General features: G+C 60.4%; 101 protein-coding genes, 1 tRNA gene, 1 pseudogene and 1 riboswitch (2 of these 104 running past the window's edge). Of the genes and pseudogenes, 46 read left to right on the forward strand and 57 right to left on the reverse strand.

Annotated elements, in window-relative coordinates; all coding sequences use genetic code 11:
- The 9 genes from glmM to WNY61_RS05400 form a co-directional block, all read right to left on the reverse strand.
- Positions 1–662, reverse strand: the 5' end (the start) of a protein-coding gene (gene glmM / locus WNY61_RS05360; protein WP_342850420.1) for a phosphoglucosamine mutase. The gene continues 685 nt to the left of window position 1, outside the view; the window shows 662 of its 1347 coding nt (coding positions 1–662); it begins with the start codon at positions 660–662; the stop codon falls past the left edge of the window.
- Entirely contained in the window at positions 659–1672 is a 1014-nt protein-coding gene (gene folP, locus WNY61_RS05365) for a dihydropteroate synthase (RefSeq protein WP_342850421.1), read from the reverse strand. Before folP ends, glmM begins: the two co-directional genes overlap by 4 nt.
- A complete protein-coding gene (locus WNY61_RS05370; protein ID WP_342850422.1) occupies positions 1672–2598 on the reverse strand; it encodes a dihydroneopterin aldolase in 927 nt (308 codons plus the stop codon). Before WNY61_RS05370 ends, folP begins: the two co-directional genes overlap by 1 nt.
- A gap of 113 nt (positions 2599–2711) precedes the next feature.
- Positions 2712–3356 carry a cell wall hydrolase gene (locus tag WNY61_RS05375; RefSeq protein ID WP_342850423.1) on the reverse strand — a complete coding sequence of 215 codons (645 nt, stop codon included), beginning with the start codon at positions 3354–3356 and terminating at the stop codon, positions 2712–2714.
- Positions 3357–3482: 126 nt separating this feature from the next.
- Positions 3483–6050, reverse strand: coding sequence for a putative PEP-binding protein (locus tag WNY61_RS05380; RefSeq protein ID WP_342850424.1), 2568 nt, complete (start codon positions 6048–6050; stop codon positions 3483–3485).
- Between the two features lie 44 nt (positions 6051–6094).
- Complete coding sequence (glyS, locus tag WNY61_RS05385) at positions 6095–8308, reverse strand: glycine--tRNA ligase subunit beta (protein ID WP_342850425.1); 2214 nt, start codon at positions 8306–8308, stop codon at positions 6095–6097.
- Between the two features lie 92 nt (positions 8309–8400).
- On the reverse strand, positions 8401–9216 hold the full coding sequence (locus WNY61_RS05390; protein ID WP_342850426.1) for a DUF1206 domain-containing protein: 816 nt from the start codon (positions 9214–9216) through the stop codon (positions 8401–8403).
- Positions 9217–9299: 83 nt separating this feature from the next.
- Positions 9300–9815, reverse strand: coding sequence for a DUF6446 family protein (locus WNY61_RS05395; protein ID WP_007119385.1), 516 nt, complete (start codon positions 9813–9815; stop codon positions 9300–9302).
- Positions 9812–10759: a glycine--tRNA ligase subunit alpha gene (locus WNY61_RS05400; protein ID WP_342850427.1), complete on the reverse strand. Its 948-nt coding sequence runs from the start codon at positions 10757–10759 to the stop codon at positions 9812–9814. Before WNY61_RS05400 ends, WNY61_RS05395 begins: the two co-directional genes overlap by 4 nt.
- 155 nt (positions 10760–10914) lie before the next feature.
- Between WNY61_RS05400 and WNY61_RS05405 the strand changes: the two genes are divergently transcribed.
- Positions 10915–12804: a serine protease gene (locus WNY61_RS05405; protein WP_342850428.1), complete on the forward strand. Its 1890-nt coding sequence runs from the start codon at positions 10915–10917 to the stop codon at positions 12802–12804.
- 75 nt (positions 12805–12879) lie between these two features.
- Here the strand turns inward: WNY61_RS05405 and WNY61_RS05410 are convergent, their stop codons facing one another.
- From WNY61_RS05410 to WNY61_RS05435, 6 genes are all read right to left on the reverse strand, one after another.
- Positions 12880–14328 carry a TrkH family potassium uptake protein gene (locus WNY61_RS05410; RefSeq protein ID WP_342850429.1) on the reverse strand — a complete coding sequence of 483 codons (1449 nt, stop codon included), beginning with the start codon at positions 14326–14328 and terminating at the stop codon, positions 12880–12882.
- A gap of 81 nt (positions 14329–14409) precedes the next feature.
- Positions 14410–14658 (reverse strand): hypothetical protein, encoded by a 249-nt coding sequence (locus WNY61_RS05415; RefSeq protein WP_342850430.1) that lies wholly within the window; start codon positions 14656–14658, stop codon positions 14410–14412.
- A 217-nt stretch (positions 14659–14875) separates the two neighbouring features.
- Complete coding sequence (gene folE2, locus WNY61_RS05420; protein WP_342850431.1) at positions 14876–15967, reverse strand: GTP cyclohydrolase FolE2; 1092 nt, start codon at positions 15965–15967, stop codon at positions 14876–14878.
- 77 nt (positions 15968–16044) lie between these two features.
- A complete protein-coding gene (metZ, locus tag WNY61_RS05425) occupies positions 16045–17235 on the reverse strand; it encodes an O-succinylhomoserine sulfhydrylase (RefSeq protein WP_342850432.1) in 1191 nt (396 codons plus the stop codon).
- Positions 17236–17300: 65 nt separating this feature from the next.
- A riboswitch (SAM riboswitch) is annotated at positions 17301–17377 on the reverse strand.
- A 60-nt stretch (positions 17378–17437) separates the two neighbouring features.
- Positions 17438–18043, reverse strand: coding sequence for an inner membrane-spanning protein YciB (locus WNY61_RS05430; protein ID WP_342850433.1), 606 nt, complete (start codon positions 18041–18043; stop codon positions 17438–17440).
- Between the two features lie 10 nt (positions 18044–18053).
- Positions 18054–18956 carry a DMT family transporter gene (locus WNY61_RS05435; RefSeq protein WP_342850435.1) on the reverse strand — a complete coding sequence of 301 codons (903 nt, stop codon included), beginning with the start codon at positions 18954–18956 and terminating at the stop codon, positions 18054–18056.
- Positions 18957–19019: 63 nt separating this feature from the next.
- On the opposite strand from WNY61_RS05435, the gene WNY61_RS05440 reads away from it, so the two are divergent.
- Positions 19020–19505, forward strand: a complete 486-nt coding sequence (locus WNY61_RS05440) for an MgtC/SapB family protein (RefSeq protein WP_342850436.1) — start codon at positions 19020–19022, stop codon at positions 19503–19505.
- A 33-nt stretch (positions 19506–19538) separates the two neighbouring features.
- On the opposite strand, the gene ftsY is transcribed toward WNY61_RS05440, so the two are convergent.
- Together ftsY and WNY61_RS05450 are read right to left on the reverse strand one after the other, a co-directional pair.
- The gene (ftsY, locus tag WNY61_RS05445) at positions 19539–20942 is read right to left on the reverse strand and encodes a signal recognition particle-docking protein FtsY (RefSeq protein ID WP_342850438.1); all 1404 of its coding nucleotides are present in this window, start codon (positions 20940–20942) and stop codon (positions 19539–19541) included.
- Positions 20943–21037: 95 nt separating this feature from the next.
- Complete coding sequence (locus tag WNY61_RS05450; RefSeq protein WP_342850439.1) at positions 21038–22750, reverse strand: NAD(P)H-dependent oxidoreductase subunit E; 1713 nt, start codon at positions 22748–22750, stop codon at positions 21038–21040.
- Between the two features lie 160 nt (positions 22751–22910).
- Here WNY61_RS05450 and WNY61_RS05455 point away from each other — a divergent pair, with 160 nt between their 5' ends.
- Together WNY61_RS05455 and WNY61_RS05460 are read left to right on the forward strand one after the other, a co-directional pair.
- A complete protein-coding gene (locus tag WNY61_RS05455; RefSeq protein WP_342850440.1) occupies positions 22911–23912 on the forward strand; it encodes an alkane 1-monooxygenase in 1002 nt (333 codons plus the stop codon).
- A 42-nt stretch (positions 23913–23954) separates the two neighbouring features.
- Positions 23955–24344 (forward strand): hypothetical protein, encoded by a 390-nt coding sequence (locus tag WNY61_RS05460; RefSeq protein WP_342850441.1) that lies wholly within the window; start codon positions 23955–23957, stop codon positions 24342–24344.
- A gap of 6 nt (positions 24345–24350) precedes the next feature.
- On the opposite strand, the gene xseA is transcribed toward WNY61_RS05460, so the two are convergent.
- Positions 24351–25925: an exodeoxyribonuclease VII large subunit gene (gene xseA, locus WNY61_RS05465; RefSeq protein ID WP_342850442.1), complete on the reverse strand. Its 1575-nt coding sequence runs from the start codon at positions 25923–25925 to the stop codon at positions 24351–24353.
- A 70-nt stretch (positions 25926–25995) separates the two neighbouring features.
- Between xseA and purD the strand changes: the two genes are divergently transcribed.
- Positions 25996–27261, forward strand: coding sequence for a phosphoribosylamine--glycine ligase (purD, locus tag WNY61_RS05470; RefSeq protein WP_342850443.1), 1266 nt, complete (start codon positions 25996–25998; stop codon positions 27259–27261).
- Positions 27262–27302: 41 nt separating this feature from the next.
- Here the strand turns inward: purD and WNY61_RS05475 are convergent, their stop codons facing one another.
- Positions 27303–27998 carry a VCBS repeat-containing protein gene (locus WNY61_RS05475; RefSeq protein ID WP_342850444.1) on the reverse strand — a complete coding sequence of 232 codons (696 nt, stop codon included), beginning with the start codon at positions 27996–27998 and terminating at the stop codon, positions 27303–27305.
- Entirely contained in the window at positions 27998–28321 is a 324-nt protein-coding gene (locus WNY61_RS05480) for a 2Fe-2S iron-sulfur cluster-binding protein (RefSeq protein ID WP_007119369.1), read from the reverse strand. The genes WNY61_RS05475 and WNY61_RS05480 overlap by 1 nt, the downstream gene beginning before the upstream one ends.
- A 166-nt stretch (positions 28322–28487) precedes the next feature.
- Between WNY61_RS05480 and WNY61_RS05485 the strand changes: the two genes are divergently transcribed.
- Positions 28488–29039, forward strand: coding sequence for a peptidoglycan-binding domain-containing protein (locus WNY61_RS05485; RefSeq protein ID WP_342850445.1), 552 nt, complete (start codon positions 28488–28490; stop codon positions 29037–29039).
- Between the two features lie 56 nt (positions 29040–29095).
- Here the strand turns inward: WNY61_RS05485 and WNY61_RS05490 are convergent, their stop codons facing one another.
- The 6 genes from WNY61_RS05490 to rpiA form a co-directional block, all read right to left on the reverse strand.
- Positions 29096–30580: a DegQ family serine endoprotease gene (locus WNY61_RS05490; protein WP_342850446.1), complete on the reverse strand. Its 1485-nt coding sequence runs from the start codon at positions 30578–30580 to the stop codon at positions 29096–29098.
- Positions 30581–30776: 196 nt separating this feature from the next.
- Positions 30777–30971 carry a DUF2065 domain-containing protein gene (locus WNY61_RS05495; RefSeq protein ID WP_342850447.1) on the reverse strand — a complete coding sequence of 65 codons (195 nt, stop codon included), beginning with the start codon at positions 30969–30971 and terminating at the stop codon, positions 30777–30779.
- On the reverse strand, positions 30968–31867 hold the full coding sequence (locus tag WNY61_RS05500; RefSeq protein WP_007119365.1) for a protease modulator HflC: 900 nt from the start codon (positions 31865–31867) through the stop codon (positions 30968–30970). Before WNY61_RS05500 ends, WNY61_RS05495 begins: the two co-directional genes overlap by 4 nt.
- Positions 31867–33096 carry an FtsH protease activity modulator HflK gene (gene hflK / locus WNY61_RS05505; protein WP_342850448.1) on the reverse strand — a complete coding sequence of 410 codons (1230 nt, stop codon included), beginning with the start codon at positions 33094–33096 and terminating at the stop codon, positions 31867–31869. The genes WNY61_RS05500 and hflK overlap by 1 nt, the downstream gene beginning before the upstream one ends.
- A 68-nt stretch (positions 33097–33164) precedes the next feature.
- Positions 33165–34544: a glutathione-disulfide reductase gene (gene gorA / locus WNY61_RS05510; RefSeq protein WP_342850449.1), complete on the reverse strand. Its 1380-nt coding sequence runs from the start codon at positions 34542–34544 to the stop codon at positions 33165–33167.
- 62 nt (positions 34545–34606) lie between these two features.
- On the reverse strand, positions 34607–35395 hold the full coding sequence (gene rpiA / locus WNY61_RS05515) for a ribose-5-phosphate isomerase RpiA (protein ID WP_342850450.1): 789 nt from the start codon (positions 35393–35395) through the stop codon (positions 34607–34609).
- A gap of 165 nt (positions 35396–35560) precedes the next feature.
- Here rpiA and WNY61_RS05520 point away from each other — a divergent pair, with 165 nt between their 5' ends.
- The 3 genes from WNY61_RS05520 to WNY61_RS05530 all read left to right on the forward strand — a co-directional run bounded on the left by WNY61_RS05520 (position 35561) and on the right by WNY61_RS05530 (position 38639).
- Positions 35561–36253: a glutathione S-transferase family protein gene (locus WNY61_RS05520; RefSeq protein WP_342850579.1), complete on the forward strand. Its 693-nt coding sequence runs from the start codon at positions 35561–35563 to the stop codon at positions 36251–36253.
- Entirely contained in the window at positions 36253–37626 is a 1374-nt protein-coding gene (locus WNY61_RS05525; protein ID WP_342850451.1) for an L-serine ammonia-lyase, read from the forward strand. The genes WNY61_RS05520 and WNY61_RS05525 overlap by 1 nt, the downstream gene beginning before the upstream one ends.
- A 101-nt stretch (positions 37627–37727) precedes the next feature.
- Complete coding sequence (locus tag WNY61_RS05530; RefSeq protein WP_342850452.1) at positions 37728–38639, forward strand: pirin family protein; 912 nt, start codon at positions 37728–37730, stop codon at positions 38637–38639.
- Positions 38640–38657: 18 nt separating this feature from the next.
- Here the strand turns inward: WNY61_RS05530 and WNY61_RS05535 are convergent, their stop codons facing one another.
- Positions 38658–39242 (reverse strand): TetR/AcrR family transcriptional regulator, encoded by a 585-nt coding sequence (locus WNY61_RS05535; protein ID WP_342850453.1) that lies wholly within the window; start codon positions 39240–39242, stop codon positions 38658–38660.
- 12 nt (positions 39243–39254) lie between these two features.
- Between WNY61_RS05535 and WNY61_RS05540 the strand changes: the two genes are divergently transcribed.
- From WNY61_RS05540 to WNY61_RS05575, 8 genes are all read left to right on the forward strand, one after another.
- Positions 39255–39701, forward strand: coding sequence for a hypothetical protein (locus WNY61_RS05540; RefSeq protein WP_342850454.1), 447 nt, complete (start codon positions 39255–39257; stop codon positions 39699–39701).
- 103 nt (positions 39702–39804) lie between these two features.
- Complete coding sequence (locus tag WNY61_RS05545; protein WP_342850455.1) at positions 39805–41091, forward strand: homoserine dehydrogenase; 1287 nt, start codon at positions 39805–39807, stop codon at positions 41089–41091.
- Between the two features lie 280 nt (positions 41092–41371).
- Entirely contained in the window at positions 41372–42334 is a 963-nt protein-coding gene (glpX, locus tag WNY61_RS05550) for a class II fructose-bisphosphatase (RefSeq protein WP_342850456.1), read from the forward strand.
- A gap of 52 nt (positions 42335–42386) precedes the next feature.
- On the forward strand, positions 42387–44126 hold the full coding sequence (gene recJ / locus WNY61_RS05555) for a single-stranded-DNA-specific exonuclease RecJ (RefSeq protein WP_342850457.1): 1740 nt from the start codon (positions 42387–42389) through the stop codon (positions 44124–44126).
- 112 nt (positions 44127–44238) lie between these two features.
- Positions 44239–44313 (forward strand) — tRNA-Glu (locus WNY61_RS05560).
- Between the two features lie 612 nt (positions 44314–44925).
- On the forward strand, positions 44926–45696 hold the full coding sequence (locus WNY61_RS05565; RefSeq protein ID WP_342850458.1) for a sugar transferase: 771 nt from the start codon (positions 44926–44928) through the stop codon (positions 45694–45696).
- A 71-nt stretch (positions 45697–45767) separates the two neighbouring features.
- Positions 45768–46667: a CpsD/CapB family tyrosine-protein kinase gene (locus WNY61_RS05570; RefSeq protein ID WP_342850459.1), complete on the forward strand. Its 900-nt coding sequence runs from the start codon at positions 45768–45770 to the stop codon at positions 46665–46667.
- Between the two features lie 115 nt (positions 46668–46782).
- Positions 46783–48084: a DUF874 domain-containing protein gene (locus tag WNY61_RS05575; protein ID WP_342850460.1), complete on the forward strand. Its 1302-nt coding sequence runs from the start codon at positions 46783–46785 to the stop codon at positions 48082–48084.
- A gap of 8 nt (positions 48085–48092) precedes the next feature.
- Here the strand turns inward: WNY61_RS05575 and WNY61_RS05580 are convergent, their stop codons facing one another.
- Entirely contained in the window at positions 48093–49403 is a 1311-nt protein-coding gene (locus tag WNY61_RS05580) for an oligosaccharide flippase family protein (protein WP_342850461.1), read from the reverse strand.
- 158 nt (positions 49404–49561) lie between these two features.
- Here WNY61_RS05580 and WNY61_RS05585 point away from each other — a divergent pair, with 158 nt between their 5' ends.
- Positions 49562–50767 carry a glycosyltransferase gene (locus WNY61_RS05585; RefSeq protein ID WP_342850462.1) on the forward strand — a complete coding sequence of 402 codons (1206 nt, stop codon included), beginning with the start codon at positions 49562–49564 and terminating at the stop codon, positions 50765–50767.
- Here the strand turns inward: WNY61_RS05585 and WNY61_RS05590 are convergent.
- From WNY61_RS05590 to WNY61_RS05625, 8 genes are all read right to left on the reverse strand, one after another.
- Complete coding sequence (locus tag WNY61_RS05590; RefSeq protein ID WP_342850463.1) at positions 50764–51618, reverse strand: glycosyltransferase family 2 protein; 855 nt, start codon at positions 51616–51618, stop codon at positions 50764–50766. The two genes, WNY61_RS05585 and WNY61_RS05590, sit on opposite strands and share 4 nt — an antisense overlap.
- Positions 51609–54176 carry a hypothetical protein gene (locus WNY61_RS05595; RefSeq protein ID WP_342850580.1) on the reverse strand — a complete coding sequence of 856 codons (2568 nt, stop codon included), beginning with the start codon at positions 54174–54176 and terminating at the stop codon, positions 51609–51611. The genes WNY61_RS05590 and WNY61_RS05595 overlap by 10 nt, the downstream gene beginning before the upstream one ends.
- A 29-nt stretch (positions 54177–54205) precedes the next feature.
- Positions 54206–55150 (reverse strand): hypothetical protein, encoded by a 945-nt coding sequence (locus WNY61_RS05600; RefSeq protein WP_342850464.1) that lies wholly within the window; start codon positions 55148–55150, stop codon positions 54206–54208.
- 4 nt (positions 55151–55154) lie between these two features.
- A complete protein-coding gene (locus WNY61_RS05605) occupies positions 55155–55838 on the reverse strand; it encodes a 4'-phosphopantetheinyl transferase superfamily protein (protein WP_342850466.1) in 684 nt (227 codons plus the stop codon).
- Between the two features lies 1 nt (position 55839).
- Complete coding sequence (locus WNY61_RS05610; protein WP_342850467.1) at positions 55840–60483, reverse strand: MupA/Atu3671 family FMN-dependent luciferase-like monooxygenase; 4644 nt, start codon at positions 60481–60483, stop codon at positions 55840–55842.
- On the reverse strand, positions 60480–61493 hold the full coding sequence (locus tag WNY61_RS05615) for a glycosyltransferase family 2 protein (RefSeq protein ID WP_342850468.1): 1014 nt from the start codon (positions 61491–61493) through the stop codon (positions 60480–60482). Before WNY61_RS05615 ends, WNY61_RS05610 begins: the two co-directional genes overlap by 4 nt.
- The gene (locus tag WNY61_RS05620) at positions 61490–67927 is read right to left on the reverse strand and encodes a beta-ketoacyl synthase N-terminal-like domain-containing protein (protein WP_342850470.1); all 6438 of its coding nucleotides are present in this window, start codon (positions 67925–67927) and stop codon (positions 61490–61492) included. Before WNY61_RS05620 ends, WNY61_RS05615 begins: the two co-directional genes overlap by 4 nt.
- A gap of 170 nt (positions 67928–68097) precedes the next feature.
- Complete coding sequence (locus tag WNY61_RS05625; RefSeq protein WP_342850471.1) at positions 68098–69540, reverse strand: hypothetical protein; 1443 nt, start codon at positions 69538–69540, stop codon at positions 68098–68100.
- A 221-nt stretch (positions 69541–69761) separates the two neighbouring features.
- Here WNY61_RS05625 and WNY61_RS05630 point away from each other — a divergent pair, with 221 nt between their 5' ends.
- Positions 69762–70508, forward strand: a complete 747-nt coding sequence (locus WNY61_RS05630) for a WecB/TagA/CpsF family glycosyltransferase (RefSeq protein WP_342850472.1) — start codon at positions 69762–69764, stop codon at positions 70506–70508.
- Positions 70509–70511: 3 nt separating this feature from the next.
- Here WNY61_RS05630 and WNY61_RS05635 read toward each other — a convergent pair whose 3' ends face one another.
- The 4 genes from WNY61_RS05635 to WNY61_RS05650 all read right to left on the reverse strand — a co-directional run bounded on the left by WNY61_RS05635 (position 70512) and on the right by WNY61_RS05650 (position 74192).
- Positions 70512–71444 carry a glycosyltransferase family A protein gene (locus WNY61_RS05635; RefSeq protein ID WP_342850474.1) on the reverse strand — a complete coding sequence of 311 codons (933 nt, stop codon included), beginning with the start codon at positions 71442–71444 and terminating at the stop codon, positions 70512–70514.
- On the reverse strand, positions 71441–72496 hold the full coding sequence (locus WNY61_RS05640) for a glycosyltransferase family 2 protein (protein ID WP_342850475.1): 1056 nt from the start codon (positions 72494–72496) through the stop codon (positions 71441–71443). Before WNY61_RS05640 ends, WNY61_RS05635 begins: the two co-directional genes overlap by 4 nt.
- An 80-nt stretch (positions 72497–72576) precedes the next feature.
- Entirely contained in the window at positions 72577–73611 is a 1035-nt protein-coding gene (locus tag WNY61_RS05645; protein WP_342850476.1) for a GGDEF domain-containing protein, read from the reverse strand.
- A complete protein-coding gene (locus WNY61_RS05650) occupies positions 73608–74192 on the reverse strand; it encodes a heme NO-binding domain-containing protein (protein WP_342850477.1) in 585 nt (194 codons plus the stop codon). Before WNY61_RS05650 ends, WNY61_RS05645 begins: the two co-directional genes overlap by 4 nt.
- Positions 74193–74604: 412 nt before the next feature.
- Here WNY61_RS05650 and WNY61_RS05655 point away from each other — a divergent pair, with 412 nt between their 5' ends.
- The gene (locus WNY61_RS05655) at positions 74605–75252 is read left to right on the forward strand and encodes a DUF998 domain-containing protein (RefSeq protein WP_342850478.1); all 648 of its coding nucleotides are present in this window, start codon (positions 74605–74607) and stop codon (positions 75250–75252) included.
- Positions 75252–75773 (forward strand): YetF domain-containing protein, encoded by a 522-nt coding sequence (locus WNY61_RS05660; protein ID WP_342850479.1) that lies wholly within the window; start codon positions 75252–75254, stop codon positions 75771–75773. The genes WNY61_RS05655 and WNY61_RS05660 overlap by 1 nt, the downstream gene beginning before the upstream one ends.
- A 15-nt stretch (positions 75774–75788) precedes the next feature.
- Here WNY61_RS05660 and WNY61_RS05665 read toward each other — a convergent pair whose 3' ends face one another.
- Both WNY61_RS05665 and WNY61_RS05670 read right to left on the reverse strand, forming a co-directional pair.
- Complete coding sequence (locus WNY61_RS05665; protein ID WP_342850480.1) at positions 75789–76484, reverse strand: HAD family hydrolase; 696 nt, start codon at positions 76482–76484, stop codon at positions 75789–75791.
- The gene (locus WNY61_RS05670) at positions 76475–76759 is read right to left on the reverse strand and encodes a DUF3572 domain-containing protein (protein ID WP_342850481.1); all 285 of its coding nucleotides are present in this window, start codon (positions 76757–76759) and stop codon (positions 76475–76477) included. The genes WNY61_RS05665 and WNY61_RS05670 overlap by 10 nt, the downstream gene beginning before the upstream one ends.
- A gap of 96 nt (positions 76760–76855) precedes the next feature.
- On the opposite strand from WNY61_RS05670, the gene WNY61_RS05675 reads away from it, so the two are divergent.
- Positions 76856–78250, forward strand: coding sequence for a diguanylate cyclase (locus WNY61_RS05675; protein ID WP_342850482.1), 1395 nt, complete (start codon positions 76856–76858; stop codon positions 78248–78250).
- Between the two features lie 165 nt (positions 78251–78415).
- Positions 78416–79405 (forward strand): DMT family transporter, encoded by a 990-nt coding sequence (locus WNY61_RS05680; RefSeq protein ID WP_342850483.1) that lies wholly within the window; start codon positions 78416–78418, stop codon positions 79403–79405.
- A gap of 37 nt (positions 79406–79442) precedes the next feature.
- Here the strand turns inward: WNY61_RS05680 and WNY61_RS05685 are convergent.
- Positions 79443–79973: pseudogene (locus WNY61_RS05685) on the reverse strand (thiamine pyrophosphokinase); the annotation flags it as partial.
- A 53-nt stretch (positions 79974–80026) separates the two neighbouring features.
- Between WNY61_RS05685 and WNY61_RS05690 the strand changes: the two are divergent.
- Complete coding sequence (locus WNY61_RS05690) at positions 80027–82240, forward strand: hypothetical protein (RefSeq protein WP_342850484.1); 2214 nt, start codon at positions 80027–80029, stop codon at positions 82238–82240.
- Between the two features lie 59 nt (positions 82241–82299).
- Here the strand turns inward: WNY61_RS05690 and WNY61_RS05695 are convergent, their stop codons facing one another.
- The 5 genes from WNY61_RS05695 to nthA form a co-directional block, all read right to left on the reverse strand.
- Complete coding sequence (locus WNY61_RS05695) at positions 82300–82527, reverse strand: DUF2842 domain-containing protein (protein ID WP_067626583.1); 228 nt, start codon at positions 82525–82527, stop codon at positions 82300–82302.
- Positions 82528–82531: 4 nt separating this feature from the next.
- Positions 82532–83827 (reverse strand): adenylosuccinate synthase, encoded by a 1296-nt coding sequence (locus WNY61_RS05700; RefSeq protein ID WP_342850485.1) that lies wholly within the window; start codon positions 83825–83827, stop codon positions 82532–82534.
- A 90-nt stretch (positions 83828–83917) separates the two neighbouring features.
- Positions 83918–84244 (reverse strand): nitrile hydratase accessory protein, encoded by a 327-nt coding sequence (locus tag WNY61_RS05705; protein WP_342850487.1) that lies wholly within the window; start codon positions 84242–84244, stop codon positions 83918–83920.
- Entirely contained in the window at positions 84241–84915 is a 675-nt protein-coding gene (gene nthB / locus WNY61_RS05710; protein ID WP_342850488.1) for a nitrile hydratase subunit beta, read from the reverse strand. The genes WNY61_RS05705 and nthB overlap by 4 nt, the downstream gene beginning before the upstream one ends.
- The gene (gene nthA, locus WNY61_RS05715) at positions 84912–85529 is read right to left on the reverse strand and encodes a nitrile hydratase subunit alpha (protein WP_342850490.1); all 618 of its coding nucleotides are present in this window, start codon (positions 85527–85529) and stop codon (positions 84912–84914) included. The genes nthB and nthA overlap by 4 nt, the downstream gene beginning before the upstream one ends.
- Positions 85530–85865: 336 nt before the next feature.
- Here nthA and secG point away from each other — a divergent pair, with 336 nt between their 5' ends.
- From secG to WNY61_RS05785, 14 genes are all read left to right on the forward strand, one after another.
- The gene (gene secG / locus WNY61_RS05720) at positions 85866–86222 is read left to right on the forward strand and encodes a preprotein translocase subunit SecG (protein ID WP_342850491.1); all 357 of its coding nucleotides are present in this window, start codon (positions 85866–85868) and stop codon (positions 86220–86222) included.
- Between the two features lie 178 nt (positions 86223–86400).
- Positions 86401–88044 (forward strand): CTP synthase, encoded by a 1644-nt coding sequence (locus WNY61_RS05725; RefSeq protein WP_342850492.1) that lies wholly within the window; start codon positions 86401–86403, stop codon positions 88042–88044.
- A 221-nt stretch (positions 88045–88265) separates the two neighbouring features.
- Positions 88266–89057 carry a 23S rRNA (adenine(2030)-N(6))-methyltransferase RlmJ gene (gene rlmJ / locus WNY61_RS05730; RefSeq protein ID WP_342850493.1) on the forward strand — a complete coding sequence of 264 codons (792 nt, stop codon included), beginning with the start codon at positions 88266–88268 and terminating at the stop codon, positions 89055–89057.
- A gap of 3 nt (positions 89058–89060) precedes the next feature.
- A complete protein-coding gene (locus WNY61_RS05735) occupies positions 89061–89354 on the forward strand; it encodes a DUF1330 domain-containing protein (RefSeq protein WP_007119318.1) in 294 nt (97 codons plus the stop codon).
- A 75-nt stretch (positions 89355–89429) separates the two neighbouring features.
- The gene (locus WNY61_RS05740; RefSeq protein WP_342850495.1) at positions 89430–89867 is read left to right on the forward strand and encodes a TerB family tellurite resistance protein; all 438 of its coding nucleotides are present in this window, start codon (positions 89430–89432) and stop codon (positions 89865–89867) included.
- A gap of 66 nt (positions 89868–89933) precedes the next feature.
- Complete coding sequence (locus tag WNY61_RS05745) at positions 89934–90374, forward strand: TerB family tellurite resistance protein (RefSeq protein ID WP_342850496.1); 441 nt, start codon at positions 89934–89936, stop codon at positions 90372–90374.
- Between the two features lie 111 nt (positions 90375–90485).
- Complete coding sequence (locus WNY61_RS05750) at positions 90486–91262, forward strand: ATP-binding cassette domain-containing protein (protein ID WP_342850497.1); 777 nt, start codon at positions 90486–90488, stop codon at positions 91260–91262.
- 25 nt (positions 91263–91287) lie between these two features.
- On the forward strand, positions 91288–92025 hold the full coding sequence (locus WNY61_RS05755; RefSeq protein WP_342850499.1) for a transporter substrate-binding domain-containing protein: 738 nt from the start codon (positions 91288–91290) through the stop codon (positions 92023–92025).
- Positions 92026–92105: 80 nt separating this feature from the next.
- A complete protein-coding gene (locus tag WNY61_RS05760; protein ID WP_342850500.1) occupies positions 92106–92990 on the forward strand; it encodes an ABC transporter permease subunit in 885 nt (294 codons plus the stop codon).
- Positions 92987–93793 (forward strand): ABC transporter permease subunit, encoded by an 807-nt coding sequence (locus tag WNY61_RS05765; RefSeq protein ID WP_342850501.1) that lies wholly within the window; start codon positions 92987–92989, stop codon positions 93791–93793. Before WNY61_RS05760 ends, WNY61_RS05765 begins: the two co-directional genes overlap by 4 nt.
- A gap of 356 nt (positions 93794–94149) precedes the next feature.
- A complete protein-coding gene (locus tag WNY61_RS05770) occupies positions 94150–94839 on the forward strand; it encodes a type 1 glutamine amidotransferase (protein WP_342850502.1) in 690 nt (229 codons plus the stop codon).
- Entirely contained in the window at positions 94839–96200 is a 1362-nt protein-coding gene (locus WNY61_RS05775; protein ID WP_342850503.1) for a glutamine synthetase family protein, read from the forward strand. Before WNY61_RS05770 ends, WNY61_RS05775 begins: the two co-directional genes overlap by 1 nt.
- A 14-nt stretch (positions 96201–96214) precedes the next feature.
- Positions 96215–97519 carry an FAD-binding oxidoreductase gene (locus tag WNY61_RS05780; protein WP_342850504.1) on the forward strand — a complete coding sequence of 435 codons (1305 nt, stop codon included), beginning with the start codon at positions 96215–96217 and terminating at the stop codon, positions 97517–97519.
- Between the two features lie 271 nt (positions 97520–97790).
- Positions 97791–98969 carry a DegT/DnrJ/EryC1/StrS aminotransferase family protein gene (locus tag WNY61_RS05785; protein ID WP_342850505.1) on the forward strand — a complete coding sequence of 393 codons (1179 nt, stop codon included), beginning with the start codon at positions 97791–97793 and terminating at the stop codon, positions 98967–98969.
- A gap of 59 nt (positions 98970–99028) precedes the next feature.
- On the opposite strand, the gene phaR is transcribed toward WNY61_RS05785, so the two are convergent.
- The 3 genes from phaR to phaC form a co-directional block, all read right to left on the reverse strand.
- On the reverse strand, positions 99029–99577 hold the full coding sequence (gene phaR, locus WNY61_RS05790) for a polyhydroxyalkanoate synthesis repressor PhaR (RefSeq protein ID WP_342850506.1): 549 nt from the start codon (positions 99575–99577) through the stop codon (positions 99029–99031).
- Between the two features lie 143 nt (positions 99578–99720).
- Positions 99721–100164, reverse strand: a complete 444-nt coding sequence (locus WNY61_RS05795; RefSeq protein ID WP_342850507.1) for a phasin, PhaP — start codon at positions 100162–100164, stop codon at positions 99721–99723.
- Positions 100165–100315: 151 nt separating this feature from the next.
- Positions 100316–102121, reverse strand: a complete 1806-nt coding sequence (gene phaC / locus WNY61_RS05800) for a class I poly(R)-hydroxyalkanoic acid synthase (protein WP_342850508.1) — start codon at positions 102119–102121, stop codon at positions 100316–100318.
- 50 nt (positions 102122–102171) lie between these two features.
- Here phaC and phaZ point away from each other — a divergent pair, with 50 nt between their 5' ends.
- On the forward strand, positions 102172–103464 hold the full coding sequence (phaZ, locus tag WNY61_RS05805; RefSeq protein WP_342850509.1) for a polyhydroxyalkanoate depolymerase: 1293 nt from the start codon (positions 102172–102174) through the stop codon (positions 103462–103464).
- Positions 103465–103473: 9 nt separating this feature from the next.
- Here the strand turns inward: phaZ and WNY61_RS05810 are convergent, their stop codons facing one another.
- The 3 genes from WNY61_RS05810 to WNY61_RS05820 all read right to left on the reverse strand — a co-directional run bounded on the left by WNY61_RS05810 (position 103474) and on the right by WNY61_RS05820 (position 106425).
- Positions 103474–104184, reverse strand: coding sequence for an alpha/beta fold hydrolase (locus WNY61_RS05810; protein ID WP_342850510.1), 711 nt, complete (start codon positions 104182–104184; stop codon positions 103474–103476).
- Positions 104185–104340: 156 nt separating this feature from the next.
- Entirely contained in the window at positions 104341–105087 is a 747-nt protein-coding gene (locus WNY61_RS05815) for an alpha/beta hydrolase (protein ID WP_342850511.1), read from the reverse strand.
- A 51-nt stretch (positions 105088–105138) separates the two neighbouring features.
- Complete coding sequence (locus WNY61_RS05820; RefSeq protein ID WP_342850512.1) at positions 105139–106425, reverse strand: MFS transporter; 1287 nt, start codon at positions 106423–106425, stop codon at positions 105139–105141.
- Positions 106426–106597: 172 nt separating this feature from the next.
- Between WNY61_RS05820 and thrS the strand changes: the two genes are divergently transcribed.
- From thrS to WNY61_RS05845, 5 genes are all read left to right on the forward strand, one after another.
- Positions 106598–108544, forward strand: coding sequence for a threonine--tRNA ligase (thrS, locus tag WNY61_RS05825; RefSeq protein ID WP_342850513.1), 1947 nt, complete (start codon positions 106598–106600; stop codon positions 108542–108544).
- Positions 108545–108771: 227 nt separating this feature from the next.
- Positions 108772–109074 (forward strand): DUF2282 domain-containing protein, encoded by a 303-nt coding sequence (locus WNY61_RS05830; protein WP_342850514.1) that lies wholly within the window; start codon positions 108772–108774, stop codon positions 109072–109074.
- A gap of 63 nt (positions 109075–109137) precedes the next feature.
- Positions 109138–109983 (forward strand): DUF692 domain-containing protein, encoded by an 846-nt coding sequence (locus WNY61_RS05835; RefSeq protein ID WP_342850515.1) that lies wholly within the window; start codon positions 109138–109140, stop codon positions 109981–109983.
- Positions 109980–110738 carry a DNA-binding domain-containing protein gene (locus WNY61_RS05840; RefSeq protein ID WP_342850516.1) on the forward strand — a complete coding sequence of 253 codons (759 nt, stop codon included), beginning with the start codon at positions 109980–109982 and terminating at the stop codon, positions 110736–110738. The genes WNY61_RS05835 and WNY61_RS05840 overlap by 4 nt, the downstream gene beginning before the upstream one ends.
- The gene (locus WNY61_RS05845) at positions 110735–111274 is read left to right on the forward strand and encodes a DoxX family protein (RefSeq protein ID WP_342850517.1); all 540 of its coding nucleotides are present in this window, start codon (positions 110735–110737) and stop codon (positions 111272–111274) included. Before WNY61_RS05840 ends, WNY61_RS05845 begins: the two co-directional genes overlap by 4 nt.
- Here the strand turns inward: WNY61_RS05845 and WNY61_RS05850 are convergent.
- Entirely contained in the window at positions 111271–111591 is a 321-nt protein-coding gene (locus tag WNY61_RS05850) for an ArsC/Spx/MgsR family protein (RefSeq protein ID WP_342850581.1), read from the reverse strand. The two genes, WNY61_RS05845 and WNY61_RS05850, sit on opposite strands and share 4 nt — an antisense overlap.
- A gap of 169 nt (positions 111592–111760) precedes the next feature.
- On the opposite strand from WNY61_RS05850, the gene WNY61_RS05855 reads away from it, so the two are divergent.
- Entirely contained in the window at positions 111761–111967 is a 207-nt protein-coding gene (locus tag WNY61_RS05855; RefSeq protein WP_342850518.1) for a cold-shock protein, read from the forward strand.
- A gap of 120 nt (positions 111968–112087) precedes the next feature.
- Complete coding sequence (locus tag WNY61_RS05860) at positions 112088–112297, forward strand: hypothetical protein (protein WP_342850519.1); 210 nt, start codon at positions 112088–112090, stop codon at positions 112295–112297.
- A gap of 143 nt (positions 112298–112440) precedes the next feature.
- On the opposite strand, the gene WNY61_RS05865 is transcribed toward WNY61_RS05860, so the two are convergent.
- Positions 112441–113625, reverse strand: a complete 1185-nt coding sequence (locus tag WNY61_RS05865; protein WP_342850520.1) for a cytochrome P450 — start codon at positions 113623–113625, stop codon at positions 112441–112443.
- Between the two features lie 43 nt (positions 113626–113668).
- On the reverse strand, positions 113669–114091 hold the 3' portion of the coding sequence (locus WNY61_RS05870; RefSeq protein WP_342850521.1) for a dihydrofolate reductase. Its footprint extends 57 nt past the window's final position; the window shows 423 of its 480 coding nt (coding positions 58–480); its start codon lies off the right edge, out of view; its stop codon occupies positions 113669–113671.

Raw genomic sequence — 114091 nt, forward strand, 5'->3', positions numbered from 1 at the left:
TGGGTAGACCCACAGCCATCGTTGATATTGAAGCCATTGGGGGCCACGCCCACGGGGATCACCGTCGCGCCCAATTCCCAAAGGGCCATAGGCGCCACGTGATAGGCCGCGCCATGCGCGCAGTCGATCACCACCTTCAGCCCATCCAGACGCATCTGACGCGGGAAAGAGGATTTGACCCGCTCGATATAGCGATAGCGGCTGTCGTCGATCCGCTTTGCGCGACCAATCTGGTCAGGGGCCGTAGGCTCCACCCCTTCGGCGACCAAGGCCTCGATCTCGTGTTCGACCTGATCAGACAGCTTGAACCCGTCCGGGCCAAAAAATTTGATGCCGTTGTCACTGGCCGGGTTGTGACTGGCGGAAATCATCACCCCCAAATCCGCCCGCATGGAGCGTGTCAGAAGCCCGACCGCCGGGGTCGGCACCGGGCCAAGCAGCAGGACATTCATCCCCGTGCTGGTCAGCCCCGCCGTCAATGCGTTCTCAAACATATAACCCGACAGGCGGGTGTCCTTGCCAATCACCACACGGTGCACACTGTCTTTCTCGCGCCGGAAATAGCGCCCAACAGCCGCGCCGACACGCAGCGCCATTTCGGCAGTCATGGGATGAATATTGGCCGTGCCGCGCACGCCATCTGTACCAAAAAGCTTTGTCATATCTGTTTTCCTGCCATGGCTGCACGGTAAAGTGCAATCGCTTGAACGGTTTGCGCCACATCATGAACGCGTAAGGATTGAATGCCGTGGTTCAACGCCGCCAGCGCCACCGCGATGGACCCCGGCGCGCGGTCTTTCCCCGCATCGCCGCCACCGATCGTTCCGATAAAGCGTTTCCGCGACGCACCCAGCAAGACCGGCACGCCAAGGCTGTGAAACAGGCTCAAACGGGCAAGCAGCGCGAGATTGTGCTCTAACGTTTTGCCAAACCCGATACCGGGATCAGCGATGATGTTGCTGCGTTCAATCCCAACCGCCTCTAGCGCGGTAATCCGCTCGGCCAGATAGTCATAGACGTCCAGCAGCACGTCATCATAGCGCGGGTCGCGCTGCATCGTCGCCGGATCACCTTGGGCATGCATCACGCAGATAGGTAGGCCACGGGCAGCGCAAAAGGGCGCAAGGGCAGGATCGAAAGTCAGCGCGGCCACGTCATTAACCAGATCCGCCCCCGCCGCCACGGCTGCGTCGGCCACGGCAGCCTTGCGCGTGTCAATGCTGATCGCCCCTGCGCCTGAGGCACGCAGCCCTTCGATCACCGGCACGATGCGAGCGATCTCGACAGCCGCTGGCACCGTCTCTGCCCCCGGACGGGTCGATTCGCCGCCCACATCAAGCATGTCGACCCCGGCAGACCGCATCGCCACGCCCGCCGCTACCGCCACCTGCGGATCAGAATGACGCCCCCCATCGGAGAAACTGTCTGGCGTGGCGTTAAGGATGCCCATGACACGGGGGCGGTCGAAAGACAGTCCGGCAACCGGCGCGCGCGGTGCGGTCAGCGTCTCCAACGCCACTTGGGGCAACTTAGCCGCTGGGATCACACGCGGCGCACTTGCGCGGCTCAGCACTTCAACATGGGTAAACCAGCCCCAGCCGCCCGCAAGGGTCACGGCCCCATCAGGCCGCGCGGGACCAATTTGAACAAGCGGGCGGTGGTAATCAGACATCAGAGGATTTTCGCCATATCAGCCGACTGTGCCCGCATCGGTACGCCCGCACCCTCAGGCAGTTCGGCACCAATCACCAAAAGCTCGGTCGCAGCACAGCTTTCCGCGAACCATGCCGCCAAAGCAGATGCCGCGTTTGGGGCGGCGGTGGGGCCATCGACCGCGTCAAGCACGATGCGCGATGGGGCCCAGATGCTCAACTGACCGTTTTTCATGGCCCAGTCTAACTCTGTTCGGCTGCCGACAACGACGCCGCGTGGATCGCAGGCGGCAAGTTTCCAGGCATTCTGCTCAATCGCCAAGAGATCAATATGGCGCTGCGCCTTTTCTTGTCCAGCCTGCGGTGCGGCAGTGTCTGCCGGACCGACACAAAGGATCACCGGCTGTGCAGCGCTTTCCAACTGGTCCAACCAACCGCCCAGATGCGGGGATCCAATGGCTGCGTTAGAAAAATACACTACGCGGGGCTGTGGCGTTTCATTTTCTGGCTCTTGCGTCACAGCACCACCGCCCCGTGCCCGCACGATCTCAACCCCAAGGGCACCGGGGCCGCGGTCCAGCTTCTCAATACGGACAAAAACCCGCATCGCTTGCGGCTCAACCAAGATCCGATCCGCCACCCGTTCAGCCAGTGTTTCCAGCAGATTAAGTCGTTCGGCAGCAAGCTCGGCGGCAATTGCCTCGGTCACGCGATCATAAGAAAGGATGCGATCTACATCGTCATCCACAACACCCGCCAGGGGGGCCACCTCAACCACCACGTTGAAAGAGACCCGCTGCGTCACATCCCGCTCGGCCTGAAACGCGCCGATTTCAACCTCAACGATATGATCGCGCAGGGAAATGCGGTCGCGTAGCTCAGCGCCGGCCATCGCCGCGGCCCGCTCTGAGGGGTGGGCAAAAGCAAGTCGAATTTCGTCGGACATCGGCAGCGCCTATCGGATCAGGGTAACATGCCCCTTTGGGGGCGCCTCAGGGCACCTCTAGCAGGCCCACCGTCGGCAGGCCAGCACCCGAAAACAAATCTGCGCCCTACCCTTTAGTTCGACGCAGTTTTCCACGTGTGGCGGTAGAAGAGATGCTGACCGATCCGTGCTGTCTTGGTATAGACCCGCGCCCAGTTGGGGTTCACGGCGGTCGTGTGGTAGTGGGTTGCACCGTTGGTCAGCTTCGGCGCGGAGCCGTCGATGATCGCGCGGGCCACTTTCGAGACACGGGCAAAGGCGCGCGGCTCGTTGATGACTTCTTTGTTGCCATCGCAGGTGTAGGTAAATTGGCACTGGTACTTTCGGCCAGTCCCTTGATTGATGACACCGCAAAGCGTGCCGGGGAAGCGGGCTGATTCTACGCGGTTCATGATCACTTCGGCCACGGCGAACTGACCTTTGACGGTCTCACCACGGGCTTCAAAGTAAAGCGCTTCGGCAAGGCACTGCAACTCAGCGCTGCCTTCGGCCTTGGGCTGGCTATCAACCCATGCCTTAGAGAATTTCACATCGGTCTCACTGGCCGAAGCTGGCTGCGCGACCATTTCCTGAAGTCGGGCAGTGCCCGCGGATTTCAGACCTTGAATTTCGATCTGCGCAAGATCGCTGGCGCTCTCGGAACTGGCTACAGCGGCCAAAGGCGCGCTGCAAAGAGCGACGGAAAGTGCAAAAGAGATCGACCGGGTAAAACGCATCATGCGCCTCGCATCATTGTTAGGGCTGCGGGGCGGATAGCCAAAAGGTTCCTCGCGGTAAACCCAACTGGGCATTATGTGCAGAAACCCGCCGAATTATGGTATAAGTTGGGCCGTTGCCCGCCGCCGCTACCCGATCTTGTGGGCGATGGCGAGCTGCGCCGCGGCTAAACGTGCAACTGGTACGCGAAATGGCGAGCAAGAAACGTAATCGAAGCCCGATTCGCGGCAAAATGCGATCGATTCTGGGTTCCCGCCATGCTCGCCACAGATTGAGAGCGTGATTCCCGGCTGTGCTTTTCGGCCCCGTTCGGCACCCAATTGCAGCAATTCGCCCACCCCATCGGTGTCGAGCACATGAAACGGATCTTCGGGATAGACCCCCTGTTGGACGTAATTCGACATGAACCGTCCCGCATCATCACGCGACAATCCGTAGGTCATCTGCGTCAGGTCATTGGTGCCGAAGCTGAGAAAAGCACAATGCGGTGCGATCTCTTCGGCACGCAAACAGGCGCGCGGGGTCTCGACCATGACACCAAGGCGGTAGGTAAAGCTGGCGTCCCGCTCACTGCGCACGGCGGCAGCCACGGCATCAACGCTGGCTTTGACCAGCTCCACCTCGCGCCGGGCGCTGACCAAGGGGATCATAATCTCGGGCACCACCGGCTCGCCATCCCGGCTGGCCTCAATGGTCGCCTCAAAAATCGCGCGAGCCTGCATCTCATAGATTTCCGGCACCGTGACCCCCAGTCGCACGCCGCGCAGGCCCAGCATCGGGTTATATTCCGTCATCGCCGCCACGCGCCGCGTCACGTCAGACATCTGCAGCCCAAGCGCCTCAGCCAGTTCGCGCTGCCCGGCTTTGTCGGATGGCAGGAATTCATGCAGGGGCGGGTCAAACAGGCGGATGCAGACGGGTTGGCCCTGCATAATGCGGAATAGCTGAGTAAAATCATCACGCTGCATGGGCAAAAGACGTTCCAACACCGCGCGGCGATCCTCACCACTTTCGGCAAAAATCATCTCGCGCATCACGGTCAGGCGGCCAGGCTCGAAAAACATATGCTCGGTCCGACACAGGCCGATGCCATGGGCGTTGAAGTTCCGCGCGGTCTGCGCATCGGCAGGCGTATCGGCATTGGCGCGAATCCCAATGTCGGCCACATCCTCAGCCCAGCCCATCAGCCGGGTGAAGGTATCATCAAGTGCGGCCTCCTGCATCTGGGGTGCGCCGGCCAGCACCTGCCCGGTAGAGCCGTCCACGGTGATCTGGTCGCCCTCAACAAAGACCCGCCCATCGGGGGCAATGATCTGCCGCTGGGTCACGATAAAGCGCATGTTCGTCGCGCCCACTACACAAGGCAGCCCCATGCCGCGCCCAATCACCGCCGCATGGCTGGTAATGCCACCGCGCTCGGTCAGCACCGCGCGGGCGGCGTGCATGCCGCGGATGTCTTCGGGCGTTGTTTCGCGCCGTACAAGGATACAAGGCTCACCGCGCGCAGCGCTGGCCTGCGCATCACTGGCAGAAAAGACGATCCGCCCGGTGGCGGCGCCGGGGCTTGCAGCGATGCCACGTCCGATCACATCGCGTTTGGCGCTTGGATCAACCTGACGGTGAAGCAATTCCGACAGCGTGCGCGGCTGCACCCGCATCAAGGCTTCCTCGCGGCTGATGATCCCCTCATCCGCCAAAGCCACCGCGATCCGCACCGCCGCGCGGGAGGACCGCGCCACTTTTACGCCATCAAGGATATGCAGCTTGCCTTGGTCGATCACAAACTCGACCTGCATTTCGGCGCGCAGGCGTTTGCGCATCAGGGCCGCGTGTTCTTTCAGCTCGGCAAATGCCTCGGGCACCAGTTCTTCCAGCGACGGTCCGCGCGGATCGCGGGTAAGGTACATCGCCGCCGCATCGCCTTCGAGCGCATCGCGGCCTTGGCTCTGGCTCAGATAGCGCCCGGTGATCTGCGGCAGGCCAGTGTCACTGTCGACCAGTTGCAAAACGCCCGAACCGCACTGCCCCTGCCCCACACCGAATGCCATCTCTTGCACGATCAGCCCCAAACCGGCATCCGCAGGCGCACCTTTGGCCTGCCGCAACAGCCGCGCCGAAGTGCCATTCCACGCCCGCGCCATAGAGCGCAGCACGGCAGCCAATTGCGTCGCTGGGTCTTGAGGGAAACGCTCTTCTGTCTCGGCCTCATAGGCGCGCAACGACTCCATCAGCGCCGCGCGGCCATCGCCGTTCACATCGTCGAACATATCGGGGTCAAGGCGGGCAACATTGACGGCATAGGACTGCACGAAGCGCGAATAAAGCGCCGCCGCCGGACCTTCGCCGATCGTCTTGGCATAATGTTCAAACAGCGCGTCATTGATGCCGATGTTCAGAACCGCCCCCGGCCCGCCCCAATCGGGGTCTTGGCTGGAGGGACGCACACAAAGCAACGCGCCCTTGGGGAATTGATCGACCACTGCCTGCACATCGGGCAACTGCCCGCGGGCAATTTGTTGCACCGCATTAAAGGAAACCGCCACGGTGGACGGCACCGGCAGCTCAAGCCGCACAAGGCGCTGCAGGCATTTCGCCCGCCCGCCGTGGGTGTCATTTGCGATCGGCGCGGTGGGGGTCACCAGCGTGGTATTCGGGTCATTCTGCACTGCGGCACCTTCAACGTTCAGATGCAGCATAGGGGTTAAGGCAAAAGGGGCAAGTGATCTTGCCCCTGCCCCGCTTACCCGTCGAGCTTGGTCAGATCGGCCACAGCACTACAGATTGTGCGAATGCGGCTCAGCAGATTGAGCCTGTTGCGCCGCATGGTCGGGTTGTCTGCATTGACCTGAACCGCCTCGAAAAACGCATCAATCGGCCCGCGCAACTCGGCCATCGCTGCCATCGCGGTCAAGAAATCCTGCGCTGCCATCGCCGGGGTGATCTTGGCCTCGGCCTTGTCGAGCGCGGCGAAGAGGTCTTTCTCGGCCTCCGTCTCGGCAAACTTCGGATCGGCGCCAAAGGAATATTCCACGCCATCGGCCTCTTCAGCTTGGCTGAGGATGTTGTTGGCGCGTTTGAAGCCTTGGATCAGGTTCTCGCCGTCGTCGGTTTTCAGCGTTTCCGACAGGGCGCGGGCGCGTTTGACCAAGAGGGTTAGATCGTCGCTGCCGTCCATCGCGATGCAGGCGTCGATGATGTCGTGGCGGATGCCTTGATCGCGCAGGTAGACTTTGAGGCGGTCGTGGATGAAGGAGAGGAGATCGCTCTGTAGGTCGCTGTTAAAATGCCACTCATGGATCGTAACTCGGGTTCGACCCGCTTCGGCGAGTTCTTTTAGATCGAACTCACCTCGAATGTCCTTTGTTCGTCCTGTTGCGATAACACGACCGTCTTCTTGAACCGTTGCGGCAGTATCAGCTTCGATAGTGGCGCGGTGTGACTGCAAAGTTTCCGCCAATGAAAGATGTAAGTCATTCTCAACCAAGATCCGAATAACCCCCAACGCCGCGCGGCGTAGCGCAAAGGGGTCTTTGCTCCCGGTCGGCTTCTCATCAATCGCCCAGAAGCCCGTCAGCTTGTCGATCTTTTCAGCCAGCGCCACAGCAATCGACACCGGCGCAGTCGGCACGTCATCGGACGGCCCCAGCGGCGCGTAGTGATCTTTCGCCGCATCCGCCACAGCATCCGACAGCCCGGCCTTGCGCGCGTAGTAGCTGCCCATCAAGCCCTGCAATTCGGGGAACTCATAGACCATCTCGGAACTGAGATCAGCCTTGGCCGCCCGCGCGGCCTGCTCTGCCTCATCAGCATCAGCCCCGACCAGCGGGGCCAGCTCATGCGACAGGGTCGCCATGCGGTCGATCAATTCGGCCTGTGTGCCCAGTTTGTTGTGGAAGGTGACGTTTCCGAGCGCCTTCACCCAAGTCTCCATGCCCGCGCCCGAGGTCACGGTGCGCAGGTCATTGTCCCAGAAGAATTTCGCATCCGACAGCCGCGCGCCGAGCACCTTCTCGTTGCCCGCAAGGATCGTCGCGCCATCGTCGGCGGTGGTGCGGTTGGCCACGGTGACGAAGCGTTCAATTTGGCCTGACTTTGGATTGCGGACGGAGAAGAACTTTTGGTGCTCTTTCATCGAGGTTTGCAGCACTTCGGGCGGCAGACCTAGGAAATCGTCGCCAATGCGGCCCATCAGCACCACGGGATATTCGACCAGCCCGGCGACCTCGGCCAAAAGCCCTGCGTCTTCGACAACCTCAAGTCCGGCGGCGAAGGCCATGTTGGTGGCGTCATGCCAGATCGTATCGGCCCGCGCGGCGGGGTCGAGCACGACATGGGCGTGGGCGAGTTTGGTCTGGTAGTCTTCAAAGCCCGTGACTTCGATCTGATCGGGCGCAAGGAACCGGTGTCCGCGCGTGGTGTTCCCGGCTGTGATCCCGTCGACGGTCAGCGGCACAACCTCGGCCCCGGCTTCATCGCTGATGACGCAAAGGATCGAATGCAGCGGGCGGACCCATTTCAAGCTCCCCGTGCCCCACCGCATCGACTTGGGCCATGGGAAGTTGCGGATGGTCTGTCCCAGCACTTCGGCGACGATCTCTGCCGCCGGGCGGCCCGGCTTCTCGATTTTAGCAAAGAACACTTTCCCTTTGGGGGTATCGCGTTCCTCAAGCTGATCACGGGTCAGACCAGCACCGCGCAAAAACCCTTCGATGGCTTTCTCGGGCGCGTCGGCTTTTGGGCCTTTGCGTTCTTCGACCTGTCGTGGGCTGGCGGCCAGCATATCACCGAGTGCCAGCGTCAAGCGGCGCGGCGTGGTGAAAACAGCGGCGGAACCATAGGTCAAATTAGCCTCAACCAGACCATTGGTCACCAGCTTTTGCAGGTCTTCGCCCGCACGTTTCTGCATCCGCGCAGGGATTTCTTCGGAGAAAAGTTCAATCAGCAGATCTGGCACGGGCGGCCCCCAATTCTTGCCGCGACGGCGGCGTCTCATCGGAGGCTTGGATAACGAGTGCTAGGCGGAGGGTCTAGCCCCCCGCCCTGCGTTTAATCCAACAAGGTGCGGATATCGTGATCGGAGAATTTCGGGATCACGCGATAGCCCGCTTCGACGAAGTTATAGATCGCAAAGCCAATCAGCCCCAGACCCGCGCCCCCCAGTAGGAACTGCCCAAAGGCCATGCCGCGCAGACTTTGCAAAGCTTCGCCCAGACCACCGGCCTGTTCTGGATTGGCCGTCAGCGCCGCATAGCCCAGTGAAAAGGCGACCAGCCCCAAAATACCGCCGTAGATGACAAGGCCGATTTTCACGACTGGGTCGATGCTTTCGGTGAAATGTGTGCGCGCCAGATGGCCCTTATATTTCCCGCTCCACCCCTTGTAGGCGTAGTAGACCCCTGCGCCCAATAGGATCAGCGCGCCAGCGGCCACGATATAGCGCCCGCCAGGCATCGCCATAAGCTTTTGCGTCCAATCCTCCGCAGAACTGCCGCCGGAGTTTTTGCCGCTCATCGCCAAGGCCAGAACCGAGACGCCGATACCGCCGTGGATAAGCCCAGTCGTGACTTGCCCCAGTCGCGCGACTAGCCCCTTGGCGTCTGTGCCGTGGTCTTCAACGTCTTTCACCCCAGCCGCCACGCGCCAGACCAAATAGGCCAGCAGGCCAAGGCCAATGGCAAACAACGCCGGCACGCCGTAGGGTTCGTCGCGCAGGGCGGCCAACGCATCTTTCGTGCCCGAGGCCTGGGTAGATTTGAACGCCGCCAAAAAGGCCAGCCCGCCAACGATCATATAGATTACGCCCCGCGCGCCATAGCCCGCCCGCATAACCCATTTCAGTCCTTCATGTGATTTGTCTGACACGTGCGCCCCCATTCTATTGGAGGACAAGCGTTCGGCGCAGGGAAAAGGTTCCACGCTATCTTCAACGCGGCGCCTTATCTAGTTTAGTTCTCGGGCCGCTCCGGGCAGGTCTCGCCGATTACGGTGCCGTCATAAGACTTTTCACCGCAGTCGTTAAGCTCGTGCCAGATATAGCCGCGCCCGTCATCGGTCAGCGCCACGATCCGGTCGACACCATAGTGCACGTTCTTCGCCCCAAGGAAGGTCAGCGCTGTGCCCGCCTCGATCTCAGCACCAATGGCTGCGGCATCAAAGCAATCGAACCAACCCGGCGCGTTACGCGGGTCGGTGTGGTCGGTCATCTCATAAGTCTCGGTCGCCATGGCGAGGCTTAAGTCATGCGTAAAACAGGCGCGAAACCGGATGGGAGAGCTATCAGCGTCAATGGCTTGCAGGTTGTCTGCGGCGATCTCTTCCGGTTCTTGGGTGGTAAGCGAAACCAGTTCGACCTGCGCGTCAGGCACATCATCGTAAAAGCCATAGATCTGCAAATAATAAAGCGCAGCCCCGGCGATCAGCGCAGATACAAGGATCACAATACCAACAATCTTGCCGCTCATGCCGCGTTGTCCGCTTCAGGCGTCCAACCGCCTGCGCGGGTCTGCACGAAGGCATCGGCGCATTGTTTGGCCAAGGCCCGCACCCGCCCGATATAGGCCTGCCGTTCGGTGACTGAGATCACGCCACGCGCGTCGAGCAGGTTGAAGATGTGGCTGGCCTTGATGCATTGGTCATAGGCCGGATGCGCCATGACGATGCGCTTGCCGGTCTTGGGGTCTTCGGCGGGTTGCTCCAGAATGAACTGGCAATGCGCCTCTGCCTCGTTGAACTGGTCCAGCAGCACCTCGGTATTGGCGGTGTCAAAGTTCCAGCGCGCGAATTCTTCTTCGGTCTGTTTGAAGATATCGCCATAGGTCAACGGGATCGGCGCGTCGGGGCTGTTGAAGGGCATGTCCATCACGTGATCCACGCCCAGCACGTACATCGCCAAACGCTCCAACCCATAGGTAAGCTCGCCCGAGACAGGATGACAGTCATGGCCGCCGACCTGCTGGAAATAGGTAAACTGGCTGACTTCCATACCGTCGCACCAGACCTCCCAGCCCAGACCCCACGCGCCCAGCGTCGGGCTTTCCCAGTCGTCCTCGACAAAGCGGATGTCATGCAGCGCCATGTCGATGCCGATGGCCTCAAGCGAGCCCAGGTACAGCTCTTGCAGATTGGGCGGGCTGGGTTTGATGAGCACTTGATACTGATAGTAATGCTGCAAGCGGTTGGGGTTCTCACCATAGCGCCCATCAGTAGGGCGGCGCGAGGGCTGCACATAGGCCGCAGCCCACGGTTGGCTGCCGAGGCTGCGCAGCGTGGTGGCCGGGTGAAAGGTGCCCGCGCCCACTTCCATGTCATAGGGCTGCAGGATCGCACAGCCATGGCGCGCCCAGTAGCCCTGCAAGGCAAGGATGATCTCTTGAAAAGAGCGTGGTTTCTGCGCCGCGTCAGACATGGTGATTGCCCCTTAATGATGCGCGCCTTTCCTACGTCTGCAATCCATGAGGGTCAATCGCAGCTTTGTGAGAAATTCAGCCCCTTTCCCATGGCATTTAAGCTGCTTTCCAGCGTAATCTGGCTCGGATTTGGTTTTGCGAGAGTTGAGTGACGATGAAGCGATTTCTTTTTGCCCCCGTGGCGATGTTTTTGACCCTGAGCCTGTTTTGGGCCGGGCTTGCACGGGCGCAATCGGCAGAGGATGTCGTTTGGGTACAGATCGAGGCGCAACCGTCTTTGGCAGAGGCCACAGACCGCGCGCGCGCCTATGAAACCCTTCTGGATGATGTGAACGGCTTTTCTTTGGGCGGCGGGTGGTACGGTATCGCCGTGGGGCCCTACAGCCGCGCGGATGCCGAACTGGTGCTGCGCAGCTATGTGCGTGATGGTCTGGTACCCCGGGATAGCTTCATTCAGCAATCAAGCCGCTTTCGCCAGCAGTTCTGGCCGGTTGGTGCCAATGTACTCGACACTGGCCAGATCGACGCGCCTGCAGGCGTGACCCCCGAAGGTGAAGCGGAAACCAGCACAGGGACCACCACGCCTGAGGTCACGACAACCCCGCTTGATCCGACTGCCCCAGCTGACGCGCAGGCCGAAGGCGAAACGCCTGTCGCTGAGACCGAAGCTGAGAATGAGGCCGAGATCGAAACCGTCGCCGCTCCTGAACCACCAAAACCGGATGAGACCCCGGCAGAGGCGCGCCGCTCCGAGCAATCCCTCTCGAGTGAAGAGCGCAAAGGCCTCCAGATCGCCCTGCAATGGGCTGGCTTTTACGACGCGGCAATTGACGGTGCCTTTGGCCGTGGCACCCGCGCCTCCATGGGGGCATGGCAGGCCGCGAACAGCTATGACCAGACCGGCGTGCTGACCACCCGCCAGCGCGCGGCGCTGATCGCACAGTATAACGCCGTGTTGGACGGTTTGGGCCTGCAAATGGTGCGCGACGACAAAGCTGGCATTGAGATCATGATGCCCACAGCCGAGGTTGAGTTTGCCCGCTATGAGCCGCCCTTTGCGCATTATGACGCCAGCGGCAACGTCGGCGCACGGGTGCTGTTGATCAGCCAACCCGGCAACCGGGATACGCTCTATGGTCTTTATGACATCATGCAAACGCTTGAGATCGTGCCGCTTGAGGGGCCCCGTGAGCGCGAGCGCGACTCGTTCGAGTTGATCGGCGAGAACGGCAGCATCATCAGCCAGACGCAGGTGTCGCTGGAAGACGGTCAGATCAAAGGCTTCACCCTGATTTGGCCCGCCGGAGACGAAGACCGCCGCCGCCGCGTATTGGCCGAAATGTCCAAAAGCCTGACCCGTCTACCAGGCGTGCTGGATGCCGCCGCGGGTACCAGCGATACGCAGGCGATTGATCTGGTCGCTGGCCTGCAAATCCGCCAGCCTAAAATTGCCCGCAGCGGCTTTTTCATCGACGACAATGGATCGGTCGTGACGACAAGCGAAGTGGTTGCCTCCTGCTCTCGCGTGACGCTGGACGCCGATACCGATGCCACGGTTGTCGCCACGGACGACGCGCGCGGCCTTGCACTGTTGAAACCCGCAAGCCGTCTGGCCCCACTGGCCGTGGCCGAGTTCAGCAACCGCGCGCCGCGCCTGCAATCGGAAGTTTCGGTCGCGGGGTATTCCTATGAGGGTGTGCTGAGTGCTGCAACACTGACCTTCGGCGCCCTTTCAGACCTGAAAGGGCTGAACGGTGATGAGAACCTTAAGCGGCTGGCGGTCAAAACACAGCCCGGCGATGCCGGTGGGCCGGTTTTTGACGAGAATGGCCATGTCGTTGGCATGTTGCTACCCCGCGCGGAAGGGGACCGCAAACTGCCCGAAGACGTGAGCTTTGCCCTCGACGGAAGTGTCATCCTTAAGGCCGCGCAGGAGGCAGGGCTGGGCAGCAATATGGCTCAGGGCACCACCGGCCCCATCGCACCGCGCGACCTGACGCTTCGGGCGCAGGGCATGACAGTGTTGGTCAGCTGCTGGGAATAACGAAGCGCGGGGCGGCCTTCGCCCCTTTGATCGATTACGCAAAGGGCGGCGCCAAAGGTGCCGCCCTTTCGCGTTTTAAGCGCGCCAGAATTTCGAGGTAAACATTACATAGACCGCCATCAGTTCCAGCCGTCCGATTAACATCGCGATGATTAGGATCCATTTCGCCGTGTCGTTCAGGCTGCCAAAGTTCCCCGCCGGTCCGATGATCGGCCCCAAACCCGGCCCGATATTGGCCAGCGCCGCCGCAGCACCCGAAATGGATGTGACGAAATCCAGCCCAGTGAGGCTGAGCGCGACAGAGATCAGCCCCAGTGATACCACGAAGAACATGAAGAACGACATCACCGAGCTCAGCACGTCGCCCCCCACCGGGCGGCCATCATAGCGCGGGGTAAAGATGCCATGCGGTGACCGGATCCGCCGCAGCTGTGCGCGGATGGAGGCAAAGAGCAATTGGTAGCGGAAGATCTTGATCGAACAGGTGGTCGAGCCCGCACAGCCACCGATCAGCCCGATGAAGAAAAACAGTGCTACTGCGAAGGCACCCCATTGCATGTAGTCCGCCGAAGCATAGCCGGTGCCCGAAATGATCGATGTGATGTTGAACAGTGCTTCGCGCAGCATCCGCTCGCTTTCATAGGTAAAACCGCTGCGCAGAACGAGGAAAACGACCCCCACCAGAAATGCTACGGTCAACAGAAAGCCCCGCACCTGCGGATCACGGTGCAGCGCTACTGGGTTGCCGTTGATCAATTGCACGTAGCGTACGAACGGCAGCGCCGCGAGGATCATGAAAACCACAGCAACATATTCGGCCGGGCCAGAGAAGGTGCTGAAAGACGCATCGTAGTTCGAAAACCCGCCTGTTGAGACAGTGGTCAGCGCATGAACCGTCGCGTCAAAGGTGCTCATGCCAAGGGCGAGATAGCTCAGCATACAGGCCAGCGTTAGCCATAGGTAAATCACAGAAATCTGGGTGGCGATCTGCCCCGCACGCGGCAGAATTTTTCCAAAAGTGTCAAAGGATTCGGATTTAAAGATCTGCATCCCCCCAACCCGCAATTCAGGCAGAAACACCATGGCGACAACGATGATACCAATGCCGCCCAACCACTGCAGGATCCCTCGCCAAATAAGCAGGCCTTTGGGCAGTTCCTCAAGCCCCGACAATACGGTGGAACCGGTGGTGGTCAGCCCCGACATGGCCTCAAATACGGCGTCGGTGACGCTCGCCTCTGTCGCGCCCAGAATGAACGGCAACGCGCCAAACAGCGGCAGCATCAGCCAAACGCCGGTGGTCAACATGAATGTCTGTTGGATGGTAAGCCCTTCGCGGACCCCATTGGCGCTGGCGAGGGCGATCATACCGCCACCCAACGTCGTGATCAGTGCGCTTTCGACGAAAACCCACCATTGGCCCCGGCCCTCGGCCAGATCGACCAAGATCGGGATGATCATGGCAAGGCCAAGCACGGCCACCAAAAGGCCCACGACATATCCGACAGGTCGTATATCCAACATGGGCGCAGCGTTGGCTTGGCCGCTCGTCGCTGTCAAGCCGAGACGGGACCGGGGCGCGATTTGGCCCCGATCCGTGTCGTCTTAGATGTAGTAGAGGTCTTTGAAAACGTGGTGAACGATGTCGTCACGCTTGATGCCGAGTGCGGCCAGATCTTCGTCGCTTTTGGCTTGCAGGATTTGGACCTGTTCAAACCGACGGTGAGCAGTGGAGCTCACCTGGAGGCCGTGGGCGATCCCCACGAAAAAGCGGCGCAAACCGGCACCGGCGCGCCGTAGCCCATCAAGGGGTGAAACGGAGTGGGCGGGATGAGCGGTGCTCTGGTAGGTCATTTGATTGCCTTTGCAATTTTCAGTATTTCGATGACCATTAGATAGGCAATGCTGCGTCGCAGCAGAACCGACGTTTATGCATAGCGGCTGGGCGTTGCTTGCAGGGCTAAAATACGGGAAATATACAATAAAGAAACTACGACGGGCATGTCACAACGGACACGCATGTCGCTGCGGGTGCAAAGAACCGGCAGGTGAATGGACCGTAAGGCGAGTTTCAACCGACGTGGAAGAGCGTATTAAAGAGCTTAGGATCAATGCTCTGCGCCGCAAATGTACCGCCTTGGGTCAGCACACTAATCGCATCATGGCTGTGCAGGCTTTCTTGATGGCTGGCGACAATGCGAAAATCGCCCACGCGCCCGTCGGCCAAAAGCTGTTCACAAAACAGCCGCGCTGCATCCTCGACAAAGATCGGATTGGCGGCGTTAAGTTCGGCAAAGGCCTGTTCATCCTCGCGCTTGACCATCACCTGTGTCTCGGTCGGCACAGCGCGGCGGCAAATTTCGATGAGGTCTTCGAACCACAGGCAATCGCCTTCGTCCCGCGTCTCAACCGAGATGCGTGCGACGGAACGTTGCGAATGCGGCGTCGCCAGCTGCCCGCGTGTCTCGCGCGCATGTTCGCTCAGTTCCAGCGAACAGGGGCAGGTGCTGGAATAGACGTAATCGAGATGGACGATCTTTTTGCGCTCTCCGTCCTGCTCAACCAGTTCCAGTGCGATGTCGTAATACTGATAGCCCGTCAGCCCGGACCGCAGGCTGGCGATCTTCATCGGAAAGGAGAAGCGCATCTGGATCCGCGCATCAAGGCTTTCCAGATCGGTCTTATAATCGTCCAGCGCCGCTTCGATCACCTCAAAGCTAAAGGTCGCCTCTGCATGGCGGTAAAAGCTGCGCATGATGCGGGACATGTTAATGCCCTTCTTCTCGGCATCGAGCGAGACTGATCCAGTGACCGAGGTCTCCAGCCGCATATCCCCGCCCTCGCGGCTGCGGTAGCGGATCGGCAGGCGGAAGTTCGAGATGCCGACATGCTGGATCAGCTGCTGCGCGCCCCGGATCAGGCTGGAGGGGCCGTTTTGCAAATCAGGCAGGCTGGCGCGGTAATTGTCGCCGGCGGTGAAATCTTCGGGGTAGGCCCGGCTGAGCGCCGGATACTCGGCAGAGGTCAACATCTGCGACATCGCTGGATCAAGCGCAGCAATCTCTGCAGGAGTTGCCGTATCGGCCCAAGCGCGCAGCGTGGCGAGCGCGGCCTCTGCCGCATCCCGATCCGGTGTTTCGGACATTTCAGTCACGATATTCATTGCGCGGCCCTCCGGTCTTTCGTCCCTAATGTATGGTGCGCGGGGCAAAAATGCCACCGCGCCTGCGACACATCAGGTTAGGCTTGCGTCGCCGCATCCAAGGCCTGCAACAGATCAGCCTTAAGATCTCCGGTATATTCCAGCCCCACGCTAACGCGGACCAGCCCCGGTGTGATGCCCAAAAGGTCCTTGGTTTCCTGTGGCAAACGCTGGTGCGTCGTGGTGGCCGGGTGCGTCACGATGGTTTTCGCATCGCCAAGGTTGTTGGAAATCACCCCCACCTGCAGCGCATTCAGGAACGCGAAAGCCGCCGCTTTGCCGCCCTTCAGGTCGATCGACAGCACGGTGCCGCCTGCCCCCATCTGCCGCATCACCAGCGCGTTCTGCGGATGCGCGGCCAAGCCGGGATAAAGCACCCGCGCCAATGCTGCGTGGCCTTCGAGCGCCTCTGCCAACTCCTGTGCGCTGGCCGCTTGCGCCCGCACCCGCAGGTCAATGGTCTCGAGCCCCTTGAGCATAATCCACGCGGTAAAGGGGCTCATCGAGCCGCCGGTGTGCTTCATATAGGGCTCAAGCGTGCCGCGGATAAAATCGCGGCTGCCCAGCACCACACCGCCAAGCGCGCGCCCCTGCCCGTCGATATGTTTGGTCGCCGAATAGATCACCACATCCGCCCCCTGCGAGATCGCGCGGGAAAAGACCGGCGTGGCGAAGACGTTATCGACCACCACCAGCGCGCCCTTGGCATGAGCGAGTTTGGCGACGGCTTCGATGTCGATCACTTCAAGCGTCGGGTTGGCGACGGATTCAAAGAACACGGCGCGGGTGTCCTCGCGGATCGCCGCCTCCCATGCGCCCAGATCGCTGCCATCGACGAAGGTGACCTCAACGCCATAGCGGCCAAGGATTTCCTCAAGCACATAGATACAGGAACCGAACAGCGCACGCGCCGACACCACATGATCGCCCGCCTTCAGCATCGAGATCAGCGCACCCGAAACCGCCGCCATGCCGCTGGCGGTGGCGAATGCGTCTTCGGCCCCTTCCAACGTGGCGATGCGGTCTTCGAACATCGCCACCGTGGGGTTGCCATAGCGGGCATAGATGAACTCATCTGGTCCGATCTCTTCGAAACGCGCTTCCGCCTGTTCGGCGCTGTCATAGACGAAACCTTGGGTGAGGTAGATCGCCTCGCTCACCTCGCCATACTGGCTGCGGCGGGTGCCTGCGTGGATCGCTTGGGTGCGTGGGTGACGGTCATTGCTCATGTATCTCATCCTTCCGACCCGACCTTGCGGGCATAAAAAAACCCCAGACGCGGCCAAGCGAAAGGGGGTCTTTCATCCTGACCTTTTAGCGGCATGTTTAACGTGGCCCACAATCCGGTAACAAATCGCCACGCGAGTGGAAGTACGCCGAGCAGCGCCACAGGTCAATCACTTCGCGCAGGCGAGGTTAAGATTGGCAGGGTCAGCTTTGATCTTTCTTCTCGCCGTAGGCTTCGAACAGCTTGCCCTGCGCCATGAAGAAAACGAAAATCGCAGCCGTCAGACCGAATGTCTTGAAATAGACCCATGTGTCCGTCGAGAAGAACCGCCAGATCAGCTCATTCGCCAGCGCTAGCCCGAAGAAGAAGAACATCAGCCGTTTGGTCAGCAGCATCCAGCCCTCATCGCGCAGCGGCATCATCTCTTCCATGACGTATTTCAGGTAGGATTGCCCCCGCAGCAGGCCGATGGCCAGCAGACCGCCAAAGAGCACATAGATCAGCGTCGGCTTCATTTTGAAGAAGCGGTCGTCGTTCAGCCAAACCGACAGCCCGCCGAAGATCACCACCAGCACCACGGTGGCGACCTGCATCCGGCTGAGCTTGCCCGTCAGCGCCCAAAGCGCCCCGGTCGACAGCACCAAAAGCGGCACGAACATCGCCGTGACGACGATGAACCCGTCATATTCGGTCCCGCCAAAGGTGTAGGTATTATCCTTCAACCACAAATAGGCGACGAGGAAGGCCAGCACCGGCCCGTATTCCAGCGCCGCACGCAGCATTGGGTTGATCTCTTTTGGTTCTGACATGCCTATTCCTTTAGCCGCCCATTTCAACAATCACCGCCCCAGCCGCGATCAGCGCCATCAGCGCAATGCGGCGCGGGCCGACGGTTTCTTTCAGCACTAGCACCCCGATCAGCGCGGCAAAGACGGTCGATGTCTCGCGCAGCACCGCCGCCTCGCCCACCTTATCTAGCCGCGTGGCCAGCATGACCGATCCAAAGCTCGCGAATGCAATGAACCCGCCAAAGACACCGCGCAACATCAGCGGGGCCACCTCGGGTGGGTTCTCCATTCTATGCCAGCGCCGCCATGCAATCACCGGCATCACCAGCCCGTCGATCATGAAAAACCACGCGAGGAAGGTGAAAGGATCAGCCGTGGCGCGAATGCCATATGCGTCATATGTGGTGTAAAGCGCCACGAACAAGCCCGTGAGCACGGCAAGACCCAAAGCCGCGTGCAGCGTATCGCGCGCGGCAACAAGATTGCGCAGATTATAGACCGCCAGCCCGAAGATACCGCTGAGCAGCACAGCCACGCCGAGCCATTGCACCGCGTTGAACCGCTCGTCAAAGATCAAATAGGCCCCTACCACTGCAAAGAGCGGCCCCGTGCCGCGCACCACAGGGTAAACCACCGTATAAGCGCCCTTGGTATAGGCCCAAGCCTGCAACAGCTTGTAGATCACATGGATCACGAAGGCGCCGAGAAAGATCAGCCACATATGTGGCTCGGGCCACGGCACGACGAAGAGCGCAAAGGGCGCAGCCATCACGCAGTAGGACACATCAATCGCCCCGCGCGTCAGCCACGGATCATGCCGCCCCTTTTGCAGCGCTCCAAAGACCGCATGGAGAAAGGCCGCCGAAAGCGCCAGCCAAAGCGCCGCAGTATGGCCCGCGGGCGTGCCTTCGATCGACAACAGCCATTCGGTCATTGCGGAACCACCGGCGCAGCGAGCGGTTTAGCCTTGAAAGCCCTCTCAACAATCGGAAATTCTATGTTCGAAAGCCTGCTCGCCGATCTGACCAACAGCTTTTCCAAAGTGCCCGTAACCGTCGCGGCGGCGCGGTTGTTGATGGCGGCGTTCTTGGCCGGTGTTGTGGGCTTCGAGCGCGAGCGGCGCGACAAGCCTGCGGGGCTGCGCACCCATATCTTGGTGGCCATCGCAGCCTGTCTGTTTATCATCATCGGGCAGGAGTTGGGCAGTCTGGAATTCGGCAAGGGCGACCAGATGCGTTTTGACCCACTGCGCTTGATCGAGGCGGTCACGGCGGGCGTCGCCTTCCTCGCCGCGGGGATCATTTTTACCTCGAACGGCGAGGTGCGCAACATCACCACCGGCGCGTCCATGTGGTTGGCCGGGGCCATTGGTCTTGCCTGCGGTGCGGGGCAGATTTTGCTCGCTTGCCTCACGGCGGGGATCGTGGTGCTCGTGCTCGTGGTCCTGCGCCAGATCGAGAAAATGCTCGGGACCCACGAGTAAGCAGGGCCAAACAGCACGACGGCCGAGGTATTGTCAGGCATCAATTCCGACCAGTGCAGCGGCAAATTCGTCCGGGTCGAAAGGCGACAGATCGTCGATCTGCTCTCCCACACCCACCGCATGGATCGGCAAGCCAAAGCGGTCAGCCAGCGCCACCAGAACGCCGCCCTTAGCGGTACCATCGAGCTTGGTCATAACCAGACCGCTAACATCCGAAATCTCTTGAAAAACCTTCACCTGATTAAGCGCGTTCTGCCCGGTCGTCGCGTCCAGCACCAAAAGCGTGTTGTGCGGCGCGGTCTCATCCTTTTTACGGATCACCCGGACGATTTTGGCCAATTCCTCCATCAAATCGCCCCGGTTTTGCAATCGGCCTGCGGTGTCGATCAGCAGCAAATCTGCGCCGTCTTCCTGCGCGCGGCCCATCGCATCAAACGCAAGGCTCGCCGGATCACTGCCATGCGCGGCGGTCAATACCGGCACGCCCGCGCGATCCCCCCAAACCTGCAATTGCTCCACCGCAGCAGCGCGGAAGGTGTCGCCAGCGGCGATTACGACCTTCTTGCCCGCCGCGCGGAATTGTGACGCCAGTTTGCCGATGGTTGTCGTCTTGCCAGAGCCGTTCACGCCGACCACCAGCACCACCTGCGGGGTCTTGGAATAGATCGGCAAAGGCCGTGCGACCGGCTCCATGATGCGGCTGACTTCGCTAGCAAGGAGTTGCTTGATCTCGGCCACCGACAGTTTCTTGCCAAAGCGCCCTTCGGCCATGTTCGCGGTGACGCGCAGCGCGGTATCAACGCCCATATCAGCGCTGATCAGCAGCTCTTCGAGCTGTTCCAACATGTCATCGTCCAGCGTGCGACGCACCACCGGCTGAGCGGCGCTGCGGCCCATGAGGCGCCCCAGAAGGCCCGGCTTCGCGGGGGCAGCATCGGCGGAGGCCTCGTCCAGCGCGGGTGCTACCGGGGTCATCGCTTGGCGCAGATCGATGGGGGGAACTTCGCTCGGCGCCGGAGTTGGTCCGGGATCGACAGCGGGGGGCACTTGCACGGGTTCGGGCGTGGGCCCCGGGTCCGACACGGGCTGCGGTTCTGGCTCGACTGGGGGCTCGGGCTGCGGTTCGGGGTCGGGGATGGTCACCGGATCCGGCGTCGGCTCGGGCGTGGGGACTGGCTCGGGCGTTGGGACTGGGTCAAGCTCCGGGGCGGGCTCGGGCTCTTCAGCGTCGTCCCGCTCGGCGGCCAGCATCGGGCCGCTGTCATCCTGCCCGTCGGGCATCACATCTGACGCCACACCGGGCTGGTCCATCACCGCGTCTACGGGGGCCGCCTCGGCCTCCGCTTCGCCGCCATCGCTGACAATCGCCTCCAGCCCCTCGTCGATCTTGGACGAGGATTTGAACAAGCGGTCCTTGAGCTTCGTGAAGAAGGCCATTGGCGTCTCCCATGCAGTTTTGTCATGATCTATAGGCTTGCCCGCGCAGATGGAAGGGCGCCCGGGCAGATCAAGCGTGCTGGCAGGGGTCGAGGTCAGATTTCGTCTGGGAAATGCTTCATCACAAGCCGGATCGGGTTCGGCGCCGCCTGCCCCAGCCCGCAGATTGAGGCATCAACCATCGCGGTCGAAAGCTCCTCCATCAGCCCTCGATCCCAGCGATCTTCCTGCATCAGCTTGACCGCCTTTTCGCAACCCACCCGGCACGGCGTGCACTGCCCACAGCTTTCATCTTCAAAGAACCGCAACATGTTGAGCGCGGCCGCACGGGCGCTGTCGTGCTCTGACAGCACCACCACCGCCGCCGAGCCGATGAACGAGCCATGCGGTTGCAGCGTGTCAAAATCGAGCGGCACGTCATCCATCGACGCGGGCAGCAGGCCCGAGGACGGACCACCCGGTTGGTACGCCTTCAGCACATGCCCCTCGGCCATGCCCCCCGCCGCCGCGATGATATCGGTGATGGTGGAGCCTGCGGGCAGCAGGTACATCCCTGGCTCCGCCACACGGCCCGAGACTGAGTAGCTGCGCAGTCCCTTGCGGCCATTCTTTTCGGTCGCGTTCAACACCTGCGGCCCTTCGCGGCAGATGCGGGCGATCCAGTGCAGGGTCTCTATGTTATGCACCAATGTCGGACGGCCAAAGACCCCCACCTGCGCCACATAAGGCGGGCGGTGACGCGGCAGGCCGCGCTTGCCTTCGATGCTCTCGATCATGGCGCTTTCTTCACCGCAGATATAGGCGCCCGCGCCGCGACGTAGATCGACATAACCGGGGGCGATCACGCCCGCATTCTCCAGCGCCGCAATCTCGCGCCGCAGAATTTCCAGCACCGCGGGGTATTCGTCACGCATGTAGAGGAAGACTTTTTCGGCTTCCACGGCCCATGCGGCAATTAACATTCCCTCAAGGAAAAAGTGAGGGCTGCGCTCAAGATACCAGCGGTCCTTAAAGGTGCCCGGCTCGCCTTCGTCACCGTTCACCGCCAGATACCGCGGCCCCGGATTGGCGCGCACAAAGCCCCACTTCTTGCCCGAGGGGAAGCCCGCCCCGCCAAGCCCGCGTAGCCCGGCCTCTAACAGTTGTTCTTGCACCGCTTCCCAATCACCGCCCGCGCGCAGGTTCAACAGCGCCTCGTAACCACCTGTATTCGTGTAGCTTTGATAAGGCTCATAGTCTGGCAGCTGGGCATGCGTGTCTTGTGCTGCAATCGCCGTCTGCACCTTTTCGGGCGTCGCGTGGTCGATATGGTTGTGCCCCAGTTCCAGCACTGGCGCGGTATCGCAGCGCCCCATGCAAGGCGCGCGCAGCACGCGGACCTGCGTAGGATCCAACCCCTCTTCCAATGCCGACTTCAGCGCCTGCGCCCCGGCAAGTTCACAAGACAGCGAATCGCAGACACGGATGGTCAGCGCGGGCGGTGGGGTCTCGCCCTCTTTCACCACGTCGAAATGCGCGTAGAAACTGGCAACCTCATAGACCTCGGCCATCGACAGACGCATTTCTTCGGCCAAGGCGCGCAGATGCGCGGCAGAGAGGTGTCCATAGCGGTCTTGGATCAGATGCAAGAACTCGATCAGCAGATCGCGGTGGCGCGGGCGCTCGCCCAGAAGTGCGCGAACCTCCTCCCACGGCGCGTCCTGCAACTGCCGCCCCTTAGGATGATGCCGCCCCTTCCCCTTGCCGGATTTCCAGACGCCCTTTTGCGGTCCATCCGCCGCAGCCTTGTCGTGATCATCCAGCGCCATGTCGTTCCTCCACCTTGCTTTCCGCCTTGGTAACAAATTCATAGGCAGCCCGGCGACCGAAAAGCGACAATCGCGCGGGCGTTTGCGTTGTGCGCAGGTCGCGCGGCGGGCAGAATGGTGCGGATACGCCGCAAGGCGCACCACGATTAAGGGAACGCGCATGCTTTGGTATGTGATCGCGAGTTTGACCCCGGCGATGCTGATCGCCGCCGCCGCCCTTTGGGGCGGGGTCTGGCCTGTGCTGGCGCTTTTGTCGATCACTGTGCATGTCGCGTTTATGGACCGTTTGGGCCGCGCGGTCCCGCTCTCCGAAAGGTCTGGCCGGGCACTGACCCTCGCCTTGGCTGTCGCGCACTTGCTGCTCTTGCCGCTTGGGGTCTGGGCGATTGGCGGTGCCGCGCATCTGGAGGTCTGGGACCGGGCGCTGATCTTTGCCGCCCTTGGCCTGTTTCTGGGTCAAATCAGCAACTCCAACGCACATGAACTGATCCACGCCCCGCGGCGATTGCACCGGCGGATTGGCACGGCGATCTATATCTCTTTGTTGCATGGGCATCATGTCTCGGCCCATCTACGGGTGCATCACCCAGCGGCGGCTACGCCCGCCGATCCAAATTCTGCCCCTAAGGGCATGGGGTTTTGGCACTTTCTACTCAGTGCAAGTTGGGGCGAGTTTCGCGCCGGGTGGCGGGCCGACACTGCGCAGCGAGCGCGCAAGGTCGGGGCACGCGGGCTGCATCCTTATGTGGTCTACCTTGGCGGCGCGGCGCTGGCTCTGCTCACAGCGCTGCTTCTGGGCGGCGTCCCCGGGCTGCTCGGCTATCTGGGCCTTGCCGCTTATGCACAGATGCAGCTGCTGCTGTCGGACTATGTGCAGCACTATGGGCTGCGCCGACAGCAGCGCGCCGATGGCCGGTTCGAGCCGATTGGCCCGCAGCACAGCTGGAACGCGCCGAAATGGTATTCTGCGGCGATGATGCTGAACGCGCCGCGCCATTCGGACCACCACATGCGCCCCGCCCGCGCCTTCCCAGCGTTGGAGGTGACCGAAGAGATGCCAAAACTGCCCTATTCGCTACCGATCATGGCCGTGATTGCCCTAGCCCCGCCGATCTGGCGCCGGGTTATGGACGCCCGCGTCGCACGCTGGGGCCGTGGCTGATCTCACTGGCGCGGCACGCGGGCTTCTGGCAGGCTGGGCATTATGAAACATGCCCTCGTCCTGATCTGCGCCCTTCTGCCCCTGCCCGTCTTGGCCGAGATGTCGGCGACGGAATTCAATACCTATACCAAGGGTAAAACACTTTATTACGGCAAATCCGGCGCGCCCTACGGGGCCGAGGTTTATCACGAGAACCAGCGCGTGCAGTGGTCGTTTCTAGATGGGCGCTGCAAGGACGGTCGCTGGTATGAGGCAGATGGGCTGATCTGTTTTGTGTACGAAGACAACCTCACCCCCCAATGCTGGAGCTTTAGCAAAGGCCCGCGCGGATTGGTGGCACGGTTCGAGAACGACCCCTCCCAGACCGAGCTTTATGAGGCAGAAGAGCAAGACGACCCATTGCTTTGCCTTGGGCCCGAAGTGGGGGTGTAGCGCGCCTTAGCTGGGGGCATCCTCTCTGCGCAGAACCTCCAACCGGTCATCCGCGAATTCGATTTCCAAACGCGTGGCGGATTTAGCGGCCTCGGCGCTGGTCACCACATTGCCATCGCCGCGCACCACGGCAAAACCGCGCGCGAGGGTCTCGCGGTAGCCAAGTGTGCCCAAGGTCCGGCCAAGCGCGTCGATCTGCCGTCGGCGGCGGTCCTGCGCGGCCTGCCCCGCGCGCGCCAGCCGGGCCAACACTTCCGTCAACCGCTCATCCTGCCGCGCAAGATCACGCGACAACACCTCTGGTCGGAAATTCTGCGTACGATCAGCAAGCCGCTCTCGGCGGCGCAGGATTTGGCGCTGCAGCACTTCAGGGTGGAACCGATCAAGGCGGGTTTTTAGAAAGTCGTTTCGCCCTTTCAGATTGCGCTGCCATGCTGGATCGAGCCGCGCCGAAAGGTTTGTCAGTCGCTGCCGGTCGGCATCCAGATGGCGGCGCAGGGTGCCGGGGCGTAGCGCGCCGGACATATCGGCCAGTTTCACGCGGCGGCCTTGGACGCCGGCGATGAGCGCGGGGGCGAGTTTTTCGCCCCCCCGGTCAAGCCGTTGGCGCGGCCCTTCCAACAAGGTATCGGCCCGTGGCAACGCCCGCGCCACATCGCGCATGCGCTGGCCGCGCCGGGTGAGCCCTTGGCTCAGCGCCTGTCGCATCCTTGCGCCCTGCCCCTCCAGCCACGCCGCCAGTTCATGCCGTACGGGCACGGCAAGTTCCGCTGCCGCCGTTGGGGTCGGTGCGCGTTTGTCAGATACGAAGTCGATGAGCGTTGTATCGGTCTCATGCCCCACGGCAGAGATCAGCGGGATGTCCGAGGCCGCCGCCGCGCGGGCCACGCTTTCTTCGTTAAATCCCCAAAGGTCTTCGACCGAACCCCCACCCCGCGCCACGATCAACAGATCGGGCCGTGGCAGCGCGCCACCGGGGGTGAGCCGGTTGAACCCTTCGATGGCGCACACAACTTCGGGCGCGCATTTCGCGCCCTGTACGGCAACCGGCCAGATCAGCACCTTGCGCGGGAACCGGTCGCGCAGCCGGTGCAGGATATCGCGGATCACAGCCCCTGAAGGCGAGGTCACAACGCCGATGATATCAGGCAAATACGGCAGCGGCCGCTTGCGTTCAGGGGCGAACAGCCCCTCCGCCGCGAGCGCTGCTTTACGTTTCTCCAACAGCGCCATCAGCGCGCCCATGCCCGCCGGCTTGATATCCTCGATGACGATCTGATATTTCGATTGCCCGCCAAAGGTGGTGATGCGCCCGGTGGCGATGACCTCCATCCCCTCTTCTGGCTGGGTCTCAAGCCGCGCGGTGACGCCTTTCCAGATCACCCCGGAAATCACCGAACGGTCATCCTTGAGGTCAAGATAGACATGCCCCGAACGCGGGCGGCTGACGCGGCCCACCTCACCCCGAATCCGGACATGGGCAAACTCACCCTCGATCACCCGTTTGATCGCGCCAGAAAGCTCGGTGACGGTAAATTCGGGGCTGTTTGCACCGGGGGCGGGGTCGTCGAACAGATCCATCTGGGCACCTTGTGTCTGTGGGCACCCCAGCTTAGAACGCGGGGCAAAGAAGTCCAAGGGAGTGCGCGGCATGAATATCCTGATCCTCGGCAGCGGTGGCCGCGAACATTCACTTGCTTGGGCGGTCATGCAGAACCCCAAATGCGACAAGCTGATCGTGGCACCAGGCAATGCGGGCATCGAGGCCATCGCGCAATGCGCAAAACTGGATATCATGGACGGCGCGGCGGTGGTGGCCTTCTGCGAGGGCAATAACATCGACTTCGTCATCATCGGCCCCGAAGCGCCCTTGGCAGCGGGCGTGGGCGATGACCTCCGCGCGGCGGGTTTCGACGTGTTTGGCCCCTCCAAAGCGGCGGCGGCGCTGGAAGCCTCCAAAGCCTTTACCAAGGAAATCTGCGACGCCTGCAATGCCCCAACGGCGGCTTATGGCCATTTCACCGATGCCGCCAGCGCCCGCGCCTATGTCGAAAAGCAAGGCGCGCCGATCGTCATCAAGGCCGACGGTCTGGCGGCGGGCAAAGGTGTCATCATCGCCATGTCCGACGCCGAAGCACTGGCTGCCGTGGATGAGATGTTCGACGGTGCCTTTGGCGATGCGGGCACGGAAGTCGTGATCGAAGAGTTCATGGAGGGCGAAGAGGCCTCCTTCTTCGTGCTTTGCGACGGAGAGACAGTGCTGCCCATCGGCACGGCCCAAGACCACAAGCGCGTCGGCGACGGCGACACCGGCCCCAATACTGGCGGCATGGGCGCCTATTCCCCCGCCCCTGTGCTGAGCGACGAAATCGCCGACCGCGCCCTCGACGAAATCATCCGCCCCTGCATGGCCGAGATGGCCAAGCGGGGGATGCCCTATCAGGGTGTGCTCTATGCCGGGTTGATGATTAAAGACGGCGCACCACGGCTTGTGGAATACAACGTGCGCTTTGGCGACCCGGAGTGCCAAGTGCTGATGATGCGGCTCGGCGCGCAGGCGTTTGATCTGATGCAGGCGACCGCCAGGGGCACGCTGGCCGATATTCAGGTTAACTGGGCCGAAGACCACGCGCTGACCGTGGTGATGGCGGCGAATGGCTACCCCGGCGCCTACGATAAGGGTAGCGAGATCAAAGGGTTGAAAAACCTACCCGAAGACAGCGCCAATATGGTGTTCCACGCGGGCACCGTGGCAAAAGACGGGGCGATCTTGGCCAATGGCGGGCGCGTGCTGAACGTCACCGCGCGGGGCGCTACGCTGGCCGAGGCGCAAGAGCGTGCCTATGCGATGGTTGACGGAATCGATTGGCCCGAAGGTTTCTGCCGCCGCGACATCGGCTGGCGCGCGCTGAGCTGATAGGCGGCGGCTTTACGATACTCTAGAGCCGCACCAGCGCCTCATTCACAGGCAAGAGCTGCCGCAAAGCTCTCGGCCCCCGCGAAGGGGCCGATGTCGCGCTGTGCAAGCTGCCCGCCTTTTAAGGTGACGGCCACCACGCGCTGCCAATCGGCATCCGCCAGCACCATTTCCGGCACGCCCCCACAATCACGGATACCGCCTGAGATATATTGCTCACCGATTCGATGATTGGTGAGCCCCTCCATCTGGGCGACTTCGCTGAGACTGCCAATGGCAAAACGCCAGACCCGCAGCACCCGCACCAGATGGGGGCGGTCGACATAGGCGATCTCAATCGCACCGTCGCCATCCAGATCCGCCGCGCCAAGGGGGGCAAGCCAGCGGTTGCTCTGGCCGATATGGGGTGTCTCGGTGATCTTACCCTCGGGGCCATAGATCGCCAGCGCCGCGCCCCGGTCCACATCGGTCTCGATAACCAACACTTCGGGGGCGCCATCGCCGGTCACATCGACAAGCCGGGGGGCGATATCTTCGAAAACATGGTCGCGGGGCAGATCGAAACGCCGTGCGCTTCCGTCTGCCAAGGACAACTGTAACCCGCCCCATTCCAGCGCGTCGCCGAGAATGCCATGGGCGTAGCGCCCGGTCGGAGAGATGTAGCGCGCGGCGGTGATTGTCTCTGCCGCGGCGCTGGTCGCAATCAGCGCAAGCAGGGCTGCGCCGATTACCCGCATCAGATTTGCTTTTCTGGCATCTGCACGCGCAGACCGTCCAGCGCATCGGTGACTTTGATCTGACAGGTCAGGCGCGAGCGCGCTGGATCAGGCTCAAACGCGAAGTCGAGCATGTCTTCTTCCATGTCGTCCATCGCTGGCAGCTTTTCCGCCCAAGCCGGGTCAATATAGACATGGCAGGTGGAGCAAGCGCAGGCGCCGCCACAATCGGCTTCGATGCCAGGAATGTTATTGTCCCGCGCGCCTTCCATGACCGTGAGACCATTGGCCACCTCGACCACATGTTCGGTGCCGGAATGTTCGACATAGGTGATTTTGGCCATTGTGATGCCCTTTCGTCCAAGAAGTTCGGCCTTGTTTAGCGGGCTATGGCGGGCGGTTCTAGTCCCCTTTTCGTGAGGTCACGCGGCGCGCGACATTGCTGTGGGCAAGCCCTGCCGAAGCCGCTAATCTGCGGCGCAAACAACAGGCAAGCCCGAAAGAAACGGCATGAAACAGCCCAACCCATCCCGATCCGCCACCCTGCGCGCGGCGATGCTGCTGGCTATTGCCGGGATTGCGGGGTGTGACAGCACTGCTTCTTCCGCATCGCGCCCCGAACCGGGCGTGCTGGAGGCGACGCGCAACGGCCCCGCAGGTGCGGCTGAGGGCAGTTGCTGGGGCCGCACGGTTAGCCCGGCGGTGATTGAGACGGTGACCGAACAGGTCGAAATCACACCCGCCAAGATGAACCCCGATGGCAGCATCACCAAGCCGCCCGTCTACAAGACCGAAACCCGGCAAGAGATCGTGCGCGCGCGGGTCGATAATTGGTTCGAGACCCCCTGCCCCGATGTGCTGACGGCCGAATTCAACAGCACGCTGCAACGGGCGCTACAGGCGCGCGGCTACTACGCGGGGCCGATCACGGGCGCGATGGATACCGCCACCCGGCAGGCCGTCCGCCGCTATCAGGCGCGACAGGGGCCGAACAGTGAAGTTCTTTCCCTCACCACCGCCCGCGCGCTTGGGCTGGTCGCCGTGCCCAGACAGGGCGGCTGACTGCGATACGAAAAAGGGCGCCCGAAGGCGCCCTTGAATACATATCTTCGGTGAGATCACTCAGCCAGCGACAGCGCCACAAAGCGCGGGTCACCGCCGCGACGCACCAACAACAACAGCGACTTGCGACCTGCATCCTTCGCCGCAGCAATCCGTGCTTCCAGATCAGAAATGCTGGTCACCTTTTCCTGCCCTGCTTCGGTGATGATGTCGCCCATGCGCAGACCCTTTTCGTAAGCCTCCGAAGTCTGATCAACGTCTGCTACCGCGAGGCCGGTCGTGCCATCGTCGGCTCCAAGTTCGGCACGCAGCGCATCGCTTAGCGGTGTCAGGGTCAGCCCCATCAGCATTGTCGACTGCGGCTCGGCCTCGGTACCCTCATCAGCGTTTTCGTCCATTGCCGCAGGGACCGCACCATCGGCATCTTCACGGCGGCCCAGTACGACTTTAATGGTTTGTGTCTTACCATCACGCAGGACGGTGACACGCACAGTCGCACCCACAGGGCTATTGCCCACCTGACGGACCAAGCCGCGGGTATCGGCCACTTCAACGCCATCAAAGGATTTGATCACGTCACCGGTCTTAAGCCCCGCTTCACGCGCCGGGCCTTCTGGTACATCGGTGATCAACGCGCCCACGGCTTTCTTCAGACCCATGGCATCGGCCACATCATCGGTCACATCTTGGATGCGAACGCCAAGCCAGCCGCGACGCGTCTCGCCGAACTCTTTCAACTGGTCGATCACCCGTGTCACCACGTTAGAGGCCATCGAAAAGCCGATCCCGATGGAGCCACCATTGGGCGACAGGATCGCTGTGTTTACGCCGATCACTTCGCCATCCATGTTGAACAACGGCCCACCTGAGTTGCCCCGGTTAATGGCCGCATCGGTCTGGATATAGTCGTCATAGGTGCCCGACAGCGCCCGGTTACGCGCCGAGACAATGCCTGCAGAGACAGAGAACCCCTGCCCCAGCGGGTTGCCCATCGCGATCACCCAATCGCCGACACGCGCGGCGTTGCTGTCGCCGAAGGAAACGAATGGCAGCGGCTGGCTGGCTTCGACTTTCAGCAACGCAATGTCGGTTTTGGGATCGGTGCCGATGACTTTGGCCACCAGTTCTTCGCCCGAGAAAAACTCAATCGTGATCTCATCGGCGCTTTCGATGACGTGGTTGTTCGTCACCACATAGCCATCTTCGGAAATCACAAAACCTGACCCAAGCGCCGAAGACCGACGCGGACGGTCCCCCTCGTCGTTGTTGCGGTCCTGAAATTCGCGAAAGAAATCCTCAAAAGGAGAGCCTTCGGGGACGATGCCCTGCGGTCCGGTGCGGCCCTCAACCGTGGTTGAGGTGGTGATATTTACCACCGACGGGCTGATCTTTTCCGCCAGTGGGGCAAGGCTTTCGGGTTTGGCCAGCGCCATGCTGGCTTGCAGGATCAAGAGGGTCAGCGCCATCACCCCCATTGCCATCGCTCGCATCCATTGGGTGTTTTGTGCTGTTTTGGACAGGGAAACCGCCTTGGCCTGCATTCATCGTCTCCTGATTGTTCCTGTTGTTGCCAACGTGGGCAGAGTGCAGTCCGAAGGGACGCGCTGCAACAGGAAAGATGGGGTCGATCACCGGCATTTCAACTGCCGGGGGCATGACGATTTCGTGGACCTGTCCATTAGCACAGTCACGATTTGACCGAAACGCGCCCCCATGAGCGGCGCATGTGAGCCGTATCTAAACGCCCAATTGGAACGCCAACCAGACCAGTATCAATCCGACCACCACCGCCAGCGCGCCGAGTTGACGCAGAGCGGCCTCGGGGATGCGGCGTAGCATCTCAAGCATCTGCTCCAAAAACGAAGGGGCCAGTGCGTACACCAGCCCCTCGAAAATCAGAACCGACCCTAAAGCCAGTAAAACAAGGCTCACTCGCGTTCGCCCTCGACAGAGCGGCTGCCCTGATCCGAGCGCAGGTAGTTGAAGAACTCGCTATCTGGCGACATCACCATGGTCGAGTTATCGCCCTGCAGCGCCTGCTCATAGGCTGTCAACGACCGGTAGAACTCAAAGAACTCCTGATCCTTGCCATAGGCCTGAGCGAAGATGTTGTTCCGCTGCGCGTCGGCCTCACCTTCGATGATCCGCGCATCACGGCGCGCCTCCGAAAGGATCTCTTCGTAGGTACGATCTGCAAGGGCAGTCACACGCTGCGCGGCTTCGCGGCCACGGGCGCGTTCATCGGTGGCTTCACGCTCACGCTCGGCGATCATCCGCTGCAGGGTCGCGTCAAAGTTCTGCTCGGGCAGGTTAGTTTGACGCAAACGCACATCGACGACCTTGAGACCAAGCGCCTGTGCACGGGCATCTGCACGCACACGGATCTGTTCCATCAGGTCAGACCGCTCGGGCGAGAGGATCGTGTTGGAAGTCACACCTTGCGAACCGAGCACGGCACGGATTTGGCTTTCCATGATGCCGCCCATTTCGCTTTCGGCCTGACGTTCACCGCCTGCACCCAAAGCTTGCCGATACTGGACCATATCGTCGATCCGGTAGAGCACGAAGGCGTCGATTTCCAAACGGCGGTCATCGGCAGGGGTGACTTCGATCACCGGCGTTTCCAGCGACAGAATGCGGTCTTCGTAGCGCACGACCTCATCCAAGAAAGGCACCTTGAAACCAATGCCCGGCTCGTTGCGGACCTGTTTGATCTGACCAAATCGCAGAACCAGCGCTTTCTCACGCTCGTCCACGACGAATACAGCCGAGAGGATTCCAACGATGGCGATCACCACGATGGGGATAATAAGGCTAGTTTTCCGCATCAGTTCGACCCTCCGCTGCGTCGCAGCTCGTTCAGTGGCAGATAGGGGACAACGCCCTGACCATTTTGGCCACTGCCATTTTCGAGGATGATTTTATCCACGTCGCCCAGCACCTTCTCCATCGTCTCAAGATACAGCCGCTTGCGCGTCACTTCGGGCGCGTTGCGGTATTCTTCCAGTACAGCTTCAAACCGGCTGGCTTCACCCACCGCGTCGTTCACCACGCGGGCGCGGTAACCTTCGGAGGCTTCCAAAAGCACCGCAGATTCACCGCGTGCTTCGGCAGTGCGGCGGTTGGCATAGGCATCGGCCTGACGCTCCACCCGGTCGCGCTCCTGCTCGGCGGCTTGCACGTCGCGGAAGGCATCGACAACCGATTGGGTCGTGGTCTCACCCGCGGCATTGGTAACCGTCACAGTCTGGCTTGGCGGGTCGACCTTGTTCACGTTGACACGCAGCACATTGATGCCGGTGTTCCGGTTGTCGAGCGTGGTTTGGATCAACTCCTTCACCCGGTCTGCCGTGGCACCCCGGTCCCGGTTCAGGATCGGCGCAAGCTCGGACTGAGCGATAACTTCGCGCATCGCGGATTCGGAAATCGCACGCACAGATGCTTCAGGGTCGCGCAGCGAGAATTTGAAGTCGCGTGCGTTTTTGATGTTCCAGACGACCTGAAAGTCGATGTCGACGATGTTCTCGTCCGTGGTCAGCATCAAACCTTCGTTGCCGCCCGTCCCGCGCCGCACACCGAGTTCTTCGGTACGGTTGGTGGTGACGTCAAAGACCTCTGCCGTGACCAGCGGCCAAGGGGCAAAGTTCAGACCCTCAGTGCCGATGCCGGAAAACTCGCCCAAGAACAGCTCAATCGACTGCTGTTCGGGACGTACTGTATAAAAGCTCGCGAACCCCCAAAGCGCCACACCGGCCAAGAGCGCGATGCCAACGGTGCTGCGGGTCACACCCGGGCCACCGGGACCACGTCCGCCGCCGCCAGTGCCATTGCCCCGGTCACCACCACGGCCGCCCATCAGGACGCGCAGCTGCTCTTGACCCTTGCGGACCAGATCGTCGATCTCAAGCATCTGCGGACGGTCGCCCTGCCCACGCGGGCCTTTCGACACGTCCTTGCGTCCTCCGTCGTTACGGTCTCCACCGGTGTCACGGTCTCCGCCGTTGCCCCGGTTGCCGCCTCCGCCGCCCCCCCAAGGGCCTTGCGAATTTCCTGCCATTGTTATGTTCCCCTCTTGGCCGCCCATGCGGCCTATCGTTCTAAAAATTGTACGCTATTGCGTGGAATTCAAGCAGTTCGCACCGGATTGCGCATCGTGACCAGCTCTTCGGACATGGTCGGGTGTACCGCACAGGTGGCGTCAAACTGCTCTTTCGTAGCGCCCATCTTGACCGCAATGCCCACCATCTGGATCAATTCACCCGCGTTTGGTGCGACGATATGACAGCCTAAAACAACGCGCGTATCCGCACAAACGATCAGTTTCATCAGCACCCGGTCGGCCTTGCCAGCGAAAGCGCCCTGCATCGGTTTGAACGAAGTCGCATAGACCTCGATAGGTCCTTTGTCGCGGGCGTCTTCCTCGCTCAGACCCACTGTGCCCATCTCTGGCTGTGTGAAGATCGCTGAGGGCACGAGATCATGGTCGACCGGGGTCGGCTTGCCGCCAAATACCGTTTCGACAAAGGCCATGCCTTCGCGGATCGCCACGGGGGTTAGGTTAACACGGTTGGTTACATCACCGATAGCATAGATCGAAGGCACGGCAGTCTGGCTGTACTCATCGACCTCAATCTCGTGGCCACGGCCCAGTTTCACACCGACCTCTTCCAGCCCCATATCATCGCTGTTCGGGCGACGGCCCGTGGCAAAGAGCACCTGATCGAACATCTTTTCAGTGCCGTTCGTGGGTTTGACCTTCATCGGGCCGCTGCCGTCTTCGTGGCTGGGTGTCATTTCCAGAATGTTGGTGCCGACATGCAGATCAATGCCCTTTTCCTGCATCATCTCGGCCACCATACCGCGGGCCTCATCATCAAAGCCGCGCAGGATTTGCGCGCCGCGGTAATACTGCGTCACCTCGACACCCAACCCGTTCAGGATACAGGCAAATTCGCAGGCAATATATCCACCGCCGATGATCAGGATCGACTTGGGCAGCTGTTCAAGATGGAACAGATCGTCCGACACCAGACCCAATTCCGCGTTCTCAAGGTCCGGGCGCACGGGGCGACCACCGCTGGCAATCAGAATGTGTTTCGCGGTCTTTTCGGTGCCATCGGAGAGCGCCACGGTATGCGCGTCTTTGATCCGCGCGCGCGCATCAAACGTCTCTACGCCCGAGTTCTTCAGCAGCTTGCGATAGACACCTTCAAGGCGATCCAATTCGTCATTCAAGCGGGTGCTGAAGGCGTGCCAATCAAACGGCCCGGCCTTCAAATCCCAGCCGAAACACTTGGCCTCATCGACCACATCAGAATAGCCCGAGGCGAACACCATCAGCTTTTTCGGCACGCAGCCCCGGATCACGCAGGTCCCGCCATAGCGGTCTTCCTCGGCCAGACCCACTTTGGCGTCATGCTCGCCCGCCGCGACCCGCGCCGCGCGCACACCGCCCGAGCCGCCACCGATGACAAACAGGTCGTAGTCGAATTCATTCTTGGCCATTGGGGCGCCTCTCTTAATCGTTTGTTGGTCTTGCGCGGGATCGCGCGTGTTTGCTTGGGGCGTCAGTCGCTCAGGTCGGAAAACAGGTTGTCGGTCTCGACAAATTCCAACCGGTCGGTCGCCACAGTGCCTTCATTTATGTCGCGCACCTCCACCCTGCCATCCCCGTAACCGATCACAACCGCGTCACAAATATCGATGAACAGGCCGTTTTCCACCACGCCGGGCATCTGGTTGAGCACCAGCGCCAGTTGCCGCGCATTGCCGATGCGGTTCAGCCGCAGATCAAGGATGTAGTTCCCCTCGTCGGTGATGAAGGGCACCTCACCGTTCATCCGCAGGGTCGAATTGAGGCCTAGCACATCCATCGAGATCAGCGTTTCTTCGACCAGCGCCTGTGTGGTCTGCCAGCCAAAGGGAATCACTTCAATCGGCAAGGGGAAGGCACCAAGATGCTGCACCTCTTTGCCGACATCGGCGATCACCACCATCTGGTCGCTCGCGGTCGCAACGATCTTTTCTTGCAACAACGCACCGCCGCCGCCTTTGATCAGGTTCAGATCGCCGTCAAATTCATCAGCGCCGTCAATCGTCAGGTCGAGCCATTTCGCCTCGTCGAGCGAGATTACCTCGATCCCCACATCCCGCGCCAATTGCGCAGTCCGTGATGAGGTCGGCACGCCTTTGATCCGCAGCCCATCGTCGCGCACCAGCTCGCCCAGACAGCGCACCAGCCACGCGGCGGTGGACCCGGTGCCAAGCCCGACACGCATCCCGTCTTCCACAAAGTCACACGCCCGTTTCGCGGCCACGAATTTGGCCTTGTCGATGGGTGATAGTTCTCCGGACATGGGGCAGCTCCCTAGAGGCGTTTGCCGCGTTATAGGGCGAATTGGCATAGTGTGCGAGGGGCAAGTCAGCGGTTTTTGAGGCTGCGCCTGCCCGATTGGCCGCTCTGGCGCGAAAGGGGTCGCTTTTATCGCGGCGCAGCGGCGCAGATCGGCTATCACTGCGCCATGACCTATGTGCTGCACTACGCCCCTGACAATGCTTCGCTAATCGTCCGATTGGCGCTAGAGCACCGCGGACTGCCCTACCGCGCCGCACTTGTAGACCGCCGTGCCAAGGCGCAGGAAAGCGAGGATTTTCGAGCGTTGAACCCCAATGGGCTGATCCCGGTTTTGGAAACGCCAGAAGGGCCGCTTTTTGAAACTGGAGCGATACTGCTTTATCTCGCGGATCGGCATGGCGGCCTTGGCCCCGGCCCGGATGATCCCGCGCGTGGGGATTTCCTCAAATGGCTGTTTTTCCTGTCTAATACGATCCACCCTGCCCTCAGGCGGCTGTTCTACCCGGAGAAATATATCGCACCCGCGCATGTCGACGCACTGCGCGCGGGCACGCGAAACGACCTCACACAGCACTACGCGACGCTAGAGATACAGGCGGTACGTGGCTGGCTGCTGGGCGGGACGGCCCCAACGGTGCTGGATTTCTACACCGCCGCCCTGTTGCGCTGGCCGGTGCTCTATCCTACCGACCAGCCGCGCGATTGGTTCACCCTTGCGGCCTCTCCGGCTCTGGCCCGACTTTCCGCCGCCGTTGAAGCCCTGCCCGCGACAGTCGTCTTGCAAAACGCCGAAGGTCTGGGCGATACCCCTTTCACCGCACCCCGATACTCCCAACCCCCAGAAGGGTCCGCCACCTAATGTTTCTTTCCGTTTTCGACATGTTCAAAGTGGGCATCGGCCCGTCGTCTTCGCACACCATGGGGCCGATGGTGGCCGCGGGGCGTTTTCTTGATCAGATGCGCGCTTCGCCGTTTAAATTCGCCGGGCTGCGCGCGTCTTTGCATGGTAGTTTGGCCTTTACCGGGGTGGGCCATGCCACAGACCGCGCGACGATCCTTGGCCTCGCCGGGTTCACGCCCGGGGATTATGACGCCGAGGCCGCCAAGAAGGTGTTAGAAGAGATCAAGCAGACCCACCGCATCACCGTCGATGGCCTGCCCGAACTGCGCTTCGATCCCGCGCAGGACATGATTTTCGACTATGACACCAAGCTTTCAGGCCACGCCAATGGCATGATGCTGATGGCCACCGACGCCCAAGGCGACGTTGCCTTGCGCGAAACCTATTATTCAATCGGCGGCGGCTTTGTCATGACCGAGAAGGAATTGGCCGCAGGCAAGGACACGGACGAAGGCGCGCCGGTGCCGTTTCCCTTTAAGTCCGCCGCAGAAATGCTTAAGATGGCGGCGAAATCCGGCAAGACCATCGCTGGCATGAAACGCGCCAACGAAGAGGCGCGCGGCGGCGCTGACAACCTGCGCGAGGGCAGCAAACGGCTTTGGCAAGTGATGCGCGATTGTATTGACCGTGGGCTGACTACAGATGGCATCCTGCCCGGTGGCCTACAGGTGAAGCGCCGTGCCAAGGGCATCCATGACGCGTTGATGGCCGAGCGGGGGCAGAACCAATCCGCGCCGCATACGATCAATGACTGGATGAGCGTTTATGCCATGGCGGTGAATGAAGAAAACGCCGCTGGCGGTCAGGTTGTCACGGCCCCCACCAATGGTGCCGCAGGCGTGATGCCCGCGACCCTGCGCTATTACCTTGATCATGTGCCAGGCGCATCCGAGGCGCATATCGAAGATTTCTTGCTCACTGCCGCCGCGATTGGCGGGCTGGTGAAATACAATGCCTCAATCTCGGGTGCGGAAGCGGGCTGTCAGGCCGAAGTGGGCAGCGCCGCCGCGATGTCTGCCGCAGGGCTTTGCGCCGTGATGGGCGGCACGCCTGAGCAGATCGAAAATGCCGCCGAAATCGCGCTGGAGCATCACCTCGGAATGACCTGCGACCCGGTCAAAGGGCTGGTGCAAGTACCATGTATCGAGCGCAACGGGCTGGGGGCGATCAAGGCGGTTTCGGCGGCCTCATTGGCGCTGCGCGGGGACGGCACGCATCTGGTGCCGCTGGACGCTTGTATTGAGACCATGCGCCAGACCGGGGTTGATATGAGCGAGAAGTACAAGGAAACGTCGCTTGGCGGGCTAGCGGTGAACGTGCCAAACTGCTGAAGGCGCAGCTGCGCAAATTTGCACAGCTGCCGTTCATTCGGGCCAATTGCGAGGCGCAGGGGCGCCACCTATCTTTGGGTCAAACAACAAAGGAGACGACCATGTCCCTCAGACCCACATTGGAAACCCGCCGCGCCACGCCCACGATGGAAGGTGCCGGGGTAAAACTGTACCGCGCCTTCGGCTTTCAGGATCCGTCAGAGCTGGACCCGTTTCTGCTGTTTGACGATTTTCGCAACGACCGTGCGGAAGATTTCGAGAAGGGCTTCCCTTGGCACCCCCACCGCGGGATCGAGACGATTACCTATGTGCTTGAAGGCACCGTGGAACACGCGGATTCGCTGGGCAACACCGGCGATTTGAACGCGGGCGATGTGCAGTGGATGACGGCCGGATCGGGCATCCTGCACCAAGAAATGCCGCGCGGGAATGCCGCCGGGCAGATGCATGGTTTCCAGCTTTGGGGTAACTTGCCCTCGGCCCAAAAGATGACTGCGCCGCGCTATCAGGATATGAAATCCAGCGACATTCCTGTGGTGACCGATGACGATGGCACGCGGGTGAAAGTCATCACTGGCGAGTTCTGGGGCAAACGCGGCCCCGTCGATGGCATCGCGGCTGACCCGCAGTATCTGGATGTCTTCGTGCCCGCAGGGGTCAAGAAGACCTTTAAGATCGACACCTATCGCCGGGCCTTCGCCTATGTCTTCCAAGGCACGGGCGCTTTCGCGGATGCCTCTGCCCCCTCGGGTGTGCTGCTGGAAAAAGAAGTTGGCGGCGAAGAGGTCAACATCCGCGACATGTCGGGCGACCGGACGCTGATCCGCTTTGGCACCGGGGATGAGGTGACGGTTCAGGCTGGCGAGGAAGGTGTGCGATTTCTTCTCATCTCAGGCGCGCCGATTGAAGAGCCGGTGGCCTGGCATGGACCGATCGTGATGAACACCCGCGCCGAATTGCAGCAGGCGATGCGCGATCTCAACAACGGGACCTTCATCCGCCCTGCACATTGAATGAAGGGCCGTGGCCGCTCAGGCGGTCACGGCCTTGCGCACCATATCCCAATATTGCGCGACGACCTCGTCCAGCGACAGCCGCCCGCCCGCGCGGTACCAAGTGTTCACGCCCGTCAGCATCGCGATGATCGCCAGCGTCACGATCTTGGTGTCGGCGACGGAGAAATCACCGCTGGCGACGCCGGCGCGGAGTATCGCTTCTAGCCCATCCTCATATTCACGCCGCAAACGCTCAATCACGGCGAAATTCTCCTCCGTTAGATTGCGCAGTTCCATATAAGCGATGAAAACCTCGTCGGGTCGATCCGCATGAAATGAGATGTGGAAGGCGACGAAATCCTGCAATTGCTGCACGGCTGTGCGATCAGCATCACTAGGCGTTTCCGCCAGCAGGTCGGTCATATGCGTCTGCATTAGGTCAAACAGCAAGCTTTGCTTATCAGGCGTATAGTTATAGAGCGCCCCGGCCTGAACGCCGACCTCAGCAGCAATCGCGCGCATCGACACGGCAGCATAGCCCCCCCGCGCAAAAAGCCGCAGCGCAGCCGCGCGCACGCGCGGGCCGGTGATGTCAGAGTGTGAGCCTGTAGTTCTTGCCATGGCGGCAATTTAATGAACAAGCGTTCAAAAGCAAACCCCGCTTGCGCGAAGATCGCCACTGGGGCAGAACGAGGCATGATCCACATGCCCGCGCCCCGCCCTCTTTCGATTGCCGCCTTGCTTCTAGGCGTAACGCTTTTCGCGGGCTGCGCGCAATTCCCCGAACTTGATCGCACGATCACCCCCGAACTCGAAGCCGCACTCTACCCCGACATTGTGCCGATCGACCCCCTTTTGGCCCAAGCCACGGCCGGGCGGATTGACCCAGTGCAGACCGAAGCAGAGCTTAGCGGACGTGCAGCACAACTAGAGGCACGCGCCGGACGGGTATCCAGCAATAGCACTGATACCACCACCGCCGCACGGGTGGCACGGCTGCGCGCACGGGCCGAACGTTTGCGCCAACAGCGGATCACCTCTGACGAACGTGAACGTCTGGCGCAGACACCAGCACTCTGAAGCGCGTTTGGCGCGTTGCACGCAGGCGCTGAACCAGCTACATCGCGGCAATGCCCGGCCAAGCCTGCCGGGCCTCTCAGTTCAGACCAAAAGGACCACCACCATGTCTAAGCCGCTTCGCCTCGGGATTGCTGGATTGGGAACTGTGGGTGTGGGCGTGCTGCGCATTTTGCGCCAGCAAGCCGCCCTGTTAGAGGCCCGTACCGGTTGCGCGATGACGGTATCTGCGGTCTCTGCCCGCACCCGCAACAAGGATCGCGGGCTTTCACTAGCCTCCTACGATTGGGAAGATGATCCCGTCAAACTGGCGACGCGCGATGATGTGGATGTATTTGTCGAACTGATGGGCGGCGCGGATGGCCCGGCGAAGGCCGCGACCGAAGCAGCACTTGCGGCTGGCAAACATGTGGTCACCGCAAACAAAGCCATGCTGGCCATGCACGGTCAGGCGCTGGCCGAACAGGCTGAAGCCGCGGGCGTGGCGCTGCGCTATGAAGCGGCGGTGGCGGGTGGCATCCCGGTCATCAAGACATTGATGGAAGGGCTTGCAGGCAACGGCATCACCCGGATCATGGGGGTGATGAACGGCTCGTGTAACTACATCCTCACCCGCATGGAGGACTCAGGCAAAACCTATCAAGAGATTTTCGCCGAGGCTGATGGGCTGGGCTATCTCGAAGCCGATCCACAGCTGGACGTAGGCGGCATTGACGCGGCGCATAAGCTGGCGATCCTGTCGTCCATCGCCTTTGGCACCAAGATCGACTTTGACGGCATTCAGCTTGAGGGGATCGAGCGGGTCGCGATCGAAGACATCCGCGCTGCCGCCGACATGGGCTATAAGATTAAACTGCTGGGCGTGACTCAGAAGACCGGGCGCGGGCTGGAGCAGCGCATGATGCCCTGTCTTGTGCCGCAGACTTCGCCTCTGGGGCAGCTTGATGGTGGCACCAATATGGTGGTGATCGAAGGTGACGCGGTGGGGCAGATCGTGCTGCGCGGCGCAGGCGCGGGCGAAGGTCCGACAGCCAGTGCCGTGATGGCCGATGTCTGCGACATCGCGCGCGGGCTCTGCGGGCCGGTTTTTGGACAACCTGCCGACACGCTTGAGCAAACCACCCCCTCCAGCAGCCAGACCCCTGCCCCTTATTATCTGCGCATGGCGCTGGTCGACAAACCGGGCGCGCTGGCAAAGATCGCGACTGTACTGGGCGAAGCGGGCGTCAGCATTTACCGGATGCGGCAATATGAACATGCCGACACCTCTGCGCCGGTGTTGATCGTCACGCATAAGACCAGCCGCAATGCGCTGGTTGAGGCGCTGGCGAATATGGACAAGACGGGCGTGCTCGCGGGCGAGCCCGTGGCGCTGCGGATCGAAGAGGTCTGAGGGTCATCGCCTGCCCGCGGGTCGGCGATGAGACGGTTCTTCGCGCCACTTTATAGTGCGTCCGTGATCTGCGTTTCGCGAGGGCGCACCTAGCATCACCAAAGCGCCTACCCGGTCGCACCAAAGGTGCGCCCTTATAATACGGCACGCCTTTGGCGTGACGGCCCGCCGCCTGCGGCTTCTTTCCGGGCCAAGTGCTACCTGCGCACAACCCAAAACTTGCCCCGAGGCCCGCGCGAGGGTACAGGACAGAAAACCCATCTGATCCCAAGGATATTCCATGACCGCTTCCGCCGAATTTCAAGACCGCATGCTCTCGCTCGGCCTCGCCCGCGTTTCCGAAGCCGCCGCGCTGGCCTCGGCCAAGCTGATCGGCAAGGGTGACGAGAAAGCCGCCGACCAAGCCGCCGTGAACGCGATGCGCGAACAGCTCAACATGCTCGACATCGCAGGCGTCGTGGTGATCGGCGAAGGCGAACGTGACGAAGCCCCGATGCTTTACATCGGCGAAGAGGTCGGCACTGGCAATGGCCCCGGCGTGGACATCGCGCTGGACCCGCTCGAAGGCACCACGCTGACCGCCAAGGACATGCCCAACGCGCTGACCGTGATCGCCATGGGGCCACGCGGTTCTATGCTGCACGCGCCCGACACCTATATGGACAAGCTGGCGATTGGCCCGGGCTATGACGCCGATGTGGTAACGCTCGACATGACCCCCGGCGAACGCGTCGAAGCGCTGGCCCGCGCCAAGGGCTGCGCGGCTTCTGATATCACAGTCTGCATCCTTGAGCGCCCCCGCCACGCCGACATGATCGCAGAAGTGCGCGCCACGGGTGCTGCCATCCGCCTGATCACCGACGGCGACGTGGCAGGTGTGATGCATTGCGCCGACCCGGAAACCGGCATCGACATGTATATGGGTGCCGGTGGCGCCCCCGAAGGGGTGCTGGCCGCGGCCGCGTTGAAATGCATGGGCGGGCAGATGTATGGCCGCCTGCTGTTCCGCAATGATGACGAAAAAGGCCGCGCCGCCAAAGCCGGGATCACCGACCTTGACCGCATCTACTCCCGCGATGAAATGGTCACCCAAGACGTCATCTTTGCCGCGACTGGCGTCACCGGCGGCAACATCCTTCCGGGCGTGAAGCGCGAGCCGGGCTGGTTGACCACCGAGACACTGATCATGCGGTCGCGCACCGGCTCCGTCCGCCGCATCAACTACCGCACCCCGGCAGAGTGAGGGCCAGTCTGGCCTTCACCACCCCCTTCCATAATGACCAAATGAGGTCCGAATGAGCTTTCTCGGTGTCGAAACATCTTTGACCGGGCGGCGCTGGATCGGCCCTGATGTGGAATTGACCCGCGCGACCGAGTTGCTGGTGCAACGCGCGGGCCTACCCGATCCGGTCTGCCAAGTGCTGGCGCGGCGCGGCGTGGTCGACACCGAGGCGGCGGGCTTCTTGGCCCCCGCCCTGCGCGACCTCCTGCCTGATCCGCGCAGTCTGCGCGACATGGAGACGGCGGCGACGCGATTCCTCGCAGCCCTTCAATCCCGCGAACGCATCGCCATCTTTGCCGATTATGACGTGGATGGTGGCTCTTCGGCGGCACTCCTGCTGGTCTGGCTGCGCGACATGGGCCACCGCGCCACGCTCTATATTCCCGACCGTATCGACGAAGGCTATGGCCCCAATGACGAGGCTATGTCGGCGCTGGCGGCGGAGCATGACCTGATCGTCTGCGTTGACTGCGGCACGCTTTCCCATGGTCCAATCGTTGCGGCCAAGGGCGCGGATGTTATTGTGCTCGACCACCACTTGGGCGGCGAAACGCTGCCCGAGGCACTGGCCGTGGTGAACCCCAACCGCCAAGATGAAGATGGCACACTAGCGCATCTCTGCGCCGCTGCGGTGGTCTTTTTGATGCTCGTCGAAGCGGGGCGTCAGTTGCGCGAAGCGGGCCGCAAAGGACCGGACTTGATGTCGATGCTGGATCTTGTGGGGCTGGCCACCGTGGCAGATGTGGCCCCCCTCATCGGGGTCAACCGCGCTTTCGTGCGGCAGGGGCTGAAAGTGATGGCCCGCCGCGCGCGGCCCGGGCTGGCCGCGCTCGCAGATGTTTCGCGGATGGACACGGCCCCTACCGCCTATCACCTCGGCTTCCTCCTCGGCCCCCGCATCAATGCGGGCGGACGCATTGGCCAGGCCGACCTCGGCGCGCGGCTTTTGGCCACCGCCGACCCAAACGAGGCCGCCGCATTGGCCGAACGCCTTGACGAGCTCAACACCGACCGCCGCGAGGTCGAGGCCGCCGTGCGCGCCAGCGCCATGGCACAGGCTGAGGATCGCGGCTTTGACGGACCACTGGCATGGGCCGCTGGGCCCGGATGGCACCCCGGCGTGGTGGGCATCGTCGCCTCACGGCTCAAGGAAGCGTCCAACCGCCCCTCAATCGTCATTGGCGTCGAAGACGGCATTGGCAAAGGCTCAGGCCGCTCGATCAGCGGCATCGACCTTGGCGCGCCGATCCAGCGCCTTGCCGCTGAAGGGCTGCTGATCAAGGGCGGGGGTCACAAGATGGCGGCGGGCCTCACCGTGGCCGAAGACAAAATCGATGCGGCCATGGAACGCTTAGGCGAATTGCTCACTAAACAAGGCGCACATTTGGCAGGCCCTGCAGATCTCAACCTCTGCGGCATGATGATGCCCGGCGCGGCCACGGTGGAGCTGGCCGAGATGGTTGACCAAGCCGGCCCCTTCGGCGCCGGCGCCCCTGCCCCGCGCTATGCCTTCGCCGACATGCAGATCCGCTTTGCCAAACGCGTGGGCGAGAACCACCTCAAAGTCAGTTTTGGAGACGGTCTGGGCGCGAACCTGGAAGCGATTTCTTTCGGTGCCTACGACGGTCCCCTCGGCCCCGCGCTAGAGAACCACGGCGGCGCGCGTTTCCACCTCGCGGGGCGTCTCGACATCAACAATTTCCGTGGTCGGCGCAGCGTTCAACTGCGTTTGGAAGACGCCGCACAGGCCTGAAAACTTTTTCTAGAAAAAGTTCATTTTTCTGCTTGCAGCCCTCCGCAGGATTACTTAAACGTCCGCTCACAGACAGAGCAGCAACACTTCAAACGCTGCACTGACACAGAGTGGCCCGTTCGTCTATCGGTTAGGACGCCAGGTTTTCAACCTGGAAAGAGGGGTTCGATTCCCCTACGGGCTGCCACTTTACCTCCCCCTAGACAAGCGAAACAGACCCAACCCAACCGCAGAGAATCCCTCTGAGGCGAACTCGCCTTTTGAGCAGATTCAATCTCGCGCGCCCAAGCTCTGCGCCCCGCTGCCGCCCATTTGTTGCCTTAACATTATTGTGAGAACGGCGTCAGCCGGTCCAGTGCGTGCTACAGCTTGCCCCCTCCAATCATCACCAACTGACTGACACACAAGCGTTGGATGACTGCCTATCCATGGCGCCTCTGGCAACCCATTCCGCCCGCATCATATTTTATCTTTACGTTATTAATCAAACTCTTAGAAAACTCTACACCCGTCGATGCAAGGCCCTTCCCGGCAGCTGAACGCGTGTGTTCGCCCCACCATCTGCCCTATACGGATCCGCTCTAACCCCCCTAGGACATTGGTCAATTTCCGCCGATCCGCTCCAAATCGAAACAGTCTGTTTCTTAGAAAATGGATCGAATAAGGCGAAAAGGTGGTAACAAATGATACATATCCTACCTGAACGTATAGGCCGGATACGCCTTCGAGATGAACCGGTGAGAACAAGCCGAGAGCCGCTGTGGCCCGGATGAACGCGATAGAACCCTGGGGGGTTTGAATGAAGTACTTTAATGCCGACAGACATGCTTATGGTCTGATGGAATTTTCCGCAGGGGTCCCAATGATGGGCCGCGCGCTGAACGCTGCGCAGCCTGCTGCTGCAGGCGCTGCTGTGTTGCAAGCGCCGCGCGGTTTGGCCTCCTTTTGCCTGCGCCCGACTGGCCTTTATGGCCGCTATGCTAAGCCGGTTCTCGACAAGCTCTTGATCCTTGCCACCCTGCCCGTTGTGCTGCCGATTATTGCGCTTTGTGCCTTGGTGCTGTGGATCGAAGGCGGCCAGCCCTTTTATACGCAGCAGCGGTTGGGCCGTGGCGGCAAACGCTTTTCTATTTTGAAATTGCGTACCATGGTGCGCGACGCTGATGCGGTACTGGAAGGCTACCTTGCGCAAAACCCCGCGATGCGCGCGGAATGGGATGAGATGCAAAAGCTGAAGAATGATCCGCGCATCACGCGGGTCGGTGCCTTTCTGCGCGCCACGTCTTTGGACGAACTGCCCCAGCTTTGGAACGTGTTGACTGGCGAGATGAGCCTGATTGGCCCGCGTCCGATGATGCCCGACCAACTGGAGATGTATGGCGACCCAAAAGCCTACTTTGCCCTGCGTCCCGGCATCACTGGGCTGTGGCAGGTCTCTGCCCGCAACAACAGCCGCTTTACCTACCGCAATGAGGTAGACGGCGCCTATCGCCGCAACATCTCGCTGCCCATGGACCTGACCATTCTTTTCAAAACCGTCGGTGTCGTCTTGCGCCGAACCGGGTGCTGAGCGATGCTTGACGCGTCTGATAACAACCGGAAATTTTTCGCCTCATGTTTAGAAAATCGAAAGGGAAGAAGATGAAGGATCTTTACGCATCTGACGCCCTCGGGGCGGATAACAGCGATGTTCTGGCGGCTTTCGGCGCGCCCGGAATGCGGCACAGCATTCGCCCGCGCCGCACCGTGATGGACCAAGAAGACGAATTCGACGGCGATTTGTCGTTTGAAGAAACTCTGCCTGTCACCACCCCGACGGTCGCACGTTATGTGGGTGATGACCGCGCCCCGCGTTGGCAAGACTTGCCCATCGCGACGCCCGGCCCCAATGGGGACATGCCGCTGGTTGATGATCACCGCAACAGCGCCGCAGCGCGGGCTTTTGACTTGCTACGCACTCGCTTGCGTCAGACGACGCTGGAGCACGGTTGGGTAAATATCGCAATCACCGCGCCTACATCAGGGTGCGGCAACAGTTTTTCGGCGACCAATCTCGCGCTGAGCCTGTCACGGGTTCCGGGTTCGCGGACCGTCTTGATGGACATGAACTTGCGCAACCCCGGTTTGGCCCGCGCATTTGACATGGACGCCCCCGGCGCAATGAGCGATCTGCTTGGCGGGCGGACCAGTTTGGGCGAACAGATGGTTCGGGTAAGCGATACTCTGGCGCTTGGCCTGAATAACCAAGTCGAAGTGAACGCTGCGGAAATCCTTCAAGACAGCACCACCGCGGAGACCCTGCTGCGCATGCGCGCAAGCTTGCAGCCTGAAATTGTCCTGTATGACATGCCGCCGATGCTGGAACATGATGATCTTTCTGCATTTTTGCCGCAACTCGACGGGGTTCTGCTGATCTCTGACGGCAGCCAAACTATGGCGCGCCATCTGCGTGAGTGCGAACGCATGCTTGAGGGACAGGCTCCGCTTTTGGGTATCGTTCTGAACCGGGCGCGGGCATCGAGCCTGCCGAATTATGCCTGACACCCCCTGTCTTTGCGCCCCTTAGCGCCCTATTGTCGCCCAAGTCTTCTGGTCTAGGCAGGGAAACCCCGCCGGGCAACGGTTTGGGGGCTTTGGGCAGGTTGGAAAGAGGCACATGGGACCGATCTATACATTCGATGACATCATCGACATGCTGCGCCGTCGCGCGGGCGTGATCATTTTGATTACACTCGTGGGCTGCGTTGCTTCGGTATTTTGGGCACTGTCGATCGCCCATGTTTACCAATCCTCCGAGGTTATACAGATCGAGCAGCCCAAGATTGCCAATGATCTTGCCCCGTCCACCGTCGAAGGGTCTTCGGCCCGGCGTCTGCAGTTGATTGAGCAGCAGTTGATGGCGCGGGGAACGCTCATCGACATCATTCAACGCTTTGACCTCTATGATAATCAGCCTGCTTTGCGGACTTCTGAAAAAGTTGATTTGCTGCGCCGCTCTGTCACCATCACCGGGGTCGCTGCTCCACGTGAAGGTTATGCTGATGACGGCACCATCTCTGTCATGACCTTCACCGCCGAGATGGACAACCCAGCCGACGCGCAGGCCGTTGCGCGTGAGTTTGCTGACCGGACCCGCCAGATGTCTGCAGCGCAGCGCCAAAGCCAGACCCTTGAGACGTTGGAGTTTTTCCAGCGCCAGGAACAAAATCTAATCCGCGACATCTCAGCACTAGAAGCTGAACTGGCCGATTACCGCGCCGAAAATGACCTTTCCCTCGCCGGCAGTCTCGAATTCCGTCGCGGAGAGATCAGCAGTCTGAATGACGCCATCCTCGAGCTCGACCGCGAAATCATTGCCACGCGACTGGCCCGCGACCGGGTGAACCCCGATGCCCGCGCTGCCACCATCGCGCGCGAGCAAGACGAGTTGAACGCGACACTCGAAAGCCTCTCGACACAGCGTGATCTGCTACAGGAACAACGCGAAATACTGACGACGAGCCTGCAAACCTCACCCGAGGTCGAGCAAGAGCTGGCCCGGTTTGAACGCCGCATGACCCAGTTGCAGGACCAACTTGAGGTGATCACTGCTCGGCGCAACGAGGCAGAGGTGGGGTTCTCACTTGAATCCGATCAACGCGGTGAAAAACTGATAACGCTAGAGCAGGCCGAACTGCCAGATTATCCGGTATCGCTCAGCCGGAAAAAGCGTGCAGCCGTTGGGGGCATGGGCAGTTTGATGCTGGCACTGATCGTCGCCTTTTTGCTGGAACTGCGCCGCCCGGTCATTCGCTCTGCGCGGCAGATGACCCGCGAAACCGGGCTGATGCCCGTTGTGTCTATCCCTGACCTTAGCCCGCAAGAAAAGCGCCGGACACTTGGCAAAGTTTGGCAACAGCGTTTGAACGCCGGCAAACAGGGCCGTGCGGCACGTATGGCGCGCAAGCAAAGGGGCTGAGCGGCCTCTCAGACCGTGGTGCTTAGACCCAGCACCCGATCCCAGTGCAGCCAAAGCGCCAGCGCGCCAAACGCCAGCGCCAGCACAGCGAGGGTCATATCATGACGCGCGTCCCAAACCCCATGCGCCCGTGCCAGCCAGATCAGCACCAGATGCGACAGCAGCATCCCCACCCCCATCCCGATCAGCGCACCGGGCAGCCCTGCATAGATCACGCCAACCAACAACATTCCGATCTGCAGACTGGCCCGTAATGCCGAAGAGATGAAGAAACGCCGCGAATCCCCTGCTGCCAATGCTGCCTGATCATAGGTCATCCCAATGACCTGCGGCATCAATGCTAGTGCCAGCATCACTAAAATCGCCCCGCTTTGCAGATAGCGTGAGTCGTAAAGCACCGACACAAGCCATGGTCCCGCCAGCGCCATCACCACCAACAGCGCCAGCAATCCGCCACTCAGCCCATAGCGCATGCGCCGCAGTTTGGGAAAATCGCCACTGTTCGCTTCGCGGTAGATGGGGATCATCACCCGCCCGGTGACATTCTGCCCCAACAGCAGTGGAAAACTGGCGAGGAAATAGCCGATGTTGTAGATCCCCAATCCTTCGAGCGAGAGGAACTTGCCCAAGATAGCCCTGTCGCCTTGGCTGGCGAAGAACCAAAACATCGTCGACAAAAAGATCCATTTGCCGAAACTCACCAGCTCCTGCACGGCAGGTCGCTCCAACCGAAAACGGTTGCCCGGACCTGGCAGGAACGCATGGGTCAGGGCCAGCTTTGCCAACGCCCCCACCACAGCGCCAACCACCAAGGTCGCCACGGACTGGTAGAGCAACGCGCCGATAATCATCACCACAATGCCCATCACCTGCGATGTCAGGTCCAGCAGCGTCAGTCGCCCCATCTGCAGGTGCCGATGGGCGGTTTCGATCCGGGTGGGGTTGAAGCCAGAGATCACAAGCGTCAGCGCCGCGATGGGCAGGTAGGTGAGCAGCAAAGGCTCGTTGTAAAACCCCGCTATCGGCCTTGCCAGCGCGCAAGCTGCCAACCACAAACCGAGCCCCCGGATCGTTTGGATCGTCCATGCGGTATCTAGAAAGTCGCGGTCATCGCCGCGTTTGCTTTGGGCGATCGAGGGTGCAATCCCTACGTCAGAAAACAGTGTTAATCCGACAATCACCACCTGTATCAGCGCCATAAGGCCAAAGGCCTCGGGAAACAGTAGCCGCGTCAGGATCAGGTTCGAGGCCAGCCGGACGGCCTGAGCGCCACCATAGCCCAGCACGATCCATGAGGTTGAGCGCAGCGCACGTGCCATCAGGCGGTTGTCCGTTACCGCTTGGGAAACCTTTGAAAACACTTAATACTGCGCCTCTGCCTATTCCTCTTGAGAGACTAAAGCCTTGCCTGCTCTTGTGCCAGTGGCAAGCGGGCGGGTAACAAGGTTTATCGCCCCCAATTCAAGGCCCGCCTCCCGTGAAGATTGCCTATATTCTCAACACCTATCCGCAGCCTTCGCACTCTTTCATCCGGCGCGAAATCACGGCATTGGAGACGGCGGGTCACGAGGTTTTTCGCTTTGCCATGCGCGGGCCAGACGTTGCGCTGGTTGATGCTCAGGACAAGGCCGAAAAGGCGCGGACCCACTATGTCTTGGCCGCCGGAGGAGGTGCACTCAGCGCTGCTATCCTGCGCGTTCTGCTGCGATCGCCTATGCGTTTCGGCAAAGCGCTTGGGCACGTCTGGAACGCCGCGCGCCGGGCGGAAGCGGGCCTTTTCCGGCATCTGATTTATCTGGCCGAGGCTTGTTACCTGCGCACGCAGCTAGATAACAGCGACGTCCAACACCTGCATGCACATTTTGGGACAAATGCCACCATGGTCGCCATGCTCTGCCATATTCTGGGCGGCCCGCGGTATAGCTTCACCACCCACGGGCCTGAGGAATTCGACAGTCCCCGTGCGCTCTCTCTCGGTGCAAAAATCCATTATTCCGGTTTTGCCGTGGCAATCAGTCAATTCGGGCGCAGCCAGCTTTGCCGATGGGCCGATCCTGCGGATTGGAAGCGCATCAAGGTCGTCCATTGTGGTATCGAGCCTGCTAAATTCCCCGCCCCTGCGCTCCTGCCTAATGGCCCACGGCGCTTGGTCTCTATCGGTCGTTTCGTGGAGCAGAAGGGTCAGCTCGCGCTGATTAACGCCATGGCGCTGTTGCGTGACAGCCACCCTGATCTACGACTTACGCTCATCGGTGACGGTGAATTGCGCGGCGTGATAGAGGCTGAGATTGCCCGGCACGGCCTTCAAGACCGTATCACCCTGACCGGTTGGCTTGACGAGGGCCAAGTCACCTCCGAACTCGCCGCCGCCCATGGGCTGGTGATGCCCAGTTTTGCCGAAGGCTTGCCCATGGTGGTGATGGAGGCCATGGCCGCCGCCCGCCCGGTAATCGCCACCTATATCGCTGGCACACCAGAGTTGGTGCAGCCCGGCCAAACCGGATGGCTGGTGCCGGCAGGCGATGTGTCAGCCTTGGCCGAAGCGATGGCCGCGCTGCATGACGCCCCCTTAGCAGCACTAGAAGAGATGGGGACGATAGCCCGGACACGGGTGTTCGCGCGCCATGATGTCAACCTTGAGGCTGCAAAATTGGCTGAATTGATGACAAACGCCGCCCGCTAACGCCCCCGCACCCAGCGGTTTGAACTGCGAAAGATCGGTGCGTGGATCGCCAGACGCACAGTTAGAAAGACCAGCGCGCCCAGGGGATCCGCCACTGCCCGCCGCCAGAAGGGGCGCATTTGATCGTGGCTATCGTCGTTTCGCATCAGATCGGGGAAAAGTTGCGTAACCTCGGCCACTCCAACGTCCTGCCGCCGCCGGACCCGCACCAGCGGGACATATCCCTCGATCATCGGCCAGTCGTATGTGGCTGGCACGGCCATACGCTCATCCGGGGTAAAGTTTAACCGCGCGAACGTGTCGTCCGAGATGATATCCGGCCAATCGCCCCAACGTGCCCGTCCCGCACGGTTCATGGCAAAGATGCCGAACCCCGGCACACCGTGGGTCATAAAAGCCGTGGTCTGCCAAAACCGCGTGTAATGGCGCGTCACCCAATTGCCTGATGTCGTCACCTTTGGCAGCCCGCTGGCATAGCGCGGAGCGTCCTTAGTCAATGCCTCGGCCAATTGGCGCAGCAGGGACGGTGAGACCCGCACATCTGCATCGAGATAGACCAAGACTTCGCCCCCTGCCGCCCCTTCGCCCGCGTTCCACGCGCCAAGCTTGCTGCCTTCGGTCAATTCAATCACGTTCAAAACCCAGCCCCGCGCTTCGAAATCGAGCGTCGATTTGGCTGCGATCTCTGCGGTATTGTCCGAACACCCATTGGCTATGACGATCACTTCAACCGGCCCCGCGACCGGCTCAGACGCGCAAAGTGCGTCGAGGCAAGCGGGCAGCCAATCGGCCTCGTTATGGGCAGGGATCAAGACGCTAACCCCTGTGATGGCGCCCGAAGTTACTGCCATGCGGTCAAAGCTTCCCATCGCGGATTGTCGTCCGCCAAATAGCGCAGGGCGCCCCACGAGCCCCACTTTGTCGGCGCATAGACATCCGAGTAATGTGTGAACAGTTGACCGCCCACAGCCTCCCAGCCCGCCAACAGGTCATCGTAAAGCGCGCCCATTTCGGATGAGTAATTGAAATGGTGAAAGAAGTCGGTGAGCGCCTCATCATTCACCTGCGACCCAAGGCCGACCACATGGCTGCCCCCCTCATACATCACCAAATCAAGATCATGCGCACGCGCCACGGCTGCGTGATAGGGCCAGGCGCGCCCTATAAGATCGGCCAACGTGTCATTTTCAAGCCCACTGGCACCGCCGTTGCGCAAGTCTTGCTCCGCGAGGGCCGAGGCCGCGTCGTAGCGGTGCGTCTGAATGTAGTCCTGCAGATCAGCGCCGGTTAAACCCTGCGCCTCTCCCTCCGCGCGGGCAGTGGCGAGACTGTCGGAAAGCCAGCCACTCACCAGATCGGCATTGTCTTCCAACCCAAGCACTCCTCCGAAATACCCGGTGATTGCATAGGCATCAAAAGCGGTGGCGGGCGCGCTGTTGCCGCCCTGTTCGGCGACATAAAGCGGCGCTTCCAAGGCTTCCCGCTCTAACCCCAGCCACCCGGTTTGGCTGGCGATCACGTTGCGCAACCGCGCCTCTGCGTCACCACCAAATACATCGGTCCAGACGCGGGCGACCTCGGCCGCGCGCAGGCCGTAGAACTGCATGCCTTTTTCAGCCTCGCCCCAGCGGGCCTGCGCCATCTCATCAGCCCAGCGGGTCTGCGCGAACTGCCAGTTCCAGACTTCATTGGAGAATTCCACATAAGCCTTACGCTCGGCATCAAGCGCCTCTTCAACATAGGTGGCAAAGCTGGTGACATAGGCATCTTCCGCCAGATGCGGCATGTTAAACCACGGGTCGGTCCCTAGCTCATTGGCCAGCGCCACCATGACCTCTACCGGGACGCCGCGCAGGGCATAGGTCACATCTTCGACGCGCGGGCGGTCCTGCCATCTGGCAATAGGGCTGTCATTGGTGCCCATCCAATCCATGAAGCGCAGCACCGTCATTCCCGCCAAATGTTGCGTCCAATCTGGGTTGAACCGCGCGCCCGCGTCAAAATCGGCGGCCCGATCTTCACGTACAACGGTGATAGCGTGGGGCGGGTCGCTGCGGTGCATCCGTTGGATGCGAATGTCGACACTGCCCGGTCCCGGTGCGTAATCAAACCGCACCTCATTCGAACCATAGCGCACATTGGTGGCCCGGCCTGTAACCTCGATCACGCCCTGCCCTTGATAGCGCAGCAGATAGCGCCCTTTTAGCGAGGTGGCCTGTTGCGGCATGTCGGTCAGGATCAGGGTGCCGATGCTGCCCAAAGCGCGCGGCATTTTAACGGGCCAGCCTTCGGCATCAAGATAGCCGCCCTCGACCAGTTGCGCGTATTCCATACCGCCGAACCGTCCGGCGACATGGCCGAGCCAAGGGCGCGACGTTTTCATCAGATCAAGGAATGGCGCCTGCGTGCTCCAGTCGGCAATGGCGGTAAGGCCGATGCCCATATCGCGCGTGCCTTCGACCGCGGCATCGGGCGCTACGATCTCAAAGGGGGCATTCGAAACGGGTGTAATTGCCACCTGCGGCTCATTGCTCACCGCCGCGCGCTTAGCCGTGGCAGGCGGGCCAGTGGAGGAGATCGGCGCGGTTTGGGCGTTATCGGCAGCAGCAGGGCGCGTCGCGGGAGGGACCGGCACCACCGCGCGACCCTGATAGGCGCGCACCGCATCCCAAGCCACGCGCTGAAGCTCGCGTGCCAGATCAGGGGACGGCGTGTCAAAGGCGTTGCCCCAACGATCATTGAAATCGGTCGGCATCCCAAGTGGATCTTTGCCCGTCAGTGTGGCGTATTGCACCATGGCCACAAAGTAGTGGCCCAGATCATTCAGATGAATATCGTCAGCAAAAAGCGCGTTTATCTCTTTGAGTTCGGACACACGCTCAGCGGCGATCTCATCATAAAGCCGCCCCATCGCTTGCCCCGCGGGTATCACCTCAATCGTGGCACTGTCCGCGCTGCGCCCGTCGCTGACCGCCGCAGCGATCCCTTCCCATGCGGGCAGGTCGCTGTCCAACCGTTCACGCCAAGGGATATGGGCATTGTCATCATACTCTACCGCCGCGCCGCTGCCGCTTTTCAGCGAATGCCACGTCTCTTGCAAATAGACCTTCACCGTCGGATTGGCGGCGGCGGCGAGGCCAAAGAACGCCTGCGCATAGACTTCGGTATCTGACCATCGGGTGTGGTTGGCCAGCGGTATCGCCTCGGTCAGGATTAGATGGGTCGTCTTACCCTCGGGCAACACGTCGCGAGCATCGACGCCCTCCGCACTGTCAGATTCCTGCCAATTGTAGCGCAGCGGTGCCCCATTAATGATCTGCGCGCGCACCTCCCCTTGCCCCAGCCCGGCGCGCAACACCTCTTGCAACATGTCCGGCCCATCTGCGGCAAAAAGACTGTGGCCCACCATCAGAACCGAGAACAGCCCGCCCAAACCGCTCACGCTGCGACCCCGCTGTCGGGATGGGCGCGGACCACGTCCCAGACCACGCGCTGCATCAGTCTGGCAGCCTCGGCGCTTGGGGTCTCAGCCGGAGTGCCGTCGGCGCGGTTCAGTTGATGTGGCAGGCCCGCAGGATCGCGGTGATAAAGCGTCGCATAATGGGTCAGCGCCACGAGATAGGCCCCCTGATCGTTGAAATGGATCGTATCGGGACGGCCAGTGTCATCGCGGGTGAACAGATCATGCAGACTGATGATGCCGCCCACTCCTCCAACCTCTTCGACTGCGCGGACAAAGGCCGCCATGGCCTGGCCTGCGGGGATCAGATGTATCGGCGCCTCAGACTGCTGCAAAGCGGGGTAAAGCACCTGCCGCCGCCAGTATTTATCGATATCCCGGTCGATGCGGTTCAGCCAACCGTTGCCATCATCCGTGTGGTGCCATGTTTCATAGAGGTAGACGCGGGTGTCAGCCCGTGTCTCTCGCGCCAGAGTGGCCCAGCGGGCAAGGTAGTCGGGGCTGTTGTGGTATCGAATGGCATCGGCAATCTCCACCATCTCGGTCAGCACCACGGCGTCATACGCGTCTGAGCCGATGGCCTGACGTGCCGGACGGTGCTGTGCGTGATCGTTGGAGCGTTCAAACCCATTCACCGGCACCCCCGGCTCCCAATGCTCACGCAACGAAGTGCCCCAGCCCGTCTGGCTGTGGTAAACGTGACCCGTCCCGACCATCTGCGCCAGCATTGCGGGCATATCATGCCCCACCAGCGAGTGACCCAAATGGTAGACCTGCATGGGCCCCGGCGGCGGGGTCAGCGGCGTGGCATAAAGTTCCTCCGCGCGGTCCTGCACCTGCGCCCGGCGAAAGACCCAAGTCCCACCACCGAGGCTGGCAAGGGCGGCTCCGCCTAGAAGGAGGCGGCGTGAGAGTGCGACCATGGGATCAAGCTCCTTTGCGATTAATCTGCCCAATCGCCACCGCGCTGACAAGGTGGCCCGCCACGGAAACGATCCGCCCCGGCAGCTTATCGCCGCGCCTAAAGCATTCAGTGTCTTGGGTAAATTGCGCATCGAAGGCAGAGTTATCTGCGGGGAGCGTGACATCAAGCCGATCAAAACCGAACAGCGTTCGTGTGAGCGGGTATTGCGCCTTATAGGCGGCTTCCTTGGCACAAAAGATGCGCATGGCGGCGGCGAGGTGACCCGCTTCTTGCAGCTGGGCAATCTCGCTCTGGCTACAGATTTCGTCCAATAAATCGCCGGGCAGCGGCCTGTCTTCTTCTATATCAATCCCAAGGGAGCGCGCGTGGCTGTCCCGCACCAGCACGGCAATACACCAGTCAGCGCAATGGCTGATAGAGCCGGTCAGACCCTGCGGCCAGATCGGCGCGCGGTCGGACGTGGCGAGCACCGGTTTGGGCGCATAACCGAGGTGGCGCATCGCCTCGCGCGCCGCGCTGCGCCCCGCGGTGAACTCAGCGATCCGTTCGGGCCGCGCGCGGGCGATCAGGGCGGCTTCGTCATCAAACAAAGGGGGATGGACCGCGTCAGGCCGGGTCACTGCGACAGCGACAGGCAGGTCGAACAGCCCCCGTACCGCCGCCGCAATCTCGGCCCCTTGCGTCATTCTAGCTTTGCCCGCGTCCACGGCCTGCGCGCATCATCCGCCGTTTCGACATGGTTTCAGACCGTGCAGGTGTATCGGCGATCGGGGGGGCTACGACTGGCGCCGAAGTCTTGCCACCTTCCCCGTCGATATGCGCTGCCAAGCCCGCAAGGGTCGGGAAACGGAAGATATCGGTGATCGCCAAAGTATTGAGGTTCAGCGCCTCTTTAATGTCGCGATGCGCCTGCACCGCCAGCAGCGAATGACCGCCCAGCGCAAAGAAGTTATCCGTCCCGCGAATGTCCCCGATGCCTAAAAGCGCGCCCCAAACCTGTGCAATCGCGGCTTGGCTGCCATCAGAAGGGGGAGCCTCCCGAGCATTGGCTGCACGTTCCGCGCGACGATTGGTGGGCGCAGGCAAGGCTTTTCGATCTATTTTCTTATTGGGTGTCAGCGGCATGGCGGGCAATGACACGATCACATGCGGCACCATGATATCGGGCAGATGTGCAGCCAGGTGCCGTCTTGCGCCGTCACTATCGACAGGGGTGTCTGCCACGACATAGCCAACCAAACGAGCCCCGCTGTGTCCAGCATCGTCGCGCAACATGGCTACGGCCTGTCGAACACCCGGCAGGTCGCCCAACCGCGCCTCAACCTCACCCAGCTCAATTCGGTGGCCCCTAATTTTAACCTGCGCATCGGCGCGGCCCTCAAAATGCAGCAGCCCGTCCGCGTCCATCCGCACCAGATCACCTGTGCCATAAAGGCGGCCCGTACCGATGAAAGGATCATCGATGAACCGCTCCGCCGTCAACTCCGCGCGCTTCCAATAGCCTTGAGTCACACCGTCTCCGCCGATCCAAAGCTCTCCCGCTGCGCCGACTGGCAACGGCTGGTGGGCAGCATCAAGGACATGGACCTGCGTATTGGCAATCGGCGTGCCAATGGGGGCGGTGGTGGCCTCCTCGTTTTGCAGTACATGGGTCGTCGACCAGATCGTTGTCTCGGTCGGACCGTACATGTTTTGGATTTGCGCCTGCGTCGCCTCGCGCAGTTCGCGTGACAGGCGAACGGGAAGAGCTTCGCCCCCGATCATCAGTGATTTAACCCGCGCCAGCGCACCTCGGGCTTCGTCATTCGTCACCATCATCTGCGCCATCGATGGCGTGCATTGCAGATGGGTTACGCCATGACGGATAATCTGCGCGGCGATGGAATGATCGTCCGGCGCAGGTGCCCCGCCCGCATTGGCGCGGCGCAGCGCCTCGGCCAAAGGCTCCAGCCCCGCCATCACCTTATCGGTGGCGATGCCGTAGTCGATCAGGCAAGCGATCTCATCCACGCCAATGCGTTTGAGCTGCTCGGCCCGAGCAAGGCCATCGTCCACGGTTCCAAACATGCCGCTGTCGTTAAAATACCGCTGGAAGGCGAACTCTAGGATCGCGTCCATTTCCTCAGCCGAGAGCCCGTCAAGGTCAATTTCAAACGGGTTCGTCGTGCCTGCAGGTTTCTTGAAGGCTGGAAAGGCCCAAGCATATTGTTTGATCAGCCCCGCTGCCGAACGCAGGTAGTCTTTCATAGGTTCGCGGGCGACCTCTTCGGCCTCGGCGCGGGTTGCGGCCAGATAGCTGTGCAGCATCACCGTGACCTTGTGATCCGCCGGATCATGGCCCGCACCCTGCAAGGCGTCGTGGTAGATTTTGATCTTGTCCGCGACCTCTTCAACCGATTGGCCCAGCAAGTGCGTCAGTACATTAGCCCCAATCTCCCCCGCTTCTTTCCAGGTCTGCGGATTGCCGGCTGTGGTGACCCAAATGGGCAGGACTTTGGACACGGGGCGCGGCTGGGTGACCACCGCATGGGGCGTGCCATCGGCACGAGGGAATTCTACTGCGTCCCCGGCCCAGAGCTTGCGCAGCTGGTCAATGGCGTCATACATCGCGGGCTTGTTCTGCGGCGGCGTATTTTCGGGGCGCAGGACGAAATCATCGGGGTGCCAGCCGCTGGCGATGGCCAAGCCAACCCGCCCATTGGTCAGGTTATCGATCACCGCCCATTCTTCCGCGATCCGGGCGGGATGGTGCAGCGGGGCCACACAAGACCCTGCCCGCACATCAAGGTTATGCGTTACCGCCGCGACGGCCGCGCCGGTGACGGATGGGTTGGGATAGGGGCCGCCAAAGGCATGAAAGTGCCGCTCCGGCGTCCAGACGGCGTTGAATCCATTGGCATCGGCGAATTTCGCCCCTTCAAGCAGCAGTTCGTATTTCTTGGGGCCGACGCCATCGTCGTTACCCCAATAGAACAGGTTAAAATCAATTTTGCGGTCGCTCGTCGCAATCGGCCCATTCGACATCAGCGCCCGGCTGTCATCGCCCGCGAGCACCAGTTTGAAACCACGCGAAAGGGTCCAAAAAAGCTCTAAGACCGAAATGTCAAAGCTCAGGCTCGTCACGGCCAGCCAGACTGCACCGGCTTCATGGTCAATCCGGTCGTCCATTCCGGCAAAGAAGTTCGCCACATTGCCGTGGCTCACCATCACACCTTTGGGCGTCCCGGTAGAGCCGGAGGTGTAGATCAAATAAGCAAGGTCATCCGGCCCTGCCACAGCGGTAGGGTTTGTGTCGGATGCACTGGCAAGGCGCGGGTCGCGGTCAATCTCAATCACCTGCGCGCTGTGGTGCGGAAGACCGGCAGTAAGGTCCGATTGCGTCACCACGACCGACGCGCCACTGTCCGAAAGATAATGTGCCAAACGATCCGCCGGATAGGCCGGGTCAAGCGGAACATAACCCGCACCTGCCTTCAAAATACCAAGCGCGCCGACCAAAAGCTCCACTCCGCGCGCGGTGCAAAGCGCCACGGGCGTCCCCGGTCCGGCACCCATCTCACGCAGCACATGCGCCAATTGGTTCGCGCGTGCATTGAGTGTGGCATAGCTCAGCGTTTCACCTTCAAACACCAGCGCAGGCGCCTCTGGGGTCCGGCTTGCCTGAGCCTCGAAAGCGACGGGGATCGTGATGGGATCATAGTTGCGCGCGGTCGCGTTCACGCAGTCCAGCAGGTCTGCTTCAACCTTTGGCAGCGCCCAAACGGTGGCACAATCAGAGGCATCCGCGACCTTGGCAAAGGCAGCTTCCAAACGCGCCGCAAGCAGATTGATCGCGTCATCGGTAAGCCGTGTCCTGTCAGCATGCAGCGTGGCGCCCTCAGGGCTGAGGCACAGTGTAAGCGCTGCACCGGAAAGGGGCTCACCGTCAAAGGACAGGGCGAAATCAGGGGTGTTCAAGACGCCGATGGCCGGATCGCGCAGCGGCAAGTCTACGGCGAATCCTGTGGCATCCCGCGCGCGGGCAAACTGCGGCTCCAACTGCGCGCATAGCTCGGCAATCGAAGTGCCTGCCTCTGCCACAATGGTCATGGGCAGCCAATCGGCCAGCAGTGCTGCGGTTTTTGTACCGTGACGCAGCGCAATGCCGCCTTCGTTCAGTCCAGCACTGCGGAGAGCCACCAATGCCGCTGCGGCGGTTTGCAGTGGTAGACCGAGGCATTGTGACAGGGCGATCTCACGTCGGGCTAATGTGGGGGCCAATGTGGGGGCCAGTGTGGAGGCCAATGTGGAGGTCAATGTGGAGGTCAATGTGGCGACTGATTCCGGTGCGGTGGCCAGAGGGACCGGCAGCGCTTGAAACCCCGTCAGCGCGCGTCGCCACTGCGGCTCTTCGCTCGGCGCGGGGGGCGTGTTTGCCGCATGGGCCAAGCGATCACCGGGGGTAAAAATGTCGGACAGATCAACATTTTGTTCCGTAAGATTGCGCACCCCGTGGAGGGCCAGATGCATGTCCCCCGTGGCCACGACCATGCGCGCGGAGCTAACCTCTGCCACTTCGCCAGGGGTGCCGCCTGTTGTCTCCAACACCTCAGCACGGGAAACGATGAAAAGCTGCCCCGCAGCGCTGATGATCTTCGCCGTGGTCAGCGGGTTCCAATACTCCCCAAAGTCCAGCCCGCGAACCAATGCGCTAATTTCCTCGGCGCGCTTGGTAAAGTCGATGACCCCACCATTCTCAGGCCGTTTGTCCTTTGCAAAATAGCTACGCCTGCTCAGGTCTTGGATGCTGCTTTTCAGAGTGCCGCTTTCCAACTGGGCAAGCACCTCGCCAAAACTTTCCATCCCGGCGGCGTAGCATTTGGAGTTGAGACTAAAGGCCGTCTCGTCCTTTGCGATATCAACCATGCGCTGCACCAGCAGGTTGCCTGTATCAACGCCCGTCTCGATCAGGTGCCAACTCACCCCGTGGCGCACTTCCCCATTGATAATCGCCCATGCAGGGGTATTCAGCCCCGCATAGCGCGGCAGCGGCCCGTCGTGAAAGTTGATCGCGCCCTGTGATGGCAGCGCCAGAACCGCCTCGGGGATCACCCGAAGGTTGGCGATGCTCAAAAACCAATCAGCAGCCACGCGCGTCTGCAATAAGTCTTCTGCATCGCGAAAAAGCACCAGCCCCTGCCCTTGGGCCCAGTCGCGCACCGTGTCGTCCCGGCTGATGACGGCGGCAATCTGATGCCCGCCCGCCAGCAGCATGTCACCGCAGGCGATGGTTAGGGATTCGTCGCCCATCAGCAGGGCTGAAAACGGATTGGCATTGAAGCTGGCGGTCATGATCGGTCCTCCGCAACGGGGCGACGGTTGAGGTCTTTGGATGTGAGAGCCGAGCGTCTGGCTGTGAGCGCGTGCGCAGCAAGGTCACGGTAAAAGCCCCCCTCATCTTCGGGGCTGCGCCCTGTCACCAGACACCGCAGATGGTGCAGCCCGCCCCCAGCGAGCCGTGCCAACAGGGCAAGCGTTGCATAAGTTCTGCCGTGGTTCTTGGTAAAATAGCGACGCCGGCTATCAAACCAATAGCGCGGTGTGCGCTGTGCTTCTTTCAGACCCGTCGAGGCCGAGCCGATGTGAATGCAGCGCGCTTGGGGCACAAACCAACACTCCCACCCTGCCCGCGCGGCGCGCAGGCAAAGGTCGGTTTCCTCATAGTATAGGAAATACTCTTCATCAAAGAGACCGATCTCTGCCAACATCTCCCAACGCATCATGACGCTGGCCCCAGCAACCCAGTCGACAGGCGCCGCCACACTCGGCAACGGGGGGGCCACCACGGAGGATGACAGCAACCGCGTTATTGGGCCAAACCGAACGGCCCCCTCGAATTCTCCAGCGACAGAAGGAAAACGGAAAGCGGTGGAATGAGGCAGATCATCCTCACCGCGCACATGGCTTCCGGCCAATCCTGCGCGAGGATGTTTTTGCAGGTGATCCATCAAACCCGCGATACAGCCCGGATCAAGGAATGCGTCAGAGTTCACAACGTGCACGAAATCAGGCGCTGACCCATCAGACATGCCAGCGCGCATGGCTATGTTGTTGCCCGCACCAAATCCGCCGTTACTTGGGGCCGAGATCAACCGCACCCGGTTGCCCGCATCCCATCCGTGCGCTGCAATTGCCTGCGCCAGCAGCGCATCCGAGCCGTCACCGCTGTCATTGTCGACGATCACCAATTCGGCGTTCTCTTTCGGCATATCCGCCAAAGCAGTCTCGGCCGCGCGCAGGGTCATATCTGCGGTCCGGTAGTTGAGGATGACAACCAACAGTCGGGAAGGCTGCTGCATCATTCTGCCGCCGTTGCTTGGCGATGATTGCCGTCGGCTTCAGCGGGCAAGGCTGCCGCGATCACTTCGGACAGCTCCTGCGCTAATACCGTTACATTGGGGGTCAACACCATGCTGACATGGTCACCTGGCACTTCGATCACTTGCAGACGGGGGGCGTATTGACGCCATTGATTGTCCTCAAAAACATATTCCTTTTCGGCGCTTACGTGATTGCCGTCTGACACCGCCCAATGGTGGTCCAGCGGTGGGCGGAACAGCGTCAGCGGACCATCCCAACTTGGCGTTTGATAGTGCCCTACGGCGCGCAGGAACGCCGCCTGAATACGCAGGCTATTGAAGGAAATACCCCCATCCCCATCGGCACCCGCATCCAAGACCGGGCGGCGGCGCTCGCGTTCCCACGCCCAGCGGTTGCGCGCCCACTCCAGCAGATATGCAGGCCCATTATCGCGAAGCTCTGCCAATTTGATATGCGCTTTGTCGATTTTCGTCAGCGCCGGGCGCACCGGCAACGGCGTGTCGATCAGTGCCAAAACGGCCACCTCCTGCCCTGCGGATTTCAACTGTTGGGCCATTTCATAGGCCGTGATGCCGCCCCCGGAATAGCCCGCTAACAGGTAGGGCCCTTCGGGCTGACGAACACGAATTTCAGCGATGTAGTCCGCAGCAGCGGTTTGCACGTCCTCATGCGGAGGGTCCTCGCCGATCAACCCGCGGGCTTGCACTCCAAAGACCGGGCGTTCATTGCTGAAGGGTAAGGCAAGATGGCGCAGGTTCAACACGTTGCCGAACATGCCTGCAATGATAAACAGCGGTGTCGTCTCGGCACGTGATTGGTTCAGCGGCACAAGGTAGTTAAAGCGCGGCTGGGGGGTGGACGGTGCCACGTCTTTAGCGTCGGTCTGTATGAGATCGCCACGCTCTGCTGCGATGAGTGCTGCGCATTTGGCAATCGTGGGCGCCTCAAACAAAACAGAGATCGGGAACTCGACCTTGAACGCGCGTTTCACGGCGGCAAAGAGCCGCACAGCGATCAGCGAATGCCCCCCAAGGTCAAAGAAACTATCTTCCATCCCGACCGGGCTGATACCCAAAAGGTTGGACCAGATGTCAGCCAACTTTTCTTCGATCATGTTTCGTGGTGCCACGAATGTGCCATCAAGATCGGGCCGCTCAAAGCTCTGCCCCTGCGGGGCGGCTTCGGTCACCGGAGCGTCAGATTGGGCGATTAATGTCTGCAACGGGAGCGAGGAAATCATCACCTGCGGCACGTCCAGCGCCAGCGCGCGGCGCAGGGCCTCTGGCCCTTCTTGTGCGCGGATACCTTGGCGTACCATACGGGCCAACCGTTCTTCAGCCGGGCTGAGCGACGGTGCGCTATCGACCCCTTCAAAGATCACCTCACGCGCGTCTGGTGGTGGGACTTCGGCAAGGGCACCTTCGAGCCGTTTCATAGCGAAATCGCGCACGTCCACGAGGGTCGCCCCCTGAGCGTCAGTGATCGTCACATGGAACCGGGCAAAGCCTTCTGCCGCGGCCCCTTCGGCCAGCCGCACATGAGAGCGGATGTCGGCGGGCAGCGGTGCGTGGAGTGTGATGTCGCCGTAGGACAGGGGCACCCAAAGGTGGCGCGCGGTATAGCCGGGGATCAGCGCCATGGCCCAGCCAGTGGCAATATCCATCAGATTGGGATGCATCAAATACCCCTCGGCCAGATCACTTAGCGCCGCATCGGGCAAATGCAGTTCGGCCAGCCCTTCGCCCTGCCCCAATGCGGTACGTTGCAACACATGCCAACGCGGTCCGAAGTTCAAATGCGGCTCTTGAATAGCAGTCAGACGGTCGCCGGGTTCCGCCTGTGCGACGGTGGGACAGCGGGCCGCGATGGCGTCCAAGTCAAGGGTTTCGGCCTCACGCTCAGTCGGGATTAAACGCACTTGGGCGTGCAGTTGCCACGCGGGCTTTCCGTTCACCACACAGGCGCTGCGCAACTCGGCGGCAAAGCCTGCGCCCTCGGGGTTTAGGGTAATCTTGATCTTGCGCGTCGCATCGTCTGCCAGTGGCATCGGGCGCAGGAAATACAGGTCCTGCAGCGAAAATCCCTGCAACCCCTGTGCCTGTGCCGCTTCGGCGAAAAGTTCGATATAGCCTGTCCCCGGCATAACTGCGCGCCCATCATGGGTGCGGTGCTGGTCAAGCAGCCAATGTGATGCCGCGATTTCGGTTGTGAACTCTGGCACGCCGCTGTCGCCTGACCCGGCGGTGTCCAGCAACGCGGAGTTGATCCGGCGCGCAGGCAGCGCGACAGCCGCTCCGCCGCCCACCGTTACAGCGGCCATGCCAACATCAGCCCAAACGCCCCAGTTGACCGCAACCACGCGGGTCTTCGCCCCCCGTCGGGATTGGGCAAAGGCATTCAACCACCCGTTCGCCGCCACATAATCCAATTGCCCTGCCGCGCGGGTGGCTGTGGAGGTGGAAGAGAACAGCACCATCAGCTCGACCGCGCCGTCAGGCAGCAGCTGATCCAGAACGCGCAGCCCCTGCACCTTGGGCGCCAGCACCGCCTCGATTCCAGCATCGGATTTTGCCAGCAGCGGCGCGTCATCGAGCACCCCTGCGGCATGGATCACGCCTGTCACACCGCCGTGCCGGGTGGTTAGGTCATCAATCACCCGGCGCATCTGTGCAAGGTTTGCGACATCTGCACGAGCAACCTCAACCGCGCCGCCTGACTGCGCGGCTTGCGCCTCAAGACGCATGACCGCACGCAGACGCCGGGCCGTGGCATCGGCAGGGCCATGGCTGGCCAGATAGTCGTCCCATTCATGGCGCAGCGGCAGGGTGCTTCGGCTGAGCAGGAAGACACGGGTGCCCTTGGTTTGTAAAATATCCGCCGCGAGGGTCAAACCAATGCCGCCGAAACCGCCTGTGATGAGGTAGCTCCCCTGGGGCTTCCAGCCCGGCAAATCCCGCGCTGGCAAAGCGGCGGCGCGATAGCCCAGCTCATACCGGCGGCCGGTACGGTGGGCGACTTGAAGATTGGCCGGACTCGCCAAAAGCTCTTCCAGCAGGTCATCGGACTCCATCACCGGCGTAGGAGCCATAGATTTTGTGAACCAGCCAGACGAGGGCGGAGCCGCTGCAACAGCGAGATCGATCTGCGTTGCCGTCAGCCCCGGCAATTCCCGCGCCATGACGCCAACGGGGCCTGAGGTCAGTGCCTTTTCGGGGTAAACCAGCGCCTCCTCCGCGACCTGCATAGCGCCGGTGGTAAAGACATTCAGGTGCAACGGCGCGTCGCGCTCAACTTCGGCCAAGGACTGTGCAAGCCAGGTGAGGCTCCAAAACCCTTGTTCGATATTACGGTCAAACCTGCTGGATCCGGGGCGCGGCTGAGCAGTATCATCAGTGAGCCAGAAATGTGCGATCCTGTCGGGCATCTGTCCGTCCGCTTGCAGGGCCGCAATCAGTTGGTCATAGCCCGGGCGTCCCTGCTCTGCAGCCAGCGTGAAATGATCGGCATCGATCCGTGTAAAGGCATCCCCTGCGGCGACGAGTACAACACGGTGCCCTTCTGCTCGAAGCTGCGCGACAGCCTCTGCCCCCAACCCTGCCGTATCCGCGAAGACAAGCCAGTTCAGCGGGCCGAAAAGGTCCATATCACGCTCAGCATAGCGCGGCTGCCAATGCGGTACTGCACCCCATTTAGCGATGTCGTCCTCGCGCTGGATATGGGGCTCGGGGGTCGTTTTGGCGGCTGCTCCCGGCTCTACAAAGTAACGCGCACGTTGGAATTGATAGGTCGGCAGAACCACCCGGTTGCGCCGCGCCTCTCCCCAAATCTGCGCCCAATCTGCCTCGACCCCGCAGGCCCAAAGCCGTCCCACCACACTCAAGAAATAGGCATCATCCGCGATGTCTTGATCAGTGTGGCGCAGCGAGGACATCACCTGCCCCGGTCCCACGTTTGAATTCATCTGCGCCAAAGCCGACAGAGCCTTGCCCGGCCCGACCTCAAGGAAAACTTTCGGCGCAGCAGCTGCCAGATGGGTAATACAGTCCGCAAAATTAACCGTGTTGCGAAGCTGCTGGACCCAATAGTCTGGATCGGTCGCCATCTCAGCGGTGATCAACTCTCCCGTACGGTTCGACAGAAAAGGCATTTGGGGCGCACGCAGGTCGAGTTTGGCAAGGAAGGCGCGGTAGCGATCAAGGATCGGATCCAGCATCCGCGAGTGGGCGGCGATGTCGATGGCGATGCGCTGGTATTCAACGCCCGCAGTGTCAAGACGGGTTTGCAAAGCGGCAAGCGCGTCATCCGGGCCGGAAACCGCAATCAGTTTTGGGCCGTTGACGCTGGCAATATCGAGCGCATCGCCCAAAAGCGGCTCGATCTGCTTAAGCGATGCCGAGATGCTGATCATCCCGCCTGCTGGCACCTCATCAAACAACCGCCCGCGCAGCAGCACAAGGTCGATACAATCCTCGAAGCGCATCACCCCGGCCAAAGTGGCGGCGCCGTTTTCGCCCATGGAGTGGCCTACCAGCGCAGCAGGTTTCACGCCCCATGACAGCCAAAGCTGCGCCAGCGCGTATTCGACAATCATGATAAGCGGCAATTGGACCGACGGCTTTTTCAGCGTGATCTCCGCTTGGGCACGGTCATCGGGGTCCGGAAGCCAAATTGCGCGGATATCATAGTCAAGTTGGGGCTCTAAGTGCTTAAGGCCACGGTCCATCCACTCGGCGAATACCGGTTCGGTTTCATAGAGATCGCGCGCCATACTTGCGTATTGCGCCCCGCCGCCGGGGAACATGAAGACGACCTCAGGATCAGGGCCAAGGTGGTCATGGGTAAAGACGCGGCGGCTGTCGCCAGCCTCCAACAAGGCCGCAGCCTCTTCATGGCTCTCGGCCACCAACACACGGCGCTTGTCAAACGCGCGGCGGCCCTGCTTGAGGGTGAAGGCCACATCAGCCAAGGGCTGCTCGGGATGCGCGCGCAGATGTGCGGCAAGGGCGGCGCTATTGGCCTCAAGTGCGGCTTTGGAGCGGCCCGAGAGGCAGATCACATGGAAGGGAAAATCGCTTTCCTCGGATGCTGCGCGCGCGGGTGCTTCTTCAAGGATCATATGCGCGTTGGTGCCGCCGACGCCAAGTGCGTTTACCGCCGCACGGCGTGGAGTGGCGGCGGCGGGCCAGTCAAAAAGCTGGTCATTCACGCGGAAGGGCGAGCCTTCAAATGGGATCGCCGGATTAGGTGCCTCATATCCCAATGACGGCGGGATTTGGTGATGATGCAGCGACAGCGCGGCCTTGGCCAGCCCCGCCACCCCGGCAGCGGTATCAAGATGGCCGATGTTAGTCTTGACCGAGCCGATGCGGCAAAATTCCTGCGCCTGCGTCTCTGCCCGGTAAGCCTGCGTCAGTGCTGCAACTTCGATCGGGTCGCCCAAGTAGGTGCCGGTACCGTGGCATTCGACCATGCCAATGCTCTGCGCCGCCACGCCTGCGGCATCCAGCGCGCGCTTGATGGCAGCGGTCTGACCGTCAACCGAAGGGGCCAGATAGCCCGCCTTTGCCGCCCCATCGTTGTTGACCGCCGAGCCTTTGATCACCGCCCAGATGTGATCACCATCGGCGATGGCATCCTCCAACCGCCGAAGCGCCACAGCGCCCGCGCCAGAGCCAAAGACGGTGCCCTGCGCGCGGTGGTCGAAGGCGTGGCATTCGCCATCGGGCGAGAGGATTTCGTTTTCCTTGAACTCATACCCCCTGCCCTGCGGGAACTCGATCGTCACCCCGCCCGCCAGCGCCATATCAATTTCACCCGACCGCAACGCTTGCGCGGCATAATGGATCGCCACCAGCGAGGTTGAACACGCAGTTTGCAAGTTGATCGACGGCCCCTTGAGGTCAAAAACATGGCTGACGCGGGTCGATAGAAAATCTTTGTCATTGCCCGTATGCCGTAGCAAAAACATGCCCACGTCATCGACCAGTTCAGGGTTTGAGCAAATGTTGAAATAGAAGTAGCTGCCCATACCACAGCCCGCATAGACGCCGACCGGGCCAGAGAGGCTTTCAGGCATGTGCCCTGCCTGCTCCATCGCCTCCCACGCAACCTCAAGAAACTTACGGTGCTGTGGATCAAGGATCGCCGCGTCCTTGGGGGAGAAGCCGAAGAACTCCGCATCGAACATGTCATAGCCAGGCATTTCGGCGGTCACGGGCACATAGTTTGGCCGGGCCATCCGCTCAGCGCTCTCGCCGGCGGCGCGCAACTGGGCCTCGTCCAACCGCTTGAGCGCGCTCACACCGTCACGTAGGTTCGCCCAATAGGCATCAATACCTTCGGCCCCCGGCACATTCACAGACATGCCGACGATTGCGATGTCATCGCGCGAAAGAGAGTGGTCCGTGCTGTTCATTGCTACACTTGTCCCATCGCCCGCTCGGTCACAGTGATGAGCCTTCTGAGGTTCAATTTAGGCTTCGGGTGCATGATACAACAGCCAAATTTGTCAAAAATGAGCCGAGACCGTGCCCTTGCGGAAGTTTCCGTCAAGTTCGCCCTACACCGCAGAGAATAACACGCGGTCTAGAACACCGTCCGCTTAGCAGAAATCATCGGGTTTGTGCTTTCATGCGATGCGCTTTTGTCCGCTCGCGCTGCAAAAAGCGTCTCTGCATGGCCAAGGATCGCCCCCGCCGTGAGCCATGTTAGTGGTGTCAGGGTCGCGTTAAGCAACATGTCCATCATGGTAATGCCAAGAATTAAAAGCAGCGGTGCAATCCAAGGGGAAAGCTCCGCATCTCCATTCCGGTAAAGATGCAAACCCATCATGAAGATCGGCAAAGCCAACAGCCCCATTTCGCACAGGTAGCCGACCCATCCAAAGGATCCGAATACGATGATCCAGCGGCCATCGGGGATTGAAATTATATCGCCGGTGGTCGGATTTAAGAAGAGGTTCCGACCCCACTCACCCCACCCAAACCACGGCTTTTCGGCAGCCCGCGACAGCAACTGCTCTTCGTTCATGAAACGATAGCCAAGCGATTGCGCCCGCTCGGCGCTAATCGCCTCGGCTTGGGCCAAGATAGCGTCAAGCGGCACCAATCCCGCGTTGCGCAACATAGGATAGATCACCGCGACAGCCGCAAAGACAACGGCCAGTCGAATTTGCCAGCGCGCCGGGATCAGCAGCACCACCGGCACCAACAGTAATGCATAAGCCATAGAGGCAAAGCTTTTACACAGCAACAGAACCACCGCCAGATAGCCCGCCAACAACAGCATCTTCCAGCGGTCAAGTACCGGGGCTTGCCGCGCCAGCGCGACCGCCGACAGCAACGCAATACACATGAACAACGCCAGCCACAGCGCGTGGGGCAAAAAGACGATGGGACGGAAACCACCATTGCGCATCATTTGCTCAAATGAGTGTTGGAAAAACCCATAAATCCAAATGTTCAATTGCGGTGAGAAACGGATTTCAAACAGGGACGGCACCGAATAGATGACCCCGCCCACCGCAAAGGCCAACAGCAACTCACGCAGCCCCTGTTCATCTGCAAGAAATTGACGCGCCAGCAAAAACGGCACCAACACCAGTATCTGCCCAATCAAGACCGAGCCGATGTCACGGATCGACAGGCCCGGCAGGGCGCCAACGGGGAAGGTCACCGGTTCAAGCCCGCGGATCGTTTGAAACAGGATCGGATCGCCATTCGTCAGCACCGTCGGCACAACCGAAAAGACAAGTCCGATCACCAACAGCCGCGTCACGCGAGAAGCTGGCCAGAGTTGCAGTTTCTCCTGCGTGCCCAACCAGATAATTAACAACACGCTAAGGTTTGGGATCGACACTTTGTCGAGCGCCGGCACCAGCGGTAGGTTGAACTCTGCCGCCGGCGGCAGAAATAAATAGCCGCCAAGGATCGACCAAATAAGCGCCCGCTGCAGGGGCAGGTTGCGAAACAGGCCAAGACAGACGAAGGGCCAGATCAGCAGCATCAGATAAGCGATGGGATTTGGCATGGTGTCCTTGCATGACGGGGCGAAACGTGCGGAATGAAATATACGCTTAAGGGGCGCGTTAAAAATACCATCTGGTCTGCACCCTGTCATCCCGCTAGTTTTGCGGCGAATTTACTTAGCCGCGGGCGTGATCGTGGGATGGCACATGATATCAATCACATAGAAGGCACGCCTCATTCCGTTCACCCTACCCAATATGACCCGCAATTGAGACAAACCCCATGAAGTATGGCACAGGCGACGCTGCGGTGGTGGTTAATGTGGCGACACAGGCCGCATTGTTTCAGGCTCTGCGTGAGCGGTTTCTGAAACGCGAAGGGTTTGCACTCGCAACTCTTAACCTTGACCATCTGACCAAACTGCCGCGCGACCCGGACTTTGCCGCGGCCTACGGTGCGCAGGATTTGATTGTGGCCGATGGCCGCCCCGTCGTCTGGCTTTCACAGCTGGCGAAACGGCCGGTTGAGCTTATGCCCGGCTCCGATCTGATCTTACCTATTTGCGAATTGTCCGCCGAGCTATCGCTGCCTATCGCCTTTTTCGGCAGCGATGTACCCTCTCTCAGGGGGGCGGCCCAAGCCCTTCAGACCCGCGTCCCGGGGCTGGAAATCTGTCATATTGCGGCCCCGCCGATGGGGTTTGACCCCCAAAGTGACGCCGCTGACGCCGCGCTGCGCGACATCGCGCAAAGCGGTGCGCGGCTGTGTTTTCTAGCCCTCGGCGCGCCCAAGCAAGAGATTTTTGCTGCACGCGGGCGCAGCATTGCGCCGGAGATAGGCTTTGCCTCAATTGGGGCGGGCTTGGACTTTCTGGCGGGGCGGCAGCGCCGCGCACCTAGATGGATGCGGGTGCTGGCCTTAGAATGGTTTTGGCGCGCGATGCAAAGCCCCGCGCGCATGGTGCCGCGTTATGCGCGATGCTTTGCCATCCTGCCGGGGCTTGCACTTGAGGCCTGGCGCGCACGCTAGTAGTCAACGGTATTCGATGATCCGCCCGTCGCGCCGCATGTGGTATTTCAACACGCCCAACGCCTCGGGGAATTTACCAAGTAGGGTAAAAAACCCCCAAAGCCCCCCGCCACGGCGCATCAACCGCAACAGTTGTATCGGATAAAGCAACGCCAGAACCAACGCGGCCCAAGGCATTACCAACGCCAGCAACAAAATCATAGCAGGCAAGAGCGCCCCCCAAAGAAGCGCGCGGCGGGTCTCAGCCACCCAATGGCGGTCTGGGCCGCTGCCATGCAAGGCGGCCCCTTCGGCAAAGGCATGACCGGCGCGCAGGCTGCGTCGCCACCACTGACCAAAACGCGCCAACTGCGCATCATGCGATGTCATCTCGGCATCCAGACGCCATATCTGCCAGCCCGCGCGGCGCAGGCGTTGGCAAAGCTCCGGCTCTTCACCAGCGATCATATCGGCCCGGTAGCCGCCCACGGCGCGCAAGGCATCCAGCCGCATCAGAGCGTCACCGCCACAGGCACGGCTCTCGCCCACTGGGGTATCCCATTCGCGGTCGATCAGCGTGTTATAGATTGACGCTTGAGGGTGCTCTTCTCGCCGCCTGCCGCAAACCACTGCGACCTCTGGATGTTCGTACAGATGCGCCTCTGCTACTGCCACCCAGCCGTCTTGCAGAATGCAATCGCCATCCAGAAATTGCACCAGCGCGATCCCCGGGTCCAGCACCTCTACCCCCGCATTGCGCGCGCGCGCGGCGGTGAAGGGCTGCTGCATGTCCAACTCGACAACCCTAACCCCCAACCCCTGCGCCATAGCGACGGACCCGTCGGTTGAGCCGCTGTCGACATAAATTACCTGCGCCACCTGCCCTATCAAGGCCGGCAACGACCGTTCCAACCGCGTGCTTTCGTTTCGACCGATGACAACGGCGCCGATCATCATGCGGCACTTTCATCACGCCAATTGGCGACATGGGCGCTATAGGCGTCGGAAGGGGCCAGAAACCCGGCGCGGTACAAAAGTTCGACCCGGTTCCAGCGTCGCGCATCCAGCGAAAATAGAGAGATATCCGGGTTCTGCCCAATGACTGCCATACGCCGTGCGTCTCCTCCATGCGCGAGATTGCCTGCGCCCAGCGTCTCAGCGTCCCACGCGGCGGCATCATTGGCGAATTTATAGTGTTTGAGCACGGCTGTCATGTCGGCCACGCGCACCCCAGTCGAAAGATGCGGATGCGGGGTAGGCGTGACCTCGGGCGCATTAAAGAACAGCGGGTGTTTCGTCAGACAGCAGTCTTCGCCAAAAACTTTACCACGCACGCCGCCGAAGGCAATTTTGACGCCTTCGTTAGACAGTTCGTTTTCGGTCAGCAGGTCCGAAAAAGAGATGTCCGCGCTGTGATAGTCTAGTTTTTTGACGGCGCTAATATCGTAGTAAAGAAAGGACTGTAGCGCCTGTTTATAAGGAAATCCCGCCGCCGCGGCGAGGCTTGTTTTTGGAAACATCTCAAGCGTCTGAGCGACCAGAGCGGTATAGCTATGCTGCTCAAGATAGGCGGTTAGCCCCCTGATACCGATCTGGGTGCGCCCTTCAAAATCAAAGATTTCGTCCACATCGACATAGAGACACCAGCGGTTTTTCCCGTAAGTCTGTACAGGATGCTGACGGATTAGGTCTTGGTATTCCGCTAGCGGCAGTGTGCATCGGTCGATCACCGTGCCTTTTTGCGCTTTGATGCGGCTAATGGTGTCATCGCGCGAGCCATTGTCGATGAACACGAAATGCCGCACGCCCATGGCACGGTAATGACGAAAGAAGGCATCAAGGTAATAGCTGCAGTCGCGTACTAGGGCGATCAGCACCACGTCACCCGGCGCCACGTCAAGTTTGCTGGGCCCGTGGAGATGCTGCACAGATGCGGCAAAGCGCGCGCGCCGGCGGGCGTCGTGTAGACGTTGGCGCAGGCTGCGGAAAATGTGCAGGGGCGATTTCATGCAGGGGTGATACGACAGGCAAACTGTGCGGTCTACTGCTCGGATGTCAAATCAACCCAACGCGGTACACCCTCAGGCAATTAGCTGCCGCAAGCGTCCTGCTCTCCAGAAGCTGGAGGATCGAAGTTCGCGGGACGACGCAATGCGGGGCTATAAAACGTATGCCGCGCGCGGCCTGCATGTTTTGACGCATAAAGCGCAGCATCCGCATTTGCCAAAACCACCTCACGTGATTGCCTATCGCCACGCTGGATCCACACCGTGCCAATACTGGCAGAGACCTTACAGGCCTCTCCCTTAAATTGAATTGGCTCTTCCAATTGGTCAATAATGCGCTGCCCGATCCGCTTTAACATGCTCTCGTTGCGCACATCAGGCAGGACCACCGTGAACTCATCCCCTCCCAAGCGGACCACCATATCAGAGCTTCGGGTTTCCTGAACCATAATACGGGCGACCGTTTGCAACACATGATCGCCTGCCGCATGGCCAAGGCTGTCATTCACCGCCTTGAAGTAATCAAGGTCGATGTGCATCACGGCAAAGCTCTCTCCAGCCGTGATCAATCTTTCCAATACTGCATTCAGCGCACGACGGTTTTTGAGACCGGTCAAGATGTCGGTAAAGGCCTGCTCCTCCGCGGCGATGCGCGCTTCTTGCAGACGCAGGTTCAAGCGGCGGGAGGCCTCCATAGCGGCTGATTTTGCCTCCATAAGATAGAGCATTTCAATCGCCATGTCGGTCGCGGCAAAATCGGCATTTGTCAGCGCATAGTCTTGTACCCCATCGAAAATAGAGATCCCGAAAGAAAGGTTTACGATCGTGCGGCCATCGCCCAGCGGCACCAGCAATCCCTTCAATTCAGTCCGGGGGGCATCGCGAAGGGCGAGATGCAGTTTCACGCCCGTCGCACGCCGCAGGCCTTCCATTCCATGGATCCCGCGAGGTCGTTTGACGGCCATGGTATCGAAAAACCGCTGCCCAACGAGCGGGGACTGAGGCCGCAGTTTTTGGATTGTCGGCCCCGCGTGGCCAATGACCCCCGTGGCGGACAAGAGCAGATGCATGGGGCAGAGCTTGTCCAAAACTGCTGTATCTTGGATCACCTCACTCATGCCCGCGCCCCAAGCTCGAAACTGCGGCCTTCTGAAAAATCGACCTCAACCAGAATGATCTTTAGCGTTTCGACCCCAGCGGACCGTCCACAGTGCTCTAACAAAACAAGCGCACCATAGTCGTCGGCCATGGCCCGCAAGACCCCCATCATGAGATACCCATAGCCAACAAGCGGTGCTGCGCAGATCAATGAATACTGACCGTCAGGATCTTCGCGCAGTTCAATCCACGGCAGTCTCAGCTCGGACAAGGCGAGGCGCGTCCGGTCTGGCAAATCATCAAGCGACTGTAGAAAATCACCAAAACTCACCCCGCCAAATCGCAGCAAACGCCGCACCGCCCCATAGCCCGGCTGCGCCACGAGGAAGGTTCCGACATCTTCCATCACCTCCGCGCGTGACCGGTCAAGGACAGCGCAAACCGCATCCAGAACCGCCGGAGTGATGTGGTCCGGATAGGTGAGCATCACCTCGAACTCTGTAAAATCCAACCCGGCGCGAGAGGCCACATCGGCCCAAAGCTCCTTACCATAGTTGGCGCAAAAGTAGTTTTGAATGCTGCGGTTTATAAGCCCGTGCATGACTGCCTCATTCCCATTTTTCCCGCTGCTAGAATGCACGTGTAGTGGTTAAGATTGGCCTGATGATTCCAGTTGTTCGGAAATTGACCTTGGCTGTCACATCCCATTCATGCGGAACTGGCACCCCTAGCTGTGCGTTTGAGTGCAGAGGATGGCACGGTGCCTTTCCTCGACGCGTAGCTAGCGAGGAGTATTCCCATGAGCGATGATCCAAAACACCCTAAGGACGACAACAAGACCCCGCCCAAAAATCCCCAAGAGAACCTGCACCGCCCCGAAGCCACTTGGATGAGGCCCCCGCAGGGAGCCCCAATGCCGAGGAACGCTCGCGTCTTTCGGACTGATATCATTCGGTCTGGCCGCCCGTGCCAGGCCGCATACGTTAATTGGCGGCGAAGGTGGGTTTGACGAAATGAGTAATAAGGTCACAGTTCCCCGCCAGCACAGCGCACCGGAATTTATGAGTTGTTTGGGCTGGAGCGCGATCATTGGCTGTGTGGTATTCGCCGTCTCAATCTTGATCGCAGATTTTGTGGTTCCAGACCACGACTGGATTGCAGATACGATCAGTGACCTCGGTGCGGGACGGTATGAGTTTATCGTTGATATTGGCATCTATGCGTTTTCAGCCTCGCTCGTAGCTTGCGCCCTTTTATGCGCGCATGTTCACTTCGGCGGCGGACGTTGGAGCACCGGCACTATCGGCCTTGCCGTGTTGGGGCTTATCGTTTTTCTGGTGGGTGCAAGGAACGAATACGGGGATCGCGACTCCGACGGCGTAGTGATCCATATTTATCTGGTCTACGCGCTTGGCGTGATCATGCTGGCCGTACCGTGGCTGCTTTCTAGCGGTTTCGCTGAGGCTTCTCCCTCTCTCGCAAAAGCGCTCAAAGTCATTTCGATACTTTGGCTGATATCTGCGCCGCCGTTTTTCTTTCTCCCGACCGGGATCGATGGGATTTATGAGCGCTATCTGGGGCTGATTGCGATGGCTATGGTGGTGCTCATCGGGCGCTTCTTTATCCAGCGCGGCAAAGCGCTAAATGAGGGACTAGGCTGATGTTTTTCGACAGTGTTCCGCTTGATATTATTGCGCGTGCGCTATTGCTTTCCGGCCTCGCACTGGTTTGGGTGGTTTTTGTGGTCCGCGTCATCGGTCTGCGCACTTTTTCAAAGATGACCGCCTTTGATTTCGTGGCCACAGTTGCCACCGGCTCGCTTCTTGCAGGGGCCTGTCAGGCGACCACATGGCCGGAATTTGCACAGCCTACCTTGGCAATCTTGGCGCTCCTTGGTGCGCAATTTGTTATCGCCCGATTACGGCAAGCCTCTGATCGATTTGAAGACGTCGTGCAGAATGAGCCTGTAATTCTGATGCGTGACGGGCAGATTTTTGATGAGGCGCTGCGCCAGACCCGCGTCGCCCGCGCTGATTTGATCGCCAAGCTGCGTGAGGCCAACGTGATGAAATTTTCCGACGTGCGCGCCGTGGTGCTTGAAACAACGGGGGATATTTCGGTCCTCCATGGGGAAGACCTGGATGAGCGGATACTTGAGGGCGCATCTGCGACCACAGGTTGAGTACGCACAGCTATTTCAGGGCAGATACTTTAGCAGATGGCCGATATCTGGCAGCACCATATCGGCATGGGCTGCAAGGTCCTGCTGGCCTGCGGGCCCGGTCAACACAGCAATACGTAGCATGCCAGCCGCGCGACCGGCTTCTAAGTCGTGAATGCTGTCACCGATCATAGCAATTGATGCGGCGGGCAGGTTCACATGGGACGCAAATGCAAGCAGTTGCCCCGGCGCAGGCTTGCCCCCATGCCCGGTATCGAACCCAGCAATAAAGTCGAACATATCAACCACCCCTGCCGCAGAAAGATGCGCCCGCGCGGGATGTTCGGCGTCATTTGTCGCCACGCCAAGCCTGAGACCTTTGTCGCGAAGCTGCTGCAAAAATGGTTTAAGAGGCACGGCTTCGCACTGCGGGGCAAGGCTTGCCTCGGTGTTGATCATCTCAAGCAAAGCTGCGGGCGATTGATCCGGAAAATGCGGCGCCAAGGCATCGACCACTTGCTGAGGTGTGCCAGCGATCGCGATGCTATACGGCGCAAAGCGGCGTGCGGCGAAATCAAACCCGATATCTGTGCCGACCCGTGCGGCAAAGCTGCGATTGCCCCCGCAGGCACGCAGCAAAAAGGCTTCGGCCCAAGGCACCCATGTCGCGGCGAAATCAAAAAGCGTCCCGTCTTTATCGAACAGTAAACCTTTAATGTTTTTTAAGTCCAATGCACCTGCTCCCCGCCGGGCAATGCAGCGCGGGCCTGCATTATCCGTTCATAGGGGATAGCTAAATGGTCGCAAAAGCCGATGACCCACGCATCATCCATCATCAAGAAATCCAGCACAGCGCCAAGAAATACAGGGTCGCTGGCCTGTCGTTTCAGGTCTGCTTCCGACGCGCCGGTGCTGCCTAGAAACACGGGCAACAGATCGTCATTCGCCGCCAGCCAAGCAAGCGCTTGTAGCGCCAAGGTCTCGGCGGAATCTTGAGTATAGGACATAGGAACCGTCTTCTGCAGCAGGTTGGAAACCCTTTGTTAACCATTAGGGCGCAAACACTAGAGCATCAAACTGATTTGTACGGTGAAGGAGCTGTCGTGCAAGGGACCATCCTTATTGCAGATGCGATTGCGACCAATCGTATCGCCCTCAAGGTCAAGCTTTGTGCGGCGTTTTATCAGGTCGTTCAGGCCGTAGATATGGAAGAGGCCTTGGCTACTGCGCGGGAAAACCCGCCTGACCTTGTGATATGCGCGCTGACCCTGCCCGGCGGCGGGGCTGCCGATCTGTGTGAGGCGCTGAAAGCGTCTGCCGATACTGCGCAGCTTCCGGTGCTGGCCATCGGAAACGGGGATCAAACAACAGATCGACTTGCCGCATTAGAGGCGGGCGCCAGCGATGTGTTGTTAAGGCCGCTTGATACGACATTGCTACTTGGCCGCGCGCGCAGCCTTATCCGCGCCCGCAATGCGGCGGGCGAATGGGAAATGCGGGATGATACCACCCGGGCGCTTGGTCTGGCTGAACCATCCACCGAGTTTACAGCCCAAAGTCACTGCGTTTTGATCCATTCCGACAGCGCGACGAGCGTCAATTGGGCCAGACAACTGCGCCCCCTATTGCGTGCGGGGCTTACCCTCGCCAATCCGGAGGAGGCCATTCGATCTGCCTCTAAAAACGGGCCACCCGATGCCTATGTGCTGGTCCTGTCAGAGATACCTAATACTGCCAACGCGGCGCTGCGGCTGATTTCGGTTCTGCGCGCCAATGCGCAGACCCGCCACGCCGGGCTGTTGGTCGTGCAATTGACCCCCGACGCAGCACAGGCGGCGACCGCACTTGATCTGGGCGCCGACGATTTGATGACCGACGGCTTTAACACTGCCGAAATGGTTCTGCGCCTACATGCTATCCTACGCCGCAAACGCAAGACCGACCAACTGCGCAACACGGTGCGTACAGGGCTGAAAGCTGCGGTATTCGATCCGCTGACGGGGCTGCACAACCGCCGCTATGCTCTGCCCCATCTAGACCAGATCGCAGAACACGCCCTTGAAACGGCCCGCCCCTTTGCGGTGATGGTCGCCGATTTAGATCACTTCAAAGGAATTAACGATCGCTACGGCCATGCAGCTGGGGATTCGGTATTGGTGCAAACTGCAGAGCGGCTGCGCAACAATCTGCGCGGTATGGACCTAGTCGCAAGGATTGGCGGTGAGGAGTTTCTCATCGTGATGCCCGGCACCAACCTCTCTAACGCTGAATCCACTGCCGCCGATATTTGTACTGACATCGGCAATCGGGGGTTCGTTGTCCCCGGCACACCTGCGCCTGTGCATGTCACCATCAGCATCGGCCTCTCCATCGGGCCGATGGTGCAAGACGGCAGCCCGCTTTCAGCAGAAGCCCTGATGGCGCAGGCAGATCGGGCGCTTTATTCTGCAAAATCGCACGGCAGGAACCAAGTAAATTTAAGCCGCCCTGCTGCCTAGCCCTCCACGAAATAACGCCAGTTTCGCAGATCCGCGCCTCAGCCGTCAGCCCTATGCCGTCAGTCGTCAGTCGTCAGTCGTCAGTCGTCAGTCGTCAGCGCGATTTCCCCCTACGCCTTTCAACCAATGATTGCGCATTTCACTAATCTTCCTTAGCGTAACCCAATGCAGCAGGATCGGCCTCTTATCGGAATAACCCTGATGATGGGTTTTTGCATCATAGCCCCTGTCGGTGATGCAGTAGCCAAGCTGCTTGGCGCATCGGTCCCGCTTGGGCAGGTCGTGCTTATCCGCTTTGCCGTTCAGGCGTTGATCCTCATCCCAATCGTTTGGGCATCGGGCCGGGCGTGGCGCATGAGTGGGCGGGTGTTCTGGCTAACCCTTTTGCGGACCATCCTGCATATGGCGGGGATCGCCGCGATGTTCACAGCTTTAAAGTATTTGCCTCTGGCCGATGCCGTTGCCATCGCGTTCGTCATGCCGTTTTTCATGCTGCTGCTTGGCAAGTTTATCTTGAATGAAGAGGTCGGCCCAAGGCGGCTCGGGGCGAGCATTGTTGGATTTCTCGGCACGCTTTTGATTGTTCAGCCCAGTTTCGCAAATGTCGGCTGGCCTGCGCTGCTGCCGATCGTGGTGGCGGTGGTCTTTTCATTCTTCATGTTGGTCACCCGTCAAATCGCGAAACAGACCGACCCGATCAGCCTTCAAGCCGTCAGCGGTGTTATGGCGGTGGTGATGATCTTACCTTTGCTTGCTCTCGGCTCTGCAATGCCGATCGCCCCGCTCCAAATCATCCAGCCCGATGCGTTGGACTGGTCCCTCCTGCTCGGCATCGGGCTTCTTGGCACCATCGCCCACTTGCTGATGACATGGTCGCTTCGCTTTGCCCCATCGACGACCCTCGCCCCGATGCAATATCTTGAGATTCCTTTTGCCACACTGCTTGGGTTAATCATATTCTCCGACCTGCCGAACCTATTGGCAGGATTGGGCATTTTGATCACCGTCAGCGCGGGGCTTTACATTATTATGCGCGAGCGGGCCACGGCGCATGCTCTGGCCGCAGCAGTTGTGCCACCAGCGGCGCCACAAGGGAGCGCGGCAAAATCAACAGCATTTCCGGTCCGGCCATCTCCAGCGCGACAGGCCCCGTAGCTCGGTTCGAGGTTCCAATCCGCCCGCCGGGGGCGAAGTTTAACCCGTCAATCGGCCATTCCAAACCGACGCTGCGCCCCTGCACCGGGCCGAGTGGCATGAGGGAGACCACATCCCCCGCCGCCGTGGGTAGCGTGATCCGAGGCGGTGCGAGCAGAACAATCTCCTGCGCGCCCAGTAAGATGCAGGACCGATGCGGATAGGCCGCAAGCGTGTTGAACGCCGCAAGCTGGTGATCCACGCGCGCGCCGGTAAAGCCGACCCCTAAGATCAAAGGCGTGTCGATCCGGGTTAGCGCCTTTTCGAAATCTGTGCTCTCTTGCTCGTCGATCCGGTGACGGCGCTCTGCTGGTATCTGCGCCAGCACCTCTGCCGGTGTGGAATCAAAATCCCCAATAACAGCCGCCAGTGGCACACCCGCCGCCACGGCCAGCGCGGCACCGCTGTCAGCCGCGACACATGTCGGCGCCAGTGCCAGCGCCGCCTTAAGATCACCCTCAAAGGCCTCCCCACCGCCAAGCAGCGTGACTGGACCCTTGTCGCGAACTATGTAGTCTGAAGTGGTCAATTCACGCCCCTTTTGGAAATCTGCCTTAATCTTGCCTTGAAATCATACGCTGAATGGCACAGATTCGAGCCGCTTTGGTCTTGGACATCGTGGTAAACGATACCTGCAACACCGCAGAGGACGAGCATCCGATGATGAACAGCAACAAAATCTTAACGGTCTCCTATGGCACTTTTTCGTGCACCCTGGAAGGCTTCGACGATTCATTTGGCACCATGAAAGCCATTGCCGAATATTTCCGCGACCTAGCCTCGGATGACCGCTACTTCGGTGCCGAACCTCCACAGCCGGATGCGGAAATGCTCACCCGGATCGCACAGCGTGAAGTATCCCGTCGGGTTCAGGCGCGTGAGCAGGAAGGCAAGATCGTGCTGAGCGCGCTGGAAGATCACAGCCCGGATGCCCCGGCCCAGGCTCCCGTGGCTCAGGCTCCCGTGGCTCAGGCCGCACCAGCCGAGACTCCGGCGGCAGCACTCCGCACGGCAGAGCAAGCCCCCGTTGCGGAGGAGGCACCAGCCCCGCTCAAGGCTGAGATTGCCGATACCGCCGCTGTTGCAACGCCAGAAACACCTGAGGCCCCCGAAGCCGTGATCGCAGACACTGCCGTGATGGCCGAGCCTGCGCCTGCGGCGGTTCCCATGGCCCATGCACCGAGCGTGGACATTGAGGAAGACGACACAAGTGACGCGGAAGCATTTTTTGCCGCGAGCCCGCAGCCGCAGTCTCACTACGAAGACGAAGCGCAGACAGCTGCCGCCGAAGAGGTTCCTGCTCCGAACACCGCGCCTGCCGACAGCATCGCCGCCAAACTTCAGCGCATCCGCGCCGTTGTCGCCCAGCAGGACGAGGACGATGCACCGGGCTATGACGAGGAAGAGGCGCCTGCCGCACCGAAAACAGCACCTGTCGCTGCTGAGCCGCGCAGAGAAGCCCAAGAGAGCGAAGCTGCCATCGCCGCCGCCCGCCGTGACATCGAAGACGCGCTGCAGGCTGATGAGGCCACGCATAAGGCCGACGCGGATGTAGAAGACGAAGAAGATGATCTTTCCGACATCCTTAACCGCCTTGACGCCACTGAAGCTGATGAAGGCGAGACTGCAGAAACTGCAGAGAGCCTGTTTGACGAAAACGCAGAGGCTGCATCGGGAGTCGAAGCCGCCGATCTGCCCCGCAAGGGTCGGGTGATCAAAGTCAAACGCACTGATCTCGACGCCGCTGTGGCACGGGGCGATTTGGAAGAAGTCTCTGACGAGACCCCGAAAAAAGCACCTGCAGCAGAAGCGAAGCCCAGCTCGACCCTTTCGGTAGAGGATGAAGATGAGTTGGCCCGTGAGCTGGCTGCTTTGGAAGCCGAACTTGGCGGTGCGGCCCCCAAGCAAGAGGAAAATGCGCCTAAGCCCGCAGTCGAAATGACCGAGGAAGAGGCAGCACCTGCTGAGGCCGAAGACGAAGATTTCGCGCCCGCAGCAGAGGCTGAAACGACCGAAGAAGCAGAAGAAGATGTGGCCCCAGTGGCAGAGGCCGAAGACGCAGCTGAGCTGGCCGAGGAAGAAGTCGCACCTGCTCAAGCCGCGCGCCACAGCCTGCCCACCCTCGATGACGAGACCGGCCCAGACATGTCGCGGCTGATGGCAGAAACCGACAGCAAGATGGATGAGCCGGAAAGCACGACGCGCCGCGATGCCTTTGCCCATCTGCGCGCTGCTGTCGCTGCCAAGAAGGCTGATGAAGCCATGGGTGGCCGTGCCACGACAGCGACGTCGGACGACGCTTACCGCGAAGATCTGGCTGATGTGGTCCGCCCGCGCCGCCCGATCAGCCGTCCCACGCGGACCGAGCGCCCGAACAACGACGCCCGCCCTGCCCCGCTAAAGCTGGTGGCCGAGCAGCGCATCGACGTTGACAAACTGCGCAATGCTGGCCCCGTACGTCCGCGTCGCGTGGCCGCGGTGGTTGAGCCCGTCAAGACCAACCCCGATGCCGAAAGCTTTGCCGATTTCGCGGCGGACATGGGGGCCACCAAACTGCCCGAATTGCTCGAAGCGGCGGCGTCTTACATGTCTTTTGTGGAGGGTCGTGATCAATTCTCCCGCCCACAGCTGATGGGCAAGGTACGCTCGGTCGGCCTGCCGGACTTCACCCGCGAAGATGGGCTGCGCTCCTTTGGGCAGTTGCTGCGCGCCGGCAAGATCGAAAAGATCAAAGGCGGGCGGTTCACCGTGTCAGATGAGATTGGCTATCGTCCCGACCACCGCGCCGTGGGTTAAGCCCCGGCCACAGTGCTGATACGAAAAAGCGCCCCGCGGGGCGCTTTTTTTATTGCGTGTTACTGGTCGTCGTCCGCGTCCGGGTCCGCCTGTCCAATGCCCTTAAAGACAAATTTGAACGGCAGTGCCCAGACGATGCCAAGGGCGACATAGATGCCAAGCTCAAGCAGCACCGGAGGGCGGTCGAATTGGGCCACCGTCCAGACCGCCACCGCGATATAGCTCGGCAGCCCGATCAGCAGGATCACCAGCGCCCAACGGCGACGTGCTTTATAGCTCAGCGCCATCAGATCAGTCCGCGAAAGGGTCGGTCACCAGAATGGTGTCCTCCCGCTCCGGCGAGGTTGAGACCAGTGCTACGGGGCATTGAATCAATTCTTCAATTCGGCGCACGTATTTGATCGCATTGGCGGGCAATTCCGCCCAGCTGCGCGCGCCTTCGGTCGATTCGGACCAGCCCGGCAGTTCTTCATAGATTGGCACGCAGCGCGCCTGCTGCTCGGCGGCGGTCGGCAGATAGTCGAGCCGTTCGCCATCAAGGTCGTAGCCCACGCAAACCTTCAGCGTCTCAAAACCGTCGAGCACGTCAAGCTTGGTCAGGCAGATACCGGTGATGCCAGAAGTCGCGCAGGTCTGGCGCAGCAGGGCCGCGTCGAACCAGCCACAGCGGCGCTTGCGCCCGGTGGTGGTGCCGAATTCATGGCCCCGCTCACCCAAACGTTGGCCGTCTGCGTCTTCCAACTCTGTCGGGAACGGGCCTTCGCCCACGCGGGTGGTATAGGCTTTAACGATGCCCAGCACATAATCGATGGCCGTGGGGCCAAGGCCCACGCCGGTCGCTGCCTGCCCTGCAATCACGTTCGACGACGTAACGAAGGGATAGGTGCCGAAATCAATATCGAGCAATGCCCCCTGCGCCCCTTCGAACAGGATGCGTTTGCCCGCTTTGCGCTTTTCGGCCAAAACTTTCCAAACGGGCGCGGCGAAAGGCAGAATTTTCGGAGCGATTTCCTTAAGTTGCGCAATCAGCGCATCGCGATCAATCGCCTCAACACCCAGACCTTTGCGCAGCGGATCGTGGTGCTGCAACGCGCGGTCAACGCGGGCTTCCAGCGTCGCAGGGTCGGCCAGATCGGCAACGCGAATGGCGCGGCGGCCAACCTTGTCTTCGTAACACGGCCCGATGCCGCGGCCAGTGGTGCCGATCTTGGTGCCCTTGCTCGCCGCTTCTTCGCGGGCGCGGTCCAACTCACCGTGGAACGGCAGGATCAGCGGCGTGTTTTCCGCGATCATCAGGTTCTCGGGGTTAATCACAACACCCTGACCTTCGATTGTCTCAATCTCTTTAAGCAGGTGCCACGGGTCCAGCACCACGCCATTGCCGATGACCGACAGCTTGCCGCCGCGCACCACGCCCGAAGGCAGCGCGTGCAGCTTATAAACCTTGCCGTCGATGACCAGAGTGTGGCCCGCGTTATGCCCGCCTTGAAAGCGTGCGATCACATCGGCGCGTTCGCTGAGCCAGTCAACGATCTTGCCTTTTCCCTCGTCACCCCATTGGGCGCCGACAACGACGACATTGGCCATGATATATTCCTTTGCGATGTCCCGCGCCCGTATAGCGACAGTGGCTGGTGTGTGAAACTCGAAAAACGCGCTTAGCGCCACCGAGTAGATTTAGACGCTTTGCGGATCGTTCAAATGCACCGGCGCGCCGTGCGGCGTGCTGAGATAGGCGGCCTCCCACCCGTCGCGCAGGGCACGCAGATCACCGGGGCGGGCGTGGCCCGCGTCGGTCAGCAGGGTTTCGAGGGTTTCCAGCCATGCGGTGAAGTAATCCTCACCCCCGTTCAACTCTCGCGCCAGCCCGTGTCGGGAGAGTGTCGCGCCAAAGCGGTCGGCCCAAAAGGGCCAGTCGAAAAGGCCGCTCTCGTTCAAATGCACCGTCAACGCAAAAAGTTGCGCGTGCCAAGGCGCTTCAAAGGCCGGTTCCGGGGCGCTCATGGAATTTCCAGATAGCTTTGCCATAGATCGAGCACAACCTCATCACGGGGATGTTCGGGATGCGCCCAGAGCTCGCTGGCTGGGAAGGCCACAGCATAAAGCGGCTCGGGCGCCTCGCCCAGATCGTGGGCGTTGCTGTCGGGCAAGACATGTGTGCCATGCAGCCGCAGCACCCGCCCCCGCGCACCAGCGGCATATGCGGGCAACCGAGTGTGGCCGCCGGCGACGATGGTATTTCCTGGCTGTTTGCGGGTAACGACAGCGTCACCGGGCGCGAAGATCGCAGCGATGTCAGAGGTGCGATCCGCCGGACCACCACGGGCCAGCACCCCGGCGACTTGAGGTGCTTTCAACGCCTTTTCCGCCAGCGGGCTTGGCGTGGGGTCTGCCGTTCCTGCAAGCTCCTCACGACTGACCACCCCACGGGCGACCAGCATATCAGCCACTCCGGCAATCCACTTCTCGTAATAGCTGAACCGCGCGTAGTCGGCGGGGTCGAGACATTCGCGGGTATGGCGCGAGACGTCGATGTTCCATTTGCCTAACGCGCCGGTGGCCAAGGTCAGCGCCAAGGCGCGCGGGTGCCAATCGGCGTGAAAGACCACGTCTTCCGCCTCCGGTGTGACTGCGCCATCGCCGAAACGTCCGCCCATATCATGCACGCGGTTCATGGGGCTTTGGCCAATCCGGTGCCAATCATACTATCGCGCGTGACGAGATCGGCCAGCGCGGCGACGTCTAACCCCTCACTGCCTGCTGGGCGCTGCGGGACGACCAGATAGCGTACTTCGGCGGTTGAGTCCCAGACGCGCACGGCGGTCTCAGCGGAAAGTTCGACACCGAACTCCGCCAGTACCTTGCGCGGCTCACGCACCACGCGGGCGCGGTAGGCATCGGATTTGTACCAGCCCGGCGGGATGCCGAGCAGTGGCCATGGATAGCAACTGCACAGGGTGCAAACGACGATGTTGTGCACCGCGTCGGTGTTTTCGACCGCAACCATATGTTCACCTTGCCGCCCAAAGAAGCCCATCTCGGACACCACGGCGGTCGCGTCTTCCAATAAAGCCGCGCGAAAATCAGGATCGCTCCAGGCGCGGGCGACAACTTCGGCGCCGTTGCGCGGACCGATGCGGTTCTCATAGGTGTCGATGATTTCATCCAGCGCTGCGGGGTCAATCAGCCCCTTGCGCGTCAGCAGTGTTTCCAGCGCCTTGACCCTAAGCGCAGGCTCAGGCGGCAGCAGGGCATGGGGGTGGTCGTGGTCTGAATGATCATGGGGCATGGTCGCAGATTGCCCGAGGCGCGGTCGGCTGTCCATTGCCGAAACCGCGCAATCCCTTCATTTTCCTGAAAACAATACAGGCGAATTTGGCGCTGTTTTATGTTATGATATCTTTACGAGGCGAGTCTGCACCACCTTAATTCCAGGATAGCCCTCTTACATATTGTGGTTGAGTACCGCTTCAAAAGACCGTCGCCCCAAAGCGGCGGTCTTTGTCTGTGGGTCTCCCCGTTGCCTCCTGTCCAATCCGATCGCCGCCGCGCGGCAATCCACCCTTGCCCCCATGGTCAAAGACGAATAGATACCCGCCAACCAAAACCGAAAGCAGTCTCACCCATGGAAAATGTCGTTCTGATCATTCACCTGATTCTGGCCCTTGGCCTAATCGCCGTGGTGCTGCTGCAACGGTCTGAGGGCGGCGGCCTCGGCATGGGGGGCGGCGGCGGCGCTGTTTCTGGCCGCTCGGCTGCTACCGCTTTGGGCAAGATCACTTGGTTTCTCGCCGCTGGTTTCATTGTGACTTCGATCACCCTGACCATTATCGCGGCTGAAAAATCTGCAGGTTCGTCGGTCATTGACCGGCTGAGCGCGACACCGCCCGCCCAGAACGGCAGCCCGGCGCTGCCTGCAGGCGACGATCTGCTGCCGCCGTCTGCGGATGGCAACACACCGCTGGTCCCTGCGGCCGATTAACCTAACGAACACAAAACCTTGAGGCACGGCCCGAGTTTGCAACATCATGTTGCGGCGGGCCTTGCTTTGAACGTCCGAATCCTATAAGGCTTAAATCCCGTGGGCTGCGGTTTTCCGCAGCGCGTTTGGTTGGTTTTTGCCTGCTACAAACTTTGAATTCACGGGGGTCTCTGATCACATGGCACGCTATATTTTCATCACCGGCGGTGTGGTCTCGTCTCTGGGCAAGGGGCTGGCCTCGGCGGCCTTGGGCGCTTTGCTTCAGGCACGTGGCTTTTCGGTACGTCTGCGCAAGTTGGACCCTTATCTGAACGTCGATCCCGGCACGATGTCGCCTTTTGAGCATGGCGAAGTTTTCGTCACCGACGATGGCGCGGAAACCGATCTTGATCTGGGCCACTACGAACGCTTCACCGGCGTTGCCGCGCGCAAGACCGACAGCATCAGCTCGGGTCGCGTCTACTCCACCGTTTTGGAGAAAGAGCGGCGGGGCGATTATCTGGGCAAAACCATTCAGGTCATCCCGCATGTGACGAATGAGATCAAAGAATTCCTCGACATCGGCGGCGATGAAGTTGACTTCATGCTTTGCGAAATCGGCGGCACCGTGGGCGACATTGAAGGCCTGCCCTTCTTCGAAGCGATCCGCCAGTTCAGTCAAGACAAGCCGCGCGGACAGTGTATTTTTATGCACCTGACCTTGCTGCCTTTCGTTAAAGCGAGCGGCGAGTTGAAGACCAAGCCGACACAGCACTCGGTCAAAGAATTGCGCTCCATCGGCATCGCACCGGATATTCTGGTGTGCCGCTCCGAGGGGCCGATCCCGGCGAAAGAGCGCGAGAAGTTGGCGTTGTTCTGCAACGTGCGCCCTGACTCGGTGATTGCCGCGCAGGATTTGAAGTCGATCTACGAAGCGCCGCTCGCCTATCACCGCGAAGGGTTGGATCAAGCGGTGCTGGACGCCTTTGAGATTACCCCCGCGCCCAAGCCGAACCTGACGCGGTGGGAAGATGTGGCGGATCGCATCTACAACCCCGAGGGCGAGGTCAAAGTCGCCATCGTAGGCAAATACACCCAGCTTGAGGATGCCTATAAATCCATCGCCGAAGCGCTGACCCATGGCGGGATGGCGAACCGGGTGAAGGTCAAGGTCGAGTGGGTCGACGCCGAGATTTTCGACAGCGAAGACGCCGGGCCGCACCTTGAAGGCTTCCACGCGATCCTCGTGCCCGGGGGTTTTGGTGAGCGCGGCACCGAGGGCAAGATCAAAGCCGCGCAATATGCGCGCGAACACAAGGTGCCCTATCTGGGGATTTGCCTTGGCATGCAGATGGCGGTGATCGAGGCCGCACGGAATGTGGCTGGGCTGAAGACGGCTGGCTCCGAAGAGTTCGACCATGAGGCGGGCAAGAAACGGTTCGAGCCGGTTGTGTACCACCTCAAGGAATGGGTGCAGGGCAACCACAAGGTCGCGCGTAAGGTTGACGACGATAAGGGCGGCACCATGCGTTTGGGCGCTTATGACGCAACGCTGGTCGAGGGCTCGCGCGTGGCTGAGGCCTATGGCACCACCACGATTGATGAGCGTCACCGTCACCGCTATGAGGTTGATATCGCTTATAAGGACCAGTTGGAGAAGGTTGGGCTTAAGTTCTCGGGCATGTCGCCAGATGGTAAGTTGCCGGAGATCGTTGAATGGTCGGATCACCCGTGGTTTATCGGGGTGCAGTTCCACCCCGAGCTGAAATCGAAGCCCTTTGAGCCGCATCCCTTGTTCAAGGATTTTGTGCGGGCGGCAAAGGAAGTGTCGCGGTTGGTATAAGATTTTAAGGCCCGAGCGTTAAACGCCGGGCCTTTTTCCTATCTGGCACCCACCATCAGGCTCGGAATCAAGCCGCAGGCGCCGGGCCATCGCCTGCCCGCCCGTCACGCCAAAGGCGTGCCTGTATTGATTGCGCACCTACGGTGCGACGGGTAGGCGCTGGCCCTCATCGTCCCACTCTTTCGCATTGCACCCGCCAACCACTCCGCTACACCTGAGTCATGCTCAGCTATCAACATATCTACCACGCCGGAAACCTTGCAGACGTGCAAAAACACGCGCTCTTGGCGTGGACGCTGTCTTACCTCACCCGCAAAGACAAACCGCTCACCTATCTCGAAACCCACGCCGGAAGAGCGCTCTATGACCTTTCTGACGCGGCGGCGGAAAAGACCGGCGAGGCGCGCCAAGGCATCGAGAAAGTGGCGAAATGGTTCGCTCCAGATCATCCCTATGCGCAAGTGCTGCAAGCCCTGCGCCAGACCCACGGCCCCCGCGCCTACCCCGGCTCGCCCCTGCTGGCCGCGAAGCTGCTGCGCCCGGATGACCGCATTCACCTTGCCGAACTGCACCCACAGGAACACAGTGCGCTCGATCTGGCGATGTCGCCCTACGCGGTGAAATGTCACCTGAGCGACGGGTTCGAAATGGCATTTGCCCTGACCCCACCGACCCCGCGCCGGGGGATGCTGCTGATTGATCCCAGCTACGAGATCAAGACCGACTACGACACGATCCCGCGCCAGATCGCCAAGCTGCACCGCGCGTGGAACGTCGGCATCATCGCCCTGTGGTATCCCATTCTGACCAACCGCGCGCATCTGCCGATGCTTGACGCGCTTACCGCCAACCACCCCGATGCACTGCGCCACGAAGTGCGCTTCCCGCCTGCGCGGCCCGGTCACGGCATGGTCGGTTCGGGCATGTTCGTGATCAATCCCCCCTATGGGCTGGAAGTTGAGGCAAAGAACCTCACCGCCCTCTTTGCCACCTTGACCCAACAGGAGAAATAACAAATGCCAAAAGGCTATTGGATCGCCACAATGGATATCCACGATGTTGAAATATATGACAAATACCGCGCGGCCAACGCCAAACCTTTCGCCGACTTTGGCGCAAGGTTTCTGGTTCGCGGCGGCACCCAGCAGGTTCGCGAAGGGCAGATGCGCGCCCGCACGGTGGTCTTGGAATTCGACAGCTACGCCGATGCGGTCGCCTGCTACGAAAGCCCCGGCTACCAACGTGCGAAAGACATCCGCTTGAATGTCGCGGATGGGTCTTTGGTGATCGTTGAGGGCTATGACAGCTAGCCCTTGGCAGGAACAACCGCGCGTCTCGCGCAGTTCCCCCCTTGGCAATCCTGTTTCTTGCAAAAAGTGAGCCCCATGCTGAACCGACTGTTCCCCCGCCGCAAGGCACAGCCGAAACCACTGCCGCAACCCAATGCGCAATTGGCATTGGGCGCGCTTTTGGTGCGTGTGGCCTTTGCAGATCGCAATTACCGCGCGTCTGAGATTGGCCAGATTGACCGTATCCTCGCGCAGACCTTTGGCCTGAAACCTATTGAGGCCGCCAAGCTGCGTGCCACCTGCGAAGCGTTGGAGCGTGACGCGCCCGGCACGCCCGAGTTTACGCGCATAATGCGTGAAGAGGTCGACTATGCCGACCGCAAAGCATTGGGCGAAGCGATGTGGCAAGTGGCCCTGTCCGACGGCGCGCGCAATGATGACGAGGAAATCCAGCTTGTCGCCATTGAAACCGCGCTTGGCCTGTCGGACGATGACATGGCCGCCGCCCGCGCCAATGCGCTGAATACGCTCTGATCCTCCCTTCTTATCCCGCGCGAAGGCCGATTGGCCTTTGCCAGCAGCAGGACTATATCGCAAAATATGTTTGGTGATTTCCTCAAGCGGCTGACCCAGCCCGAGCCCGATCCGATGGCCGACAACGATGCCCGCCTTGCGCTGACCGCGCTTTTGGTGCGCATTGCCCGGTCTGACAATGACTATGCCATGAGCGAGCGGCGCTTGATCGACCGCATCGCGGCAGAGCGTTATGGCCTGAATGAGGCCGATGCCGCCGCCCTGCGTACCGAGGCCGAAGAGCTTGAGGCCCAAGCACCCGACACTGTACGTTTCACCCGCGCCATCAAAGATGCTGTTCCCTATGAGCGCCGTCTAGAGGTGATCGAGGCACTTTGGCAGGTGGTTCTGGCCGATGGCAGCCGCTCTGATGAAGAGGATGCGCTGCTGCGCTTGGTGTCGAACCTGCTGGGTGTGACCGACACCGATAGCGCCATGGCACGCCAACGCGTCGCCAAGGAAAGCTGACCTAGCGTCAGGACCATCACTGCGGTGCAACGCGGGCCAAACTCTGCGTTGCAATCCGTGTCGATTCGTCGCTTTATAGCGCACTGAAATGACAGATTGGCGACAGTTTCCGTGACGACAGATACCCCGGTTATCCAGATCAAGAACCTTCACAAGGCCTATGGCGCGCTGGAGGTTCTTAAAGGGGTCGACCTGACCGCTCCCCGTGGCCATGTTATTTCGCTGATCGGGTCTTCAGGCTCTGGCAAATCGACCTTGCTGCGGTGCTGTAACCTGTTGGAAGACAGCCAACAGGGCGAGGTCATCTTTAAGGGTGAGCCAGTGCGCTGGAAAGGCGATGGTCACCACCGCTGCCCGGCCGACGCCAAGCAAGTGCTGCGCATCCGCACCAACCTGTCGATGGTGTTCCAGCAGTTCAACCTCTGGGCGCATATGTCGATCCTGCAAAACGTGATGGAAGCGCCGCTGACCGTGCTGGGCCGCGACCGTAAGGAAGTGGAACGCGCCGCGCGCGGCTACCTCGAAAAGGTGGGGATTGGCGACAAATGCGATGTGTACCCCGCGCAGCTTTCCGGCGGCCAGCAACAGCGCGCCGCCATTGCCCGCGCCCTTTGCATGGAGCCAGAGGCGCTGTTGTTCGACGAACCAACCAGTGCGCTTGACCCTGAGTTGGAGCAAGAAGTCGTTAAAGTTATCAAAGACCTAGCTTCAGAGGGGCGCACGATGGTAATCGTGACCCATGACATGAAACTGGCGGCTGACGTCAGTGATCATGTTGTGTTCCTGCACAAAGGTCTGATCGAAGAACAAGGGACGCCGGAAGAGCTTTTCGGCGCGCCTAAATCGGAACGTCTGCGTGGGTTCCTATCGGCAACCCAGCCTGCGTAAATAAAAAACCAAAGGGAGCAACCTAATGAAAAAAATCCTACTTGCGACAGCCGCGCTGAGCCTCACAACAGGCATGGCTATGGCCGAAGCCCATGGCAAAACCATCCGCATGGGCACCGAAGGCGCCTACCCTCCCTACAACTTCATCAACGACGCTGGCGAAGTTGACGGGTTTGAGCGTGAACTGGGCGACGAGCTGTGCAAACGCGCCGAGTTGACCTGCGAATGGGTCAAAAACGACTGGGACAGCATCATCCCCAACCTCGTCTCTGGCAACTATGACAACATCATGGCCGGCATGAGCATCACCGACGAGCGTCGTGAAGTCGTTGCTTTCACACAGAACTACTACCCGCCCACCGCGTCGGCCTATGTCGCGGCATCTGAGGGTGCGGACATCGAAGGCGGTGTTGTATCGGGTCAAACGGCGACCATTCAGGCCGCTCACGTGGCCGAAAGCGGTGCCACGCTGATCGAATTCGCCACGCCTGAAGAAACCGTCGCTGCTGTGCGTAACGGCGAAGCGGATGCGGTTTTCGCTGACAAAGATTACCTCGTGCCAATCGTTGAGGAATCCGGCGGTGAGCTGATGTTCGTGGGCGACGACGTGCCACTTGGCGACGGCATCGGCATGGCGCTTCGCCAGTCCGACGGTGAGTTGCGTGACACGTTCGACGCTGTCATCACCGAGATGAAAGAAGACGGATCGCTTAACGAGATGCTCAAAAAGTGGTTCGGCGAAGACACCACCACCTACGAGTAATCCAACCTCAGGCGCGCCCATCCCGGCGCGCCTGACCTTCCCTGCCCGGCCTGCCCGCGCAGATCAGCCCATGGGGGCCCATGTTTTCTTTCTGCACTGACCCATCGATCTTGGACGACTGGTTCTGGTTCTCCTGTTACCTGACAACCGGCGTCCATATGTCGTTCTACATGTCCTTTCTTAAGGTCTTACTACTGCTCGCCGTGACCGCCCCTGTGGCGCTGGCTTTCGGTTTTGGTGGGGCCATGATGGCACGCGCGCGATTCGCGCCGCTCAGCTGGGTCGGTAAGGGCTATATCGCGTTGGTGCGCGGTGTACCGGATATCGCATTCTTTCTGTTTTTCGTCATCGCATTGGACCAGGGCATCGAGTATCTGCGCCACAAGGCGCTGTGTTCTGACTGGGACATGCCAATCCGTCAAGGCAGTGATTTTGTCGTCTGTCAGGCCGCTAAAATGCCCTTGGGCAACGCCGCGCAATGGGTGCATGAGACCTACGGTTTTGGCCTTGCGGTGTTTACTTTCGCCATCGTGTTCGGCGCCTTTGCGGCCAACGTCCTGTTCGGCGCCATGCGCGCCGTGCCGCGCCCGCAGCTTGAAACCGCCGAGGCCTATGGCATGAACCGCCGCCAGACCTTCTGGCGCGTGCTGGTGCCGCAGATGTGGGTCTATGCCCTGCCCGGCCTCAGCAACCTTTGGATGGTCTTGATCAAGGCCACGCCGCTGCTGTTTCTGCTGGGCGTCGAAGACATCGTCTATTGGGCCCGTGAGCTGGGCGGCACCAAGACACCGCGCTTCACCGATTACCCGCACCCCGACTGGCGCATGTGGTATTTCCTCGCGCTGCTGGTGTTTTACCTTCTCTTCACCCGCGTCTCTGAGATCGCGCTAGACCGGCTGATGAAACGACTGACCCGCGGCCAAGCCACCACCGGCGGCGAAGCACAGCGGAGGGCCGGCGCATGAGCTGTCTTCAGACGATCCAAGACTACGGCCTACGCTCGCTCGGCATCGGCGAACGGCTGCTGCCGCGTGACAACTTCACCCTGTGCGAGCAGTTCACGCTGATCGGCTCTGGCATGTTGTGGAACATCTACTTCGGCGTGATCGCTCTGTTGACGGGCTTTTTCTTTGCCACCGCACTCGGTGTTGGCAAGGCCAGCCCGAACCCGTGGTTTCGCAAACCGGCAGAATGGTTCATCTTCATCTTCCGGGGCTCGCCTCTGTTTATCCAATTTTTCTTTGGCTACTTCTTGTTCCTGACGTTAAAATCCGAATACGCCTTCTTCGCCCCGTTCACAGCGGCATGGCTGGGGGCGCTGATCGTGCTTTTCCTCAACACTGCTGCATATTCGGGCGAAATCTTTTACGGCGCTCTGCAATCAATCCCGAAAGGCGATGTTGAGGCTGCCGATGCCTATGGTCTGTCGGGCTGGTCGCGCTTTCGCCGGGTGATCTGGCCGACCTCGCTGCGCCTTGCTTGGCCCGCCTATACGAACGAAGCGATTTTCCTTTTTCACGCCACGACGCTGGTGTTTTTCAGCGGCTTCCCGGCATGGCAGCAACGGGGCGACGCGCTCTATTACGCCAGCTATTTTGCGGACAAAACCTTCAACCCATTCGTGCCCTATCCAATTCTTGCCGGTTATTTCATCTTGTTGACGCTTTGTATCATCAGCGTTTTCGGTTTGATCAATTCTCGCCTCAACCGACACTTGCCACAGGCCCAACGGCGTAAAATTCGCTTGCGTCCCAATTTGATCCGGTAGTACCATTATTTGATCAAATTACACGGCGCGTGGGCGTCGGCTGCTTTTGCCTTCGGGTAGACCGCTCTGTGACATGCCCACCGCCCTTGCAGGTGACGTATGAACGACTGGTCTTTCAAAGCTCTCCGAACCCGCGCTGCCGAGGAGCGGAAGTGTGCTGCGAGCCTGAAACAGATTTGCTCTGCAAACCAACGCAGCTCGACTGTACCCTTGCGCCGTACCGTTCGGGCCTTCTTCTTCGAAAAGTTCTGTGGACTTATGCTGGGGAAAAGTCAGAAATTGCGTGGCGCGCGAAAGCGGTCCGCCTCTTCAGAACAAATCCAATTCTATCCTAATACTGCGCAACAGGTGACCACATGAAAATCGGCATTCTGCAAACCGGCCACTCCCCCGATGACTTTCGGAAAGAGCTTGGCGATTACGGCGAGATGTTCACCAAGCTATTGGATGGTCACGGCCTTGAGTTTCAAATCTGGTCAGTCGTCGACGGTATCCTGCCCGAAGGGGTGAGCGAAGCCGACGGCTGGCTTATCACCGGCTCGAAACACGGCGCCTATGAGGACCACGACTGGATCCCGCCGCTTGAGGATTTCATCCGCGACACCTATGCCGATGGCCGCCCGATGATCGGCGTTTGCTTTGGCCATCAGATCATTGCCCAAGCGCTTGGCGGCAAGGTCGAGAAGTTCACCGGCGGCTGGTCGATTGGCCGCACGGAATACGACATGGACGGCGAAAAACTGGCGCTGAACGCATGGCATCAGGATCAGGTTGTGGAACTGCCCGAGGGGGCCAAGGTCGTCGCGTCGTCTGACTTCTGCCCCTACGCAGCGCTGGCCTATGACAACCGCATCTGGACGGTCCAGCCGCATCCTGAGTTCGGCCATGATTTCATCGACGGGCTGATTAAAACCCGTGGCAAGGGCGTGGTGCCGGATCATCAACTTGAACAGGCCACCGCCGCACTTGGCGGCCCCATTGATAACCAAAAAATCGCGGACCAAATGGCCGCATTCTTTAAAGACAACAGGAAAGAGAGGGCCTGATGGCCGACGATTGGACAGAGGCATTACCAGAAGCGGCGCGCGCCTATCTTGAGGGCCGCCGGTTGGACGAAGTGGAATGTGTTATCCCCGACCTGCCCGGCATCGCCCGCGGCAAGGCTGTCCCGGCGTCCAAATTCGCGCGTCAGGATTACTTTCACCTGCCCGACAGTATCTTTTACCAGACCATCACCGGTGAATGGGGCGACGCGGCGGGCGAAGATGGGTTCATCGAGAAAGACATGATCCTGCGCCCGGATATGAACACCGCCACCGCAGCACCTTGGACGGGGGACTGGACGCTTCAGGTGATCCACGACGCTTTTGATCGCAACAATGAGCCGGTGCCCTATTCGCCGCGAAACGTGCTTAAACGTGTGGTGCAACTCTACCGCGACAAGGGCTGGGAGCCGGTGGTGGCGCCCGAGATGGAATTTTTCCTTGTGGCGCGCAACATTGACCCGGCCAAGGAAATTCAGCCGATGATGGGCCGCTCAGGCCGCCCGGCAGCAGCGCGGCAGGCGTATTCGATGACCGCCGTGGATGAGTTTGGCCCGGTAATCGACGACATTTACGATTTCGCAGAGGCGCAGGGTTTTGAGATCGACGGCATCACCCAGGAGGGCGGCGCAGGCCAGCTTGAGATCAACCTGCAGCACGGCGATCCGGTGCGGCTGGCCGACGAGGTGTTCTATTTCAAACGCCTAATCCGCGAAGCGGCGATGCGGCATGAATGCTATGCGACCTTCATGGCCAAACCGATTGCGGACGAGCCGGGCAGCGCCATGCATATCCACCATTCGGTGCTGGACGTGAACACTGGCGACAACATCTTTGCCAATGCCGACGGGGAAGAGACTGAACACTTCAAGCACTTCATCGCCGGTCTGCAAAATCACATGCCGAAGGCGCTTGCAGTGATTGCGCCTTATGTGAACTCCTACCGCCGCTACGTGAAAGACCATGCAGCACCCATTAACCTCGAATGGGGCCGTGACAACCGGACCACCGGCATTCGCGTACCGCTCTCAGGGCCGAAATCGCGCCGGGTGGAAAACCGGCTCGCCGGGATGGACTGCAACCCCTACTTAGGCATCGCCGCCAGCCTCGCCTGCGGGTATCTGGGCCTGACCCAACAGAAAGACCCGCTGCCCGAGTTCAAGGGCGACGCCTATGTCGGCGAAGGGGACATTCCGCAGGTCTTGGGCGAAGCGCTTGATTTGTTTGAAGAAGCCAAGGAGTTGCACGAGGTCTTGGGCCCCGACTTCGCCCGCGTTTATTCCATCGTGAAACGGGCTGAATACGAAGAGTTCCTTCAGGTGATCTCGCCTTGGGAACGCGAACATCTGCTGATGAACGTTTAACGCCCGGAGGCCCGATGAACCTGCTTTACGCCAACGACACGCCCGGCCAGTACCCCACCAGCTGGTACGCCGCCACCGCCACGAAGCACACGGCCTACCCACCGCTTCAGGGTGATACCAAAGCCGATGTCTGTGTCGTTGGCGGGGGCTATACCGGCCTATCAGCTGCGCTGCATTTGGCCGAGGCGGGCTATGACGTGGTGCTGTTAGATGCGCAGCGCGTAGGCTTTGGTGCGTCGGGCCGCAACGGCGGGCAGTTGGGGTCCGGTCAGCGGGTTGAACAGGACGGTCTGGAAAAGATGCTGGGTCAAGAGCACGCCAGCAAGCTTTGGGAGATGGGGCAAGAGGCCAAGGCGCTGGTCAAATCGTTGATCGAAAAGCATGAGATTGACTGCCATCTGAAACCCGGCGTGGCATGGACAGGATCGACCACCTCGGACGTGCGGCACTTACACGATTATGCAGAGCATCTGCAAAAGCACTACGGCTATGATGAGATTGAAGTGTTGGATCACGCCGCGTTTCAATCGGTCTGTCCCTCGCCTGACTACAAAGGCGGCGTGCTCGACATGGGTGCCGCGCATCTGCATCCGCTGAACTATGCGCTTGGCCTTGCCCGCGCCGCTGCCGCCGCAGGGGTGCGCATCCATGAGACGAGCCCCGCCGAGAATATCGTCGAAGGCAGCAAGGCGATTGTGCAGACCGCCACCGGCAGCGTCACCGCCGACCATGTCGTGCTGGCCTGCAACGGCTATCTGGGCAAGCTGAACGGCGATGTGGCTGCACGGGTCATGCCAATCAACAACTTCATCGCCGCGACAGAACCCCTCGGAGACCGGGTGAAGGACGTGTTGCCGCGCGATGTGGCCGTGGCCGACAGCCGTTTCGTGGTGAACTACTTCCGCCTGTCGCACGACGGGCGGCTGCTTTTTGGGGGCGGCGAGAGCTACGGCTACCGCTTCCCGGAAGACATTTCCGCCAAGGTGCGCAGGCCGATGTCGCAAGTCTTCCCGCAGTTGAAGGACGTGAAGATCGACTATGCTTGGGGCGGCACCTTGGGCATCACGATGAAACGCCTGCCCTATGTTGCGCGGCTTGCTCCGAACATCCTCTCGGCCTCTGGCTACTCCGGCCACGGGGTCGGCACGGCGACCCATGCGGGCTATCTGATGGCCAAAGCGATCGAGGGTGATGCCGATGGGTTCGACACGATGGCCGCGATCCCGACGCAGGCTTTCCCCGGTGGTGCCTCGATGCGCAGCCCCCTTCTGGTGTTGGCCATGCTTTGGTACGCGACGCGGGACCGGCTGGGTCTTTGACGTCTGCAGGGACGATGGGGTCCGCTTTGGGAAAGAAGGGGCGCTGCCCCCGCAGCCTATGGCTGCTCCCCCGCGGGTATTTAAGAAAGGATGAAGGGGGAAGAGGCGGGGCGTGAAACTTGCCGGGGGGGCAGAGGTGCGCGGCCATTTTTCCGTTCTTAGTCGGGCTTCGTCATAACGGGGTGCGGGCCGGCCAGAAACTTGTTCGCCCCTTGGCGCGCGCGCTTCATTGTTTTACAATTTTGAAAATCACTATTTAGGATTTCGAAATATGGCATTGCCCGACCTGCACCGCGCCGAACCGATCCCCGTTGAGGCCGAAGCCGCTATCGCAGAGCTTCTGCAGAGCGGCGATCTCTTTCGCTATACCGCTGCAAAGGATGCGCCGGTTTCGCTGCTGGAAGTTGAATTTGCGCAGATGATGGGCTGCGAATATGCGTTGGCGGTGTCCTCATGCTCTGCCGCGCTGTTTTTGTCGCTGCTGGCTTTGGACCTACGCAGAGATGCGAAGGTTTTGATCCCCGGCTTCACCTTCGCCGCAGTTCCCTCTGCCGTAATCCACGCAGGCTGCAAACCGGTCCTTTGCGAAGTGGGTGACAATTACCGCATTGAGCTAGAGGATTTCGCCAGCAAGCTGTCGGGTGTCGAGGCCGTCATCATCAGCCACATGCGCGGTCATACGTCGGATATGGACGCGATCATGGCGCTCTGCGATGCGGCGGGTGTACCGGTGATTGAAGATGCCGCGCATTCGCTCGGCACGCTTTGGCAGGGGCGGAAGATCGGCACGATCGGCAAGATTGGCTGTTTCTCATTCCAGTCTTACAAGATGATTAACGCGGGCGAAGGAGGTATTCTTATCACCGATGACGCTGATCTGGTGGCGCGCGCCATCATCATGTCGGGCGCTTATGAGCATAACTGGAAGAAACACGCCGCTTTGCAAGACAGCTTTGCCAAGTGGCAGAACCGCCTGCCACTTTATAATCTGCGCATGTCGAACCTTTCGGCTGCGATCATCCGGCCGCAATTGCCGCACCTGCCGCGCCGGGTGGCGGATGGTTTGCGTAATCATGACCACATGGCCGCCCGCCTCGCGGCATCGCCCCTGATCGACGTGCCCAGCCCCCTGCCCGGAGAAACCCGTGCGCCGGATTCGATCCAATTCAATCTGGTCGGGTTGTCCGATGCCACAATCCGCGCCTTTTCTGCTGCGGCAGAAGATGCCGGGGTGAAAGTGCAAATCTTTGGACAAAGCACCGACAACGCGCGCGCTTTTTGGAATTGGCAGTTCATCGAAGACCTGCCTGAGCTGCCGCACACCCGTGCGATGTTGATGCGCGCCTGTGATGTGCGCCTGCCGGTGCAAATGTCGCTGTCAGAGATCGACGCGGTGGCAGACGTAATCTTGGGCGCCTTGGCCGAAGTCGTCGACGCGCGGGCGGCGTAAGCCAGAAACAAAAAGAGGGAGCGCACGGCTCCCTCCTATAATTAGTCGTGGCGGCAAGATCAGTTCATTTTGGAAAGCTTGTCCTGCAATTCCGCCAACTGTTTCTTGATCGCATCCAGATCGTCGCCCTGCTCGGATTGCTTGCCAGAAGGCTCGGGCCCCGTAGATTTTGCCCAGCCGCCAGTCATCGCCTTCATAAACGCCTCTTGCTGCGCCTGCATCGCTTCCAGCCCTGGCATCTTGGCCATCGGGTTCATCGCGCTCATGTTCTCGACCACTTTGCTCTGCCCATCGCGAAGCATGTCGAATGAGGTTTGCAGAAACTGCGGCACGACCGAAACATTGCCCGACATATAGCTGCGCACCAGATCGGTGAGCACATCGACCGGCAAAACGGCTTCACCGCGGCTTTCGTGTTCGGCGATGATTTGCAACAGATATTGGCGAGTCAGGTCGTCGCCAGATTTTAGATCGACAATTTGCACCTCGCGGCCATCGCGGATGAAACCTGCGATATCTTCCAGCGTAACGTAATCGCTGGTCTCGGTGTTGTACAATCTACGGCTGGCATAGCGTTTTATCAGCAAGGGCTTTGGTTTTTCCGCCATGATATTCCTCCCGGCCAGTGGTGCTGCATTGCAGCTTAGGACAGGGATCAGCAAATAGAAAGAGCGCATGACGAAAGGGCAGGCCCGAATGGACCTGCCCTTTTTCTAAGCATCATACCGTCAAAGCCAAACCGGCGTGCGGTTTACTTCGAAGTGGCTTTTTTCGCGGCAGCCTGTGCGTTTTCGGCTGTTTTAGTGGCCACGGCTGTTGCTTCGTTCTGCATGTCTTTGCCTGCAGCCATCATCAACTCAACTGTTTCCATCTGGACCTTCTTCGCGACTTCAGCGAAGGCGGCCATATGCTCGGCAGCGGCTTCGGCGGAAGCGGAAGCGAATTCGGTCATCGCTTTGGCATAATCTGCAGGCTCGGCTTTGACCTTCGTCATTTCGGTCATGCGGGCCAGAGTTTCTTTGGTCCAAGTCGAAGAGATGTCAGCGGATTTCTCAGCGGCATCGAAGGCCACGCCGGACAGCCTCTCGTTCAGGGATGCTGTGTTTTTAAAGGCGTCTTGCATGGCGGCGTTATCTACTGGGAAAGCGCCCATAACGTCTTTGAACATCGCGGTCATGTCAGGTGTCTTGGTCATGTCTCTATCCTTTTAATATTGCTGTTATCAGTGAGCCGAAAGGCCCCGTCCGTTTCGCGTCTGACTACAATATAGATGCCGCACCGCAGCATTTCAAGGTTTTTTTCTGCATTGCAGCATAAACTGAGAACCGCGATATTATGCAAACTAATCAGTTACTTGCTTTTCGAGCTACATAGGTGCCGGGCGCATCGGTCAAAGTCTCTCGGCCGTTATCGCCGGGAAAACGAGCCGGAATCATCTTGGCCGAACGCTTGCCCAGCCACTTGCCCCAACGTGGCCACCAAGAGCCTTCGTGAAACTTTGCCGCCTCTCGCCATGCCGCAAAATCCTTTTCAAGATCGCCGTTTACATAGTGACCGTATTTATTGCGGCTGGGCGGGTTCACAATACCCGCGATATGGCCCGATTGCGCCATGATGAATGTCTTGTCGCTTGACCCCATTTGCTGCACGCCACGGTAGCAGTCTTTCCACGGCGCGATATGGTCTGTCTCACAGGCAATGGCGCAAAGCGGCACATCGATGTCATCCAGTGTCAGCTGCTCGCCGAGCAGTTTATACCCCCCTTCGGCCAGTTCATTACGCTGACATAGCCCGCGCAGATATTGCATCGCCATATGCCCCGGCAGGTTGGCCCCGTCCCCGTTCCAGTACAGCAGGTCGAAGGCCGGAGGGGTCTCTCCCATCATATAGCTGCGCACGGCGGGGCCGTAGACCAGATCGTTTGAACGCAGGAAGGAAAAGGTGCGCGCCATGACGACCGACGGCAAAATGCCTTTATCCGCCGTCTCGGCTTCGATCCCATCAATGAAGTCGTTGGTGAGGAAGGGTTGGAATTCGCCCTGATCTGAAAAATCCGTGAGCGCGGTGAAGAAGGTGGCCGATTTGATCGAGGTATCGCCACGCTTCTTTAGCAGCGAAAGCGTCAGGGCCAGCGTGGTGCCGGCGATACAGTAGCCCACCACGTTGATGCGCTTTTCCTCCGTAATCGCCTTCACCTCTTCGATGGCGGCGAGGTAGCCCTCTTCGACGTAATCCTCCATGCCGATCTGTGCATAGCTGGCATCTGGGTTCACCCACGACACGACGAACAGCGTATGCCCCTGATCTACCAGCCATTTCACCAGGCTGTTCTGCGCTTTGAGATCAAGAATATAGAATTTGTTGATCCATGGCGGGAAGATCAACAGCGGCGTTTTATGCACCTCTTCGGTGCTGGGCGTGTATTGGATTAGCTCGAACATACGGTTCCGAAACACCACCTTGCCTGGCGTAGTGGCGATGTTACGGCCCAACTCGAAGGCGCTGTCATCGGCCAGTTTGACGACCAACTCGCCGTTGTTTGCCTCCAAATCAGCGATCAGGTTTTCCAAACCCCGTACAAGGCTCTCGCCTTCGGTCTCTACCGCGCGCTCCAAAACATCGGGGTTGGTGGCAAGGAAATTGGTCGGCGACATCATCGCGATGATCTGCTGGCTGAAGTAAACCAGCCGTTTCTTTTCCGCCGGGTCCATGTCCTGCGCGTCTTCCACGGCTTGATGCAGTGCTTCGGCGTTAATCAGATACTGCTGCTTGATGAAGTTGAAATAAGGGTGCGTCTGCCACAACGGATTGGCAAATCGTTTGTCGGTGGGACCGTCATCCTCTACCGGGGCTGCGCCACCTGCGGCGAGCGCTTGCTGTGCTTCGACGAAATGAGTGACGGATTTGGTCCAATACCCCATCTGATGCTCCATCAGACGTGCCGGATTGGTCATGGCTTCGGCCCAATAAGACTGCGCGGCCTTAGCAAATAACTGCTGGTTCGGCGCATCCAGCGCGGGCTGATGCCCTTCGCGGGTCGTCATGACACGGGTCAGACGTTCGGTTAACGCCTCAACTTTCTTAAGGTTTTGTGCCATTCGCGACAGCGCCGCGGGTGCCGTCGGGTCCGAATTTGTGGAATCTGATTGCATCTTAACCCTTACCTCCTATCTTCGCAGGTGCAGCATAAAGGAGCCCCCACATGCGCTACATGGCCACCTACGATATGATGGAGTCCATTCGGAACACCAATCAATGGCTCGGCGCCTCCGCCCTTGCCATGGCATCCTACCCCGCTTTCTCTCTGTTTCCAAACCCCGCGATGGAATGGTTGGCGGCTTGGGGCGAGGTGACGGAACGTAGTTTTGCCCGCATGGTGGTGAAACCCGATTGGGACATCCCCCCAGTGGTCGGCTCCAAGGGCCAAGACTGTCTGGTCAGCATCGAGCCGGTGATGGAACGCCCATTCGGTGATCTGTTGAAATTCACCGTGCAGGGCCGCGAAGACACGGGCCGCAAGGTTCTGCTGGTCGCGCCGATGTCCGGTCATTATGCCACGCTCCTGAGGTCCACCGTGATCTCCCTGCTGCCTGATTGCGACGTCTATGTGACAGACTGGCACAATGCGCGTGATATTCCAGTTAGTGCGGGCAAATTCGACATCGAGGATTATACGCTCTACCTCGTTGATTTCATGCACCACCTTGGCCCCGACACCCATGTGATCGCCGTGTGTCAGCCTGCGCCCCTGACGCTTGCCGCGACCGCCTATCTGGCCGAGGAAGCGCCCGAAGCGCAGCCGCGCTCGCTGACGTTGATTGGCGGCCCGATTGACCCGGATGCCGCGCCTACCGATGTGACCGACTTTGGTCATAGTGTCACCATGGGCCAGCTTGAGCAGTTGATGATCCAGCAAGTCGGCTTCAAATACGCGGGCGTGGGCCGTAAGGTGTACCCCGGTCTGCTGCAACTGGCGTCTTTCATCTCAATGAACAACGACACGCACCGGGACGCGTTCACCAACCAGATCACCCGCGTGGCCCAAAAAGCGGCGCATGAGCATGACAAGCACAACAAGTTCTACGACGAATACCTCGCCGTGATGGACATGCCGGCAGAGTTCTATCTGTCGACCGTGCAGCGCGTGTTCAAAGAGCGCGAGATCGCCCGCAATGTCTTTACCGTGGCGGGCCGTCAGGTCGATATTGGCAAAATCACCACGGTGGCGGTTAAGACGGTCGAAGGCAGCAAGGACGACATTTCGGCCCCCGGCCAATGTATCGCAGCCCTTGATCTGCTGACCGGTCTGCCGGATTCCAAAAAGGCGAGCCATCTTGAAGAGGGCGCAGGTCACTACGGGATCTTTGCAGGTAAAAGCTGGCGCAATAACATCCGGCCCTTGGTGCTGGACTTTATCGACGCCAACAACGGCAAGTCCGAGTCAGCGGCGAAAAAGGTGGCGTCAAACTCGCCTTCAAAGCCAGCGGCGGCGTAACCCGCGGCCCTATTGCAGCACCAGAGGTTGATGCATCCAGTCGCGCAGCGCGGCGGTTGTGGCCTCTGGTTGCTCAAGGCTTGGCAGATGGCCAGCCTCTTCCAGCACCGCTAGTTTTGCGTAGGGAATCATCTCTGCCATGAATGCGTGGCGTTTCACCGAACAGAGCGTGTCATGCTCCCCGCAAAGCACCAGCGCGGGCACCTTACATTTGCGCAGGATCGCCTGCTGATCCCGACGCCGTTGCAGCGCGCGCGATTGGCGCACAAACACATCGCCGCCCAGCGTATCGGCCATTTCCATCGCGCGGGTCAGCACTTCGGCACGCCCCACGCCCGGTGCCAAGAAACCAGTCGCCATTCGTGCCTGCATTGCCTCTCGCAGTTTGCCCGATTGCGCCATGATTATCTGCGGCTCACGGTCAGCTGCAATAGATGGAAGCTCGGCCAACACCTGGGTGGCAAGCAGGGCAATCCGGCTGATGCGGTCGGGGGCGCGGCGTAAAATCTCTAACGCCACCACGCCACCCATGCCCTGCCCTACCAGCGCAAAACGCGGCGGCAATTGATCCAAAAGACCCGAGGCGATTTCCTCAATCCGCTCGCCTTGGGCGATCGGCGCCAGCACGACCGTGGTCCGGGGTGAAATCGCCTCGATCTGCGGTGCAAAGACGCGGGCATCGCACATCATGCCGGGCAGGAGAACGAGCGGCTCAGCCATGCGCGATTTCCCGGCAAGGTATACAATTGAAATGACGTAGTTTCATGCCGTCCCCCTTGGGTTTGCCTGCCTCTTAGCATGGGTGTTTTGGGGTGGCATCGGGACGCGGTGCCTATCGGCGGTTCCATGCCCGCCAATGCGCCCCGCGTTCCGGCATTATTGGGCCGAGACTTCTTCAATCGCCCCGACAATCAGCGCCAAACAGCGCTCGTCCGAAAAGCGGTGGTCGGAGTCTTTGACCAACGTCAGTCGCATATCGGGGCATTGCGCGTGCTCCAACAGCCGAACCGCCGTGGCCGTGCTGACGGCGGTATCAGCGGTGCCTTGCAGCAGCCGCACGGGAAACGGCAACGTCAGCGGTGCGCGCAGAACCAGCCGCTTGCGCCCATCTTCGATCATGCGGCGGGTAATGACGTAGGGCTCCATATAGTCCGACGGCAATTCGACCTGCCCGACCTCTTCCAGCGCCTTTTTCTGCGCGTCGGTGAAGTTCGCCCAATATCCATCTTCGGTGAAGTCAGGGGCCGCAGCGATGCCAACCAGCCCCGCGATACGTTCCGGCAGATGCCGCGCCAAAAGCAGCGCTTGCCAACCGCCCATGGAGGAGCCCACGACGATCAGTGGCCCGTCGGTCAGCGCGCCTACTGCGGCCAACGTGTCTTCGTGCCAATCGCCGATGCAGCCCTCGGCAAAGCTGCCCGAGGATTCCCCATGACCCGAGTAGTCGAACCGCAGAAACGCCCGACCCTCTGCCCGCGCCCAATCTTCAAGATAGACCGCTTTGGTCCCCATCATATCGGACTTCAGCCCGCCCAAAAACACCACGCAGGGCCCCGCCCCGTCGGTCTTGTGATACGCAATGCGCCGCCCCTCTGGGGTATCGATAAAATTGCTGTCTGACATGCTGCCTCCGTCTTTGGCCCAATCATGGGCATCGGCGCGGTTGAGGGCAAGTCACCCGTCGGCCAGATGCTCGACCTCCGGCAGCCAATGGGCCAGAACGGCGGCGGCGACAGCCATCACGGCGAACAGCATCAGCGTCGCCTGCGGCCCGATCAGCGCGGCCCCTCCGCCCAGCACCCCGGCCAGCAGCAAGAGCACGCCAATCACCGTATTGCTAACCGCAGCATAGGCGGCGCGGTGATCCTTGGGGGCCATATCGACCAAATAAGTTGAGCGCCCCTGCCGCACACCGTGATAGGCGATCATCAGGATAAAGAGCACTGAGGGCATCGCCCAGACCGCCTCTGCCAGCCCCAGAAACCACAGCATCACCGCCAGTGCCATCGCCACCGCGCCGACAACACCCGTCAACATCAGCACCCGCCGGCTCGACGTATCCGACAGCCGCCCCCAGACGTAGGAGCTCAGCAACGAGGCCAGTGCAGAGGCCAGCACCAAGGCGCCCAATTGCCCCAGCTGGCCTGCTTCGGACGACCCGGCCAGCACCACCAAATAGGGCGGCGCAAGAGCGGTAGAGACCAAAAGCCCGCGCACCAGAATGAACAACCACAGATCGCGATTGCCGCGCAGCAGTTTGAAATCGACGCCGCTGCTTTTTTCGGTCTCGCTTGGCGTTTCTTCGATTGTTGAGAATAAAAGTGCCGCCGCGACCCAAAGCCCAGCCGCCAGCGCAATCGCGACCACAACAACACCCCGGCTCTGAAACAGCCCCGACATCAGCAATCCGGCAAAGATCACCACCCCGACCGACGATACCGACCCCGCCAAACCCGTCACCGACCCGCGCCGGGTTTTGCCCACTGTCTTGCCCAAGATTTCTTTGAATGACACCGAACAGGCGGCGCGGCAAACGGCGAGCAGCGCAAGTGCGGCACAGATGGCATAGCCCGCCGTCGCCCCCTCAAGGCTTAGCGCGGCCAAGGCAATCAGCGCCGCCGCCACGCCCTGCCCGACCGATCCCCAGACCCAAGCCCATTTGCGCCGTGCCGTACGTTGCACCACGCCCGCCAGCGCGATCTGCGGCAAAAGCGACCCGGCCTCCCGGATCGGCACCAAGGCCCCCGCAAAAACCGCAGGCGCGCCAAGCGCGCTCAAAAGCCACGCCAGCACCAGTTTGGGGTCAATCAAACCGTCGGCCACTTTCGTCATCGACAGCGACACGATATGGCGCAGCCCGTTGCGCGCCTCGGCTTGCTGCGCCTTGTCGTCCAACCCCGGCGCAGGGTCATCCGCCCCCGAAATCGTCTCGAAAGCGCGCTGCGCGGTGTCGTCTTGCATCTGGCCGTTCCTCGTTGTGTCCCGCCTGACATAGCGCACCGCCTGCATGGCGCAACTTCCCCGCACAAGCTCTGCTTGCATTGACAAGACGCCCCCGCCCCGCCAAATAGGCGCAACACATAACCCGCAACCGGGCGTCTCGTAGGCGCCAAACCGACGAGGAGCGCCCAAGATGGCCCAAATCTCCCTCACCCTTCCCGATGGCAACAGCCGCCAATATGACGCCGGTATCACCGCGGGCGAAGTGGCTGCCGACATCTCAAAATCGCTGGGCAAAAAGGCCATCAGCGCCACCGTCAATGGCGCGCATTTCGATCTGGCTTGGCCGATTGACGCAGATGCCGACATCGCGATCCACACCATGGCCGACGAAGCGCAGGCCAATGAACTGGTCCGCCACGATCTCGCCCACATCATGGCCCGTGCCGTGCAGGAAATCTGGCCAGACACCAAAGTGACCATCGGCCCGGTGATCAAAGATGGCTGGTATTACGACTTTGACCGCAAAGAGCCCTTCACCCCCGAAGACCTTGGCGCGATCGAAAAGAAGATGAAAGAGATCATCAACAAACGCGATGCCGTCCGCACCGAGGTCTGGGATCGCGACCGCGCGATCAAGCATTACGAGGACTTGGGCGAGCCCTATAAGGTCGAACTGATTAACAGCATTCCCGGCGATGAGCCGCTGCGCATGTATTGGCATGGCGACTGGCAAGACCTTTGCCGTGGCCCGCACCTCCAGCACACCGGCCAAGTGCCGGGCGATGCGTTCAAGCTGATGTCCATCGCCGGGGCCTATTGGCGCGGCGACAGTGACCGCGCGATGCTGCAACGGATCTACGGCGTGGCCTTCACCGGCAAGGAAAAGCTGCGCGCGCACCTCAACATGCTCGAAGAAGCCGCCAAACGCGACCACCGGAAACTGGGCCGCGAGATGGACCTGTTCCACATGCAGGAAGAAGCCCCCGGCCAGATCTTCTGGCACCCCAACGGCTGGTCGATCTACACCCAGTTGCAAGACTACATGCGCCGCCAACAGCGCAAGGGCGGCTATGTTGAGGTGAACACCCCGCAGGTCGTCGACCGCAAACTCTGGGAAGCTTCCGGTCACTGGGAAAAGTATCAAGACCACATGTTCATCGTCGAAGTGGACGAAGAGCACGCCCGTGAAAAAGCGGTAAACGCGCTCAAGCCGATGAACTGCCCCTGTCACGTGCAGATTTTCAATCAGGGTCTGAAATCCTACCGCGACCTGCCGCTGCGCATGGCCGAGTTTGGCTCCTGCAACCGTTATGAGCCTTCGGGTGCGCTGCATGGCATCATGCGGGTGCGCGGCTTTACCCAAGATGACGGCCATATCTTCTGCGCTGAAGACCAGATTGAAGCCGAAACCGCCAAGTTCATCGCCTTCCTAAGCGAGATCTACCGCGACCTCGGTTTTGAGAACTTCAAAGTGAAATTCTCCGACCGCCCTGAAAAGCGCTCCGGATCGGATGAGGTATGGGACAAGGCCGAGGCCGCCCTGCTGTCGGCCACCCGCGCCGCAGGGATCGAGCCTGAGTTGAACCCCGGCGAAGGCGCATTCTATGGCCCCAAACTCGAATTCGTCCTGACCGACGCCATTGGCCGCGACTGGCAGTGCGGCACCCATCAGGTGGACTTCGTGTTGCCCGAACGGCTGGACGCGACCTATATCGGCGCGGATGGCGGCAAGCACCGGCCCGTGATGCTGCACCGTGCCACACTCGGTTCTTTCGAGCGTTTCATCGGCATCCTGATTGAGGAACACGCGGGCAAGCTGCCCTTCTGGCTCGCCCCGCGTCAGGTTGTCGTGGCCTCCATCACCTCCGAGGCGGATGAGTACGTGGCCGAGGTAGTCGAGACCCTCAAAGCTGCCGGCGTGCGTGCCGAGGCCGACATGCGCAACGAAAAGATCAACTATAAGGTGCGCGAGCATTCGGTCGGCAAGGTGCCGGTGATCCTCGCCGTCGGTGCGCGTGAGGTCGAAGAGCGGACCGTCTCTGTCCGCCGTCTGGGTCAAAAGCAGACTTCGGTGCAGCCGCTCGACACGCTCACCGCTGAATTGGCGCAGGACGCGACCCCGCCCGACCTGCGCTAACGGGTTGTAACAAAACTACGCTTCGGCGGCGTTGGGCATCACTCGCCCTGCGTCCGCCGGAGCGATTTTGTAACAATTGGCCCCCTCCTGCGCAGGAAGGTTGCAATTTACGCTGTTTTTCCGCGTGATTTCTGACGGGACTGTGACACACTCGCTCGTGAGTAGCTTGTGATGTGATAGGCTGTTTTAGTAAGCCCATCTAAACCATCAGGAAGGGAAGAGATATAATGTCCAACACACTTAAAACCGCAGCCATCGCAGGGGCCGTCGCCGCCGCACTCAGCAGCCACGCCACCACCGTTCAAGCTGCTTCGCAAGAGAAATGCTTTGGCGTTTCGCTGGCCGGTGAGAACGATTGCGCCGCTGGCCCTGGTACAACCTGCGCTGGCACCTCTGTGACAGATTATCAGGGCAACGCCTGGTCCCTCGTTGACGAAGGCACCTGCGCTGAAATGGAGCTGCCCGCCATGGCAGACGGGACAGAGCGTAACGGCTCGCTGGAAGCGCTTGAACGCGACCTGCCCGCTTAATCTAAAGCGTTCCGGGCGGCACCCCTGCCCGGAACCCCGCCCCGCAACACGTCGGAGGCCGATATGCGTGATGATACCCCCCCACTCACAACACTGCCCGATGCCCCCGGCGTTGGATTTAAATCCAGTCATTTTGATGGCTTAATGACCGATCCCGGCCCTGTCCGCTGGATCGAAGTCCATGCCGAGAATTACATGGGTGACGGCGGCCGCCCTCACGCGCAGCTCCGCGCGTTGCAAGAGAAATTCGCGCTGTCGGTTCATGGTGTCGGGTTATCGATCGGCGGTGAGGGCCCCTTAGATGCGGATCATCTCGCGCGTGTCAAAACCCTCTGCGATCGTACGCAACCGGCCTCATTCTCCGAACATCTGGCTTGGTCGACGCACGGGATGGAGTATTTAAACGATCTCCTGCCACTGCCCTATACTGAGGGTACGCTTGCGCGCGTCACGGCCCACATTAACCAAGTCCAAGATGTTCTTGGGCGGCAAATGCTGCTGGAAAACCCCTCCAGCTATCTCGCCTTTGCGGAATCTGACTTGTCTGAAACTGACTTTTTGACGGAGCTTACCCGGCGAACCTCCTGTGGACTCTTGTTGGATGTCAACAATGTCTTCATTTCAGCGACCAATCTTGGCCTATCACCGCAGGACTATATAGATGCTTTCCCTACCGACCATATTGGTGAGATCCATGTCGGCGGGCACGACAAGGATACCGACGATCACGGCGCACCCCTGCTGATCGACAGCCACGGCAAAGCGGTTGTTGGTCCAGTCTGGGAATTGCTTGCTTACACACTGGCCCAGACCGGACCAAAGCCGGTACTGGTCGAGTGGGACAATGATGTGCCCCAATGGCCCGTTCTGCGGGCCGAGGCTGAGCATGCCGCTCAGGTATTGGCGTGACCGATCAATCAAGCTTTCGCGCGGCACTGCTTGATCCCTCACGCCCTGTGCCCCGAGATCTAAGCGATGGCGAAGGGCGGCCCGCAGGCGCGCGTTATGGCGTCTATCGCAACAACGTCACCCATTCCCTGATCGCAGCGCTGGAGGTGGCCTTTCCACTCGTCCGCAAGTTGATCGGCGCCCGCAACTTTGCCGAACTGGCCCCACTTTACGTTCGGGCCCACCCGCCCAAATCACCGATGATGATGCACTACGGTGCTGAATTTCCTGCATTTCTGGCAGGTTTCGCGCCCTTGGCTAAAATCGGCTACCTCGCCGATGCCGCAAGGCTCGATCTTTCACTGCGGTCTAGCTACCACGCTGCCGACGCGCCCCCGCTTGATCCGCAGGACCTGCAGCAACTCGCCCCAGAAGCGCTTATGGCAGCCCAGTTCACCATCGCGCCCGCGACCCGCATTCTGCGCTCGGACTGGCCCCTTTTCGACATTTGGCGTTATAATTTCACCGATGGCGCACCAAAGCCGCGTAGCGCTGCGCAGGACGTGGTCATCACCCGCCCCGCGTATGACCCCGCGCCCCATCTGCTCCCGCCTGGAGGGGCCATATGGCTGTCTCATCTCGCCGAAGGTATGTCGTTTGGCCCCGCACATGATGCCGCGCTTAGCGCACATCCTGATTTTGACTTGGGCGCCGCTCTGGCCCTCGCTCTGAGCCACGGCATATTCTCTGCAATCTCGCCGGAGGGCCGCAAATGACCCCGCACTTAGGCCTTTACCGCACTGCCACCGCCCGTCTGGAAGCTGCTGATTGGCTGCTCCCCACCCTTGCCCGCTTTTTATTTGCCGCGGTGCTGTTGGTCTATTTCCTGAATGCTGGTTTGACCAAACTTGGGGATGGCCCATTGGGCATTTTCAGCCCTTCCACCGGCGCCTATGCGCAGATTTTCCCGCGCGCTTTTGAGGCAGTAGGCTATAACAGCGATGCGTTTGGGCTGTTTCACTGGGTTGTCGTGGTGGCAGGCACGTTGGCGGAGTTCATCCTACCTCTGTTAATTGTTTTTGGTCTGCTCACCCGGTTGGCCGCGTTTGGGATGATTGGTTTTATCGCCGTTCAATCATTGACCGACCTCTACGGCCATGGCCAATGGGACGCGCTTGGCGCTTGGTTCGACAGGTTTCCCGACGCCCAAATTCTAGATCAACGGGCGCTTTGGGTATTCTTGTTCGCGGTTCTTATTCTAAAAGGCGCGGGCCCGCTTTCTCTGGATCGGCTTTCAACGCCACGCAGTTAAAGCATTGCTTTAACTTCATCCTCTATATCATTGTTCCAACCTAGAAAAAGCGCGTCGCCCTTTGCGATCAAGGGTCGCTTCATCAGCGCGGGATGGGCTTTGATCAATGTGAGGGGTTCCTCTTCACGGGCATCATCATCCAGACCGCGCCAAGTTGTCGAGCGCGTATTCAGCAGGGCCGCACCGAAGCGCTCGTAGGCCTGCGTCAAGACTGCCTCCGGTAAACCCTCTTCGCGCACGTCAATCAGCTGCGCTTGTGGCAGCGCTTTCTTGGCTTTGCGACAGGTGTCACAGGTTTTCAGCCCATAAATTAACACATCCAACTCCTTCAGCACCACAATTTCGGATCCATTCACAGGTTTCGCCCCGAATTTCTTGATTTTCCCCAAGGCTGCGCGATCTTTCTCTTATGGCGGGTCGCAATTCAATCGCTTTCGCCATTCTGCCTTGCGCAGATACGTCAAAGACAAAGGAGGCGCGGAGATTATGCCAACTGGCACCGTGAAATGGTTTAACACGACCAAAGGTTACGGGTTCATCGCCCCCGAAAGCGGCGGTAACGATGTATTCGTTCACATCTCAGCGGTCGAACGCTCAGGCTTGACCGGCTTGGCGGACGACCAAAAAGTCAGTTATGAGCTGACCGAAGGGCGCGACGGTCGACAAATGGCCACCGAGCTCGCCCTGCTCTAGCCAAGACACTGAAAAATAACACCCGGCGTCCCACGCCGGGCGTTGCTTGCCAAGTCAGTCGTACGAACACCCCTTCACCCCGACTGGGCATGGCACCCGAGCCGAGCGGCGCGGTGTCGAATGACGCGCCTTAACGACGTGCTGTGTGCGGACGGCGTGCTGTCGGCGGACGACGGGGTGGGCTTGGACCTCGGCGTAGGTCATGGTTTGGTTTGGGGTGCCGCAGCAGATGACGCCAGATATGGTAATGGGCTGCAACCCGGCGGGGCAGAAATTGGCGCTGCTGGGATAGGCGTAAATCTTGGGTTCGGCAGAAACCTCACCGGCTAAGGTCGCGGAAAAGAGCCCTACGGCTGCTGCAAGTGCTGTAGTTAGACGCATGATAATCCTCGCAAATTACTGTACTTATGTTCAATACAGCAATGATTGCCGAGGCAGTTTCATCAAGTCCAGTCTTTTATCGGGTACTTCGCTCAGCCCAAACGTGCGGGAAGTGCGGCATACCCATGGAAACGTATTCGCCCCCCGCCCTTGCGCGCGTCCCTGATTTCATAGGACGGGTATCGGTTCAGGAAGCGTTCTAAGGCAATCTTGCCTTCCATCCGCGCCAAGGTAAGACCCACGCAAACATGTGGACCACCGGCAAAAGCAAGATGCCTGTTGGGTTTGCGCGCGATGTCAAATTCAGTCGGATGATCAAAGACTTCCGGATCACGGTTCGCGGCACCGATGCAAAGATGCAGGTTGCTGCCTGCGGCTATCTCCACGCCACCCAAGGTTACCGGGGCCGTGGTTTCACGGTTGCCAAACTGGTTCGGTGAACGAAAGCGTAGCACTTCTTCGATGCAGGGACCGATCAGCGCAGGTTCAGCCAGCAGCCGTGCCTTTTGGTCCGGGTGGTCATGAAGCAGCGCCAACGCGCTGCCGATAAGGTTAGTCGTCGTCTCGTGGCCTGCGTTGAGGATAAATATGCAGTTTTGGATTAACTCGATCTCAGTCAGCTGGCCACCGTCATCGCCAGCAATCAGCCGGGTCAACACATCGGTCTCGGGGTCCCCCGGTGTGGCCCGGCGTCGCGCCACGAGGTCTTGAAGGTAGGCTTTGAACTCGCCGACCGCTGTGTGACCAGCATCGAGTTCCGCAGAACTTAGCGTTGGTTCTAACGCACCGAGGATTGCAAGCGACCAGTCGCGCAGGGGGCCGCGTTCCTCCATCGGCACGTCGAGCAGATTGCCGATGATCTGCACTGGGATGCAGCTGGCATAGTCGTCGATCAGGTCCGGCGTGGGGCCAAGCTCTTCCAGCAGGTGATCCACGGTAGCGATCAGTCCCGGCTCCATCCGCGCCAATGCTTTGGGCGTCAGGGCCGAGGTCATGATCCGCCGCACGCGGGTGTGCAGTGGCGGGTCGTTAAAGACAAGGCTGGTGGTGTGATGCTCAAACAGGGGGCTGCCGGGGCCAAACTTGGGGGCGAAGGCCAGCTTCTTGTCGGAGATATAGAGCGCTGTGTCGCGGTAGATCGCATTCAGATCCGCATGGCGGCAGATCAGCACAGACCCATCGGGCTGCGGCAGCACTGGGGCCTCACGCAGCAGACGGTCATAGTGCGGAAAGGGGTTTTCGACAAAACCCTCGGGGGGCGCAGAGAGATCAAACATGATCCGCAGTCATGCCCGCCGCAGGGCTTATGTCAATGGTGTGTCAGCTGCGGCGCAGCCATTCGCGCGCGACGGCGCGTGGGCCTTCAGGGCGTAGGCATAGGTTCCCCAGTTCAATCCATTCATTGGGATCGAAATCCGGAAAGAACGCATCAGCGCCGTCGATCTCCACATCAACTTCAGTGACCAAAAGCCGATCTGCCAAAGGCAAAAGCGCGCGATAGACCCCCTCCCCCCCGATGCCATAGACGCGACGATACCCCTCTGCCGCGCAATAACCCAAGGCCGCTTTCGGATCGCGCGCTACATGGACCCCGTCAATATCAGCGCTAGAAACCACGCAATTCAGCCTATTTTTCAGTGGCTTGAACGGCAGGCTTTCCCATGTGCGGCGGCCCATGATTATCGCCCCGCCGGTGGTTTCACGCTGAAAAAACTTTAGGTCTTCGGGCAAGGACCAAGGGAT

Source organism: Sulfitobacter sp. AS92 (genome assembly GCF_038900015.1).
Lineage (GTDB): Bacteria > Pseudomonadota > Alphaproteobacteria > Rhodobacterales > Rhodobacteraceae > Sulfitobacter.

What these genes read in the sequence shown, in the direction of transcription:
- recJ (WP_342850457.1), top strand. Translation starts at nt 42,387, where the DNA reads ATGAGCTTTCTCGGTGTCGAAACATCTTTGACCGGGCGGCGCTGGATC.
- metZ (WP_342850432.1), bottom strand. Translation starts at nt 17,235, where the DNA reads ATGAGCAATGACCGTCACCCACGCACCCAAGCGATCCACGCAGGCACC.
- WNY61_RS05570 (WP_342850459.1), top strand. Translation starts at nt 45,768, where the DNA reads ATGAAGGATCTTTACGCATCTGACGCCCTCGGGGCGGATAACAGCGAT.
- WNY61_RS05590 (WP_342850463.1), bottom strand. Translation starts at nt 51,618, where the DNA reads ATGGCAGTAACTTCGGGCGCCATCACAGGGGTTAGCGTCTTGATCCCT.
- WNY61_RS05460 (WP_342850441.1), top strand. Translation starts at nt 23,955, where the DNA reads ATGAAACATGCCCTCGTCCTGATCTGCGCCCTTCTGCCCCTGCCCGTC.
- WNY61_RS05765 (WP_342850501.1), top strand. Translation starts at nt 92,987, where the DNA reads ATGAGCTGTCTTCAGACGATCCAAGACTACGGCCTACGCTCGCTCGGC.
- WNY61_RS05635 (WP_342850474.1), bottom strand. Translation starts at nt 71,444, where the DNA reads ATGATGATCGGCGCCGTTGTCATCGGTCGAAACGAAAGCACGCGGTTG.
- WNY61_RS05845 (WP_342850517.1), top strand. Translation starts at nt 110,735, where the DNA reads ATGACCCCGCACTTAGGCCTTTACCGCACTGCCACCGCCCGTCTGGAA.
- WNY61_RS05835 (WP_342850515.1), top strand. Translation starts at nt 109,138, where the DNA reads ATGCGTGATGATACCCCCCCACTCACAACACTGCCCGATGCCCCCGGC.
- WNY61_RS05760 (WP_342850500.1), top strand. Translation starts at nt 92,106, where the DNA reads ATGTTTTCTTTCTGCACTGACCCATCGATCTTGGACGACTGGTTCTGG.
- WNY61_RS05535 (WP_342850453.1), bottom strand. Translation starts at nt 39,242, where the DNA reads ATGGCAAGAACTACAGGCTCACACTCTGACATCACCGGCCCGCGCGTG.
- WNY61_RS05450 (WP_342850439.1), bottom strand. Translation starts at nt 22,750, where the DNA reads ATGGCGCTGGATGATCACGACAAGGCTGCGGCGGATGGACCGCAAAAG.
- purD (WP_342850443.1), top strand. Translation starts at nt 25,996, where the DNA reads ATGAATATCCTGATCCTCGGCAGCGGTGGCCGCGAACATTCACTTGCT.
- WNY61_RS05490 (WP_342850446.1), bottom strand. Translation starts at nt 30,580, where the DNA reads ATGCAGGCCAAGGCGGTTTCCCTGTCCAAAACAGCACAAAACACCCAA.
- WNY61_RS05480 (WP_007119369.1), bottom strand. Translation starts at nt 28,321, where the DNA reads ATGGCCAAAATCACCTATGTCGAACATTCCGGCACCGAACATGTGGTC.
- WNY61_RS05630 (WP_342850472.1), top strand. Translation starts at nt 69,762, where the DNA reads ATGAAGTATGGCACAGGCGACGCTGCGGTGGTGGTTAATGTGGCGACA.
- phaC (WP_342850508.1), bottom strand. Translation starts at nt 102,121, where the DNA reads ATGCAATCAGATTCCACAAATTCGGACCCGACGGCACCCGCGGCGCTG.
- WNY61_RS05415 (WP_342850430.1), bottom strand. Translation starts at nt 14,658, where the DNA reads ATGACCTACCAGAGCACCGCTCATCCCGCCCACTCCGTTTCACCCCTT.
- WNY61_RS05770 (WP_342850502.1), top strand. Translation starts at nt 94,150, where the DNA reads ATGAAAATCGGCATTCTGCAAACCGGCCACTCCCCCGATGACTTTCGG.
- WNY61_RS05690 (WP_342850484.1), top strand. Translation starts at nt 80,027, where the DNA reads ATGGCACAGATTCGAGCCGCTTTGGTCTTGGACATCGTGGTAAACGAT.
- WNY61_RS05650 (WP_342850477.1), bottom strand. Translation starts at nt 74,192, where the DNA reads ATGCACGGGCTTATAAACCGCAGCATTCAAAACTACTTTTGCGCCAAC.
- WNY61_RS05525 (WP_342850451.1), top strand. Translation starts at nt 36,253, where the DNA reads ATGTTTCTTTCCGTTTTCGACATGTTCAAAGTGGGCATCGGCCCGTCG.
- WNY61_RS05370 (WP_342850422.1), bottom strand. Translation starts at nt 2,598, where the DNA reads ATGTCCGACGAAATTCGACTTGCTTTTGCCCACCCCTCAGAGCGGGCC.
- WNY61_RS05755 (WP_342850499.1), top strand. Translation starts at nt 91,288, where the DNA reads ATGAAAAAAATCCTACTTGCGACAGCCGCGCTGAGCCTCACAACAGGC.
- WNY61_RS05600 (WP_342850464.1), bottom strand. Translation starts at nt 55,150, where the DNA reads ATGGTCGCACTCTCACGCCGCCTCCTTCTAGGCGGAGCCGCCCTTGCC.
- WNY61_RS05655 (WP_342850478.1), top strand. Translation starts at nt 74,605, where the DNA reads ATGAGTAATAAGGTCACAGTTCCCCGCCAGCACAGCGCACCGGAATTT.
- WNY61_RS05740 (WP_342850495.1), top strand. Translation starts at nt 89,430, where the DNA reads ATGCTGAACCGACTGTTCCCCCGCCGCAAGGCACAGCCGAAACCACTG.
- WNY61_RS05680 (WP_342850483.1), top strand. Translation starts at nt 78,416, where the DNA reads ATGCAGCAGGATCGGCCTCTTATCGGAATAACCCTGATGATGGGTTTT.
- WNY61_RS05745 (WP_342850496.1), top strand. Translation starts at nt 89,934, where the DNA reads ATGTTTGGTGATTTCCTCAAGCGGCTGACCCAGCCCGAGCCCGATCCG.
- WNY61_RS05395 (WP_007119385.1), bottom strand. Translation starts at nt 9,815, where the DNA reads ATGAGCGGCAAGATTGTTGGTATTGTGATCCTTGTATCTGCGCTGATC.
- WNY61_RS05640 (WP_342850475.1), bottom strand. Translation starts at nt 72,496, where the DNA reads ATGAAATCGCCCCTGCACATTTTCCGCAGCCTGCGCCAACGTCTACAC.
- WNY61_RS05405 (WP_342850428.1), top strand. Translation starts at nt 10,915, where the DNA reads ATGAAGCGATTTCTTTTTGCCCCCGTGGCGATGTTTTTGACCCTGAGC.
- folE2 (WP_342850431.1), bottom strand. Translation starts at nt 15,967, where the DNA reads ATGAATATCGTGACTGAAATGTCCGAAACACCGGATCGGGATGCGGCA.
- WNY61_RS05780 (WP_342850504.1), top strand. Translation starts at nt 96,215, where the DNA reads ATGAACCTGCTTTACGCCAACGACACGCCCGGCCAGTACCCCACCAGC.
- WNY61_RS05400 (WP_342850427.1), bottom strand. Translation starts at nt 10,759, where the DNA reads ATGTCTGACGCGGCGCAGAAACCACGCTCTTTTCAAGAGATCATCCTT.
- WNY61_RS05855 (WP_342850518.1), top strand. Translation starts at nt 111,761, where the DNA reads ATGCCAACTGGCACCGTGAAATGGTTTAACACGACCAAAGGTTACGGG.
- WNY61_RS05580 (WP_342850461.1), bottom strand. Translation starts at nt 49,403, where the DNA reads ATGGCACGTGCGCTGCGCTCAACCTCATGGATCGTGCTGGGCTATGGT.
- WNY61_RS05815 (WP_342850511.1), bottom strand. Translation starts at nt 105,087, where the DNA reads ATGTCAGACAGCAATTTTATCGATACCCCAGAGGGGCGGCGCATTGCG.
- WNY61_RS05830 (WP_342850514.1), top strand. Translation starts at nt 108,772, where the DNA reads ATGTCCAACACACTTAAAACCGCAGCCATCGCAGGGGCCGTCGCCGCC.
- WNY61_RS05645 (WP_342850476.1), bottom strand. Translation starts at nt 73,611, where the DNA reads ATGAGTGAGGTGATCCAAGATACAGCAGTTTTGGACAAGCTCTGCCCC.
- WNY61_RS05565 (WP_342850458.1), top strand. Translation starts at nt 44,926, where the DNA reads ATGAAGTACTTTAATGCCGACAGACATGCTTATGGTCTGATGGAATTT.
- WNY61_RS05865 (WP_342850520.1), bottom strand. Translation starts at nt 113,625, where the DNA reads ATGTTTGATCTCTCTGCGCCCCCCGAGGGTTTTGTCGAAAACCCCTTT.
- WNY61_RS05410 (WP_342850429.1), bottom strand. Translation starts at nt 14,328, where the DNA reads ATGTTGGATATACGACCTGTCGGATATGTCGTGGGCCTTTTGGTGGCC.
- WNY61_RS05475 (WP_342850444.1), bottom strand. Translation starts at nt 27,998, where the DNA reads ATGCGGGTAATCGGCGCAGCCCTGCTTGCGCTGATTGCGACCAGCGCC.
- xseA (WP_342850442.1), bottom strand. Translation starts at nt 25,925, where the DNA reads ATGGATCTGTTCGACGACCCCGCCCCCGGTGCAAACAGCCCCGAATTT.
- phaR (WP_342850506.1), bottom strand. Translation starts at nt 99,577, where the DNA reads ATGGCGGAAAAACCAAAGCCCTTGCTGATAAAACGCTATGCCAGCCGT.
- WNY61_RS05810 (WP_342850510.1), bottom strand. Translation starts at nt 104,184, where the DNA reads ATGGCTGAGCCGCTCGTTCTCCTGCCCGGCATGATGTGCGATGCCCGC.
- WNY61_RS05620 (WP_342850470.1), bottom strand. Translation starts at nt 67,927, where the DNA reads ATGAACAGCACGGACCACTCTCTTTCGCGCGATGACATCGCAATCGTC.
- ftsY (WP_342850438.1), bottom strand. Translation starts at nt 20,942, where the DNA reads ATGGCCTTCTTCACGAAGCTCAAGGACCGCTTGTTCAAATCCTCGTCC.
- secG (WP_342850491.1), top strand. Translation starts at nt 85,866, where the DNA reads ATGGAAAATGTCGTTCTGATCATTCACCTGATTCTGGCCCTTGGCCTA.
- hflK (WP_342850448.1), bottom strand. Translation starts at nt 33,096, where the DNA reads ATGGCAGGAAATTCGCAAGGCCCTTGGGGGGGCGGCGGAGGCGGCAAC.
- WNY61_RS05500 (WP_007119365.1), bottom strand. Translation starts at nt 31,867, where the DNA reads ATGCGGAAAACTAGCCTTATTATCCCCATCGTGGTGATCGCCATCGTT.
- glpX (WP_342850456.1), top strand. Translation starts at nt 41,372, where the DNA reads ATGACCGCTTCCGCCGAATTTCAAGACCGCATGCTCTCGCTCGGCCTC.
- nthA (WP_342850490.1), bottom strand. Translation starts at nt 85,529, where the DNA reads ATGCCCCATGATCATTCAGACCACGACCACCCCCATGCCCTGCTGCCG.
- WNY61_RS05725 (WP_342850492.1), top strand. Translation starts at nt 86,401, where the DNA reads ATGGCACGCTATATTTTCATCACCGGCGGTGTGGTCTCGTCTCTGGGC.
- WNY61_RS05775 (WP_342850503.1), top strand. Translation starts at nt 94,839, where the DNA reads ATGGCCGACGATTGGACAGAGGCATTACCAGAAGCGGCGCGCGCCTAT.
- WNY61_RS05375 (WP_342850423.1), bottom strand. Translation starts at nt 3,356, where the DNA reads ATGATGCGTTTTACCCGGTCGATCTCTTTTGCACTTTCCGTCGCTCTT.
- thrS (WP_342850513.1), top strand. Translation starts at nt 106,598, where the DNA reads ATGGCCCAAATCTCCCTCACCCTTCCCGATGGCAACAGCCGCCAATAT.
- WNY61_RS05660 (WP_342850479.1), top strand. Translation starts at nt 75,252, where the DNA reads ATGTTTTTCGACAGTGTTCCGCTTGATATTATTGCGCGTGCGCTATTG.
- gorA (WP_342850449.1), bottom strand. Translation starts at nt 34,544, where the DNA reads ATGGCCAAGAATGAATTCGACTACGACCTGTTTGTCATCGGTGGCGGC.
- WNY61_RS05435 (WP_342850435.1), bottom strand. Translation starts at nt 18,956, where the DNA reads ATGACCGAATGGCTGTTGTCGATCGAAGGCACGCCCGCGGGCCATACT.
- WNY61_RS05820 (WP_342850512.1), bottom strand. Translation starts at nt 106,425, where the DNA reads ATGCAAGACGACACCGCGCAGCGCGCTTTCGAGACGATTTCGGGGGCG.
- WNY61_RS05605 (WP_342850466.1), bottom strand. Translation starts at nt 55,838, where the DNA reads ATGACGCAAGGGGCCGAGATTGCGGCGGCGGTACGGGGGCTGTTCGAC.
- WNY61_RS05735 (WP_007119318.1), top strand. Translation starts at nt 89,061, where the DNA reads ATGCCAAAAGGCTATTGGATCGCCACAATGGATATCCACGATGTTGAA.
- WNY61_RS05615 (WP_342850468.1), bottom strand. Translation starts at nt 61,493, where the DNA reads ATGATGCAGCAGCCTTCCCGACTGTTGGTTGTCATCCTCAACTACCGG.
- WNY61_RS05625 (WP_342850471.1), bottom strand. Translation starts at nt 69,540, where the DNA reads ATGCCAAATCCCATCGCTTATCTGATGCTGCTGATCTGGCCCTTCGTC.
- phaZ (WP_342850509.1), top strand. Translation starts at nt 102,172, where the DNA reads ATGCGCTACATGGCCACCTACGATATGATGGAGTCCATTCGGAACACC.
- WNY61_RS05700 (WP_342850485.1), bottom strand. Translation starts at nt 83,827, where the DNA reads ATGGCCAATGTCGTCGTTGTCGGCGCCCAATGGGGTGACGAGGGAAAA.
- WNY61_RS05705 (WP_342850487.1), bottom strand. Translation starts at nt 84,244, where the DNA reads ATGAGCGCCCCGGAACCGGCCTTTGAAGCGCCTTGGCACGCGCAACTT.
- WNY61_RS05520 (WP_342850579.1), top strand. Translation starts at nt 35,561, where the DNA reads ATGACCTATGTGCTGCACTACGCCCCTGACAATGCTTCGCTAATCGTC.
- WNY61_RS05455 (WP_342850440.1), top strand. Translation starts at nt 22,911, where the DNA reads ATGCTTTGGTATGTGATCGCGAGTTTGACCCCGGCGATGCTGATCGCC.
- WNY61_RS05860 (WP_342850519.1), top strand. Translation starts at nt 112,088, where the DNA reads ATGACGCGCCTTAACGACGTGCTGTGTGCGGACGGCGTGCTGTCGGCG.
- WNY61_RS05530 (WP_342850452.1), top strand. Translation starts at nt 37,728, where the DNA reads ATGTCCCTCAGACCCACATTGGAAACCCGCCGCGCCACGCCCACGATG.
- WNY61_RS05440 (WP_342850436.1), top strand. Translation starts at nt 19,020, where the DNA reads ATGTTCGAAAGCCTGCTCGCCGATCTGACCAACAGCTTTTCCAAAGTG.
- WNY61_RS05785 (WP_342850505.1), top strand. Translation starts at nt 97,791, where the DNA reads ATGGCATTGCCCGACCTGCACCGCGCCGAACCGATCCCCGTTGAGGCC.
- WNY61_RS05795 (WP_342850507.1), bottom strand. Translation starts at nt 100,164, where the DNA reads ATGACCAAGACACCTGACATGACCGCGATGTTCAAAGACGTTATGGGC.
- WNY61_RS05575 (WP_342850460.1), top strand. Translation starts at nt 46,783, where the DNA reads ATGGGACCGATCTATACATTCGATGACATCATCGACATGCTGCGCCGT.
- rpiA (WP_342850450.1), bottom strand. Translation starts at nt 35,395, where the DNA reads ATGTCCGGAGAACTATCACCCATCGACAAGGCCAAATTCGTGGCCGCG.
- WNY61_RS05695 (WP_067626583.1), bottom strand. Translation starts at nt 82,527, where the DNA reads ATGGCGCTGAGCTATAAAGCACGTCGCCGTTGGGCGCTGGTGATCCTG.
- WNY61_RS05485 (WP_342850445.1), top strand. Translation starts at nt 28,488, where the DNA reads ATGAAACAGCCCAACCCATCCCGATCCGCCACCCTGCGCGCGGCGATG.
- WNY61_RS05610 (WP_342850467.1), bottom strand. Translation starts at nt 60,483, where the DNA reads ATGACCGCCAGCTTCAATGCCAATCCGTTTTCAGCCCTGCTGATGGGC.
- WNY61_RS05430 (WP_342850433.1), bottom strand. Translation starts at nt 18,043, where the DNA reads ATGTCAGAACCAAAAGAGATCAACCCAATGCTGCGTGCGGCGCTGGAA.
- nthB (WP_342850488.1), bottom strand. Translation starts at nt 84,915, where the DNA reads ATGAACCGCGTGCATGATATGGGCGGACGTTTCGGCGATGGCGCAGTC.
- WNY61_RS05540 (WP_342850454.1), top strand. Translation starts at nt 39,255, where the DNA reads ATGAACAAGCGTTCAAAAGCAAACCCCGCTTGCGCGAAGATCGCCACT.
- rlmJ (WP_342850493.1), top strand. Translation starts at nt 88,266, where the DNA reads ATGCTCAGCTATCAACATATCTACCACGCCGGAAACCTTGCAGACGTG.
- WNY61_RS05595 (WP_342850580.1), bottom strand. Translation starts at nt 54,176, where the DNA reads ATGGTGGGCCACAGTCTTTTTGCCGCAGATGGGCCGGACATGTTGCAA.
- WNY61_RS05670 (WP_342850481.1), bottom strand. Translation starts at nt 76,759, where the DNA reads ATGTCCTATACTCAAGATTCCGCCGAGACCTTGGCGCTACAAGCGCTT.
- folP (WP_342850421.1), bottom strand. Translation starts at nt 1,672, where the DNA reads ATGTCTGATTACCACCGCCCGCTTGTTCAAATTGGTCCCGCGCGGCCT.
- WNY61_RS05545 (WP_342850455.1), top strand. Translation starts at nt 39,805, where the DNA reads ATGTCTAAGCCGCTTCGCCTCGGGATTGCTGGATTGGGAACTGTGGGT.
- WNY61_RS05380 (WP_342850424.1), bottom strand. Translation starts at nt 6,050, where the DNA reads ATGCTGCATCTGAACGTTGAAGGTGCCGCAGTGCAGAATGACCCGAAT.